The sequence below is a fragment of the Acidilutibacter cellobiosedens genome (assembly GCF_004103715.1).
In the GTDB taxonomy this organism is placed as follows: Bacteria; Bacillota; Clostridia; order Tissierellales; family Acidilutibacteraceae; genus Acidilutibacter; species Acidilutibacter cellobiosedens.
Genome location: NZ_CP035282.1, coordinates 3,062,501 through 3,177,843 on the forward strand (window position 1 = coordinate 3,062,501; position 115,343 = coordinate 3,177,843).

Genomic DNA, 115,343 nt, shown 5'->3' on the forward strand with positions numbered 1-115,343 from the left:
CCAGCTAATGGGACGCGAGGTCATCTCACACCGATATTCTTTAACTTACTCTGCATGCGCAGTGTAAGTATCATAGGGTATTAATCCCGGTTTCCCGAGGCTATCCCCTTGTGCGAGGCAGATTCCTCACGCGTTACTCACCCGTCCGCCGCTAAGGAATACGTATTCTTCCCGAAGGCTTCCTAAGTATTCCTTCGCTCGACTTGCATGTGTTAAGCACGCCGCCAGCGTTCGTCCTGAGCCAGGATCAAACTCTCAATTTAAAGTTTGCCTTTGCTCTTATCAAACACTAACTTCTTTTTTATAACTTATTTTTTACTCAAATTTATTCCCACTGTTTAATTTTCTTGGTTCAGCGTTGACTTACCGTCAACTCTTAATACTATAACAGCTTTCTTTTGATATGTCAATATCTTTTTTGTGATTTTTTATATTTTTTTCTACAAATTTTACTCTAAATATTCACTCCCATTTCAGATAATATTCCCTTCAATATATGTAGATCTTTTAGATATGTATCTTTTAAATCCCTTTTATATAAAATCGCAGCAGGATGATACAGAGGAAAAACTTTATAAGGCTTTCTATCGATTTCGGCTTGTAACATTTCGCCATGTACATCTCCAATTTTTACATCATTTTGAAATATTCCTTTCAAAGGGGTATTCCCGAGAGTAACCAATACCTCTGGATCAATAATACATATCTCCGCAAACAAAAAATCCACAAATTTTTCGATTTCTTTTTCTGTAGGAGGTCTATTTATTAATTTCCCGGTTTTAGCACTTTCTTTCGTTGGTCTGTATTTAACGATATTAGTTATATATACTTTTTCTCTTTTTATTTCCAATGTCGTTAGAAATTCATTTAAATATTTTCCTGCTTGCCCCACAAACGGTTTTCTTTGCTCAACCTCTTTTGCTCCTGGAGCTTCTCCTATAAGAATTATAGGACTATCTACGTTCCCATTTCCTAACACTATGTCTTTATCCTTATAAGCATTAAGTATTTTATTATTTAGTTTCAACAATTCTTCATTCTTCAATAACTTCATCCTTTCTCGGAGTTAAAATCACTTCCTTATATTTATCTCTTATTTTCTTAAAATCTTCCCAAGAATCTTTTTTCTTATTTTCGTCTCTTAAAAGAGCTGCCGGATGATAAGTAGGCATAATATAAAAGCTTCCTCTCTGAATCCATTTTCCTCTATCAGCAGTAATCTTAAAATCCGGACTGATAATATTTCTTGCGGCTATAGCTCCAAGGCAAACTATTATATCAGGATTTATTATTTTAACTTGCCATCTTAAATATTCAATGCATATGACACTTTCCTCTTCATAAGGATTTCTGTTATTCGGAGGTCTGCATTTAACTATATTTGCTATATAAACATCTTCTCTCTTCAAACCGATTGCTTCTATCATCTTATCTAAAAGTTGCCCTGCTTTCCCTACAAAGGGCCTTCCCTGCTGATCTTCATTATATCCGGGTCCTTCTCCAATAAACATCAATCTTGCTTTTTTATTCCCTTCTCCAAATACTACATTAGTCCTTCCCTGGCTTAAATCACATCTGTGACATTTAGAAACTATATATTCAAGTTCCTCTAAAGTATACATTTTAATTCCCCCGAACTATATCTTAAACTACATATATTTTATCACAATTTGGTTTGTAAAATAAAATTATATTTGCTTTAGAATTTATTATTAAATTCATAATTTTATCTACATCTCAAATTTACACCTTTAAGTTTATGAAATCTTTTCTGAATTATCCGAGTAAATTTAAATTTAGTTCTTCTGTTCCGTTACAATTTAAAATCATGTCCTTACTGTGATTGATATATTTAATTTTCTACTGTAAATATAAACAGCGGCTTTGAAATTCTAAATAAAAGAGCACTGCAAATATTTTAAAGACTAAAATATTTGCGGTACTCTTAATCGAATACTAAAAATATATCGTTATTCCTCCAAAGGTTTCATTGTCGGGAATAATAAAACATCTCTGATACTTGGCTGATTTGTAAGCAATATTACCAGTCGATCTACTCCTATCCCAAGGCCTCCTGTAGGTGGAAGTCCTACTTCTATGGCATTAACAAAATCCGTATCCATCATATGAGCTTCCTCATCTCCCAGTTCTCTTTGTTTTAATTGATCAACAAATCTTTGTTTTTGATCTATGGGATCATTAAGCTCACTAAAAGCATTGGCGATTTCCCAAGTATTGATAAATGCTTCAAACCTCTCAGTTTTTCTTGGATCATTAGGATTCTTTTTAGCAAGAGGAGAAACTTCAACGGGATGACCCGTGATAAAAATTGGTTGAACCAAATTCTTCTCACAGAAAGCTTCAAAAAATTCATTGATTACATGTCCTCTCGTCATTCCGGATTTTATTTCTAATCCTTTTTCTTTAGCTATTTCTATAGCCTCTTTGTCAGTATTTATTTTACTAAAATCTACACCAGAAAATTCTTTTATAGCTTCTTCCATATCCATTCTCTTCCAAGGAGGAGTTAAATCTATATCTATACCTTGATAATTAATCTTAGTAGTTCCTAATGATTCCTCTGCCACATAGGCTACTATTCCTTCCGTTATCCTCATCATTTCTTCATAATCCACATAGGCTTGATAAAGCTCAATGTTTGTAAACTCAGGATTATGTTTATAGTCCATACCTTCATTTCTAAACATTCTTCCCATTTCATATACTTTCTCAAAACCGCCGACTATAAGCCTTTTCAAATATAATTCATTGGCAATCCTTAAATACATGTCTATGTCCAAAGTATTATGGTGAGTAATAAAAGGTTTTGCATTTGCTCCCCCAGCTATTGTACCAAGTATGGGAGTTTCAACTTCTAAAAAACCTCTTTCATCAAGATACTTTCTTATATTCTTTAAAATTTTAGTTCTAAGAATAAATGTATCTCTTACTTCAGGATTTACTATTAAGTCCACATATCTTTGTCTGTATCTCAAATCCATATCTTTAAGCCCATGAAACTTTTCCGGAAGTATCTGAATGGATTTTGAAAGAAGAACAATTTTTTCGGCTCTAATTGATATTTCCTCTGTATTCGTTTTAAACACCTTTCCTACGACCCCTATTATATCTCCAATGTCATACTGCTTTATCCAACCATATTCTTCTTCTCCTATAGAATTCATCTTCGCTAATATTTGAATTTTATCTTCACTATCCTGTAAGTCAAAAAATATTATTTTCCCATGGCCTCTTTTGGACATAATCCTCCCTGCCACAGATACTTCTTTTTCTTCCAATTCATCAAAATTCTCTTTTATTTCTGTGCTATGATGAGTATAGTCGAATTTTTCAATAATAAAGGGATTCCTTCCTGCTTCTACTAACTGTTTTAGTTTCTCTCTCCTTAGTTTAAGTATTTCATTAATTTTTTCTTCAGTTCCTGGCATTTCCGTTCCTCCTCTACTTGTTAATTTTCAGAATTTCATATTTTATAATTCCATCTGGTACATGTACTTCAACAATATCCCCTATTTTACCTCCTATTAACGATTTCCCCACGGGAGATTCATTTGAAATTTTGCCTACATAAGGATCTACCTCTGCTGAACCAACTATAGTATACTCTATTTCTTCATCATACTCCAAATCTTTAAGAAGCACTTTAGAGCCAATCGTTACCACATCTGTTTTAATATCATCATCATCAATTACTTTAGCATTCCTAAGCATATTCTCCAATTTTACTATTCTTTCTTCCAATTGAGCCTGTTCATTCTTTGCTTCGTCATACTCGGAATTTTCACTTATATCTCCAAATGCCAAGGCTTGTTTTATTCTCTCAGCAACTTCTTTTCTTCTGACTGTTTTTAAAGTTTCCAGTTCCTCCTCCAACTTTTTTAAACCATCAACCGTAATAAAAACATTTTTATCAGCCATCTGTACCTCTCCTTTTCTTATAATAACACATCTCATTTATCTATTTGTTAGAATATTGATTTCATTATATGGTGACATTATAATTTAGCTTTTCTTTATTGTCAAGTACTTACAATTTTATTTTATTGCTCCTATGAATAATAACAAACTCTTCTATTGTATATTCCCTTCCATTTGCCAATATCCCCAGAAAATCTTTATAATCATGTTGTTCAAGTAATTCATATTTATTAGAAAATATTTTCTCCTCGGGAGCAAAGTACTCATTTATTTTTATTTTACCTTTCGTCGAAAATAAAAAATCTTCAATGGGCACTATTGTTTTCTCTTTAATTTGAGTCAACAATATTTTATTTCTGCTTAAATCAAATACCACAGACTTTTTTCTTAATTTATTTGGGTCAATGATATTTTTTTCTTTAAAATTAATTATTATCGAATAATTGGACAATATTTTATCAACATTCTGAGAATAAAATATCGATAAACCAGTTTTTTCTAACGTATTAGAAGTCAATTCATCAATATAACCCCTTTTTTCATCTGTAACAGTTAAAAATCCTATTCCTTTGGAAAGATTTTCTACTAATAAATAAAATGACGGATCATCTTCTCCAATAATCAATATTTCTTTTCTTCTCAGATCCTCTTTCATTTCTTGAAAAATCTCATTTAACACGTGAGGAAGAAATTCTGCCATTACCATCTTTCCATCTGCTACAGAAAAACTTGTTTCTCTTTCAATTTTCAGTATATCTTCATTGTCAAAAATATAGGAACTATCAAATACAATATTCTTAAAATCCCTTTCTTCGATATTATTTATGCTGTGAATTATTTCATCAATAAATTTATCTTTTTCCTTCGGCATAAGAGGTGATATTCCAAAGCTCTTTCCTATAATATTTTCCTTAATGTCAACAATATCCATTATTATTTTAGAGCCGAAAACTTTCATTATTTTGTCAGGACAATATTTAAATATTCCTTTTTTTAAGTATCTTCTATAATCTTCCTCCCCTATAACATATAAAAAGTCAAAACATATATATCCCCCCAAATTTTTATTATATGAACATATATATTACCCACTTCTCAAATTATGCCGAAGTTCTCTTAAATATTCTAATAATAATTCTTCTATCTCATTTTTATCATTCATTTGATTGATATGATTTTTAATCACCGCCGAATTTCTCATACCTTTTATATACCAGCTTAGATGTTTCCTCATTTCTTTAATTCCTCTTTTTTCTCCTTTAATAGAACAAATGAGTTCCATATGTCTTATGGCAGTATGAATTATCTCTTCTTCTGTAGGCAAAAAATCTTCTTTACCTTGAATTAGCCTTAGAACTCGTTTAAATATCCAGGGATTTCCTCTGGCACTTCTTCCTATCATAACTCCGTCACAGCCGGTATAGCGAAACATTTCAACAGCATCTTTCGGTTCGTAAATATCTCCGTTTCCTATAACCGGTATTTTAACCGTTTTTTTAACTTCCCTAATAATATCCCAATCGGCTTCTCCAGAATAAAACATATCTCTGGTTCTTCCATGAATAGTTATCCCTTGAGCACCTGACTCTTCTATTATTTTAGCTACTTTCAATGCATTTATATTTTCTTTGTCCCATCCTTTTCTTATTTTAACCGTAACAGGCTTTTCCGCAACTTTAACTACATTGCTTACTATCTTTCCTATTAAATCAATATCCTTAAGTAATGCACTTCCATCTCCATTTTTCACCACCTTAGGGGCGGGGCAACCCATATTTATATCTATTACATCTATGTCGTTTCTCTTATTTATATGGTCTGATACTACTTCAGCCATAATATCCGGATCAGACCCAAATATTTGAACTCCAACAGGTCTTTCTCCATTTTCTATACTCATAATATCGTAAGTCTTTTTATCTTTATAATAAAGGCCTTTTGAACTTACCATTTCAGTATATACAAGGCCGGCACCCATTTCTCTGCATATAATCCTAAATGAACTATCAGTTACTCCTGCCATAGGAGCAAGAAATATATTATTTTTAACATCAACACTGCCAATTCTCATCTTTCCACTCCTTAGAATTTAAAAATAAGTAGCCTTAAAGGCTACTTGAATTTTTATTTCTTTTGTATATTATCTTTAACCCCTCCAAAGTCAGGAGTTTATCTATCCTGTTAATATACTTGCTTTCACTCGCCAAAAGAGAAGCAAATCCTCCAGTCGCTACTATATTTTTAACTTTCCCTTCAGGTTTCAACTCATTTATCATTTTTTCTATAATATAATCAACCAGCCCTCTGTACCCATATACCAATCCGGCCTGTATACTGCTTACAGTATTTTTACATATTACTCTTTCAGGTTCCACCAACTCAACTTTAGGTAGTTTTGCCGTTCTCATAAATAATGCTTCACTGGAGATTTTAATACCGGGAGCTATAGCTCCTCCCAGATAATCCCCATTTTTGGATATGGCACAAAAAGTTATTGCGGTTCCAAAATCAACTATAATCAAAGGCCCGCCATACTTTTCATATCCGGCTACCGCATTAACTATTCTGTCGGCACCCACCTCTTTAGGATTGTCATATTTTATATTCATTCCGGTTTTTACGCCTGGCCCTATTATCAAAGGATCATGTCCAATATACCTCTTAATAGTAGCATCTAAAGTATACATTAAAGTAGGTACTACTGAAGAAATTATAACATCTTCCACATCCTTAAAACATAAATTGTGATAACTAAATATCTGTTTTAGTAAAAGACCGTATTCGTCAGAAGTTTTGTCCTTATCCGTAGCTATTCGCCAATCATAAAGTAATCTATCTCCATCATATACTCCCAACACAATATTTGTATTTCCTACATCTATAACCAATAACAATGTTATTACCCTCCTATAAACTACCCTTTTTATTAAGGGAAGCTATTACGCTTGTAGTTATTATTATTGCGACAATTATTTCCGGTATTCCGTTAGCCACTCCAATTCCGACTATAGCTTTTCCTATAGCCGTTGAGCTAATTCCTGCTTTTTGCACGAATTCCTCTCCATAAATCCAATATATCCCTGACATAACTCCAACGGTATTGGTTAATGTTCCTACTGCAGCAGCCATAACTAACTCTATTCCATTTCTTTTTAAATGTTTATGAGAATAGTAACCCATAAACAAAGTTAATAAAATAAGTACTATATTGAATACTAATATCCAATCACTCTTTGAATTCTTTATACCGTTAGTAAAAGATACTATAAGATATATCAGAATTATACTCCATAAGAAATACAATACTCTCCGTGAAGCCTTTTCTCCTAATTTCTTAAATCCGATATAAGTATAATAAGAAGTGATTCCTATAAGAATTCTTGGCAGAACCGATATAATTGGATTCAAAAATACAAAAGAAACAGGCGTAGGATTTGCTATAGCTTGAAATATACTGAATAAGCCAAATATCAACCCTACTAATCCTCCAACTATAGGTCCTTCGGTTATAGCCCCTATTATAACAGGTATGTGCATAATTGTAGCTCTTGTAACACCTATAGGTATAAATCCCAGGGGGGTAAGACCAAGAACCGCAGAAATCGCCCCCAATACTCCTGTAATTACTATCTTTCTCGCAGTAAAGCCCTTAATTTTTGACATAAATCATCCTCCGTTCTAGTTCATTATTTAGATACCAGACGATATTCCATATAAATCGAAAACAGTCCAGCTCACAATGGATGCCAGCTATAGCATTCTTTTAAAGATATTTTAATACCAATTTCGAAAAAATTCAATGACTATTTCATAAAATCTATATTGCCCTCACCATTTATGTCTTTATAGGACGGAATGTCTTCATATCCTTCAGCAGATAATACTCCGTTAGTTATCGCTCTTGAAACTGTTTCGCTTGCCAAAGTACCCATTAAATTTATATCTCCTTTAACTTCTCCTGTTCCCATAACAAATACGGTATCTCCGTCATATGTAGTATTAATGGGATTTATCGATCTGGCAAGACCGTTTTGAGCCATCTGAGCTATTTTATTACCTTCCGCTTTCGTAATTTTTCCATTAGTGGCTACGACCCCTATAGTCGTATTGCCCATGGGAAAACCTGTTGTTTTTTCTTTTTCTTTCATCAATTCATAGGAATTCATCAACTTTTTATTTTTTCTGTCAAATATTCCTGCTAGTATATGATTATTGTTATAATCGTATACATCCCCATAGCTGTTCACCACTACCAACGCTCCTACCCATAAATTTCCTACATTCATACTGGCACTGCCCAATCCAGATTTCATAGAATTTTCAGGCCCCAATATCTTTCCCACAGTAGCACCGGTTCCACAGCCTATATTTCCTTGCCTTCTTTCTTCACTACTGGAATTTTTTGCTGCTTCGTAACCCATATGAAAATCAGGTCTTATTTTATAATCTCCTAAATTCAAATCAAATATTACTGCACCACAAACTATAGGGACTTTGGTAACTCCTACATCAAAACCCGAACCCATTTCTTCCAGATATTTCATCACTCCTCCTGCTGCATCCAAGCCAAAAGCACTTCCCCCCGAAAGGACAACTCCATGAATTTTGTCAACTAATTTTTCAGCTTTAAGCAAATCCGTTTCCCTTGTTCCAGGCGCAGAGCCTCTCACGTCTACTCCCCCGGTAGCACCCCTCTTGCATAATACAACGGTGCACCCTGTCATTCCTTTATCAGAACTAAAGTGTCCCACTTCTATTCCGGGAATATCCGTTATATATCCTTTATACATAAAATCACCCTCTTTATTATTTTCTAAAATAAAATATTGAAAAGGCTTCTATCATGATATTAATATATTTAAAGAAGCCTTTTTTGAAACTCATTATATGAAAAGTATGAATTAAGGAAAATATGACTTTCCTATAGGTTATAAATAAGTAAAATCAATGAAATTCTTATACTAATTTTAACTTTTAAAAAACATCAGAAGCAGCCCTGCAGCCACTGCAGAACCAATAACTCCGGCAACATTCGGACCCATTGCATGCATAAGTAAAAAATTTCTTGGATTTGCTTCTTGTCCCACTTTCTGAGAAACCCTTGCAGCCATAGGCACTGCCGATACTCCTGCAGAACCAATCAGCGGGTTTACTTTTCCTCCACTCATTTTATACATTATTTTCCCAAATAACACTCCACCTGCTGTTCCTATGGAAAATGCAATTAGACCAAGCATTATTATCTTAAGTGTTGAAGGAGAAAGAAACGTTTCTGCATTAGCTGTTGCACCTACCGTTGTTCCTAAAAATATTGTAATTATATTAATTAATTCATTTTGTACTGTCTTAGAAAGTCTGTCTACCACACCTGACTCTCTAAGCAAGTTGCCCATCATCAGCATACCAATCAACGATGCTGCTGAGGGAAGGAGTAATGTTACAACTACTGTAACCAATATAGGAAATATTATCTTTTCTTTTTTAGATACAGGTCTTAACTGCTCCATTACAACTTCACGTTCTTTTTTTGTTGTTAACGCTTTCATAATCGGTGGCTGGATAATTGGCACTAATGCCATATACGAATAAGCAGCCACTGCTATAGGGCCTAATAAATGGGGAGCCAATCTGCTTGTTAAGAAAAGTGCCGTAGGCCCGTCTGCACCTCCTATTATTCCTATACTTGCTGCCTCAGGCCCTGTAAATCCTAAAGTTACAGCTCCCATAAACGTAATAAATATTCCGAGCTGAGCCGCAGCTCCAAGAAGTATACTGCTCGGAGCTGCGATTAACGGCCCAAAATCTGTCATAGCCCCTATACCGAGAAATATTAAGGGAGGATATATGCCTAACTTAACTCCTTGATACAAATAATATAAAAGTCCGCCTATTTTCTTTGTTTGGGGAATTAAAGTTCCCGTCGCAGAATCCTTTACTACTTCAATTACCGGTGGATCCATAAGGCCACTAATGGGAAGATTAGCAAGCAGCATTCCAAAAGCTATTGGTATCAAAAGGAGTGGTTCATATCCTTTTTTTATAGCTAAATAAAGAAGTATAAATGAAATAATAAGCATTATTACTTCTTTATATGTAAGAGCTGCAAAGCCTGTACTTTGTAAAAAATCTTTCAATATACTAAATAGCATTCAATCCACCACCTTCTCATATTTTATTCTATGCCCACCAATTTATCTTCCGTTTTGACGGTTGCTCCTTTGCTAACATAAATTCCCGTAACTTTTCCGTCTTTGGGAGCCACTATTTCATTTTCCATTTTCATTGCCTCTAATATAATTAGTGTCTGACCGGATTTAACAATATCGCCTTCCTTAACATTTATATTTAAAATAGTACCTGGCATTGGTGCATAAACTACTTCCGTGCCCTTAGCTATCGATATATTTTTCTTATCTTCTTCTGAAGAAACTTCTTTTTCTGTTGGGTTTTGTTTTTGAACCGAGCTTTCAACTACTTTCTGCTGGATCGGCTGACTTTGATATTGAACTTCATTAGATACCTCTTCTACTTCTACTTCATATTTTTTTCCATTTACGTTTATAAGAAATTTTCTCATTTTTTACCTCCTAAAATTGTTTTATTTATAATCTCTTAAACATTTGCTGTTCTCTTCCTACTCTTGACCATATACATTCATTTGTGGATATTCTTTTTATACTTTTTATATTCATTTCGGGTATCGATACTCCCAAACTTGCAGCTACTGCTGCAGATATAATTGCTATCAATTCTTCGTTTTCATCATCCTTAATATTTTCCATATTGGCCTCCTTAGCTACTAATTTCTGACTTGTTTTCTTCATCTTAGTGCCTTTATTTGTTATAACCTTAGAGCCCTTTATTAGGTATGATATTATTAATAAAGATATAAACACAATAGCCATGCTAAATATAGTTATTATTAAGCTATCAGACATTGTTATCTTATCTCCCACTATCTCACCTTCCTACAGAGGAATATTTCCATGTTTTTTAGCCGGTCTCTCTTCTCTCTTACTTCGAAGCATATCAAAGGCACTTATAAGTCTTGGTCTGGTAGTACTGGGCACTATTACATCGTCTACATACCCTCTTGACGCTGCAATATAAGGATTATTTACAGTGTCTTTATATTCTGCTATTTTTTCCTTCCTGAACTCTACAGGATCTTCAGAGCCTTCAATTTCCTTTTTGAATATAATATTTGCTGCACCTTCGGGTCCCATAACTGCTATTTCAGCATTAGGCCATGCAAATACTTGATCTGCTCCCAAGTCCTTAGAACACATCGCAAGGTAAGCTCCGCCATAGGCCTTTCTTATTATAAGAGTGACCTTAGGTACTGTCGCTTCACTATAAGCATAAAGCATTTTGGCTCCATGTCTTATAATCCCTCCATATTCCTGTTCCGTTCCAGGTAAAAATCCCGGTACATCTACGAGATTAAGCAGCGGTATGTTAAAAGCATCGCATGTCCTAATAAATCTGCCGGCTTTATCAGAAGCATTAACGTCAATACATCCCGCCAAAACTTTAGGCTGGTTTCCAATCACTCCTACGGTCATCCCGTTGAGTCTTATATATCCTGTAATCATATTCTGAGCATAATAGGGCTGAACTTCAAAAAATTCTCCTTTATCTGCTAATATATTTATTATTTCCTTCATATCATAGGATTTATTTGGATTTTCAGGTATTATTTCGTTAAGTCTCTCTTCAACCCTATTTATATTATCATCAGCTTCAATAATAGGAGGCTCTTCAAGATTATTTGATGGAAGATAACTCAGCAATCTTTTTATCCTTTGAATGCAGTCTTCCTCATTTGAATCTATAAAATGAGCAACTCCACTGATTTTATTATGAGTCACAGCTCCTCCCAACTCTTCCTGAGATACTTCTTCTCCGGTAACCGATTTTATCACCTGAGGTCCGGTAATAAACATCATTCCCGTATTTTCAACCATAAATATAAAATCCGTCAGTGCCGGTGAATAAACAGCACCTCCCGCACATGGCCCCACAATTACAGAAATTTGGGGAACTACACCTGAAGCCAATGTGTTTCTATAAAAAATATTTCCATATCCCGATAGAGCATCTACTCCTTCCTGTATCCTTGCTCCTCCGGAATCATTAAATCCTACTATAGGTGCACCCATTTTAATTGCCATATCTTGAACCTTGCATATTTTTGCTGCGTGCATCTCTCCAAGAGAACCTCCCAGAACTGTAAAATCCTGAGCATATACAAAAATCAGTCTTCCATCTACAGTGCCGTATCCTGTCACAACTCCGTCTGCCTCTGCTTCAACTTTTTCCATTTCAAAATTAGTACATCTGTGCTTTACAAAAGCATCTATTTCAACAAAGCTGCCTTCATCCAATAAAAGATTTATTCTTTCTCTCGCAGTAAATTTACTGGATTTATGCTGTTTTTCAATACGTTTTTCACCTCCTCCAAGAGATATTTTATTCTTGGATTCGATTAGTTCCTCGATTTTGTTTTTCATTTTTACCCTCCTTCTTCTCTACATAATACTAATTTCTTTCACAAAGTTCTATCAAAACTCCAAAGGTGCTTTTGGGATGCAAAAAAGCAATTTTTGCTCCTCCTGCACCATAACGAGGCTTTTCATCAATCATCCTTATACCTTTCGATTTCATCTCTTCAATAGCTTTATCGATATCATCTACTTTATAAGCTATGTGCTGTATTCCCTCGCCTTTCTTTTCGATAAACTTCGATATAGGGCCATTTTCCTCTGTAGACTCTAAAAGTTCAATCTCTGTATCTCCAATGGGCAAAAAAGCAACTCTCACTTTCTGTTCTTCTATAACTTCATTGCCTTGAGCCTTTATACCCAACACATTTTCATAAAACTTTAAAGTCTCATCTAAATCTTTAACCGCTATTCCTATATGATCTACCTTTTTAATCACTTTATTTCCTCCCTTCTTATTTAAGTAATTCTATAATCTTATCCCTTCCAGTATAAGGATCTAAATTTCTTAAGACCACTTTCTCCGCCAATTCCTCTAAAATAGAATTATTTTTAATTGTCTTCATAACTGAGCTCATTAGCTCATCTTCCACTAACTTTAATATTTCGAGTTTTGCATTTCTAACCCTTATGTCCTTTAATTTATTGGTACTCTCCAAATATTTTCTATGTTCTATTATCTTGTCAAGAAGAATATCCATGCCTTCGTTCCTGACCCCCGATACTTTTAATACAAATGGCCTATAATCCTTCTTATCGTTTAAATCAAGCATCATTTGAATTTCTAACTCAGTTTTATCGGCTCCATCCAGATCCGATTTGTTTATTGCAAAAATATCTGCTATTTCAACGATTCCCGCCTTAATAGCCTGTATATCATCTCCCATATTAGGAGCCATTACCATAAGCACCGTATCCGCAAGCTTAACTATATCTATTTCAGACTGGCCAACTCCTACAGTTTCAATGAATATATAATCTGTCCCAAATATATCAAGTATCTTTACAGCTCCTTGGGTGGCCTTAGATAATCCTCCTAAAGAACCTCTGGTACCCATACTTCTGATAAAAACTTCTTTGTCAAGGGCTAAATCATTCATTCGAATTCTATCACCTAAAATTGCTCCTCCTGTAAAGGGACTTGTAGGATCTATTGCTATTATCCCCACTTTTTTCTTCCTTTTTCTCAATTCTTTTGTAAGCTTATCGGTGACAGTACTCTTACCGCTTCCGGGAGGGCCTGTAATACCTACAATATAAGCCCTGCCAGTATATTTATATAACTTTTTAATCATGTCAAAAATTTCTTTGTCCCCATTTTCAACCATAGTTATAGCTCTTGCACAAGCCCTTTTATCTCCCATTATTAATTTATCTTCCAAGTCCAACTTATGCACCACCTATTTATTCCTCTTTATATGAGTCCTAATATATTCTACTACATCTTTTGTGGAGGTTCCCGGAGTAAATATCTCCTCTATTCCTTTTTCCTTAAGTCCCGGAATGTCATCTTCGGGAATTACCCCTCCTCCCATTATAAGAACATCTGTCACTCCTTCTTCTTTTAGAAGATTAACTACCTTGGGAAATAAATAATTATGTGCTCCTGAAAGAATACTCATTGCCACAACATCTACATCTTCCTGTATTGCTGTAGCAACAATCTGTTCGGGGGTTTGTCTTAAGCCCGTATATATTACTTCCATTCCTGCATCTCTCAAAGCTCTTGCAATAACCTTTGCTCCTCTATCATGCCCATCAAGTCCAGGCTTTGCTACCAAAACCCTTATTGGTCTATTCATTCTGTTTCCTCCTTTTATAATATAACACTTTGCTGATATTCTCCAAATACTTCCCTCAATACATTACATATTTCTCCAAGAGTCGCATAAGCTTTAACCGCATCCAATATACAAGGCATTAAGTTTTCCTTGCCCTTTGCTTCATCTTTTAATCTCTTCAATACCCTTTCGACTTCTTCATTATTCCTTGAATTTTTTAATTCCTGTAATTTCTTCTTCTGCAATTTTTCTACCTCAGGATCGACTCTCAATATATCTTTATGATGTTTTTCTTCGATTTGGAATTTATTTACTCCCACAACTACTCTTGTATTAGCCTCTATTTCCATTTGATATTTATACGCACTATTCTGAATTTCTTTCTGAATAAATCCCTTGGAAATAGCTTTCGGTGCTCCTCCCAGCTCATCAATTTTTCGTATATACTTCATTGCTTCTTCTTCTATTTTATCGGTTAAGTTTTCAATATAATAGGACCCCGCCAATGGGTCAACAGTCTCCGTAACTCCGCTTTCATAGGCTACAATTTGTTGAGTCCTTAATGCAATTCTTACAGACTCTTCAGTAGGAAGAGCTAAAGCTTCGTCCCTCGAGTTGGTATGAAGAGATTGAGTCCCTCCAAGAACTGCAGCAAGGGTCTGAATAGTAACTCTGATTATATTATTATCCGGTTGCTGAGCCGTCAATGTAGAACCTGCCGTCTGAGTATGAAATTTCAACATCATGGATTTTTCTTTTTTAGCTTTAAATCTTTCTTTCATTATTCTTGCCCACAATCTTCTTGCCGCTCTGTATTTAGCAACTTCTTCTAAAAAATCATTATGAGCATTAAAGAAAAATGAAAGTCTAGGCGCAAATTCATCTACATCCAAACCAGCTTTTATTGCCGCCTCAACATATGCTATTCCGTCAGCTAAAGTAAAAGCAACTTCCTGAATTGCCGTAGCCCCTGCTTCTCTTATATGGTATCCGCTGATACTTATGGTATTCCATTTAGGGACATTTTTTGAACAATATTCAAATATATCCGTTATAAGCCTCATGGACGGTTCCGGTGGAAATATGTAAGTTCCCCTTGCAATATACTCTTTTAAAATATCATTTTGAATTGTTCCTCTTAATTTACTCTTGGGTACTCCCTGTTTTTCCGCTACTGCTATATACATCGCAAGCAAAATACTGGCCGGAGCATTTATAGTCATAGATGTGCTTACCTTATCCAACGGAATCCCTTCAAACAGTATTTCCATGTCTTTCAACGAATCAATAGCAACTCCTACTTTTCCTACCTCTCCTTCACTTAAAGGTGCATCTGAATCATATCCAATTTGAGTAGGAAGATCAAAGGCTACACTTAAGCCCGTTTGTCCTTGTTCAAGCAAATATTTATATCTCTTATTAGACTCTTCGGCAGTTGCAAATCCTGCATACTGTCTCATAGTCCAAAGTTTTCCTCTATACATCGTAGGCTGAACTCCTCTTGTAAAAGGATATTGTCCCGGGTATCCCAAATCCCCTTCATAATCTAAATTTTCATTATCCTCAGGAGTATATAACCTATTAACTTCAATATTTGAACCTGTACTAAATTCTTCTTTTCTTTCCGGAAATTTTGATAAAGTTTTCATAACCTTATCTTCTTCCCACTTTTTCTTTGAATCTTTAACGTTTTCAATGGTGTCCTTGTCAAACATTATCAAATCCTCCTCATATTAAACAAACAGGTTTTTTAGTATCTTTATTATATTATACTACATCCTTGGGGAAAATTTGCAACTATTATTTCAAATTATATTAAAAATGAAACAAAAATTGCATATTTTAAAAATCTACTTATAAATAAAAGCACTATCAGCAATTATTAAAATCTAATAATATCGATAGTGCTTGTTTTATATCACAGAAATTTCATTCAATGTTTTTTACTTTATGCTGCTTCAAAAGCCGCTGTAAATTCTTTTTCATCAAGAGTTTCTTTTTCCAATAAAGCCTGAGCTACGGAATGCAATTTATTTATATTGTCTGATAAAAGTTTTTCTGCCGTCTGATATGCTTTATCAATTAAGCTTCTCATCTCTTTGTCAATCTGAGCAGCTACTTGTTCACTATAATTCCTTGTTCTTCCAAGATCCCTTCCTACAAATATTTCTTCATCATCAGTTCCGTAAGTCATCGGCCCAAGATTATCACTCATTCCATAATGAGTGACCATTCTTCTTGCCACTTTAGTTGCTCTTTCTATATCATTTTGGGCTCCTGTACTGATGTCTTTTAATACTAACGCTTCGGCTACTCTTCCTCCCAAGAGTTGAACAAGTTCACTCTCCATTTGACGTTTAGTCATATAATTTCTTTCATCTTCCGGAAGATATGCTGTAAATCCTCCTGCCATTCCTCTCGGTATGATAGTTATCATATGAACAGGGTCAGCATCCGGTAAAAGCCTCGCTGTTACTGCATGACCTGCTTCATGATAAGCTGTTATCTTCTTTTCCTTTTCACTTATCACCTTGCTTTTCTTTTCGGGTCCTGCCACAACTTTAATGGACGCTTCCTCGATTATATTTGCTGGAATAGCTTTAAGTCCATGTCTGGCAGTCAAAAGAGCTGCTTCATTGACCAAATTCTCCAAATCTGCCGGGGTAAAACCCACAGTTCTTTTAGCTATAACTTTTAAGTCCACATCAGGAGCCAATGGCTTATTTTTAGTATGAATTTTCAACACTGCTTCTCTTCCTTTAACATCAGGGACTCCCACATACACTCGCCTGTCAAATCTACCGGGTCTCAATAATGCTGAGTCTAAGATATCCGGTCTGTTAGTAGCTGCCATGACAATAATCCCTTCGTTCGTTCCAAACCCATCCATCTCAACAAGAAGTTGATTCAAAGTTTGTTCACGCTCATCATGGCCGCCTCCTAATCCTGCACCTCTTCTTCTTCCTACGGCGTCTATTTCATCTATAAAAACTATACATGGAGAGTTTTTCTTTGCCTGTTCGAATAGATCTCTTACACGGCTTGCACCTACACCAACAAACATTTCTACAAAATCCGAACCGCTTATACTAAAGAAAGGTACTCCAGCCTCTCCTGCCACAGCTCTGCTCAAGTAAGTCTTCCCTGTTCCCGGAGGTCCCACAAGAAGAACGCCTTTCGGTATTCTTGCTCCAAGTTCAATATATTTTCTCGGGCTTTTTAAGAAATCCACTATCTCCATCAATTCTTCCTTTTCTTCTTCCAGACCAGCTACATCGGCAAAAGTAATTTTGGTATTGGGATCGTCCTTTACCATTCTCGCTTTGCTTTTCCCAAAGGACATTACCTTATTTCCTCCCCCTTGGGACTGTTGCATAAACACAAACCAGATTATTCCAAATACCAAAACAGTAAATATTGCCGGAAGCATATCAACAAACCAAGGTGTTCCTTGTTCTTCCTCGACATTATATCTGACATTCTTATTACCTTCTATATAATCCAAATAAAATTGGTAGCTTACCTCATTTGACGGTAATGTTGTTGTAAATTGCGTATCATCCTTTAATTTTCCATTTAAAACATTTCCAACGGATGTAATGCTTTTTACATTCCCTGCTTCCAATTGCTCCTGAAGTTCAGTTACATCCATCTTCTTTACTTGCTCTACTCCCTTTCCTAACATCTGTACAGCAATAATAATCATGACAAGTATAAGCAAATAAACACTTATACTCCTGAAAAATTTTCTCAAACTGAGTCCCTCCTTCTAACTTTAAGCCAGATTACATTATCAAATTATAGCATGTTTATTTTAATTATACAAATAAATTTATCATTATAAGGTAGCTTTTCTTGAAACTCATTTACGGAAAGTTCTTTTTATCTGTTTTTTATAAGTGAGAACTTTCCTATTCGTTATAAAAGCATTCTTTGAACATATTAACTATATACTTCTTTTTTTAAAGCTCCTACAAATGATAAATTCCTATAATTCTCTGAATAATCAAGCCCATATCCTACTACAAATTCATCAGGAATAACAAATCCTCTATACTTTACAGGAACATCAACCTTTCTTCTTTCTGGTTTATCCAAAAGAGTACATATCTCTACACTTTCAGCTCCCCTTTTCTTTAAATTTTCATATAGATATTTAAGAGTAAGTCCTGTATCTATTATATCTTCAACAATAATAATATCTTTTCCCTCTACGCTGCAATCCAAATCCTTGTTAATTTTTACCACTCCTGAAGATTTAGAAGAATTTCCATAACTGGAAACCGCCATAAAATCCATAGATATAGGAAGATCTATACTTCTTACCAAATCTGACATAAAAATTACTGCTCCTTTAAGTATTCCAATCAATACAAGATTTTTCCCTTTATATTCTCCAGTTATTTCTTTTCCTAATTCTCCAACTCTTTTTTTTATTTGATCCTCTGTAACAAGTACTTCTTTTATAAAATCTTCCATTCTGATCCCCCTCAATTTGCTATTATTTTTTAATACATTTTATGACTAGTACCTTTTTGGTATTGGAAGTAATTTTATATTCTTCATTAGTTCTATATCCCACAATCCAGAGAATATTTTTTTCATCTGCAATTATAGGAATCGACTCTCTTAAATTTTTCGGAATTTTTTCATCTATAAAATAATCCTTTAACTTCTTTGTACCATTCATTCCATAGGGTTTAAACTTATCTCCCGAAATTCTGTTTCTAATAATTAGTTCGCCATATATTTTATCATAATCAAATGATTTAATATACATATTTTTAAAATTTAATTTTACTTTTTCAATAGGAACTGCTTTCATTTCAAAATAGCATTTACATTCAGGCACGTAATTTACTCCATTTTCTCTCATTTTATATGAAAAAGATCTAAATTCTTTGTTTTCTCTTTTTTGAATAATAATTTCCCCATAGCTTGTCTTAGCAATCAATCCATTACTTAAATCTATACTTTTCCCTGTATCTCCTTTATCAAATAGCACCATAATATCACTTATATTCTTTTCCGTGATTCCGTTAATATCGTCAGCAACTTTCATCAAACACAGCTTAATTATTCTTTGCTTTATACTCTTATGCTCCTTCAGAAAATCATTTCTATTTAAAATTATACTATTTTTACTTTCGGTCTTCACTATCTTTTTATAAATATTTGATGAATATTTATCTAAAAAATTACAATCCAAATTAGCAGTTCTGCTTAATCTGCTCAATCCATCCAAAAAATTAGGGTTATATTCTCTTTCAATATAAGGTATTATTTCCAATCGTATTCTATTTCTCAAATACTTAGGCTCTAAATTAGTTTTGTCGATTCTTACTTCTATATTATTTTTGCTGATATATTCTTCTATTTCTTTTCTTGTAACATTTAACAAAGGCCTGATAATATTTCCATTTAAAAATTTCATTCCTTTCAATCCATCAATTCCAGTCCCTCTTATTATTCGCATAATAAGCGTTTCGGCTTGATCATTCTTATTATGAGCAACAGCAATTTTACCTCCGCCTATTTCAAAAAGAACTTCATTAAAAAAATCATACCTTAACTTTCTTCCCGCTTCTTCAGAAGACATTTTATGTTTTCTTGCATATCCATTCATGTCTACTTTTTCAGAATAAAAGGGTATATTCATTTTTTCACATGTAAGCCTTACAAATTCTTCATCTTCATCTGCATCTTTTCCTCTGACCCCATGATTTACATGGGCAACAAAAATGTTAAAAGGAATTACATCTTGTATTTCCACCAATACATGAAGAAGACACATGGAATCCGGTCCTCCCGAAACTCCTACCAGAATATTATCATTTTTTTCAATTAATTTATACTCTCTTATAGTCTTTAATACTCTTTCTTTCATAAACCTCACACCTATGTATTTAATTTGGACTTGACTTACACAACTCGTATCATCAGCTAAAATGGAGAAAATTTTCCCTGTAAATGCTAAAATAATTTATATTTAAAACCCAAAAATATACTTAACACAAAAAAAATAATACTTGAAACAAAAACAAACTCTACTCTGTCGAAAGTTAATCTAAACGAAGTGGATTGATTGTAGTACAATTTTCTAAGATCTTCTTTAAATTTAAAAGAAGAATTATATTTCCCGCTGATTCCTTTAGATAATACATAAATTATATTTTCATCTCCATTGGTTTTCCTTAAAAGTCCAATAATCTCATCTATATTTGAAATCAAAGGGTTAAATTCCTTCTTTGCTATAAGAGAAATCATAATCATGGATATTCCGAAAATCATGGTATGGTCATAGCTTTCAGATAATTTGTTCCATGAAATAATATTATAGGCGGGGGAATATTCTTTTGTAGAATATTCCACACCTACAGCTCCTCCGAAATCTATAATGTAAATTTTCCCATTTTCATCAACAATAATATTTTCGGGTTTAAAATCAGTATATTTATATCCTAATGACTTTAGCCTTTCCATTTTACCGATTATATTATACCCAATTTTAATAATATGTCTAACATTTAATTGGTTTTTTAAACATAATTCTTTTAAATTCCTTCCTTTAATCCATTCCATTAAGATAAAATGATATATTTCTCCTTTATAAACAAAATCATCATATTCATATACCCTTGGAATAAATTTCAGTTCCTTAAGATTATCCATAGAATTATATTCTCTTGTTATGGATTGAACATCTCTTGATACTTTTAACGCAAATTCCCGACCATTTTTATCCGCTACTTTATATACCCTTCCGAAACCCCCTCTTCCCAATTCCTTAATAATAGTATACTCATTTTTTCCCCATCTGCCAATTATATTTCTCATAAAGTTTCATCTACACCGTATATTCAGTAAGAACATCTTCATCTTTTTCTTTATGGAAAAAATTTATCCCTTCAATTATGGCTGGTCCTGTTGGTGTAGTTCCCCCTGTTTTTATTTGTTTTAAGCTTCCTTCCAAAATATCAATATCATGAGTAAAATCACATAGGACCTGAAAAAAGGATTCTCCTCTTTTAGAAAAAGCACATACCCCTATATATGTTTCTCCTTTTCTTTCATTTAAAAAGTTTAACAGTTCCAATATGCTCTTTTTGGCAATTTCTATTTTATTATTCATACTTCCGCTTGTATCTAACAATATCATACATTTCAATGAAGCTTCTTCTTCCAGTTTATCTATAAGTTGTACAATCCTTTTTCTTTCCTTAGGTTGAATTTCCGTCATATCTTTATTAATAATATTTTTTAATTCTTTATTCACAGCTTCTTCTATGGTTTTATAAACGGAATTCACAGTAACCTTACTTAAAGTTTGGTATAAACTCTCAATATCTGTAATTTCTCCTATGCCGCCTCCTGCCTGAGCCGTCATTTCCAATTCTACCAAAGATTTTTCCTTTCTCATATTATCAACTATACCTATAGTACTCACCTTTATCCCTTTTTCACAGGATATTTTCGCCGCTTCAACAGGACTAATTCCTGTATTTGACTCTCCATCTGTAACTAATATCATCTGATTTATAACCATGTTCATTCCTCCTTCTTTTTATAAATAATTATTGACAGTTCTTCTTTTTGTATTCAGTATATTAGTTACTTGTCCTAATTATTACTAATAATACGACAGAAAAAAATGGAACAGTTTTCACTGTTCCACTCTTTTTCTTTTAAATGTCATTACAAAGATAAGGCTAATTACTAAGGATACTGCACTTATTCCGATAATCCATAGGTTTTCATCTATTATTTCCGTATTTTGAGCAGTAGTATCGGAATTTGTCTTTAATTCTGCTCTATCATCGGGAGGTCGTTGATTTCTGTCGGTATCTCCTCCCTCTCTATTTGAATTTTTCATATTTTTCATCATTTCTATCTGCTCTTCCGTTAATCCTAAATCTTTTAATTGTTGTATTTGCTCTTCCGTTAATTCACTATCATCTACAGACCCAATAATATCCTGAGCTTTTTTCATAACATTCATATCAGGCATATTTCCCGGTTGCCGATTTTCTCCTTTCATTCCTCCTTGAGATCCAAGATCGGAAAGATTTATGCCGGAAGAATCTATAAGTTTGTCCTGATTTTCAGACTGTTCATCCGTTGTTGAAGGTATAGTCCCGTTAAGCTGCCCTTCTATACTTTGAGCTCTGAGTTTTCCGAACTCTTTCAATGCAGACAGACCTTTTAAATATTCTTCATATGTGTAAAAAGCTGATGCATCATTTTCCACATATTCACTTATTTGACTATCAAGTTTGTCAATAGTATCTTCAAATTTTCCATTGTTAAAATAGTCATCCAATATATCCTGAATGTATTGATGATATTTATCCTTGTATTCGCCTACTTCTAAAAGTTTTGCAATCAACGGTCGTTCCGATAACTCAACTCCCGATACTGGTGTATCTATAGGAAAATTTACGGCTGAAGACGCATTTCCCGATTGAAACCCTGCAAAGGAAAGATTATAATCCCATGGAAGAATGGACAGTTGACCATCTTTTTCATATAAATAATAATTATGTTTCATATTGCTTACATAACTGTCAAGGTTAACAAGTACTGTGTTAACGGCAAAATATCTAAGTACTTCGTCAACATCAATATATTTTTCAAGATCTGTGCCATCATTCAAATTTTTTAATGCTTTAATAACTCTTTTATAATCCGATTTTTTGGAATCAAACACGGAATTATCAAAAATATTTGGATAGCTGTCAACATCGTCATCGATATATTTTAAGTCAGAACCTCCTCCAGAGCCTTCTGCTCCCATTTTCTCTCCAAAATTTCCTTGTTGTGGGTTAAATGGCTGTTGGCCATTCTCACGTTGAATATTTTCTTGGTCCTCATTATTCTGTTGAGCGTTTCCCTGATCTTCATTATTCGGCTGAACATTTCTTCTCTCCTGATTATCATCTTTATCATTACGCCCCATTTCCATACTTTCCGGCTTATAAAGCATACCATAAGTAGGTCCGAAATTTCTATAAGCAAAGGACTCCTCTAAAGCTTCTACCGCTAAGTAAAATCCCCAATCTTCACCGTTTACCTTTACATCTGCGTAAGAATAAAGAGGAGTAGATATTCCCATACTATTCATTAAATCATAGGATAGATATTCTTTCATATAAGTAGAGTCTGAATAAATATTATTTATGGTCATCTTGTCAAGGCCAAAACATGACTGATGTTTTACATAATGATCAAATTCAATTTTAAAACTAAATCTGTCTGTAGTGTCATCATTGGCTACCATAGATAAACTGGAATTTCCTTTAGGCCTAATCCCTACGGAATAAAAGGTAGTACCATTTATGGTAATATCGCAGGAAATATATTCCTTGTCAGTAGCATTTTCAAGCATTTCATTCCAATCTTCTTCATCAACATTTATATCCATGGAAATGATATTATCTTTATTAAAAACCTTTGAAGCATATTCAGGTTGCGCGCTTTCTTTAACTATTCCAAACAATTGAGGATTAAACATAAATACAGTAGTAAATACAACTGCTATAAGTAATGTAAGAGCAATAATTAAATTTATATGTTTACTTTTTATCATATGCTAAAACACCTACCTTAAGACATATATTCTCCATTGTAACTTACCAATACCGCATTTTCCACTCCTTCAATTTTAGCAATATTATTTACAAAATCCGTAGTCATGTTTTTTAATCTGACTTCAATTGTAAGTTCAATTCCTTTTGGTGAAACAGTTTTTGATCTAATCATATACTTTTTGACACTTAATTCCACAGCATTTTTAACAAGTTGTTCTCCATTATCATCAGCACAATTTATAAGAAGTATGTATGGGTCATCTGTACTCTTTCTGTTTATAAATATTACCATAACTATACCAATAAAGATTGAGCCAAACACAGCAAGTGGAATTAACCCTGCGCCAATAACTATTCCAACGGATATTGACCAGAACAAAAATGTTATGTCGAGAGGTTCTTTGATTGCTGCTCTAAAACGAACGATAGACAGTGCTCCAACCATACCAAGAGAAAGTACTACATTTGAAGTTACTGCCAATATAATAAATGTGGTTATAAGAGTCATTGCTATTAGGGAAACCCCGAAGCTTGCAGAATACATTACGCCTATAAAGGTTTTTTTATAAACATAAAATATAAAAAGACCTAAGACAAATGCAAGTCCTAAAGCAATTACCATATCCAGCGCAGAAAAGGACGATACCTTTTCAAGAAAGCTTGATTTAAAAATATCATTAAATGTCATAATTCTCCCTCCAAATATTTTTAGCCGTAAATTCTACAGACAGCATATTTTGAAAATGATGAACACTGTTTATTTTTTATCTGAATAATATTCCTGATAATCTCAGGTAAAAATTCATCAAATTTCACTTCCAATATTACTGTTCCTTCAGAATTCGTAATCATTGTAGGAACATTTTGATTAAACAAGTCCTTAGAATTGAGGCCGGTTTTCACATTACTATCAATAGTTATCCTTACGTTTCCTGGTTTATAAACAAATGGTTCTCTGATATAGTCCACCAATGTTTTAGGTTTAAGCTGCTGATAGTACATTTTTGCATAAAGTTCAGTAAGCAACGGTTTGTTTGAGCTTTTAAGCCATTCAATATTTCCGTCAATAATTTCTTCGCATTGTTCTTTAGTGACACTTACCGATATCTTATTACAAAGACCGTTGGTTTTACTCTTTTTCTCAACTTTAATAAAAGAAAAATCATCGTTATAATAACGGATCCTAAATTTTTCCCTGTTATTCACTCCGTATATCTTTTCTCTGAGAGCCTTATCATCAATATTATCAAAGTATAAACTTCTAACTCTGTATTTTCCGTCCATACCAGCATGTGAATCAGAATCGGCAATTACTTTTAACCTCTGATGCAAGGCAAAGTAATCTGACATGTTTATATAATATTTAAGTTCATGTCTCAGTATTTGATTCTTCATCCTTATCACCTCCTGTTTTGTTTAATATGACTTTATTATAAATACCTTGTGTGACGAATTCATGAACTCTATATGAATTGTAAACGAATTATTAATATATTAACTCTCCCATGGATTATAAAAAAATACGGATTCCGAAGAATCCGCAGATAATTTACATTATTCTATTTTTATAGTACTTAGTTCAAACCAAAATGTACTTCCTTGGCCCTCTTTACTTATTACTCCATATTCAAGATCGTGCATATCAAGAATCATTTTAACAATGGAAAGCCCCAAACCTGTGCCAATTGAAGCCCGTTTATGAGTCTTATCTACTTTATAGTATCTATCCCAAATAAGCGGCAGATTCTCTTCCGATATACCCTCTCCTGTATCTATAACCTCAATTCTCACATGGCCCTTCATTAATTTCTGACGGACTTCCACAAACTTATCTTTGCCAGTATAAGTAATAGCATTATTAATTAAATTATAAATAACCTGTACAATTTTTATTTCGTCTGCATTTACATAAACGTCGTCATCATAGATGAATTCGATCCTATACCCATCTTGCTCTGTAAGTTTTGTATACCTTTTTAATACTTCCCTTATAGTTTCAGTAATATTAAAATCTCTTTTATCCAATTCCTGAATACCGGATTGAAGTTTTGAAATATCCAACATATCATTTACAAGATCCGTAAGTCTTTTTGCTTCATCAATAATAATCTGAACATTTTCAGGCGTATTTTCTCCGGGGATATCGCGGATTACTTCTCCATATCCGGTAATCATGGTAAGAGGTGTTCTAAGATCATGAGAAACATTTGCAATCAATTCTCTTCTAAGGCTTTCAACCTTGGAAAGCTCTTTTGCAGCATAATTTAACGTACTATTTAATTCTGAAATTTCAAGATATCCTTTCCCTTCAAATTTGATATCATAATTCCCCTTTCCAAGTTCTTTGGCCGAGTCATTTATTTTAATAATCGGTTGTGATATTTTCCTTGAAATAAAAAATGCCAGAAAAACAGACAATATAATTAAAATTACAGTAATGTATATAAGTTGAACTCTTAATGTTTCCACAGTGGCATTTACAGGAGAAATAGTAGAATTTAGCATAACCATCAATGGAAGTCCATCATTTCTTTTTACAATAGTGCCATAGATTATGCTTTGAGTTATATTATTGGGAGGAGGATACCTCCCAATAATATTTCTGTTTATGTCTTCCCTATCCTTCGAAATATTCTGTGGTAAAAGTTCAAATGTTGTTCCGCCTTTATCCTGAGCTTGTTTAAAAAAATGATATATTTCACTGTATGGCATCTTACGAATTATACAATCAAACATTACATAAGAGGAATATAGACTTCTTCCTTCCTCGTCTATTACCCTTATACATATGTCATTTTCCTGGGATATACTCTTGATAATGGTTCCTATGTCCTCATCGTCTATGTTTTTCGAGATAATCTCAGCAGAATTCTCAATATTTTTTATTTTTATATGTTTATAGAAACTGTCTAAGAATACAATTTGGAACAGCCATAAGAGTATAATAATGAAAGAAATAAGTCCTGCTAAATAAGAAAATATTTTCCATTTAATGCTAAAACCATTAAAATTAAGTTTCAAATCGATACCCCACCCCTCTAAGCGTAACAATATATTTGCCATAACGTTCAAGGCTTTTACGGAGAAGTTTTATATGGGTATCTAAAGTTCTGTCATCTCCAAAAAAATCGTACCCCCATACATCGGTAATAATTTTCTTCCTCGTCAATGCAATTCCTCTATTTTTAACAAGATAAAAAAACAAATCATATTCCTTTGGAGACATATTAATCCTTTTATTATCTATATAAACAATTCTGCCTGTAAAATCTACGGTAAGCCCTTCAAAACTTATTATTTCCTTTTTTATTTCTTCATTGCTTGGACTGCTGCGCTTAATTATAGCATTTACCCTCATCATCAATTCTTTTGGAGAAAAAGGTTTTACCACATAATCATCTATACCCAATTCAAATCCATGTATTTTATCATATTCTTCTCCTCGAGCAGAAAGCATGATTACAGGAATTGTCTTATATTTTCGTATCTCCCTACAGGTAGAAAACCCGTCTAATTCAGGCATCATAATATCAAGGATAATAATATCAAAATCCTGATTTTTACAAATACTTATAGCTTCCATGCCATCCTTCGCTTCCACGACTTCATGACCTTCAAAAACCGCATATTTTTTTATTAATGCTCTTATCTTCTCTTCATCATCAACTACAAGAATTTTATACATATATCAATACCTCGCCTTCCATCAGGTTCATATTCTCATTATATAATATTTCCTGTATTTTATGTGATGGCTGAGTGAAGGTTTTTTGAATTATATCTAAATTTATCTCACCTATTCTTCCATATTTTAGTTACCAATACGGTTGTGTCATCTTTTATATAGTCTTTATATTTTCTTTTCGCCTCCTCTATAATTTCTTTAGATATGGTTTGAGGATTAATACTTTTAATATTCTTAATCACCTCCATCATCCATTCTTCCTTGTCAATTACTTCTTCATTTGAATCCAATACTCCATCCGACATCATTATGATAAAATCTCCGTCTTCAAGATATTCCTCGCAAACTTGAAAGTCTACGTCCTTCAGCATTCCTACAGGTAAAGACTGAGAATTTATCATTTTTACTCCATTTTTCTTTTTTATAAAAGTGGGAGCTGCTCCTGTTTTGATTGTCTGAAGTTTTCCGTTAAATAAATCAATAGCGGAAATATCCAAAGTAACAAATGTTTCTTCATTGCCTTTAAGAAACAACATGGAATTAATAGTGCTTAAAACCATTTCTTTATTAAATCCTGCTTCTAAACATTTTTCCAGCATAGATATAGCTGTATTGCTTTCTGAATTTGCTTTTTGCCCTGCCCCCATACCATCACTTAATGCTATATAATAGTTATCTTTACTTTCCATATAGGTAAAAGTATCTCCCGAGATATGGTTCCCCTCTTTATAAATTGTTGAAAAGCTGGTCATAGCACTTATCTTCTTTGCCTGAGTGAATTTATAAATTTGATTCTTTTTCTTCGATTCGCTCAAATTAAATTCTCCGCTTAATTCTATTTTCAATATATCTGAAAGAATTTCTTTGATGGAATTCTCCATATTTTCGTTTTCACAAGTATTTTTTACCTCGACAAAGATTTCTAATTTCCTTTTACTTGATTCCAACACATTTACATTGGAAACATTTATCTTATTATTTTTTAATTCGGTATATATTATTTCTTCCAAATCCCTATTAAAAACTATGGGAGCATTAATGTCTTCAACTAACTCCTTCATTATTTCTGAAATCTCCTTGAACTGTTCCGACACAAGCTTTCTGTTTTCTGATACTCTTTTCTTCCAAGTATAATTTATCTTATGAATATCATAATATTTATATATGTTTTCAATCATGTCTTCTACTTTCACACATCTTTTCCTAAAAAGCTCCGGTAAGTTCTCTTCCCTTATCTCTTCCTCCGTTTCAATCTTTTCTATAAGATTAAACATAGAATAATAAGTAGTATAAAAATCCTCTCCCCAGCAAAATTTATTTAGTGAACATTTATTACATACGGTATTGGCTATTCCATCAATAAGATCATACATATCTTCCGAATTCCCGTCTGTTTCTTTTTCCGCAGCATGGACAAAGACCTCTCCCATCTCGGAAAAAACGTTGGAGATTCTTTCAATTCTGTTTGAAACGATACCCTGTATCCTTTTCCCCATGTTTTCATCTTTTTTTAATTCTCTAGGGTTCTTTAAAAAATCGGAAAAAAACTTTTCTATTCTGGATGAGAAGATTAAAAATAAAATTGCCCCTATTCCTATTTCCTTTAAATTCAATAAACTTGAATTAAACCCGCTGATATAAAAGTTCATGATACTGTTTCCCATTAAAAACCCCAGTATTGCTCCAGTCTTTCCCAGGTCCTTAAATACTCCCGACATAAGGCCTGAAAGTCCAAATATAGATATTAAAAATGGCATATTTGTTTCTGGCAAATAAGATATCATTCCAACAGCTATTCCCATTGCTCCACCGAGAGAAGCGCCATAAATATATCCAAAAGATATTACAGTAAATATGCTTATTATATTTTTAACTGAGATACCTAAAACGCCTGCATTTTTTACCCCTGACAACGCTAAAGCAAGAGTAATGAATGTACATATAGTTTTCTCGTTTGTAATAATATCGAAATTGTTATTTTCTATTACGGTACTGAAGAAAAATATATAGGTCATCGTAAACACTACTATTCCTTCAAAAAAAACAATTAAAAAATCATATATATAGTAATGCCTGAATATTATTAAAAACAATATTCTTGTAAAAAGAAACACCAAAGAAGAAAGAAAAGACATCTTGATATAAGAAATTTTTCTTTTTCTTTTCAATATTTCATAAAAAAAATAAATTCCTATCATTGAAAAAATATAAACAAAACCTTTAATCCCATGAAAAGACAATAACCCTAATGATATAATCAATAAAAGACCTATGGAATTATTATTTAAAAGATAACTGGAAAAAAATGAAACACCAAAAGGAGTAAGTTCTCCAAGTATCACCCCTCTGGATAAAAAGAATCCTAATATACCAATAAAAACAGCCTCTTTATTAAATTGAAATTGATCTGCTATTCTTCTCCTCTTTGAAGAAATCATATCTATCATTGTTTTCATCCCTTTCACTTATTTTTGTATATACTTTATCAAGTATCAAGGGAAAAAGTTGTCAATACTGGTAATCTGAAAAATAAAATATTTAGACATAAATTCGGAGTAATTATTATATTTTTCCTTTATTTTTTTAATGTAAAGTTCTATTTCTTAACTTGCAGTATGTGTATATTATTAACTCTAAAGTTAACATACCAAATTTTTATATGTAATGTATAATATTGTTTATTAACCCAACTTTAACAGAAATAAAAAAAGGCCTCTACTAAAGAAGCCTTTCTTGAAGCCCATTTAAGGTCAAGTATAAAGTAAGAAAAATTAGGACTTTCCTATGGATTATAAAAAAGGCTTTCATTAAAGTATTAACACCTTAAGGAAACCCTTTTTGAAACTCATTTAATGGAAAATGCACATTAAGGAAATCATAATTTTCCTCTGAATTATAAAAAAACCGGATTAATCCGGTTTATGAATCTTATGAATCCACTGTGCTTTTGCTTTTCTTTTGACCAAGTCCCCTTCTATTTTCCCTTGACTTGAGTTGATCTTGCCTTTCATTACTTTCTTTTAAAAATTTTGAAAGCTTATCTTCGAAAGTTAAAAGTTTTTGTTTTTCATCAGTTTTTCCCCAATCTATTTCAACAGGCATATTAGTTTTAGGTTTGGCTTGTCTGATAGAAAGGCTTATTTTCCCTTCTTTAGAGATAGAAAGAACCTTCACCTTCACCTTTTGATCCTTTTTCAGATAATCGCTAACCTTTTGAACATAATGATCTGAGATTTCTGAAATATGAACTAACCCAGTCTTTCCCTCAGCCAATTGTATAAATGCTCCAAAATTTGTTATTCCGGTAATAGTGCCGTCAACTACCTCTCCTACAGTTACAGGCATATATAAAATACTCCTCCTTATAAAATTTTTTCTCTCTTAAGTATATATTAAAAATTTGTTTATGTCAATTTAATCCGTTTATTTTCTTCCTTTGAGAAAGGCATTATTACTCTTATTAAGGTCAACGTACATGATCTCCCTTGGCTTTACCATATTCAAATCTTCCCTTGCAGTTTTTTCTACAAATTCTAAGGTATTACTTTGATCAATTTCTTTATCTATTTCATTAATTTGTTTTTTAATTTCTTTTACTTCCTGCACCTTTTGAGCCTTTTCTTGGGATAAGTTTTTAAACATCTTTTGCTGACTAATAATAGCACTGCCAATATATAAAGCAAAGAATAAAATAAATAAATGCCTAATTTTAATTCTCTTGTTTTTCTTCATAAGATCACCACCTTAATATAGAATATTCTACACCAATTTTAAAAATCCTCTATTTCTTTTTTGATATTATATCTTTATATTTTCCAACATCTTTTATCATTCTGTTAAAAATATGTCTTATATTTTTTACTTTCTTTGTTCTTAGTTTCAATTTTCTTTTTAAAATTATAACGGGATAAAAAATTATTGAAAAAACTTTTTTAAATCCTTTTATTAAAGACCCAAAAATAAAAAATAGTATTTTAAATACAACTTTTTCAAGTATTTTTAAATACAACAATATTCCTATAAAGAATCCCAAAAATACATATCCTCTTAATTCTCCCCAATTACTTTTTAATAATATATTAAATATTACTAAGGCGGCTATAATCCAAAAGAATAAGTCTTCAATATAAGTTGCGAATTTCTTCGGTTTCAAAAAATATCTAATAACCTTATATAAATCATATATAAGTCCTATCATCAATCCGCCATAAACAGTACTCAAAAATATATACCCCTGTATTTTAAGAGAACTATCCATACTTACCACTCCAAAAATCATTTAAACATCTTCCCAAATAAGCTGTTTTTACCTATGTTATCCTTGTTAGAATAAGTAATACTATTAATTGTCCCTTCTATGTTTAAATTCCCCTTTTCTAAGTTTAAATTGCTTATATTCAGCTCATTTCCTTTTATAACTATTCCTCCTTTAATTGAATTCAATATAATGGTATTATCATTAAAGCTCTCCACTTGCTCTATCCCGGTAATAGTAAGATTACCTCTATTTTCAAGAATTATGTTTTGAGTTGTAAAAGTCGTTTTATTTTCACCCATAGGCCTATCCCCCTTATCATATTCTATTAAATATTATGAAAAAAAAAAGGCTTTTATTACAAAAGCCCTTTACAATACTTTAAATACTTCCTTAGAATTATCCCTGCTCACATTATTCTGTACACTTAATACTTCTATCTTCATGATACCCTGACCAAATTTAATTTCAACTATGTCTCCTACTTCAACTTCATCCCCCGGTTTTGCTATTTTTCCATTAATAATGACTCTTCCTTGATCACATGATTCCTTAGCTACAGTCCTTCTTTTTATTATTCTTGAATTTTTTAAAAACTTATCGATTCTCATGAAATCCCCTCCATAAAAAAATCAGGTCAAAGACCTGATTTTTCTTACTTATTCACTATTTCTTTTAATGCCTTGCCAGCTTTAAACACTGGAGCTTTTGAGGCTGGAATTTGAATAACTTCTTCAGGATTCCTTGGATTCCTTCCTTCTCTGGCTTTTCTTTCTCTTACTTCAAAAGTTCCAAAACCAACTAATTGAACCTTATCTCCTTTTGCCAGAGCTTCCTCCACTACCTTCATAAATGCATTTAAAGCATTCTCTGTGTCCTTCTTTGTCAAATTACTTTTTTCAGCTATGCTGGAAACTAATTCAGCTTTGTTCATAAATTTATTCCTCCTTACTAATTGTTTAAATCAGTTTATATCTTTATTTCTATGCTAATCTTGAAAATCCTTCTTTTAAACACTAATTTTTATCAAATCGTTTATTTTTATGTATCTTTGATAGATTCCATAGTTCATCCATTTCTTCTAAAGTCATTTCTTTTAAATCCTTGTTTCTTTGGTTACTTAAATTTTCCATTTCCTCAAACCTGTTAATAAACTTATTTATACTTTTGTTAAGAATTACTTCCGGATTGATATTAAAAAATCTACAAACGTTTACTACCGAAAATAATAAATCTCCCAGTTCTTCTTCTAATCTATCCATATCACCACCTTTAAAATTATTTAAGATTTCAAGTACTTCTAAATATTCCTCCTTAATCTTTGAAACAGCTCCATCTACATTATTCCAATCAAAACCTACTTCCTTAGCCCTTTCTTGCACCTTATAACTTCTCATAAGGGAAGGAAGGGGAGGAATACTTTTTAGTCTCTCTGTGTAACTTACAATATTTTGAGCTTTAAATTTTATATCATTCCAATTATATACTACTTCCTCAGAATTTTCTACTTTTTTTTCTTCAAAAACGTGAGGATGTCTATCTATAAGTTTATTACATATTTTTGTGGTAACATCCCATATATTAAAATTTCCATCTTCACTTCCTATCTGACTGTGAAAAATGACCTGAAGAATCAAATCCCCCAACTCTTCAACTAAATTATCAATATCTCCCTGATCTATTGCATCTACTACCTCATAAGCCTCTTCAATAGCACATTCTCTTATCGATAAATGGGTCTGCTCTCTATCCCAGGGACAGCCGTCTTCTCCTCTTAACCTTTCTACCAAACTAAGGAGATCATTAAAATCATATAATTTTTTATTTATTTTATCCACCTTAGGAATATATATACTTGTAAGATAGCTTATTTCCTTTATTCTGTCAAGCCCATAAATAGGTATTTTAAATATTTTTTCTTTTCCCTCAATTCCTGCAGCATTTATTACATATATTTCAAATTCATCGCCATATATTTCTGATAAAATAATCTTTACTTCCGATGCTATTCTGCTATTGTATACTTGTGTTATAATCATATCCGTATTTATATCGACATAATAAGGCTTTAAGTTTATACCGTTTATTAATTTTAATCCATCTATAGGGTCACGATTTACTGCAATAAGTATAGGATCGATGAAACTCATTCCTGGGATTATTTCCAACTCCACTCTTTTTTGTTTCTCCATCTCCAAAAGAATCTCGACACTTTTTTCCGCCACAATAGGATTCCCTGGAACAAAATAATTTATTATATTAAATTCCTTAGATTTTTCTATTAGATCCTTAGCTATGAATTCATAAATATCTTCAAATTTATCCTTTTTTTCATATACGTAATCATAAGTCTCATAGGAAATATTTTTCCCCTTAATATAGTCTATAATAGGATGTTTCTCAGTCCTTAAATAATTTTTGTCTCCACTGTTAAGCCTTTCAACAACTTTTAAAGTTAAGCTTCCTACATCTCCAGGTCCTAACCCTAATACATATATCTTCCCCATATTATCTTCTCCTTATTTTATCATAATATTATTATTTAAGTAACTTTAATTTATAAAGGATTCCTGCAATTTTGTCTCCTTTGGGAAGAATTTTAAAATCCTCATTGGTAATGGCTCCTGTAATTATTAAAAGTATAAAATAAACAATCACTCCTATAAATATTCCTATTAAAGTAGAAATTTTACCTCCTAATATTCCCTCAAAAAGTCTATATCCTAAGAAAGCCGCTACTGCCATTCCTAAGGAAGACAAAAAAGGTTTAATAAATACTTCTTTCATATTAAATTTAACCTTCGAATATCTTTTTACTGCAGATAAATCCAACATTCCGGCAATAAAATAAGCTACTACTGTACTAATGGCAGCACCCTTCACATTTATCCAAGAAATTCCCGTTAATATATAAGTGAGAAAAGTTTTAACAACAGCACCTAAAAAAAGATTTTTTACGGGAACAAAGGGCCTTCCCATACCTTGAAGCATTGCCGTTAAGGACTGTACCATGGTTAAAAATATTACTCCAAATGAAAGAAGTTGAAGTATCTCTCCGGTATTATTCAATGATTCAATATCATTCTTAAAATATAAAAGTTTAATAATCGGTTTCCCAAGGACAAATAAGCCAAAAGCACAGGGAAGTCCTATAAGCAAAGTAATTCTTAATCCCGAGGATGTAATACTTTTAACTTCGCTGTAGTTTCTCTTTGTATAAGCTTCCGATATAGATGGCACAAGGCTTATAGCTAAAGCCATAGAAAACACTTGAGGTAAATTAATCAATGTTTGAGCAAGACCTTTAAGTTGTCCGTAAAGATTATTTGATTCAAATTCAGAAAATCCTATACTTTGAAGACGTCTTAAAACTATTGCCGCATCTATAGTATCCATTATTGGGGCAATGGAAGCCCCTATTGTTATAGGTATGGCTATAATAAGTAAATTTTTTATGATTCTGCTTACCGATTCTTCCTTAGCATTTAAAGAACTTCTTATCTCCTTATTCATCTTTTTTCTATTTAGAAAATAAATCCATACTATGGAAAGGGTTCCCGCTATAGCTCCTATAGAGCCACCAAAAGAGGCTCCTCCTGCTGCTATAGGTATCCCTTTATCCAAGAGGTAATATGTAAGAAAAAGTCCGACAATTACCCTAAAAAGCTGCTCTGATATTTGAGATAAAGCTGTGGGTTTCATGTTTTGAGTCCCTTGAAAATATCCCCTGAAGGCAGACATTATAGGAACAAAAAAAAGTGCCGGCACAAGAGCGATTAATGCGTAATATGCATTTTTATTTCCAAGATGCTCTACTATTGACTCCGCATTTAACAAAACAAGCATGCTTGAAAGTATTCCGCATATAAATAATCCTAACAAAGCAATTTTAAATATTTTATATGCTCCCTTAAAATCTCTTAAAGCTCTTTTTTCAGATACTAATTTCGCAATCGCTACAGGAAATCCTGATGTAGAAACAGTAAGTATCAAAACATACAGGGGATAAGCTGTTTGATAGTAACCCATACCTTCTGTCTTAATTATATTACTTATAGGAAGTCTATAAACAGCACCTAAGAGTTTAACAATCATTCCGGCAACTCCTAAAATCGCTGCTCCTTTTAAAAATTTTTCTTTACTCATATTCATTAATCCTCCTGCTAAATGCTTATTTAAACGTTTTAATAAATTCTATTATATCAGAAATATACTTTATATCAAACAAATTTATGACAAATTAATATAGCCTGCATTTTATAAGCAGGCTATATTAATTCTCCATTTGTTTGGAAAGAAACCCAGCAGCGGTTTCTGCCAATTTTATTTCTACTTCTCCCATATTAGCATTCGGTTCTTTAGAAAAGAAAATTACAGTACCTATAGGATCTCCCTGCATAACAATGGGAGCTATTACTTGAGCAGTATATCTATCTGCATTTTCATCTTCATAGAAAAGTTTAACAGGTCTATTGCCTTCATCTGTCGTATAAGTTTTTCTTCCTTCCATTATTTTCTCGAGATCAGGACTTACTCTTTTATCCAAGAATTCCTTTTTTGAACCTCCGGAAATTGCTATTATAGTATCTCTGTCTGTAATCACACATACATTATTATTAACTTCATACAAAGATTCACAATATTCTGTAGCAAATTCATTCAACTCTCCAATAGGAGAATATTTTTTAAGTATTACCTCTCCTTCTCTATCAGTAAATATCTCTAAGGGATCTCCTTCTCTTATTCTTAGAGTTCTTCTGATTTCTTTAGGAATAACAACCCTACCCAGATCGTCGATTCTTCTTACTATTCCAGTAGCTTTCATTTTTTCCCTCCTTTGAAGTATAATATAAACTTATGTATGCTTATTATTTTACTATCAGAGGTATTTTATACATGTATAGTAAAGTTAAGTTAAAGTATTACTTTAAATTGGATAAAAAATGGTTATATATAGTAAATGTAACTTCACTTAAATAGGTTCAAAAAAGGCTTCCCAGCGTATTAATTCTCTGACGGAAGCCTTTTTTGCTCTCTTATGAAATTATTTCTTTTCTTCATTATTATTAGTCTTAGTACTCGTAGCGGTATCTAAATATATTTTTACATCCGCTTCATCTCTTAGTTTAGTCAAGTATTCATTATATTTCTTCTCTTTTAAGCTGGCAATGACGTCTTCTTTTAATTTATCATATTGATCAACTTTATCATCAACTTTTATAATATGAAATCCATAATCCGTTTTGACAATTCCGCTTACTTCCCCGACTTTAAGAGCAAATGCTGCATTATCAAATTCTTCAACCATCTGACCTTTTGTAAAGTAACCTAAATCTCCGCCCTTAGCAGCTGATACTTTATCGATGGACAATTCATAAGCTAAATCATTAAATTTTTCTCCCTTTTTCAATCTTTCCTCAACTTTTTTAGCTTCATCTTCGGTTTTGAGTAATATATGACTTGCTCTTATCTTTATAAAAGAATCCTTATTTTCTTCAAAGTATTTCTTTGCATCTTCATTACTAATTTTAAGATTATTTATATAATCATCTTTATATTTTTGAATAAGAAGTTCTTTTTTTATATTGTCCTTAAAATACTCTTCAGTCATATCATTATCCTTTAAGAATTGAGTATATTTTTCCTCTCCTCCCAGTTCTTCCTTATAGCTATTAATCTGATCTGTTATGTCCTTCTCAGAAACAGCTATTTTCTTTTCATTTGCCCTTCCGACTATTAGCTTTTCTGAAATTAATAAGTCTAAAGTTTTCTCTTTTAATACTTCTTCAAAAGTCTTGTCTCCACTCACTACTGTAGACATAATATCTGAACCGTATTGTGATTCATAGGCTTTTTTATACATATTAAAATTTTTGTTAAACTCTTCTTTAGAAATATTATCTCCATCTACTGTTGCAACGGAATTTTTATTTAGCTTCTCACAACCTGCAAAGCTTGCCAAAATCATAATCACTGCCAAAAAAATTATCAATATTCTTCTTTTCATATTTACCAATGAAAACATCCTTTCTTATTAGAGTGGCTAACATTATTATATATCATTTACCTTAAATATAAAACAACTAATTTTTTCAATAAGTTCTTTAAGTTCTTTAATAACATCTTTTTTTATCCTAAATTTAAATATAGGTTTATCAGACAGATCAAATGAAATCTTCATTCCATATTCTACTGAAAGATAGTGTATGAGTTCCGGAGTTATATACTTAATTGAATCAAATTCCAAACTAATAATATCATTCTTTTGAAAAATAACGGATACCAAACATTTGCTGGCAATATTCTTTATATAAGAAATATCTATTAAATTTTTTACCTCTTGGGGAATATCTCCAAACCTGTCTATCAATTCATCAACCAAGTCATTATAATCCTCATTGGAAACAGTCCTTGCAATCTTTTTATAGATTTCTATTTTCTGTTCTTCATCCGGAATATACTCTTTTGAAATATATCCGTTTATATTTAATTCAATAGTGGTTTCGACAGCATCTTCTACTTTTTCTCCTTTTAATTTTTTAATAGCTCCATTTAAAAACTTCACATACAAATCATATCCTATGGCTTCAATATGTCCATGTTGTTCTACCCCTAAAAGATTTCCCGCTCCTCTTATTTCCAAATCTCTCATTGCAATTTTAAAACCAGAACCAAATTCAGTGAATTCCTTTATGGCCCTCAGTCTTTTCTCCGCCACTTCGCTTAAAACCTTGTCTTTTTCATAGGTAAAGTAAGCAAAAGCAACTCTATTTGTTCTTCCAACTCTGCCTCTTAACTGATAAAGTTGAGAAAGTCCCATTTTGTCAGAGTCTTGAACAATTATAGTATTTACATTAGGGATATCAAGACCTGTTTCAATAATAGTAGTACACAAAAGTACATCATATTCTCCATCAATAAAACTTAGCATTACCTTCTCCAGTTCTCTTTCTGACATTTGACCATGTCCTACTATTATTCTTGCTTCTGGAACAAGTTCCTTAAGCTTTTTGGCCACCTTATGGATTGTTTCAACCCTGTTATAAACGTAATAAACCTGTCCATTTCTATTTATTTCCTTTATGATAGCATCTCTTATAATTTGTTCATTAAATTCCACCACATAAGTTTGAACAGGATATCTTTCTTCCGGAGGTTCATCCAAAACACTCATATCTCTTATTCCTATTAATGACATATGAAGAGTCCTTGGAATGGGCGTAGCGGTAAGAGTCAAAACATCCGCATTTTCTTTCAATCTCTTAAGTTTTTCCTTATGTTTGACTCCAAATCTTTGTTCCTCATCTATAATTATAAGCCCTAAATCATAGAATTTTACATCCTGTGAAAGAAGCCTGTGGGTACCTATTACCATATCTACAATTCCCTTTTTTAAATCAACAATTACCTTATGCTGTGCCCCAAGAGTTTTAAACCTGCTGAGCATTTCTACCCTAATAGGAAAACCAGCGAATCTTTCCTGAATAGTATTATAATGTTGCTGAGCCAATATAGTTGTTGGAACAAGAAAAGCCACCTGTTTTCCGTCCATAATTGCCTTAAACGCTGCCCTTATGGCTACCTCTGTTTTCCCATATCCTACATCTCCGCATAAAAGTCTATCCATAGGTTTGGGCTTTTCCATATCCTTTTTTATTTCATTTATGCTTCTTAGCTGAGCTTCTGTTTCTTCATAAGGAAACATCTCTTCGAACTGGCCTTGCCAAACATTATCCTTACTAAATTCAAACCCTTTTGATGTCTCTCTCTTTGCGTATAATTCAAGAAGATCTTTAGCCATGTCCTCTATTGATTTCTTTGCTTTATTCTTTGTTTTCGTCCAATCTGAATTGCTGAGCCTACTAATTTTGGGTTTTGCTTCATCGGAACCAATATATTTTTGAATTAAATTCATCTGATCAACAGGTACATAAAGCTTGTCATTACCTGCATATTTAATGGTAAAATAATCCTTCTTTATTCCCTGAACATTAAGTTGTTCGATGCCTATATATTGACCTATTCCATGATTTTCATGAACTACATAATCTCCAACATTAAGGTTTAAAAATGATACAATTTCCTGTTTATCTTTTTTTACAATTTTTCTGCTTTTTTTCTTTTTAACTTTAAAAATTTCATTATCGCTAATAAATACTTGTTTAATAAATGGATATTCAAATCCTCCGTTTACAGTACCTGCCAATATAAAAACCTGTCCGGATTTAATATCTCTGTTTTTATCTTTAACAAAGGAACACTCCAATCCCTTTTCACGAAGAATTTTTTCTAATTTTATACCTCTTTCCTCAGTTCCTGAAAATATTATAACCTTATATCCCCTGTATTTATAATGATTTAATTCTTCTATCAAAAAATTCATATTATTATGAAATGACTGCATTCCTTTTGTAGTAAAATTAATAGATACTTTAGGATTAAACTTTGAATCATCATTTAACAATGACATAGTGATAATGGTTATTTTCTCTTCGACTTTCTTAATTATTTCATCATACCTATATAGTATTTTTTCATGGTTTGGAAGTAATTCTCCACTCTCATATATGTTTGAGAATTTAAACACAAATTGTTCCTTCAACTCATTTGCTTTTTCTTCAATTCTCTGAAATTCATGAAGAACTATTAAACTATCTTGAGAAAAATAGTCAACTAAACTTGATACATATTCTCCCGGAATATATGGAATTATTAAATCTGAATTGGCAATAGACAAGTTTCCTTCAACAGCATCAATATATTTTAAAAATTTTTTATTAAGCTTTTCCGATTTATCTTTTATCCTTTTGTTTTTACTTACCTTAGATAAATCTCTTTCTATTCCTTCTATAATTTTACTTTTATATTCGTCAAGAATAAGTATTTCCTTTGCAGGAGGTATAAAAGCAGAGTCTAATTTGTTCATAGACCTTTGATCGGAAATATTAAAATTTCTTATAGAATCGATCTCATCATCAAATAATTCTATCCTTATTGGAAATTGTTCTCCTGGAGAAAAGAAATCTATTATTCCTCCTCTAACGCTGAATTGACCTTTTCCCTCTACCATATTTACTCGTTCATAACCTTTAATAGTTAAATCTTCCACAAATTTTTTTAAATTTAGCTTCTCATCATATCTTATTTTAGTAGAAAGTTTTTTAAATATTTCCGCATTCATGACTTTTGAAAGAATCGCTTCTATACAAGTCACAACTACTATCTTCTCACCCTTTATTAACCTTGTCATAACTTTTAATCTTTCATGAACAGTTTCAAGGCTCAAGGCATCTACATCATAGAAAAATATTTCTTTTGACGGAAAAATTTCCACATGACTATTTGCAAAATTTTTTAAATCTTCAAATATACTTTTCGCCTTTAACTCGTCTTTAGTAACAATTAATATTTGTTTTTTGCTATGTTTGTTTATTCCATAAAAAAAATGCCCCAGGTTATCATCATTTAACCCATGTATAGAAATGGGACTACTTCCCATTTTTATTTCTTCCAAAAGCTTTTTGTAAGACGGCATGTTTTTTAATGAATCTATGAACATGTCTCCACTCATCAAATCAACTCCTTGCAAAAGTCCTAAGCCCAGGTTTAATCCTGAGCTTTTATATCTTTTTTCATATTAATTTCATTCATTGCTTTATTCACATCATATTTAACAATCAACTCTGCTGCTCGTGCAGCCTTTTTTATAGCTTCTTCAATAATTGTCCTGTCTTCTTGTGAAAACCTGCTTAATACAAAGTCTGCCAAATCCATGTCTTCCTTAGCTTTCCCTATCCCTACTTTTATTCTTGGAAAATCATCTCTTTGAAGCTGGTAAACTATGGACTTCAGCCCATTATGAGTTCCTCCGCTTCCTTTTGCCCTAACTCTTACTGCTCCAAAATCTATATCCACATCGTCTACTATTACTATTATATTTTCTATAGGCATCTTGTAGAAGTTGTACAAATCCAATACTGCCATGCCACTATTATTCATATATGTTTGAGGTTTAACCAATAAAATTTTTTTATCATCAATATTTCCTTCACCATATATGGATTTAAATTTTCCTTTATTTAATTTTATATTATATTTAGATGATATAAGTTCTACAGTATCAAATCCTATATTATGTCTTGTATTCATATATTCTCTTCCGGGATTGCCGAGACCTATTATCGCATACAAATAGACCAGCTCCTAACTACTTAAAAAGCTCACTTACAGATTCATTTGTATATATCCGTCTTATCGCCTTCGCAAATAAGGACGCAACCGACACTACCTCAATTTTATCTATTTTTTTCTCAGGCGTAAGAGGTACGGTATCTGTAATGACAAATTTTTCTATTTCAGATTCAGCAATTCTTTCTACGGCAGGACCGGAAAGAATAGGATGAGTGCCACAGGCATATATCTTCAAAGCCCCAAAATTTTTAAGTACTTTAGCTGCTTTTGAAATAGTACCTGCTGTATCTATTATATCATCTATTATTATTACGTCTTTTCCTTCAATATCTCCTATAACGTTCATTACTTCTGACACATTAGCTTTAGGTCTCCTCTTTTCTATTATAGCTATAGGCAGATCCAAAAGATTGGCGAAGTTTCTTGCTCTCGTAACTCCTCCCAAATCTGGAGAAACAACGACAGTTTCTCTTGTCACTATATTTTTAAAATAATCGGCAAGTATCGGTACCCCAACAAGATGATCTACGGGAATATCAAAATATCCTTGAATTTGCCCGGCATGAAGATCCATAGTCAATATTCGATCTGCTCCGGCCTTTGTTAAAATATCCGCGATTAATTTTGCTGTTATTGGCTCTCTTGCTTTAGTCTTTCTATCCTGTCTTGCATATCCGTAATAAGGTATAACCGCATTTATTCTTCCTGCAGAAGCCCTTTTGAAACCATCGAGCAAAATCAAAGCTTCCATCAAATTATCATTTACGGGAGGACAAGTAGGTTGTATTAAAAATACGTCATAGCCTCTTACTGTTTCGTTAATGCTAACCGAAATCTCACCATCGCTAAATCTTCCCACTTCACAATCAGACAACGGAACCTCCAATTCCGCACAAATCTTTTCCGCCAGTTCTTTGTTTGCATTTCCGGAAAAAATCTTCATTTCCTTTCCACTTAAGTTCATTTTAATTTTCCCCCCAATTATTTATTATCTTTTACAAATCCTTTTTTAATAACCCAATCCTTTTTATTAACCTGTCTTGCTCTTGCTATAGATAAATCATACTCATTCACAGCATCGGTAATAGTTGACCCTGCCGCAATATATCCCCACTTCTCGACTTTAACAGGAGCTACTAAATTAGAATTACTTCCTATAAAAGCATTGTCCCCTACTAAAGTTCTCTGCTTTATTTTCCCGTTATAATTCACAAATACTACTCCACATCCCACATTTACTTTTTTGCCCACTGTTGCATCGCCTATATATGATAAATGGCTGGCTTTAGAATAATCTCCTATTGTGGAATTCTTCACTTCCACAAAATCTCCTATCTTCACATTTTTGCCTATATGACTATTAGGTCTTAAGTAAGCATAGGGCCCAATTGTAGAATTATTACCAACAGTACTTTCTATAATAGTAGAACTTTGAATTTCAACTTCGTCTTCTATCTTGCTGTCCACTATTCTGGAATCATGACCAATTATACAATTTTCACCGATTTCGGTATTCCCTTCAAGAAATGTTCCCGGATAAATCATTGTATCTTCTCCAATTTTAACCCCACTTTCTATGTAAGTATTGCCTGGATTTATTATTATTACTCCCTGCTCCATTAATTTTTCATTTACTCTTTTTCTCATTATCATATCTGCCTGTGCCAATTGCACCTTAGAATTAACTCCAAATATCTCCGTATTATCCTGAGCTCTATAAACTCCCACTCTCAAATTTTCTCTTTTAAGGATCTCTATTACATCAGTAATATAGTATTCACCTTGAGCATTATCTCTATGGATTTTATCTAAACTCTCCCTTAAGGCCTTTCCATTGAAACAATACATTCCCGAATTTATTTCTTTAATTTTTTTCTCTTCTTCATCTGCATCTTTTTCCTCTACTATCTTTAACAGCTCACCTTTTTCATCATATAATATTCTTCCATATCCTGTAGGATTTTCGAAAAATGCCGTAAGAACCGTTCCTTGATTTTCTTTTTCAATATGATATTTAACCAAATCCTTTAAGGTGTCCCCTTTGATTAGAGGAGTATCTCCGTATAATATGACAACATAATCATCATCTTTTATATAGTCCTTTCCTTGCATCACTGCAAACCCTGTCCCATATGGTACGTTTTCCCCCACAGGTTGCTCTTTAAATATTACCGTCTCATCTTTAACACTTTCTACTAAGTCCTTGCTTCCATTACTTATAATTATAACATTTTTATTAATTCCTGCAGCCTCCGAAGCCTTAATTACATATGATAATAAGGGCTTCCCGCACATTTTGTGAAGTACCTTTGGTATCTTAGATTTCATCCTTTTTCCTTCGCCTGCCGCAAGTATTATTGAGATTATCATTATACACACCTCTACCTTTCGTATTTTCCCACTCAATAATATTTTATACAATTTCAATTATAAGTCCATACTTATTTTTTATTTCTTTGCTATTGTAAATTTTGGAAAAGTAAAAAGGACCACTTTTGGTCCTTTAACTACTCCTCTGATATACTTTTCTCATACTCTTCAAATATAGCTTCTTGAATCTTTGCTCTGGTTTCCGGATTAATCGGATGTGCTATATCTCTGAACTCCCCATCGGCCATTTTTCTGCTGGGCATCGCAATAAATAATCCATTTTGTCCTTCGATTATTTTTATATCATGAACAACAAATTCATTATCAAATGTAACGGAAACTATGGCCTTCATCTTACCTTCATCAGCAACTTTTCTAACCCTTACGTCAGTTACCTTCAATACCTTTCACCACCTTCCCGGAGATGCAATGTTTATTAAATATTTTTTATATTCTCTAAATTTTGCAAAAATCCTTCTTCTTTTTTAAATAATATTAATTTTTCTTAATATGATTTAAATATTCAAAATTGGAAATTAAATCAATCTTCCTGTTCTCCTCATCTACATCCTTCAAAATCATCAATGAAGTATAATTATTTACAAGTTTCTTTTCAGGACTCATGGTCGAAATCAGAACTCCAGTACCCGCTACTTCTACATTAAATTCCTCCATCATCTCATATATTCCCCTAACCGTACCTCCCCCTTTCATAAAATCATCAATGATTAAAACTTTTGACATTTCCCTTAAAGCTTTTCTGGAAAGAGACATTGTCTGGATTATTTTGGTAGAACCGGATATATAATTTATGTTAACTGTGGAACCTTCAGTCACTTTAATATTTTTTCTGATTATAACCAATGGAACATTCAGTATCTCGGCCGTCATCAATGCTATAGGTATACCTTTAGTTTCTATAGTCACCACATAATCAATTCCCTTATCCATAAATTCATTGGCAAATATAATCCCCAGCTCTTTCACAATATGAGGTGAATACAAAATATCCAGCATATATATAAATCCACCGGAAATAATTCTGTTAGGTTCGGACAAATCCTTACATAACTGTTCCAAAAAATACTTGGTCTTCTCCTTCTGAACTTTCGGTGCAAATTTGACTCCTCCACCTGAACCGGTAATAGTTTCGATTGTTCCTATCTCAATCTTCTCTACCAATTCTTTTATTATTGATATGTCTCCGCTGATACTTGATTTTTTTACATCAAATAGTTCACAAAAATATCTATAAGAAAATACATAATTAGGTTTAGTAGTCAATATGTACATTATTCCTGCAACTCTTTCGTTTCTCTTTAATTTTTTCATATAATCACCTTAATTTTAAACTTTTGTATTTAATTAATTTTATCCTTTTTCATACAAAAATTCAACACATTAAATAGTATTCCTTTTTATATTTTTAAAAATATGATATAATCTATCAATGATATGAGTTGCAAAGGAAAAATTTTTGAATAGAATGATAATAATACGTTCTTTGGTAATAATAGATATATAATGAAAAAAACATTGTATTAGGAGGTAGATTTATGTTTTCTTTTGATATAAAAGAACACAGATTCAATCATGTACATTTTATAGGAATCGGAGGCATAAGCATGAGCGGATTAGCCGAAATTCTTCTTATGGAAGGTTATAAAGTTTCGGGTTCTGATATGAAAAATTCTTTAATACTTAATAAGTTAAAAACTCAGGGAGCAGATATCTTTCTCGGACACAGGGCTGAAAATATCAACAATGCCAATTTGGTGATATATACGGATGCCATATCAAAGGATAATCCAGAACTTTTAGAATCAAAAAAAAGAGCTATACCAACTATAGACAGAGGTAACTTTTTAGGAATGATTATGAAAAACTATAAACATTCCATTGCCGTTTCGGGAACTCACGGAAAGACTACTACTACCAGCATGCTGTCCACCATATTTAAAAATTCTACTTTAGATCCCACCATACTTTTAGGTGGTGAGTTAGATGATATCGGAGGAAATGTTTTGATGGGCGGTAAAGATCTTTTGCTTACTGAAGCCTGTGAATATAAGGGAAATATTCTTAAATATCGACCCACCATGGCAATTATATTAAATATGGAAGAAGATCATTTGGATTATTTCAGAAATATTGATCATATCGTAAACACATTTTCGGAATATGCGGCAAATATCAAAAAAGACGGCTATTTAATTATAAACTTAGATGACAAACATTCAAAAAAGGTAATAAATACTTCTCATTGTAATATAATAACCTTCGGTATTAATAACCAGAGTGATTATGTTGCCGAAAATATTTCCTATGCTCAGGACGGATATCCTAAGTTTATCTTAAATGTTAAAGGTAAAAAACATTATACTGTGGAATTAAACGTTATGGGAGTACACAATATATACAATGCTTTAGCAAGTATCGCCGCTGCTTCCATCTGCAATGTACCTATGGAAGATATAATTCATTCCATTAAAGAATACAGAGGAACCCATAGAAGGTTGGAAACAAAGGGGTATTCTAATAATATTAAAATTGTAGATGACTATGCTCATCATCCTACAGAGATTAAAGCATCTTTAGCTGCATTAAAAAGAACTAAACCTAAAAACTTATGGTGTATATTTCAACCTCATACATATTCAAGAACAAAGCTTCTTTTAAATGAGTTCTCTGAATCTTTCTATGATGCTGATAAAATTATAATAACAGATATATATGCTGCAAGAGAAAAGGATACGGGAATCATTCACGCAAAAGATCTTGTGGCTTTATTGCAAAAAAAAGGAGTCGATGCTATTTATATGAGTTCTTTCGAATCAATTAAAAATTATCTTCTTGAAAATGCAGTTCCGGAAGATTTAATAGTGACAATGGGAGCAGGAAACATATATCAAATAGGGGATATGCTATTAGAGGAAAACAGGAAAAAAGCAATTTAAAAATTTTGTGTAACAAAAGAAGCTTTTATTTACTAAAAGCTTCTTTTGTTACACCATATATTTTTTCCAACATTTCTTTTGTAGCTTCTTCATCTTGAATAAAATATGAAAGAGTTTTACCGTTTACTTCTTTATAATCTCCCGTTCCAGCCAAGGTATTAAAAGTAAAATCTTCCGTTTTCATTTTAAAAACGATTTTGCCTATTGTAACAGCTTCCTTTAAAGGAATATCAGTTTTTACATAATCAAAACATGCTTTGATTACAAATGGAAGTTTATAACTTAAGGATTTATTTATAAATGATTTCATAAATTCTTGTTGAGCTTTTATTCTGCCTATATCTCCATTTTTATAGCCTGATTTTCCTCCGTTTCCCTTTCTGTATCTTAAAAATTGAATCGCCTTTTTCCCATCTAAAATTTGTTTTCCTTGTGATATATTTATGTTTAGAGGTGGCTCTGCAGTCGGGTCCTTATACTTCATCGGAAATGGAACTGTTACTTCTACGCCACCTACAGAATCTACTATCTTTTCCACTCCGGCATAATCAACCATTATATAATAATCGACCGGTATTCCGGCAAGAACGTATTCCACTGCCTTTTTAACTCCGTCAGTACCGTGCTGTCCATATACGCAATTGATTTTTCTTTCCTCCGCTTTATCATATCCTTTTCTATGAAGATAAGTATCTCTCGGTATAGAAATTAAGTCCACATTATTTTGTTCCGGATCAATTGAAATAAATACTATAGTATCTGATCTTACATCCTCCATCCCCAATAATATTATATTTATTCTATCACTGTTTTTAACTCCTATTTCTAAAGAGTTGATATTCTCTTTCTGAACATTTTCTTCATTTTCATTTTCTGCTTCCCGGTTTTTTTTATTATCATTTTCATCTTGCTTACGATCAATAATATTTTTCTCTCCAATTTTTGTATTAATCCCCTTTTCCTGAATACTAACATATGATCCAAAAAGAAACGCCAACAAAAAACAACTCAGAGAAAGAAAAAAAATTTTTAAAAAATCTTTCATATATGTCACCCTATCCCAATAATTTACCTCACCCAACATAAAAAACTTATATGAAAGACCCATTTAAACTTAACTTTACATGGAAAAAGCAAATTTTTTATAACCCATAGGAAAATTCCATTTTTATTAATTTAGGTTTTTTGTAATGGGTTTCAAAAAGGTTTCCTAAATTTATTAATATTTTTATTAAAGCCTTTTTTATAATAATAGTCTGCACTCAGTTCAATTGTTTTAATCAAACCTTTTTATTTGTATAAATGCAAAAAATTCCTTAGCTTTAAAAGCTGAGGAATTTTTTGCATTTATTGTTTATATTAATTATTTTGTGTAGTCAAAGAAACCTTTACCGGTTTTTCTTCCCAACAATCCACCTCTTACCATCTTTCTCAAAAGAGGATGAGCCCTGTACTTGCTGTCTTCAAACTCATTATACAGCACATCCATGATCGCCAAACAAACATCCAATCCTATTAAATCTCCTAATGCCAAAGGTCCTATAGGATGATTTGCACCGAGTTTCATAGCTTCATCTATATCTTCGGCACTGGCAACTCCGTCGGCCAATATTCCTATGGCTTCATTTATCATAGGAATAAGTATCCTATTAACAACAAATCCCGGGGCTTCTTCTACTTCTACGGGAGTTTTCCCAAGCTTTCCTGCGAATTCAAATACTTCATCTCTTGTTGCTGACGAGGTTGAAATTCCTTTTATTACTTCAACAAGTTTCATAACCGGTACAGGATTAAAGAAATGCATTCCTATAACTTTATCAGGTCTTTTTGTAGCACTTGCAATGTCGGTTATAGACAAAGATGAAGTGTTTGTAGCAAGTATTGCTTCTTTCTTACATACTTCATCGAGTACCTTAAAAGTATCTTTTTTAAGAGACATATCTTCAGAGAGTGCTTCGATTACAAGATCGCAATCCTTTAAATCTTCATACTTCGTTATAATATCTATTTTCCCCAATATTTTATTTTTATCTTCTTCTGATAATTTTCCTTTTTGAACTTTCCTATTCAAATTTTTATCAACTATTTTTAAACTTCCTCTTGGTGAGTTGGTATCAATATTTCTTACCCACACCATCACATCATAATCATTTTCAGCTAATACTTGAATAATTCCGGAAGCCATAGTACCTCTTCCTAAAACTCCTACTCTTTTCATAAAAACACCTCCAAAATTTATCTTAATTTATAGTTTGGCTTACGTTTTTCTAAAAACGCTTCCATTCCTTCTTTTTGATCTTCTGTAGAAAAACAAATCCCAAATAGGTCTTTTTCTATAGCTATTCCAGTTTCAATATCCGTTTCTATTCCTCTGTTGATGGAAGTTTTTGCTAATCTGACTGCTATCTGTCCATTGGAATCAATTTTTTTTGCCAAGGAAATAACTTCATCCATTAATGATTCAAGAGGAACGACTTTATTTACCAATCCGATTTCATATGCTTCCTGAGCATTAATCATATTTGCCGTGTATATAATCTCTTTAGCTTTTCCTAACCCTACTAATCTTGCAAGTCTTTGAGTCCCAGAAAATCCCGGTATAATTCCCAATCCTACTTCAGGCTGCCCAAATTTAGCTTTATCGGAAGCAATCCTTATATCACAAGACATAGATAACTCACAGCCTCCTCCTAAAGCAAACCCATTTACTGCCGCGATAACAGGCTTTTCCAGCAATTCTATTTTTCTAAATACTTTGGATCCAGTTTTGGCAAATTCTCTGGCTCTTGCCGTATCCATGTCCTTCATTTCGGCAATATCTGCTCCTGCCACAAAAGCTCTTCCCTCACCTGTTATAATAATAATATGTACTTCATTATCTTCTTCAATTAAATCTATGGCTCTATCCAATTCTTTTAATAACTCTGTGTTCAAAGCATTCAGAGCTTTCGGCCTATTAATAGACAATATCCCAATATTATCCGATTTTTTAAATAATAAATTATTAAAATTCATATAATCCCCCCCAACACAATATAAACATTCTGTTTGTTTATATTTTATCAAATAACAAATAATAAATCAATATTATTCTGATAAAAAACTCAAATTAAATTGTTAATTTATATTCAAATTCATAAAATATTATTATATATTATGTTTCCCCATTACCCTTTTTTATAACTATATTACTATTCTTGCGGAAATTACCTTGAAGTTTATATTATAATTAAAATTATAAATTGATTTAGCATTAATTATAAAAATTGTAATTATTTTATTTACTAAATTTGGCAATTTTTTATCAAAAAATTATCAATTTATAGCAACACAAACTTTATTTTATAATGTAGCGTTAAAAAAATTTTTTTGGGTAATACATCTAATAATTAATACTAAAGGGGTGGTTCAATGCTGGATTTTATTATAAGAAGACATAGTATAAGAAAGTTCAAAGATGAAAATATTCCCGATAAAGATTTAATTGAGATAATTAAAGCCGCAACTTTGGCTCCTTCAGGCAAGAATTCTCAAAATTGGCATTTCATTGTGATTAAAAATAGAAATAAACTAAATGAAATAGCAGATATAGTTAAAAATAAAGAATTAAAATTATCGCAATACATTAAAGACGGAATCGAAAAAAATAAATTTATATCGTCTATAGATAATCATATATTCTTTAAAGATGCGCCGATAACAGTATTTGTATATGCCGGCCCTTACCCTGACAACAGGAAAAAAATCCTTAAAAATGCTAAAGTGGCAAAAGAAGAAATTGAGGAATACATAAATGTAGAGCCCAGAATTCAAAATATAGGTGCAGCTATGGAAAATTTACTTCTTGCAGCAGCTAATCTGGGATATGGAGGATGTTGGATGACAGGACCTATGTTGGCTAAAAAGGAAATAGAAGAATATATTGGGTTTCATAAAGACGGCTATAGCTTGGTATGTATGGCTCCTTTAGGAGTTCCTTCAGAAAATGAAATAATAAGTTCTACAAGAAAACCAATAGAAGAAATATTAACAATAATAGACTAATCAATTGATTAGTCTATTTTCTCAACAATTCAAACATATTCTTTTTATATTTTTCAACGCCGGGCTGGTCAAAAGGATTAACTCCTAAAAGGTATCCGCTTACCGCACAGGATTTTTGAAAAAAATACATAAGTTTTCCTAAAAAATACTCGTCAATTTTGGGCATATTAATGATTAAATTTGGTACTCCGCCGTCTACATGGGCCTTAAGAGTTCCTTCAAAAGCTTTTTTATTTACAAAATCCATACTTTTCCCAGCCAAAAAGTTTAAGTTATCTAAGTCTTTCTCATCCTTCCGGATAACTATATCCTCTCTCGGGCTAATTACATTCAAAACAGTTTCAAACATATTTCTTCTCCCATCCTGAACCAATTGGCCCATTGAATGTAGATCAGTTGTCAGGCTCAAAGAAGAAGGATATATACCTCTTCCGTCTTTTCCTTCGCTTTCTCCAAATAATTGTTTCCACCACTCTTGAAGATAAAACAGCCTTGGTTCATAAGAAACCAATATCTCTATTTCTTTTCCCTTCCTATATAAAATATTTCTGATAGCTCCATATATATAGGAAATATTTTCTTTTATTATATCCGAGGAATATTCCATTACTCCTGATTGAGCTCCTTCCATTAACTTATCAATATCTATTCCGGCTACCGCTATAGGAAAAATTCCTACAGGAGTAAATACCGAATATCTGCCTCCGATATCGTTAGGAATAGTAAATCTGTTATACCCTTCCTCCTCAGCTATTTGGCTAAGAACACCTTTTTCTTTGTCCGTAGTTATATATATTCTCTCCTTAGAATTCTTCCTTCCGTATTTTCTTTCCATATATTCCTTAAATATTCTGAAAGCAATAGCCGGTTCTAAAGTAGTTCCTGACTTGGATATAACGTTGATAGATATATCTTTTCCTTCCAATACATCCATTAATTCCTTTAAATAAGTGCCACTAATGTTATTGCCTACAAAATATATCTCAATATTATTTTTCTTTACTACCATATTATCATAAAAGGAATGGCTTATACTCTCTACCACTGCTCTTGAGCCTAAATATGATCCCCCTATTCCGATAACTATAAAGGCTTCCGAATTGCTTCTCACCTTTTCCGCTGACTCCTTAATCATCTCAAATTCTTTTCTGTCATACTCGTTAGGATAATTCAACCATCCTACATTTTGATCCTTGCCTTCATATAATATACGATGAACTGTTTTCAACTGAGGTTCTAATCTTAATATTTCCTCATCAGAAACAAATCCATTGGCATAATCTAAAATAATATCTTTCATAATATATCCTCCTATTAATGATCACTTTTCTACCTTCATTAACACCAATGCAAAATCATCTTTTTGATCTCCATACATATACGAATTAGCTTTGTTTTCTATGTTTTTTATAGGGCTTTCGGGAGCCTCTTTAACTGCTTCTATTATTCTTTTCTCTCCGAATTCTTCTTTATTTTTATTTCTTACTTCTAATATTCCATCTGTATAAAAAAGTATTCTATCTCCATTTTTCAGTTGAACCATATTCTCATTATAATGTATTTCATCAAATAAGTAAGAAATTGGATATCCTTTCATCTTCAGCAATTCCACATTATTATCATCAAATAATATGGGAATACAATTATGTCCGCCATTTGCGTATTTAAATGTATCGGTAGAACAATTAAAGATGCCATAGAATATTGTAAGATATTTTTCATCATCTAAGTTTAAATCTATAAATCTTTTATGAAGTTCCGTTAAGGTTTTAGAAGGACTGAGTATATCATCTTTTATTGCTCTCATGGTCTGTCTTATAAACATGGTCATCATTGACGCGGTAATCCCGTGGCCAGCCACATCACTTATATATATGCCTATATTGTCCTTGTCTATATAAAAAACATCAAACATATCTCCGCTGAGCATTTCACATGGCTTGTATAAATAGTTGATTTTAATATTATTATAGGAGCCCTTTCTGGGAAGAATTTTTTCTTGAAGAATCTTTGCAAATGTAATATCTTTGTTGAGTTTTTTAGTCTTTTCCCTCAACTCCTTCTCTAATTTTCTTTCTCTTGTGACATCCCTAAACACTTCCACCGCGGCATATATGTTACCATCGGAATCTGATACAGGTGAACTCTTAACAGAAAAAATACGATCTCCGACATTTTCTTCTTTTTGTATAATTTCCCCTGTTGCGATACTTCTTTCAGTAATGCAAAAACTACAGGGCCTAATTTTACCAAGAGCTTCATAACATTTTTTCCCTACAATTTCTGTTCCCAGAGCACCTTTCATGGTCTTATTTGCATATATAATTGTCCCATTTCTGTCTATAACTCTGACCCAGTCCGCCATTCCCTCAAGAACGTGATAATTAAGCATATTGAAATTTTTTATTTGGTCTTCAAAATAACTAACTTTGTTCTTTTCCAACATAGCTATCACCCATATTTTAGAAATTTTTTTGCTCGCCTTCATAATAACACACTATACAATAAAATACAAAACAATTTAATATTAATCTTGAGTGTTCTGTAAAATATCATGATAAATATTGATTATCTCTTCCCTATATATCTCATCTGCATCTATAGAACCCCATCCTAATTGATTCTGAAATATGCCATCATAAACCTGATCATGATAACTCCTTAAAACATGAGGAATATTTTTTTCTGACAATATTTCATCCAGTAACATGGCTTCAACTTCATTGTTAAGAATCAAAATCTTTTTTATTTTTCCCATTAAACTATCTCCTTTTAAAAAAGCATTCACCTCAATTGAAATGAATGCTTTAATTCACCTTACTTTATAGAAGAATTATAGATTACATTTAAATAATCGGGATTAAATATATCCTTTTTTACAAATCCCTTTTCTTTATTGTCATATTTAAAATCAGACAACTTAAATGTAGCAGAGCCCGTCTGAAGGGTAGCTATATGATAATCATCTTTAGATGTAAACACCCAAAATTCCAATGCTCCCAATTGTATATAATCATCAAATAAAACAAATTCTCCATCTTCATCTTTTATAATGAGAAACCATTTCTGACCATCATCCCATGCTATTTCTCCATTATCATACCTTTGAGCTGTAGTATACATCTCTATACTTTCATCTTCTCCGTCTCTATCCAGATCAACTTTTTTACTGTCTAAGAGAGTCAAATCGGAAGTATCAAGTTTGTCTCCGGAAAGATGTACATATTCTAATTTTTCTTCCTGTTCAGTCTTTTCATTTTCCTCTTTCAATGCTTTATCATATATCGTTTCTCTCAGAGATTCATTTAATTGAGCTTTAATTAAAGTCTTATTCTTTGAATCATCTTGAGAATAAGTCATATAATAATATTTATCCTTCTTCAAACCATCCCATAGCTTTTTATTTTTTACATAGATCGTAATTTCTTTTAACTCACTTTCTTTATCTTCTCCCAATATTTGAAGGATAATTGAATGACTATCACCCTCCTCATCTTTGCTTAAAAGAAGTCCCGAAGTAATAAAAGTATTACTATTAATATTATTGGAGGATTGAAAAATATAAAAAACAACTATTACTATTGCCAAAATCAGTATACCCACTATATTTTTAATCTTATTATTCATTCTCTCACCCTTCCTTAATTTTATAGCCTATAGGAAAGTTCCATTTTTCTCAATATAATTTGAAATAAGTTTCAAAAAGGCTTCTCTGATTTATTAATGCTTCTATAGAAGTCTTTTTTATATATTATCATGTCTTGTATACAATTTCAACCTATAAATTTAAAAACCTCACTTACTATTTAATTATATCATAAATCTAATTATAATTTTTTTATTAGCAATTATTGCTTTATATTATTTCATTTTTTGTCGATTTAATGTACAATAGATATTGTATTGTAAAATTATTATATTTAAGGGGGGTTTATTATGGAAAGCAAAACTACAAAGGAAAACACAAAAAATAAAGATAACAATCTATCTAAAATTAAAATAGGACTTATAACACATTTAGTAATTAACTTACTTATAAGTACCTTAATATCAAATGGATTATACGTCTTATTAGCAGAACATATGAATGTTAGTCCTAATTTTATAATGTTAATTTTTTCATTTGTAAACATAATTATTTTCTTATTAATAACCTATTTCTCAATTAGCCGTTGGCTTGTAAAGTTCTTCAAAGCTATCGAACCGGTTATTGAAGAAATCTCTAGAGGCAACTTAAACGAAATAAGTTTATTCAACGGTAAAAATAAATTCAGTGGAATCACGGATTCATTAAGCAAGGCTAATTCAAATATAAAAAATATGATTACAGGAATAACACAGAATTCTGAGGTATTATCTAAAAACGCCAAAGATCTGTCTGATATTGTCGAAGATACTACTCAGGCAGTGGAACAAATCGCTTCCAGTGTTAACGATATAGCCTCCGGTTCAGAAGATACATCAAAAAATATTACTGAATTAAGCGAAGCCATATCCAATCTTACTACTCTTTCACAAAATACAGAAAAAAATACTCAATTGGCTACGGACCTTTCAGCTTCCATGGCCAAATCAGCAGAAAAAGGTAGCAAAGATATGGAAAAGATAATCGATAAGGTAAGTTTAATTGATTCTTCTACCAAAAATACTTCAGGAATAATCGAAAATCTTAATGAACAAATTAAAAACATTGAAAATATAGTAGTAATCATAAACCAAATAGCAGAACAAACGAATCTTCTTGCATTAAATGCGGCAATTGAAGCAGCAAGAGCAGGAGAATCAGGAAAGGGATTTGCTGTAGTGGCAGATGAAATAAGAAAACTTGCCGACGAAACCCATACATATTCAGATGAGATATCCAAAATTACAAATTCCGTTACAGGAAGCAGTAAAAGTGCTGTAGACAGCATTGAAAAGGTAAGCGGAATAGTTAATGAAAGTGTAGAAGTCGCTGATTTAACTAAAGCTTCTTTTGAAGAATTGGTGGAAAAATTCGATAAGATCAATCTTTCAATAGTCGAAATTGCGGAAGCTTCTAAAGAGGTAAGAAATAATAGCGAATATATCCTTGAAAGAGCTACGGAAATATCCGCTATATCAGAAGAAACTACTGCAGCATCTCAAACCAGTTCGGAAGCAATAGATAAAAATCTTGCAGCCATGGAGGAAATCACCTCTTCCATTGAAAGCTTATCGGAAATTGCAGATAAACTAAATAAAATGGTAGAAAAATTTAATGTATAAAATCTACTTTTATTTCTTCTTCTTCAAAATATCTTGCTATGGAATAGAGTAAATCAGATAATCTGTTTAAATATTTCACAACATTTGAATCTATTTCAGCATTTTTTTGAAGAGAAATTGTTCTTCTTTCGGCTCTTCTGGCAACTGTTCTTGATACATGAAAATATGAAGATGCTTGTCCGGCCCCAGGTAATACAAAACCTGTGGGCTTTTTTACCTTTGCCATATACTTATCTATATTTTTTTCAAGATAGTCTATATCCTCATCTTTTATTCTATGAGGAACCTTTGTTTGATCTTCTGTGGCAAGATTGGCTGCAACAATAAAAAGTTTATTCTGAATATGATTTATTAATTCATATGTATCCTTATCGTCTTTTATATAATTTTTAGCAAGACCCAAAAATGATACCAGCTCATCTACAGTGCCATAACTTTCAACTCTTATATCATCTTTTGATACTCTCTTATTGTCAAAAAGACTTGTCTGCCCTTTATCCCCGGTTTTCGTGTATATCTTCACAAATAATTCCTCCTTCATTTTAATTTCTCTTTTTTGGTCTTGGACCATAAAACTGATAATAATTCACTTTAATTTTTCCATTAAATAATTTTCTTCTCCTATCAGCTCTCCTTCCGTATATTTTTTCAAACTCCTCGTTAGATGTAAGAAAATAAAGAGACCATGTATCCAAAAAACTGAAAACTTCACCCATTTTTCTGTATAAATCCTCTACTTTTTCTTTCTCTCCCATTCTCTCTCCATAGGGAGGATTTGATATGATAACTCCGTATTTTTTCTTGGAGCTTAGTTGCAATGCATCCTTTGTTTCATAGGTAATACAGTCGTCCACTCCCATCTCATACGTATTCTCTCTTGCAATTTTAACAGCTTCTTTATCAATATCATACCCAAAAATTTTCAGTTCTCTCTCCTGTATAATAGATTTCCTTGCAAAAATCTTTTCTTCTTTCCAATATTCTTCTTTTATTTTTTGCCAATCTTCTGCCGCAAAACTTCTCTGTATTCCCGGAGCGATATTTTTCCCTATCATAGCAGCTTCAATGGGAATAGTGCCGGAACCGCAAAATGGATCAATAAGTATTCTCTCCGGACTCCAATAACTTAGTTGAATCATAGCCGCAGCAATTGTTTCCTTTACAGGTGCATTGACATGCATTTTTCTGTATCCTCTCATATGAAGGGCTTCCCCTGAAGTATCAATGGATAGAGTTGCCACATCTTTTAAAATCGAAACCAATATTGTAAATTTAGCTCCTGTTTCTTTAAACCATTCAGTTTTATATTTTGTTTTTAATTTTTCTACAACTGCTTTTTTAACTATGGCTTGGCAATCTGAAATGCTGAATAGCTTAGAATCCACGGATTTTCCGTTTACGGTAAACTCCCCGTCTTCATCTATCCATTCTTCCCAAGGAAGTGCTTTAGTTTTTTCGAACAATTCATCAAAGGTTAAAGCCTTAAATTCCCCCATTTTTAAGAATACCCTATCGGCAGTTCTAAGCCAGATATTTGTCTTTGCAATATCTTTTTCTTCACCTTTAAATGTTACCTTTCCATTTTCAACTTTTAAATCCGTATATCCTAATTTTAAAAGCTCCCTTTTAACTAATGATTCCAAACCAAAAGTCGAGGTCGCAATAAGTTCTATTTGTCCCATTTTATCCTCCCAATAATTAATTACCTTAATATTATACACCAAAACTAAATTAAATACTTTTTAAATGAGTACTTTTTAAAATCCTTGGGTATATAATGTTATAGGTTAAATTCTATATGACGAATATAGAAAACAAAAAACAATAGGGAGGGTCTTTAATATATGAAAAATATAGGAGAAACAATTCAAAGCGGAGATTGGAAGGGTGAAAAACATGTGCCTGTAATTCATGCCCCTGAAAAAGTTAAAAAAGGAGAAGCATTTGAAATAAAAGCAATAGTAGGAGAAAAAATACCTCACCCGAATACTTTGGAACATCACATTTGTTGGATAAAAATATTCTTTCAGCCTAAAGATGCAAAATTCCCAATAGAAATCGGAAATTCTGAATTCAGTGCTCACGGAGAAAGCGAAATATACAATGAGCCTTCCGTTTCTCTGACTACAAAAATTGATAAATCCGGTACAATTCATGCGTTAAGCTATTGTAATATTCACGGTCTATGGGAAAATAGCATAGAAATTTCCGTAGAATAGTGAGGTAAAAGATGAGGCTGTTAAAAAGAAGCTTCATCTTTTTTTATAATAATCTATCTCCTTGTTCTGGTATCCTTGACTAAAAGTTATTTATATTATATATTTTAATTGTAGTTAAATTTAATATTTAGGTAAAGGTACAAAGATTTATATTTCTTTGTTTAAAAGGGAAACAAGTAAAAGTCTTGTACGGTCCCGCCACTGTGAAGGTGAGAATTTTAAAATATGCCACTGAGAAATTGGGAAGGCTTAAAATTCTATGAACCTAAGTCAGGATACCTGCCTTTGCTAATGCACTAAAAACTCTACGGTAGATAGGGAGTGTTTCAGAATAGAATTATTATGTAAATACATAATGTTATTTTGCTTGTCACAGTTCCTGAAACCGCCGAGTTCAGGAACTTTTTTATTGCCCAAAATCATGAGGAGGTTAAAAGAGTGATAGAAGATAGAATAAAAGATATTGAGCTAAGAAAAAAAATAACTACAGCTGAAAACGCTGCACTATTTATTAAAAATGGTATGACAATTGCTACAAGTGGCTTTACTCCTTCAGGATATCCAAAAGCTACACCATTAGCACTTAGTAAAAGAATTAAAAACAATAACGAAAATATAAAAATTACATTAATTACAGGAGCTTCCGTCGGAGATGAATTGGACGGTGAATTAGCCAGAAATAATATTACAAAAAAAAGAATTCCCTATCAAACAAATGATAGCTGTAGAAAAGCTATAAACAATGGAGACATTCAATTTTGTGATGTTCATTTAAGCCTATTGCCTCAATACATTAATTATAATTATTTGGAAGATATAGATATCGGAATCGTAGAAGCATCTGAAATTACCGAAAACGGATGTATGATACCAACTACCTCTGTAGGTATAACACCAACTATAGTAAAAAAAGCTAAAAAATTAATAATAGAAATAAATACAAGTCAACCAATAGATCTAAGAGGAATACACGACATATATACTTTACCAAATCCCCCAAAAAGAACGCCTATACCTATACTAAACTGCAAAGATAGAATCGGTACAAATTATATCCAAATAGATAAAAATAAGATAATCGCCATAGTTTTCACGGATATAAGAGATGATGTTAAAAAATTAGCAGAACCAAATAAAGACAGTAATTTAATGGCGGAAATTTTTTTGGAATTTTTAGACCATGAAATCAAAGCAGGCAGAATTCCAAGAAAATTATTGCCCTTTCAATCCGGGGTTGGTTCAGTATCAAATTCAATACTAAATGGATTCTCTCGTTCAAAGTATGATAAGCTTCAATTTTATTCAGAGGTAATACAGGATTCAATGTTGGACTTAATAGATATAGGAAAAGTACAAATAGCGTCCGGAACTGCTATTTCCCCTTCTCCGGAAGGATTAAATAAATTTTATGATGATATTAAAAGATATAAATCGAAGATAATATTAAGACCACAAGAGATTAGCAATAACCCGGAAATAATCCGAAGACTCGGGGTCATAGCAATGAATACGGCAATAGAAGTAGATATATACGGTAATGTAAATTCCTCTAATATAATGGGTGGAAATCTCATGAATGGGATAGGAGGCTCAGGGGATTTTGCCAGAAATGCCTATCTATCAGTATTCTTTACAAAGTCCACAGCTAAAAATGAAACTATTTCCACCGTAGTACCTCTTGTATCTCATGTCGATCACACCGAACATGATGTCAACATAATTATTACTGAGCAAGGAATAGCGGATTTGAGAGGTTTAAGTCCAAAGGAAAGAGCTATAAGCATAATAAACAATTGTGCTAATCCTATTTATAAGGATTTACTTTCGGATTATTTGAAAGAAGCTATGAAGAGTAAAAAGAACATACCTATATTACTAAATAGGGCTTTTAAATGTTTTGAATCATTAGAAAAAACCGACACGATGAAAAGAGGCAACATAGTTTATTATGCAAATTTAATAAATAGAAAGGGTGATGACTATGAAGAAAAAAGCAAATGAATATATAAAAATTACCGTTGGAATGTCACTGGTAGCAATCGGTCTATACTTTTTTTTAATGCCAAAAAATCTATCTGTAGGCGGGGCTAATGGTTTAGCTATTGTTATAAATCATTTTATCCCGAATTTATCAATCGGACTTCTTATGATAATTATAAATATTTTTCTATTTGCAATTGGCTTTATCTTTATCGGAACTAATTTCGGTTTTAAAACCATATATGCAAGTTTTGGGGTCTCGGTTTTGGTATTATTATTTGAAAAAATTTTTCCCATGAAAAAACCATTAGCAAATGATATACTGATACAGCTTATTTTGGGTGTTATAATATCTGCAATAGGCATGGGCATAGTATTCAATCAAAATGCCTCAACAGGCGGAACAGATATTATAGCCAAAATATTAAATAGGTTCTGGGGTATAGATTTAGGTCGGGGTGTGCTCATTTCCGATCTTTCAATAACATTGGCAGCTGGCTTCGCCTATGGACTGCAAATTGGCCTGTATTCGTTATTAGGTGTGTTGCTAAATGGTTTAGTAATAGATGCAGCCATTGAAAGTATGAATATCCGTAAACAAGTTGTTATAGTAAGCAACTACAGCGAGGTAATAAACGATTATATAATAAAAAGTTTAGGGAAGGGTGCCACTTTGTATGAAGCTAAAGGAGGATTCACCGGAAGCGATAAAGAGGTTCTTGTAACTATATTAAGCAGAAAAGATTTTGTATTATTAAAAAATCTCATAAATAGTATAGATAAAAATGCCTTTATAATAGTTCACAATGTTCATGAAGTAATAGGAGAAGGATTTAAGGACATTGAAAATTTTTAACCCTTGACAAATACAATATCATTTATTATTATATAATAAATATAAGTTGAACTGTGATGGATAAAGTAGCTCTTTATAATTAAATAACAGAAAATAGGTGTCGATGAGAATCCTATAAATTATAAAGATGTGAATTACGCTCCTGAGTTATAATGAGAAATCATTACGGTTACTATCCGTTAAAATAGTCAAAGGCATATTTTTATATGCAATTAAGGTGGTACCACGGGTTTTTCTCGTCCTTTACGGATGAGAAAAACCTTTTTTAATATATTTCAAAAGAAGGAGGATTTACAAATGGAAAATAAAAATGTATTTGACATTCTCAGAGAACGAGGATATATAGAACAAGTTACCTATGAAGATGAAATCAGGGATCTTTTAGGAAAAGAATCCGTTACCTTTTATATTGGAATTGATGCAACCGGTGATAGTTTAACTTTAGGTCATTTTGTTCAGATAATGATAATGAAGCATATGCAAATGGCAGGTCATCGTCCTATAATATTGTTAGGAGGAGGAACTACCATGATAGGAGATCCCACAGGAAAAACAGACATGAGAAAGATGCTTAGTAAAGAGACTATTGAACATAATGCAAAGAGGTTTAAAGAACAGTTATCAAAATTTATAGATTTTGATAACGGCAAAGCCATTTTTGCAAACAATGCGGATTGGCTGTCAAATCTCAATTATATAGAGTTCATAAGGGAAATTGGAGTCCATTTTTCCGTAAACAAAATGCTTACAGCGGAGTGTTATAAACAAAGATTAGAAAGAGGACTTACTTTCCTTGAATTCAACTATATGATTATGCAATCCTACGACTTCTTGGAGCTATACAGAAGATACAACTGTAAACTGCAAATAGGGGGAAATGATCAATGGTCCAATATCCTCGGAGGATATGATTTGGTTAGAAAAATCGAAAACGATGTGGTATATGCTATGACCTCTAAACTTTTAACAAATTCTGAAGGTAAAAAAATGGGTAAAACAGAATCGGGTACTATTTGGCTTGATTCTGAAAAAACTTCCCCCTATGAATTTTATCAGTATCTGAGAAATATTGATGATAGAGATGTAAAGAATTGTCTATTGCTTCTTACCCTTGTTCCGATTGAAGAAATAGAAGAGCTTTGTTCTCCGGGAGGGTCAAAAATTAATAAAGCAAAAGAGATTTTAGCATTTGAAGTAACTAAAATGGTTCACGGGGAATCAGAAGCAATAAAAGCTCAGAAAGCAGCAAAATCATTGTTCGAAGGAAATGGAGAAGGGGGTTCAATTCCTACTACCGAAATAAAGAAGGAAGTATTTGAAAAAGGCATAGGTATACTTAACCTTCTCACGGAAATAGGAATTACTAAATCTAACAGTGAAGGAAGAAGAATTATAGAACAAAGAGGATTATCTATTAATGGAAGGAAGGTTGACAATTTCAATATTATATTAACATTGGATAGTTTTACCGATGGGAAAATAATGTTGAAAAAGGGGAAAAAAGTTTATCATCAAATCAAATTAATATAATATATATTATCTACCATTTTTATGAGTACTCTGTAAATTATTACAGAGTACCTTTTTTTTACTTTTATATCCATCATTCAGAAATTTATCCATATATTAAGGGTTTAAATTAAAAAAAAACAATGATATACTTTTAAACAATTTAAATAATAAAGGAAAGGGGTGAACTTGAGGATTTAAAAATTTAAAATTAATTTAAAAATTACAGGAGGCAAATTATGAAAACTAAATTTAAGAAAACTATTTTATCATTGGCAGCATCAACTTTAGTGCTTTCACCATTTAGCATTGCTCATGCAGGTAGTTCCAACTTAGTTTATTATTTACCAAATGAAAGTTGCCCACAAAAAGGATACACTATTCCTGGCTATAACAAGACTTCAAATTCTAACTCTAATTCCAATAATATATCTAATGATCAACTATATGAACAACTCGAAAAGTATATTTCAAATTACATCAATGTAACTTCATCCCAAAAACCAAGTTGTGGCATTACAATTCCAAAAACAAATAATAATTCCGGAAACAATAATAGCGGAAATCAGCAAAACAATGATGATGAACAAGATAATAACGATGAACAAAACAACGAACAAAATAATAATGACGAACAAGACAATGAACAGAATGGTAATAATGGCGGCAACCAAAATGAAAATCCGGGAACCGAAAATCCGGGTGATGAAACACCTGCACCATCTAATTCTGTAGAATCAGAAGTCGTAAGGTTGGTAAATATAGAAAGAGAAAAGGCAGGATTACAGCCTCTAACTCAAAGTTCAGAGTTATCAAATGTTGCAAGACTCAAATCTCAGGATATGGCAGACAATAATTACTTTAGTCATACTTCCCCTACATATGGCGATCCTTTCACCATGATGAAAACTTTTGGAATAAAATACAGTACCGCTGGGGAAAATATTGCAAAAGGATATTCAAGTGCTCAAACAGTAATGGATGGATGGATGAATTCATCAGGTCATAGGGCAAACATACTGAATTCAAGTTTTAACAAAATCGGAGTAGGCTATGTAAATAAAAATGGTACAACCTATTGGACACAAATGTTTACAAATTAGTTTTTACAAGAAATTTCAATGAATAAAAAAGACTCTGTGGGATATTAAATTTAATATCCACAGAGTCTTTTTTATTCATTATATATTTTATTTTTCCTTCATTATATCTATAAAATTTTTTGTAATTTTCGCAGTAATTCCCCATATAATATTTTCCTGATACTTATAAAAATAAATACTATAAATCCCTTTTCTGAAATTATATTCCTTTCCCCCTGGAATCAACTCATAAGGAAAATCTTCTTTTATTACTGCTTTTAAATCAACACGATAAGTAGAAGGTTCATTATTCATAAAAAAATCCACCGGTACAGTAAATATATGATCAACTTCATCTGAATTGTATTTCATATCATCCACACTAATTCCATTAATCGTTCCTATAAAAGGGCAAAGAAAAAAATTAAAATATGTAATAATGTAATCTAATTCTCCGATAACTTTTATGTTCTCCTTTTTTACATTTAATTCTTCACAAGTTTCTCTAATTGCAGCCTCCTTAAATGTTTCATTTTTTTCTACCGCTCCACCTGGGAAAGAAATTTCTCCGGGTTGATTTTTCAAACTCTTGGCTCTTGATTCATAAATAAGATGCCATTCTCCTTTTAAATAAATCAAAGGCAAAAATACTCCATAGTTATGCCTTATGTCCTTAGGCCGGGCTGAACGGTTATTAAACTTTTCATAAACATCATTTATATTCATATTATCCTCCATAAATAAAGCGGTGAAATCACCGCTTTGTTATAAAAGTTTTTCCCCTTCCTGCCAATCGACCGGACACATTCCACCTGTCTTCAATGCTTTAAGTACTCTCAATGTTTCATCCACACTTCTTCCTACATTTAGATCATGAATTACCGAATACCTTACTACCCCTTCAGGATCAATAATAAAGAGTCCCCTTAATGCAACTCCTTCTTCTTCAATCAATACTCCAAAATCATTCGATACCTTTTTAGTTAAATCAGAAGCTAAGGGAAAATTAATATGTCCTAAACTACCCTTAATCCATTCCTGATGAGAATATTGACTGTCAACACTTACAGCCAATAATTCTGCATCTTCTTTCTTGAAATCCTCATACCTCTTACTATATCCAGTAATCTCTGTCGGGCAGACAAAAGTAAAATCCATGGGATAGAAAAACATGACCAACCATTTTCCGGCATAATCCTTAAGATTTACCTTTTTAAATTCTTTCCCATTCCCCATGCATGCAGTCATCTCAAAATTTGGTGCCGATTTCCCTACCAATCTTTCCATATTCAAAACCTCCTATGCGAATTATATTTCTTCTAATCTAAGTTATATATTCCCATAGGGATACCATTTTAAACATCATTATCATCTGATAATTGTTATTATTTAAAGGCTATATTTTGTTATTTTGAATAAGCAAATGATATTCTTGCATCCCTCAACCGTTCGTAATTTCTAATAATTGATTTTATCTCCACTCTTCCAAAGAAGAAAAACGATATTGCTTCCCACATAAATACCCAGCCTCCAACTAAAAATCCCTGGGCAAAAGCTTCCCATATTATCAACCTTATTCTCGTCGTAAATATAAAATAAAAAAGCAGAAGAATAAAAGAAATAAATACAGAGTTAATCATCCTCTTATAATTACTATTTAGCTTTCTCTGTTCAAAATGGGCATAAAAATCATAGCATGTTTTAATTCCTTCAGTAATAATTTTTTCTTTATTTTCATCTCTGATTTCATTTGGAAGATAAAAACTGATTTCAAGGTTGAACCTTTCCGGAATATCATTAGAACATTCTTCCAAAAACTTAGTCAAATCAGGAGAAATATCTCTTCTCTTATAAGAAGAATGATCCCATTCATTAAATATTTCAACATAGCTGTTCAGGTCCACCTCTATTACATAATCGCCGGTATTGGGATTTTTCTTATATAATTTATTTATATATTCCATTCTTTCTTTTTTCACAAGTATTACCCCTATATTAAAATTATAAGAAAATTTTTTATCAAAGCATCATAAGGTAGCTTTTCTTGAAACTCATTTACGGAAAGTTCTTTTTAACATCAGTATTTATAAGCGAGAACTTTCCTATTCGTTATAAAAAAGCTTTTACCAAAAAATAAAAATTAGGATGCCTTTTATAAAACCAATTTACGGAAAACTTATGTTAATATAATTTATAGCTTTCCTATAGGTTATAAGAATATAATATCATATAATACTATGTTTATGAAGCATCCTTCATATTTTCTCTTATTTTTCTATATACATTTTCATTTTCCGCTTTAACATTATATAAATAGCTATCTATATTTCCATTAAAAGATATATATTTATTAAATAGAACCATCTCTAAATTTTCTCTTGTTCTATTTATAACAAAATTCTTGTCCTTTTCAACTCCATATTTTTTATAGTCCTTAATTATCAAGCTTAACGCTTTCACAACTTTATCCAAGTCATATTTCTTTAAATCATATATCGGAGAAATGTCCTTTTCTTTAAAATAAACTCCTTTATCTACAGCCTCCTGCAATACTCTTTGTGTAGACCATATAAGACATTTCTCCTTTCTACAGGCGTCACTACAGCCTTCTTCTCCCAAGCATATATCATCTACAGCCTTTTTAGCATTTAAAACTTCAAGATAAAGCTTTGATGCAACTTCCTTCATCTCGGATTTCTGACCTGATTTCATTCTTTTATACTGCCTGATTAAAAACAATAGATAGATTAATATAGAGATTGCAGAAAATAAATAAGTTGTTTCCCAGCTCATCAATACATTAGGAGTAATATCCCATATTTTAAAGAGTCCGAACATTAAAAATATAAAAGAAGACATAATCTTAATTGAAATATCCGGCATCTTCTCTCCTATTTTTCTTCCTACAAAAATCCCCAAACTGCTGGTAGCCATCATTCCTGAAACTGTTCCCATAAGTACAAAAATAGGATGATTTCCTTCCGCCGACAGTGCCATAGCCGATAATTGAGTCTTATCCCCGAATTCTCCTACAAAGAATGCCAATGCTACTGTAAGTATAGGCCCAAACGTTTTTTCTTTCTTTTGTTTTTCCTTTTTTTCATCCATCAATGTCATGATTCCAAATACTATAAATATAAATCCCGCCGATATTTGGACAATTTCTTCCGGAACAATTGTTGAAAAATATTTTCCGAGTAATATGGCTATTCCGTGATTTAATATTACTCCGATAAAAACCCCTCCCAATACTTCCAATAGGGAATACTGAGTAGCAAAACTCATTGCCATTATTTGAGTTTTATCTCCCATTTCCGCCATGAATATTAAAAAAAATGATTTGATAAATTCTCGTATCATTCAACCACCCTTCCTTTGATTAGAGTAAAACCCTAAAAATTTAAAAAAAGACTTTTAATTTGATGAATAGATCATCAAACCAAAAGTCTCGCTCTCTCAATAACAAGTAAATAGAACCAGGTATCCTTACCAGTATGTTGATCCTATTCGTAGTCCCTACTACAGCTACTCCCCTTTAGCCAAATATTAAAATATTTAAATTTATCATTGGTAAAACAACTTGATTTTAATTGATATTTAATCTTAATATATATATTACCATATATAAATTTTAAGAACAAGAATATAGTTCGAATACAGTATTTTTATTTTTCATTTACTATAAAGTTAAGGCATTTTCTTCTCCGGAAGTAATCACTTTGCCGCTCTTTATATATGTTTTACTATTTCCTATCATAATTATGCTGTCCATACTTATCTCTTCAAAATTAATATCTCCTAAAGTAGTAATAATTACTTTGTCTTGGTCATCCAAATTTTCTACTATTCCTACAGGGGTGGAAGGAAGCTTAAAATTAAGCATTATCTCCACAGCTTTCTCAATATAAAATATTTTTTCTCTCTTTTTATAACAATATAATACTATAACAAAATTTCCCATAGATGCATATCGTATCCTTTTTTCAATTGCTTCCCATGAAACAGCAAAATCGCTCAGATTAATATAGCAAAAATCATCCATTATGGGAGCACCTAATTTACTTGCGGCAAATGATACTGTTGTAATCCCTGGAATTACCTCTACTTCGATATCATAAGAAACTTTCAAGGCATACCCTGCTATTCCATAAAGACAGGAATCACCATAGACTAATATTGAAGTTGTTTTCCCTTCTTTTACCTTCCCTATAGAATATTTACACCCTTCAGTTCCTTCTTTCATTCTGATTGGAAATATTTCCTTGCCATCTGCCAAACTTCCCAAATACTTTAAACAAGTCTTATCTCCTACTATTACATCTGATTTTTCTATTGCATCTATTGCTCTTAAAGTCATGTCATCCTTTCCTTTGGAACCTATTCCTACTATATATAACCTTGCCACCTAAACCCTCTCCTCGCTTGTTTCTCATACTATTATTTACTATATATAAATATTGCCAAAACAATTATTTAACTCATATTTTCTTCGACATTTTCCAATTCTTTAAATATCTTTATAACTCTTTCGTTATTTTTTCTGTTCTTTATCGCCAATCTTATATGCTTATCATCTAAGCCGTCAAAAGATGAACATTTTCTTATGAGTATTCCTCTCTTCAGAAAATAGTAAAAGAGAAAATTCTCATTAAACTTTCGACTTTTTATAAGTATATAATTAGACTGAGTAGGATATAAATTGATAAATTTTATCTTCATAAGGGCTTTCGTCATATATTGTCTTTCCCCTTGAATATAATTTTTGCTTTTCTCTATATATTCCTCACAGCCAAAAATATATCTTCCGCTGCAATCAGCCAGAGAATTAATACTCCAAGGCAATTCCACCTTTTCATATTCCCTAGCCATTTTATTGGAAGTACAGGCATATCCGAGCCTAATCCCCGGAAGAGCAAAAAACTTGGTTGCTGCTCTGATTATGGCTATTCTATCATAATCCTTATCTTTAAACATTTTTATGCTGTCATAATCCTTAGGGCAAAATTCAAAAAAAGCTTCATCAAGAAGTAAAAAACTTTCTTTTAAGTTAACAATATCATATATTAATTTAAGTTTATCTTCTTCTATCCTTAACCCTGTAGGATTATTGGGATTACCCAATATTAAGATATCACCTTTCTTTAAATTTCTTTTTACTGAATCTATGTCTATTGTAAAATCCGGAGATAAGGGGATTTTGCATATTTCCTTTTTTAATACCTTTCCTCTTTTCTCATATTCCGAGAAACAGGGCACAAATGTCACTACTCTATCAAATAATTGAATAAAATTATTTATCACTTCAACTGCCCCGTTCCCAACAACTATATTTGAACAATCACAATTTAAATATTTTCCTATATTAGATTTTAAAGTTCTATACTGTATATCCGGATATATAGTTAAACTGTTAAAATTGTTTTTAAGTTCATCATATAACCCTTCCGGTGGACCTAAAGGATTTATATTGCTGCTGAAATCTACCAGTTCTCCATCATATAAATCTCTATATGTGGTTATATCTCCTCCATGGTTCATAAGTAAAAAATCCATTTCCTCACTTCCTTTACAAAAAATTGATCAACATACAACATCCTTAAAACATTTTAGCAACATTAGGCTTTTACTATATAAAAAAAGGAATCCCTCTCTCGGAATCCCTGAACTTGCTTAAAAGTTTTGACAACTCAACATTAAACAATTTCCTTCCCTCCGAAAGAATGCTTTCACTATTAATAAGGCAGGTATCCTGACTTACGGCTTAGCCTCCTTCCCCCTTCCCAGCTTTCGCCAGTGGATATGGAATTCGTAACCGTTTACAGTAGCGGGGGCTGTAGCGGATTTTCACCGCTTTCCCTTTTAATCTATATAAATATAGAACCTAAATAATATTATAATTATATAAGTCTATTATATAATATCACTTCCCATGTTCTCTGTCAAAATTGTTTTTATCACTTTTTTCCTTCCACAATTGATAAATTCCTGTATTTTTCATTTCTACTACTAATTTTATAGGCCGCTTCTTTATCTAAAATAAGCGTCACATCCGGATGCAATTGCAATATTGATCCCGGAACTTTAGGAGTAATCGGTCCATTTACGGCATGGTAAACAGCTTCCGACTTTTTGATACCGCTGGCCAACAGCAAAATTTTTTTTACACTCATAATAGTTTTTATTCCCATACTTATAGCTTTGGTCGGAACTTCTTCGACAGAATTAAAAAATCTTGAGTTTGCATTTATAGTGCCTTTATCTAAATGTACAAGATGGGTTACCCCTTCAAAATTCGCATTAGGTTCATTGAACCCTATGTGGCCATTTCTGCCTATCCCGAGAATCTGTAGATTTATTCCCCCTGATTCTTTGATTAAATTTTCATAGCTTGTACATTCCTTTTCTATATCATCACACATCCCATTTAACATATGAATATTTTCATCTTTTACATTGATATGATTAAATAAATAATTCTTCATATAAAAATTATAGCTCTGAGGATTTTCTTTTGAAATGCTATAGTATTCATCAAGATTGAAAGTTACAACATCACTAAAATCAATATATCCTTCCTTATATATTTTTACAAGTTCCTTATAGGTTCCAATAGGTGTATCTCCCGTTGCAAATCCTAAAACACTTTTTGGATTTAAAATAACTTGACTGGCAATAATACTGGCCGCCCTTTTGCTCATTTCATCATAATCATTTACGACAACAACATTCATGTCATTACCTCCCAATATTACTTAAAATTACAAAATCAACATACCATTTTAATTTTTACTATTGTTGTACTATATTTGTTATCTTGTATATACAATTATAAAAAATTCCAGCTTACTTGTCAAATATACTGGCTAAAAAAACACTATATTCGCAATTTCTTTAATTATTTCGCTCTTTGAAAATTTACCTAATATATCCATCCTCATGACCAGTTTTGAAAATAAAGCATTATCTTGGCTATTATATTTATGTCTTTCAATAACGTTCTCTAAAAATTCCTCATAACCGTATATTTTAAATCTTTCCATTTCATATTCTTCGGCCAAATATTCTAAAAACATTATTAAGATATCTTCATAATCATTCTTTTTATCTAATCCAAGAATATTATTCAGTTTTGGTATTATAAATTCAAATAACGCTCTTCTATAAGGAACTTCTTCTATTTTTAATATTTTCCCAATTTCAAGGATTTTCTCTTCATTCAAGTTTAAAAGAACATCAACAAAATAATTTTCGTCTTTCTTTGGAATAATATAATATTTATTTCCTTTGAGTTGTTTAATAGCTTTAAAAGCATCAAAATATCCAAGCTTCAAATTAAACCTACAGGTTTTCGTATCAAAGTCCAGAGTCCTTCCCAGACTTTCTCTCGGAGAAATATATCTTATATTTAAATTTTTTTTATTTATCCTTCTATTTCTTCCTAAACCATGAGTTCTGACAACAATTAAATCCTCATAACCTTTATTTATTAAAAGTCCCATAGGAACATTATCATAGATACCTCCATCTATAAAGTCCTTCCCATCGATCTTTTCCCTCTTAAAAACGGGAAGATAAGCACTTGCCATTAAATATTCCACTAACTTTCCTTGAGGAATATCTTCAATATAAATTTCAAGAGGTTTTAAATCTGTTAAAGAAACTGTCACAATTCCAAAATCCTTTCCAGACCTTCTCACCTTTTCTTCATTTATCACATCATAGAGAAGTTCCTTTAATGGAGTTATATCAACACCTTTTTCGGAAATTACTCCCTTTATTTTTTCTGATATATCTTTTATATCTTCAATTTTCAATTTTCCCTTTTTTATCTTTTCTATATCCTCATCATTCGCATTAATAACTCGAGAATAAGTCATGTTATTCCACAACTCATAAGCTCTATCTATATCTTCTTGGGCAATCATCGCTCCGTTTAATGCTCCTACAGAGGTTCCGGCTACTCCGTCTATTTCCACTCCCATTTCTTTTAAAGCTTTATAAGCACCAATATGGTATGCTCCTTTTGCTCCACCACCTTCTAATACTAATCCTCTCATTAAGTTCACCTTCTTTTCCCTTATTCTTTCGTTACAAACTTATAAATTGGAATTTATATGATATTCCTACCTTTTTTAAATATTTCACTGTTCCATCTTTTAAAATCTTAGTATTAAAATTTTTTGATATATTATTCAGATAATTAGTGGTTCCCAACCCTTCTTTTTCCGTTACAGAAATTGGCCTGGATTTTATTATTTTCATGGGGATAACTTCTACCTCAGATACCTTTTTATCCACAATTTTAACCTGACCTATCATAGTTTTTGTGCTTAATTTATCTCGAGAGTTAAATACAAAATTCCCAAGACTATAAAAAATCGGTTTTCCCTTATATATTTCTATCCCCTGAAGCACATGGGGATGATGTCCCATAATTATATCCGCACCAGAATCTATGGCTTTCCTTGCAATAGATATTTCATTTTTTCTGGGAATATCATTTCTTTCAATTCCCCAGTGAATAGAAAGAATTACTATATCTGCTTTCTCTTTCATATCTTTAATTTTTTTATACATTTCATTTACATAAGGTTCATAAGCACTTATGATTCCTGCTCTTTTATCCGTAGCATACCATTTTACGTCGGGAATTACTCTTGAAAAAGCAACTATTCCTACTTTCACTCCATTTTTTTCAATTACCACTCCATTCATTGCTTCCTTTTTTGTTCTTCCCGCACCCGTATATTTTATCCCATAGCTGTCCAAATATTTAAATGTATCCAAAAGTCCGTCATAGCCATAATCCATAACATGGTTATTTGCTAATGTAACTAATTCTATATTTGCATCTTTTATCCCTTGAAGATCCTCAGGGTTCATCCTGAAATTAAACTGTTTATCTTTCCATTTAGTGCCTTTATTAGTAACACTGCATTCCAAGTTTCCAACATTTAAATCCTCTTTCTTCAAATAAGTTTTTGCTTCTTTCCATGGGTACTCAGTGCCTTCTTTTTCAATATACTTTTTAATAGTTCCGTCAAGAAGTATATCTCCCACTAAATTTATATCTATACTTCCCTTAGGTTTCATTTCCTCCGCGGACCCTACACTATTTAAGAAAATTAAGATTATTATAAAAATGAATAAGTATTTCTTCATAGGCGTTACCTCCCCTAATTAAAAGTTCTTCCACATATATTCTATGCACAAATTAGGGTAAAATACTTTCTAATACTCTCACAAAATTTCCTCCAAGTATTTTTTTCACAGTTTCCTCTTTATACCCTCTATTTATAAGTTCTTTAGTAACATTAGGAATACAAGTACAATCTTCCAATCCAACTGCCCCAAAGGATCCCAAATACATGTTGAAATCAAATCCCAGTCCTACATGATCCTCCCCCGCTGTTTCTATCATATACTCCATATGATCCATATAAGTTTCCAAAGTTTCTTTCCCTTGTCCTTCTTTACTTGTAAAATAAGAATTAAGCCCTATAACTCCTCCAGTTTTAGCAATTGCTTTAATTTGATCATCAGTTAGATTTCTTACATGATTTGTAATTTTTTTGGCGTTTGAATGAGAAGCTATAATTGGCTTTGTCGAAATAGCAACAATATCCCAAAATCCTTCTTCATTTAAATGGGAGACATCCACTATTATCCCCAACCTGTTCATTTCCTTTATTGCTTCTTTTCCCATTAAACTTAAACCTCCATTTTCATATGTTCCGCTTGCCAAATAATTTCTCCAATTCCATGTAAGCATTGCACATCTAAGGCCAAGTTCATAAAAAACTCTAAGCATGGAGACTTCATTACTTATAAACTCCAATCCTTCGGCCGACAAAACAAATCCTATTTTTTCCCCTTTAAGTACTTCATTTAAATCATCTTTAGTTTTTATAAGTATTGCATCGGAACAATTATCCAATTCTCCATACAACTCAGAAATCTGAATCATCGCTTCCTTTAAAGAACCTTCCGGATGAAGCTCTTCAAATAAATCTATAAATACAATATTGACTTCTCCTCTTTTTAATAAAGGTATATGAGTTTCAGTTAATATTCTCTTTTTCTTCATCCTATTTTGATACATATGAAGAGGTATATCCGAATGAGCATCTATAACTATGGAATTCTCGTGAATATGTTTATAATTCATAACAGCATCTCCTTTTATTAATAAAATTGTAACATACTTACAATATATATTCTAAAATACTCCAGCAACTTTAGGTTTAATAATCATATATCTCAAGCATTTTTACTACCGTTATTGTCATAAAGCACTTGATCAAACACTATACATAATGCCAATATAAAAGCCGGATCTTCATCTCCGAATATTTCCACTCCATAAGCATCTGAAATGGAAATCCACTTTTTATTTACCCTACAAATTTCGTTTCCATCTTTAAATATGGAAAAGTCATGGGCAAATATATCTCCTTCCAACGTAAAATCTCCAAAATCACTAAAAATATTGAATTTAGGTCTAAAAAATGTGAACTCCTTTTTTACATTAGCTACAATCTTATCTCCCATATATATATAATATTCCGGTAAAAATTTAAATATTTTTTGTTCAATGTATATTAAGTTATTTCCCGACATATCAAATATGTTTAGTTTATTTCCGAAAGAAAAGACCTTTCCTGCTACCTCATATACATTTCGTCCCGATTCGTCCTGGATATCAAATTTATCACCGATAGAAAATATTCTTTCTCTTACTAAATATCTCATTTTATCAGTCCCTCCTTATTTAAAATAACTTGCAGATATTATATTTATTGAATTGTTTCAATAATATTATATAATATTATTAATCAATATCATAGGAAAGAAGGAATTATATTGGAAAGAAGAGATAAAACTAATTATTATTTAGATATTGCGGAAGTAGTAGCAGAAAGAGGGACATGTCTTAGAAGAAATTTTGGAGCAATAATTGTAAAAAACGATGAAATTATCTCTACAGGATATACAGGAGCACCAAGAGGCAGAAGTAACTGTTGCGATTTAAAATACTGTATTAGAGATAAGCTCAACATTCCAAGAGGTACTCAATATGAACTGTGCCGTTCTGTTCATGCAGAAGCAAATGCAATCATCAGTGCATCAAGAAAAGATATGATTGGAGCAACATTATATCTTGTGGGAAAGGAAATGAAAACAGGAGAATTAATTCTCAATGCCAACCCCTGTTCAATGTGCAAAAGATTGATAATAAACTCTGGAATTGAAAATGTAATAATCAGAGATTCTAAAGATGATTACAGAACAATCAATGTAAGATATTGGATTGAAAATGATGAATCATTAAACGGAACTGCAGGATACTAATCATTGTTCTTTAAAGCCGATTTAGCAAGCCCATCGGCTTCTTCATTATATTTATTACCGCTGTGGGCTCTTACTTTTATAAATATAACTTTTAACTTGTCTTTAATTGAATTATAATATTTATTATACTCCTTTGTTTCCGTTTTATTTCTTTTCCACTCCTCTGTACACCATTTTTCAATTCCCGCATAATCATAGTAAAGATATAATGTACGAATGTTTCTTTCTAAAGCAATTTTCATAGCCGTCATGGAACCGTCTATTTCTCCCGCAACATTTCTCATATCAGATTTTTCTTTTTTATTATCCCTTCCTTTATACACCTCTTTTCCCTTCTTTGTAATAAGAACAGCTCCATATCCATAATATCCTGATTCTTTATCAAAGCTTCCATCTACATAGGCAATCATCTCTCCATCCTCTAAATCTTCAACCTTTTTATCTCTCCTAACTATTCCTTCATTTTCTATTCCATTTAAATAATCTTCTGCTTCCTTAAGCGTTAAAAAACTTTTATATTCCGCTTGAGGATACCCCTTTACCTGTTCTTCGCATTTTCCCCAACTATTATATATACCTATGTTTATACCTTTTTTTACAGCGTAATATTTTTTCTTCATAATTCACCTCAAAACATTTTATATTTATAGGGTACCAAAAATCAGCAACTAAAACAATATATTATTGAAATACCATTACAATTTTCATAAGAAATTTAACACATATGTCCATGTTGTCTTTAATAGTATATTAATATCGTATTATTAGAAGGTATAAAGTTTTTTTGAAGAATAAGAGGAAAATTATGGAGAAAGATGCATTTATAAAGAATTCAATTTTACTTATTCTATCAAATCTCATCACGGGAATTTTAGGATTTATGTATTCCATAGCCCTCTCAAGAGAATTGGGAGCCGACGGAATGGCCCTAAACGGCCTTATTATGCCCATAAATAGGATATCCCTATGCCTGATATGCGGAGGAATGTTAACCGCCCTATCCAAAATAATAGCCGAATATAAAGTAAAATATCAGTATAATAATATTATAAAAAGTATGAGGACAATACTTACATTAAATGTAATATGGGCCATTTTTATTATATTTATATTGTTTCTATTGATAAATCCAATAAGTGAATTTATTATAAAAGACGAAAGAGTCATTTATGCTTTAAGAATATCCTGCGGCACCATATTCTTTATGACTCTTTCCAATACATTTAAAGGTTATTTTTATGGTATTGCTAATGTAGGAATACCAGCAGTAATTGATGTTTTTGAAAAATCGGCAAGAATATTTATAATATCATTTATATTCAAATTCTATTCCCCCGGCTCAATTACGGCTAAGGTAACAGCCGCAAATATAACTATATCATCGGGAGAATTCATATCCCTTGTTTTACTGTTTCTATATTATAAAGTAAATATAAAAAAATATCATAATCGTTTTTCCGAACAACCTGATAGAACCAAAACATTAATAAAAAATATTCTTGTTATATCACTTCCTTTATGCTTAAACGAATTCATATCTACAATATTTTTTACCGTATCTACCCTCCTCATCCCCAAAAGATTAGTAGCTGGAGGCATCCCCTACGAAGAAGCATTAACTATGATAGGAAAATTTTCTAATATGTCTGTAAATATTGTTTCTCTGCCCATGATTATTATATTTGCTATTTCTATCGTTCTAATTCCTGATCTGTCCCAAAAATTAGTTATAAAACACAAAGAAGCAGTAAAAAAAAGAATTAGTTCCGTAATTAAAATTTCTTTTATTTTAGGACTTTCTGTATTAATAATATGCTTAATTTGGGGAGACAATCTGGGAAGAGTATTCTATAACAGAAATGATCTGGGAAACTATATTCGATTTGCTGCACTGTCTGCCCCCATATCATATACTGCTGCTGCTACAAACAGTATATTAAACGGATTGGGAAAGCAAAAAACCATCCTCAAAAATTCTTTAATAGCAGCCGTAATTGAAATCTTGATTATATTTTTTCTTACGGCCGTCCCTTCCATAAATATTTTAGGATGTGGAATAGAGATGATTGTAACAGCCATTGTAACATTAATCATGAATGGAATTGAAATCAATAAATTTTTAAATTTAAAATTCAGTTTAACAAATATCATAATATACCTTCAGTTGGCTTTGTTATTCTTCTACTGTATAAAAATAGCTTCAAATATAATAAAACTAATATCCTTTTAAATTTTTAATATATTTTCAATAATTACTATACTTGAAAAATAATAGTATAATAAAATTACATAAGAATATATTAAAGGTTAATCAATAAACAGAGAGTGTCAAAATTTAAAATAGTAATAAAAAGGTGGAGTATTTATGAATCTGAAAGGTAAGAGAATAGTTATTACTGGTGCATCTTCCGGAATCGGATGGGCTCTTTTAAAGCGATTATCTGCATCCGGAGCTTCTGTAGTCGGTGTATCAAGGAATCCTCAGAGAATTATTGATGAACTGGGAAATCGTGGCATAAAGACGATTACATGTGATGTATCTGACCCTATTCAAGTTGATCGCATGCTTGAAGAAGCGACCGAATTAATGGGTGGAATAGATATATTTGTCGCAAATGCAGGCTTTGCATATTACGGCAAAATTGGAAACTCAAATTGGGAGAAAATCGAACAAATATATAAGACAAATGTAATATCCCCAATTTATACTTTACAAAAACTAACTGAAAATAACAAAACGGAACCCTTAATCTTTATGGTCACCATTTCTGCTTTAGGAAAAATGGTACTCCCGGGATTTTCCCTTTACAATTCTACAAAATTTGCACTTGACGGATTTGTACGAACATACCGTATGGAACGCCCCAAAAATGTCAAAATAATACCTGTTTATCCCGTTGCTAATTTTACGCCGTTTTTTGAAAAAGCCGGAGGCCCCGATACTCCCATGCCATTATTGGCTCGCCAATTTCCGTCTATGACGGCTTTATGTATGAAAATAGGATTACAAGTAGAAGCCCGTTCAGTTTATCCTTCAATAATTTTTATTATACGTTGTATTTTATCAAGGGTTACACCTGTTGATGTTCTCGTACAAATTGTTGAGCGAATTCGATTTTCCGGATGGTTGAAAAGGCATGGAGAAAGAAATTGAAGGAATAAAATTAGGGGTTACCTCTTTTTGAGACAACCCCTAAATCTATCTTTACTTACTTACTTTCTTTTCTGCGATTCAAATATATCCCTGAATCCTTTGGCCCTCTTTGTTATTTCATCAAATTTCCCTTCTTCTACAAGTTTATTGCTTACAAGGGAACTTGCTATTCCTGCGGAACATGCTCCTGCTTTTAAGAACGATCCAAAATTATCAAGATCTATTGCTCCTACTGCCATCATTTCCATTTGTGAAAGAGGTCCTTTCAACTGCTTTATATAATTCGGCCCGAAAACTCCTGCCGGAAATACTTTTATGATTTGCACTCCATTTTCCCATGCTGTTACTGCTTCTGTCGGAGTGGCAATCCCCGGAACGGGAAGTACGCTGTATCTTTGACACATTTTTACCATTCCAAGATTTAAAGAAGGTGACAATACAAATGCTGCTCCCGATAATATAGCTGTTCTTGCTGTTTCAGCGTCCAAAACTGTTCCTGCTCCTATCAGCATCTTATCTTTATATTTAGCTACTAACTCCTTTATCATTTCAGAAGCTCCTGGAGTATTGAAGGTAACTTCTATTGTATTTACTCCTCCTGCAAGTAATGCATCTGCTATCTTACACAATGATTCAGCTGATGTTCCTCTTACTATTGCACAAACTCCAGATTCTTTAATTTGTTCCAGTACCTCATAAGCCTTCATTATTAATTCCTCCTATAATTTAATTATTTACAATATGAGCTCCCGGCTCATTATTCAAAACAAATACAACATTGTTTGCAGCTGCAACCCCCATATTATTTACAGCCGTAGATGTATATCCTCCTATATGGGGAGTTATTATAACATTGTCAAGCTTTAAAAGAGGGCTTCCTACTGGAGGCTCATGTTCCACGGCATCCAATGCTGCTCCTGCAATTATATTTTTCGAAAGTGCATTATATAATGCATCTTCATTTACAATACCGCCTCTCGCTGCATTAATAAGAAATGCAGTGTTTTTCATCATTTTAAGCTCTTTCTCTCCTATAAGATTTTTTGTTGATTCCATTAATGGAACGTGTATAGTTATTATATCCGATTTTTGTAAAATTTCTTCCATAGAGCAATATTTTGCACCGTATTTTTCGGCAAACTCATGATCAGGGTATACATCAAAACATAATACATCCATCTCAAATCCTTTTGCTCTTTTGATAACTCCCTTGCCTATACTTCCTGTTCCTATAACTCCTATAGTCTTTTTATATACCTCTGTGCCTAATACTCTGCCCCAGCCTTCGCTTTTTACTGTATTATTTGCTCCGACTATATTTCTTGCTATGGCAATCATAAGGCCAATTGTTAAGTCAGCTACCGAATTATTATTGGTATTAGGTGTATTTGTCACAACAATTCCTTTTTCCTTTGCAGCTTTTATATCTACATTATCATATCCGATGCCATATCTTGATATAACCTTTAGCTTGTTTCCCGCATCAATTACTTCTTTTGTTACTTTGTCGTTACCTGCTATTAATGCATCGGCATCTTTTATTAAAGGTATCAGTTCTTTGGCATTCAGAGGTTTTTCTATTGGAATTTTATGCACTTCACATCCGTTTTTTTCTAATATATCAAATGGCTCTGTGCTACTCTTACCAAAAGATCGTGCTGTAACTACAACTTTATACTTGGACATTATATCAACCTCGATTCTTAATTTTGTTCATCTAATTTTACATAATTTAATTTTACTATTACATTTGATTTTTTGCAACTATTTAATAATACCTTTTCGTGCCATATCTCTTCATCAAAAAAGTATCATTCTCACCAATTTTCAAAAAATTTAACATCATCGTAAAACGGAAAATCTGCTAATTGAATGTTAGCAGATTTTCCGTTCTTCACTTTTTAAGATATTATTTAAACACCTTTACTCTTTCTTCTAAAGGTTTAAATTCCTTTTCTCCCGGCAATGAGACTGATTTCCCGAAAGGAAGCTGAGCGATTAGTTTCCAATTATCCGGTACATTAAATGTTTTTTTAACTTCTTCATCTATCAATGGATTATAGTGCTGAAGAGATGCCCCAAAACCTTCCATTTCCAAAGAAGTCCATATTACAAATTGAAGCATTCCTGAGCTTTGCTGAGACCATTTGGGAAAATTTTCTTTATATGTAGGAAAATTTTCCTGAAGTTCTTCAACTACATCCTGATCTTCAAAGAAAAGTATCGAGCCATACCCACTACGAAAAGAATTAATTTTTTCTTCCGTATCGGAAAAATTCTGTGGCGGCACAATTTTTCTCAACTCTTCCTTAGTAATATCCCATAGTTTATTATGATTTTCACCTAACAAGACCATAACTCTTGCACTCTGAGAATTAAATGGACTTGGGGAATGTTTAACTCCATAATTGACTACTTCCAATATTCTTTCGTCAGAAATTACATTTTCCTTACTTATACCATAAAAAGAACGTCTATCTTTAATGGCTGCATAAAAATCTTTATTCATTCAGATACCTCCTTATCTTTTTACCATACTGACAAGTTCATGATGATTTTATTTAACATTTCTGCTTTAATCTATTTCATATTTACCCTTAAAATTTATTAATAATCTAATTATTAATTATATATCCAATTATTTGATGCTGAGCAGTATTTAAACTTAAATTTTCTTAGGACCTCTTCAAATTCTGGATATATCCTGCTGATTTAGAAAGCTTTTTCTTTCACTTGAATCAAAACATACTTTACCTTCAACATATGTCATATGAACGTTAAAATTATCATCCAGTATTACAAAATCCGCGTCTTTTCCTTCTTCAATGCTTCCCTTTTCATCGTACACATTAGACAGTTTTGCCGGAAGAGATGATGACATTTTAATTACATCTTCGATGGAATATCCCAAATAAGCCATGTTTTTAAATCCATACAAAAGATTTTTAGTACTCCCTGCAATAGTTCCGTCGGATAATCTGCTGCTTTCTTCATCTATTATTATCTCTCTTCCCGAAAAATCATATTTCCCAGGTCTCAATCCTGAAGCAACTATTGAATCAGAAATCATACAAATTTTTTCCGGAGACTTAATTTTTAAAATCAATTTGAGCATATCCGGATGAACGTGTATAAAATCACATATCAATTCACAATACACATTATCATCTAACAAATATCCTCCCAAAGCTCCCGGTTCCCTATGGTGTATTGAACGCTGGGCATTACACGTATGATTTGACAGTGAAATCCCCCATTGAATTCCTTTCTTGGTTTCTTCTATTGTCCCATTTGTATGTCCCCCGGCCACTAATATTCCATTACAAGTCAAATATTTAATCAGTTCTTCCGCACCGTCCAGTTCTGGAGCAACAGTTACATGAATGATGTTGTTACCGCTTTTTTCTATAAAGGATTTCATTAATTCAACTGACGGTTTCAATAAATTTCTTACTAAGAAAACACCTTTCTTTTCAGGATTTAAGAATGGACCTTCCATATGTATTCCTAAAATTTTAGCTCCTTCATAATATCCTTTAATTACAGAGCCTATTGTATTCAGATATTTTTTTATACTTTCAACGTCTTCTCCTCCCAAGGTAGGTTGAAAGCTTGTAACTCCAATAGACGGAAGATATTTGCACATCCCCTTTATTTGTCTTTCATCTTCTGAACTGACTGTCCAACCTCCTGAACCATGAATATGAATATCAATCAATCCTGGTATTATTAAATTATTTTCGGCATTTATAAATTCCAATTCTTTGTATCTGCTTAAATCCTCTTTTTCTATGATTTTCTCTATAATTCTTCCGCTAATTATGATTCCTCCGTCGATTACTCCATCAGGAGTATATACCCTCTCACTTCTAACAATAAATTTTTTCAATTATGTTCTCCCCCTATGTTTATAATATTTTAATCAAACTCATTACGTTCTGGGTTATGAAATCCCCTGTGGATTTCCCAAAGGGAGATGACCAGGCTTCATAATCCCCATCTTCATAAGATTCGGGAGTATAAACATAGCCCACCATTCCATTTGTATATCCTGCGATTATAACGTTATTAAAATCGGATTCTCTTTTTATATCAAATCCGTAATCATTAAACAATTCCACAGGAACACCTACAATCAATATATCTCCCAATTTTATAATCTGAATAGGCAGTTCCAAATTTATATTTTCCAAGACATCAATCAGTTTCAACGATATACTTGCCCCTTGATATTTTGTTATTATACTTCTCATATTTTGAGGTGAAATATTTGAATCATTTTTTGCCTTATTTAAGTCATATAATGTCCTTCTGTAATATTCCATTGCCTCCTTGCGGTCCGGTATTTCCTTCTTAGGAAATTTAAAATATCTTTTAATTCCATTTATTTCGTAATTATTCTTATCTTCTTTATTATCATAGGCTTCCAATACACTTTTAAATACAAGGCCACCCATTCTTTTAACTTCGTTAAAATCTTGGGCTTTTCTGGTGAACCTTGTACTCTGATTACCACAAGCGCCGTTTATAAACATACATACGCAATTATTTTTAAAATATTCTTCGACTAAATTCTGAACAACTCCGGGATAATCAGCAGATATATACTCATTATCAGCACCTAATACAGTAGGATGACAGGAATAATTGACTATTACTCCCAGCGGTAAATTATTTTCAGCAATAAGAAATATCACATTAACCGAATCATCTACAGGACCTTCTTTACATATTCTGTTTGAAGCCACTCCAACACATTTAGATTTTCCGTATGCTAATCTTATCTGTCTTAAATCCTTGGCGGACTTTAAAGCATTTTTAATCATAGTATCAATTATATATTCTTTTAATTTTTTATTTAATCTACAAGAAAAATTCTTTTCATCAAATTCCCAGTTAATAATATGAGGTGCCGAGTGGGTATGTGTCGCACAAATAAATATATTTTCCTCCGGGATATTTATTTCTTTTTTAATTCCAGAAACAACTTTATCGACTAATTCTTCATCTACTCCCAACAGATCATTAGATATAACAATTATAGTTTTCTCCCCATTGGAAACCGTAAGAGCCTTTGTATATATATTGTCATGTATTCCCTTGCTCCCATTTTCCCTATCTGCATAGCCTGCCATATATACACCTGTTGGCACGTTTAAAGGGGTTGCCGATGTATTTGCTTTAAAATTTAAATTCAAGCTATCCACTCCTTCATAATATTCTTCATTTTGTTATAAAAAAGGCATTTAATGAAACCCTTAAGGCAAATTATGACTTTTATATGGGTTATAAAACATGATGTTATGTTGTATATACATCTTTAAAATCATTTCTGACTACAAATAATCTAAAATTATAATTTTCTTTTTAAGATAGCTTCATACTTATATATATCACATCTGTATATGGATTTTGTATATTCAACTATTGTATCATCATCGCTATATGTGGTTCTTTTAAATAATAACCCTAACATATTTTCATTCACATTAAACAAATCGGCTTCATAAGGTGTAAGAATCACAGGTTCTACAGTTTGGGTTCCATATTTTAATTTAATTCCGTACTTATTCTCAAATAAATAATATAAGGAATTCTTTTCGGACTCCTCTCTACTGAGATTTGGAAAATTTTTTTCCGGAAGATATGATATCTCTAAGGCTATAGGTTCTTTTCCGGCAAACCTTATCCTTTTAATAACATATATCATTTCTCCCTTTTTCATATGAAATATCTTTGATATTTTCTTTTCTGGTATTTCCTTATTAAAATATAATAATCTATTAGTTACGTTATATCCTTTAGATTTCATCTCCTCTGTGAAACTGAGTAACTGAGAAATATTTTTCTTCTGCTTCGGATAAGACACAAAGGTACCTTTGCCTTGTTCTCTATATAACATTCCCTCATTTACTAAATCCTGAATAGCCTTTCGGACTGTCATCCTGCTTATTCCATGAAATTTACATAACTCCATTTCTCCAGAAATAATTTCTCCTGGCTTTAATTCCTCATTTTCAATCATTTCTCTTAATATTTCTCTTAACTGATAATATTTAGGGATAGGACTATTTTTATCTATTTTTTTCATTTGCACCGACCTTACTTATTTTAATTAATTATATCTATAAATTTATCAAATATTTTAAAATAATTCAATAGACCTGTCCTCCAAAATTTTACTGTATTGACAAATATGCTTCTTCCAACAGCTTATGTGATTTCATACTTTCCTCAAAGGTAGGAGTTACTTCATTAACAATTTTGTTATTAATTACATTTATTATCATATTCAATAAACTTGCAGTATGCATATCAACCATGAATCCCATAGACATTCTTGGATTAGGATATATGCTGTTCAGGTAATTTGTATAATTATCCGAATTTATTATTTCTGATATATCCCGGGAGTTTCGTGAATTATAAATACTGTAAACAGGTTCATAAGGATTTTTATCTGATATCTTAACATATCCATTCGTCCCGTATATTTCAATTTCAAAAACATCATAAGGGTTATAAGAAACCTTCGACACCTCTGCAGTTCCTACAGCGCCATTTTTTAACTCCAAGGTCATAAGGCCCCAATCATCAACATCTACTTTTTCCATCTTTTCTCCATTTTCTGACGGTCTTTCTTTAATAACGGTATTTGCCTTTGCACTAATTTTATCCACATTTTCATAACCAAGTAAAAATACTAATGCATCCAACAGATGTATGCCTAAATCCGCTATAGCTCCTCCCCCGGACATACTTTTTTTCAATCTCCATGTAATCGCTCTTTTAGGATTTAAATAGCTGCTGTGAAAAAACTGGCCTCTGAAATTAATTATTTCTCCTATACAATTATTCTTTATTATTGCTCTTGCCTTACTTATAGCAGGCATAAATCTATATATTAACGCTACTTGTGTAATAGTTTTTCTTTCTTCAATTAAATCCAAAATCTGTAATCCTTCCTTCGAATTTACTGTCATCGGTTTTTCACAATATATATTTGAACCTTTTTTGATAAAAAAGCTTGACTGTTCGAAATGCAGAAAATTAGGTGTACAAATATCTATCATATCTAAGTTTTCCTCTTTTAAATCATATATGGAAGATACAAGATTATCAAATCCTGTACCCTCCAAATTTTGAGTTTTACTGCTTACCATTGCAGACAGTCTATATACATTACCATACTGAGGAAATATTATAGGTATAACCTTATATGCAATATTATGGATTTTCCCTATATACCCATACCCTATTAACCCAACATTAATTTTTTTCACACTATTACCCTCCTATGTCTTAAATTAATAATATGATATCATTTTCTATACAGTCTGTCCGCATATTTTTCTAATAAATTCAGGTTGTGTTCAGGACCGCCATCGATATTGGCGCTCAGATATACCGGCGGAACATATCCTCTGCTTAACATTATCTCAACAGATTCTAAGATGGTAGCATTAAGAAGTATCGCTGCAGTAACAGATGATGTCCCACATATTTTGTTCGGCATGCCGGGAAGACTTACAGCCGCATCTCCTTCAACCCCTTTGTTGTCAAGAATCACATCTGCAAATTCATACAATTTTTTCCCGGAAGAATGCCTTGAAGTCATGGTTTTGGATACATCAAGGGAAGTGACAACTATTATTTTATTTCCTTTTTGCTTTACTATATCAGCAATCTCAATGGACATTGGATTTCTTCCCGAATTAGATATTAATACAAAACAATCATTATCTCTTATATCAACCTGTTCCATAAATTTCGTCCCCACGCCTTCAATCATCTCGTACTTTCCCCTCGAATATTCCTCAAGAGCCTTTGCCGGAATCAATCCTCCTGCCCTGCCGGCTATTTCTATAGCACCGGCATAAGAATGTCCGCTTCCAAAAGTCTGCAATATTCCCCCAGCCATAATTGAATCTGCTATAATTTTTCCTGCATTCCTTATATTATCCCCTTGAGTTTCTTTAACATCCTTAATCATCTTTTCAATAATATCAAAATATAGTTCGTATCCCATAGAAATTCTCCTCCTTAAAACAAATTATTTTTTAATCAATTCAATACCTTTTTTAGATAATCCATAAAATCGGTTTCAGAATCAGCGGGAACCATTTTGGCCGTCAACTTTATTCCCATGTCCCTTAGTTTCAAGAAATATTCTACGTCTTCTTGGCTTACCTTTATATTTCTTTTTATTTGAACTGTCCCTTCTCTATGGGCCATATTCCCTACATTTATAACCTTCAAATCTACTCCTAATTGAATCAAATCATAAGCATCCTTAGGACTTTTAAATATCAAAAATACCCTTTGATTTTCATATTTTCCGGCTTTAATATTTTCTGCTGCTTGTTCTTTTGTAATAATGGATGTACTCACTCCCGGAGGTGCTGCCAACCTTAAGACACTTTTCTGTATGCTGTTGTTTGCTACTTCGTCATCTGCAATCATTATTCTGTCTACCTTTAATGAATTACACCAAAAAGCCGCTACCTGCCCGTGAATAAGCCTGTCATCTATCCTAACATGTATTATGCTCAAAGTTAAACCTCCTTTAAATATTTTATAACCCATAGGAAAGCTATATTCTCATTAATCTACGCTTGACCTTAAGTGGGTTTTATTAAAGAGAGTATTAATCTTTTAATACTCTCTTTAATATTAATAATTTAAACTGACAAAATTGTTTTTAACTTAATATTCCAAATGCCCCTAATATAATAGAAATAGCTAAAAGAATCCATATTGCTTTTGTCGAAGTCATCTTTTTTCTTCCCAACAGCCAATATACAAAGAACACTAAAGCCACAGGAACCAAAGAAGGCATTATCTGATCCAATATTCCTTGCACTTCCATACTTACTTCTCCTGACTTAAAAACTGCCGGTACTGAAGGAGTTATCACCGTAGGAATCAATGCTCCCACAACAGTTAAGCCAAGAATGCTCGCCACTTCTGTTATGCTTTTTAATGTTCCCTCCATTACGGTGGCAATCTTTAACCCTTGAGTATATCCTAATTTAGTAAATTCCCATCTTATAAACCATCTTGCTATATTCCATATTAACCATATCCAAATTCCCAATGAATTCCCGGCTAATGCCATATAAGCGGCAATAGATCCAAATACGGTATTGGCAATAACTCCAAATATGGTATCTCCTACTCCTGCAAAGGGCCCCATAAGCCCCGTTTTAATTGCTGTAATGGTTTCTTCCGATTCTAATCCTTGATTTTCTTCTATAGCAACATTAGCTCCCAAAATCAGATGTGCCATATCCGGTTCAGTATTAAAAAATTGAAGATGTAATTTTACTGCTTTCTTTAAATCTTCCTCTTTAGTATAAAGTTTTCTCAGCACAGGCATCATGGAAAAGCAATAACAAAGTCCTTGCATTCTTTCATAATTCCATCCTGTTTGCCCGCCTAAAAGCCATCTGAGGTATACACTTTTTAAATCCTTTTTTGTTATTTTACTGGAATCAGCAGACCCATTACTCATCTTCGTTAGCACCTCCCGTCAAAGCACTTCTAACATCTTTCTGATTTCTTTGATATACCAATAGTCCTAAGGCCATTCCCACTATAGCAACTCCAACCATCGGCACTTTTAGATAAGCTGCTAAAACAAATCCAATTAATAAATAAGACGAATATTTTTTTACTGGTAAGTATCTTAATAATATGGCAATTCCCAATGCAGGAAGTACCTTCCCTGCTACAGATAATCCGCTGGTTAACCAACTTGGGAATACCTTTACAAGCTGTTCAACTATTTCATGTCCAAACAGCAAAGCTACAAATACAGGTATTGCACGAGATAATCCCCATGGTATAATTCCCAAAATATTCATTGTTTCAACTTTCTTAAAATTACCTTCTTCAGCATATTTGTCTGCTCTATGTTGGAAAAATGTGTTTGCAAATCTTGCCAATACATCAAGCTGTACCAATAATAACCCTATAGGCACTGCAAGACCTATGGCAAATTCTATTCCTTGACCTGAAATAACTCCAAAAGCAGTTCCGATTATAGCTCCTGTCATGAAATCGGGAATCGATGCTCCCCCGTAAGTTCCTACTCCCAAAATCATCAATTGCAAGGTAGCTCCTACAGCTAACCCCAATGTAACATTTCCCATTATAAGACCTGTAAAAAATCCTGCCTGTATTGGCCGACTTAATCCTATGTCGGTTTCCAAAGCATCATAAATGGCTACAAAAGCATAAATAGTCAGCAATAAAATTTGAACAAAGGTAATCTGCATACTACTCCCACCTTCCTTTAATTAATAGATATTTTCCCTACTATCCTCCTTTCTGTTTTTATTAATGAGTATTTCTAAGATTTATATAAATTTGCTGCTCCGATTATTCATCTTCATTCTTAATTTTATTATTTTTTACTATAGCGTTTACATCTGTTATTCCGTTAACTCCGGCATTTATCAAATTTTGAATTGAATCTTTCAGATTATCGGTTCTCCTGTTCAAGGCTTCAAGCAATAGTAAAAAATTAAATCCTGCTATTATATAAATTTTTTCGAAATGGTTCAATATTCGTGATATAGATATATTACAGGGAGTTCCGCCATATAAATCTGCCAGAATCAAAATTCCATCTTCGGTATATATCTCCTCTGCCATATTAAATACTTTATCTCCATAAGCAGATATTTCTTCTCCCGGCTCTATTCCAATAGCTTTGACATTTTCAATTTTACCCATAATCATTTCGGCAGTATTTAAGTAACTATCCGCTATATTACCATGAGATATTATTAGTATATTGTACATATGTTGTCTCCTATTCTCTTTATTTAAAAAAATATAAAGCAAGGACCATGCCAAATAGTTTTACACATCTGCTTTGCACGGTCCTTATTGTTGAAATTTCAACTTTTTAAATCAAGTTTTACACTTAAAATTTGATAGAGATAATATATCTCGCTAAGAGGTATAGTAACACTATAATAGCTTTCTATATAACTAAAACTACTTCTTACAATATCAATAAAATCTTTGTTTTCTTCTCTAAATGCTTTTATGTTTTCTATATCTTCTTCTTCCAACTGAGTTTTAGTTACCAATCTTTCTATTAAACAGCTTAAATGTATATATAAACATATAATTGTATCATTGCTGAATTGTTTCTTTAACTTATATTGTAACATCTCAATTGCATTTTCCAGCTGATTAACTATTTTATCCGGATTTAAAATAGTTATATAACTCAAAACCCCCTCTAAAGTAAAATACTTCATTATGGACTGTTTAACCTGAAAAACTTTTTGTTTAGGTATAATATCTTTTAATATCCGGTCAAAAACATAGCCTTCATTATCGGAAATGAGATCTTCCAAATATAAAAACGGTACTTCTTTTATTCCTGGATTCTCGGTACCAATAATGGCTAGTACATCAAATTTATTGAAAATATCATCATTATACTTGTTCTTCTCCAAATCCAAATAATTACAAACTATAAAATTAGCATTGGGAGGATGTTCACTTAAACTCTTTATTAAAAGATCTTTTATCTTTATAGCAGTACCAATTCCAGTAAAACAAGTAACTATAATAGCTTTTTGTCTTTTTTGTTCAGTATATATAATTTTACATTTGTATCCATCGAGATTTTCTACATTGTTTATTATTTGTTCTATGGATAAATCTTGATTTATATCACTGCCCACTTTTAATGCCAATTTCGTAGTTAAATTGTTTATAATACCTATATCTCCATGATGTACTCTTTCCAGTCCCTTATATATTTCTTCCAAAGAACCCATGTCAACTAAGATAATTACCCCTTTGGACGTATTTACCTCTTTAAAATATTGTTTTAATTTTTCTACAATATCTGCTGTAGTAGTATCTATGGGCATATCAAAGGATTCAAAAATATCAATTCCAAGCAGATGATTGGCCACATTGGCAATACTACTAGCCGTAGAATATCCATGAGCTATTAAAACAGCCTTTATTTTCTTTGAGTAATTTTCTTCTCCTGAATTGATCAAATAGAGTATTATAATTACCATTTCCACCTTCCCAAGGGATATGTCCAAATTAATCTTTATAAAATTTATAATTTTATATGTAGTGTCATATTCATGGGGATAACTATATTTTAATATATCAACATATTCATTTATTTCAGATTCATAGTCTTGCAACATCAAACTATATTGGTGCTCCATGGACGTCTGTATAAAGCAGGCAAACTTATAAATATTATTATCTGTATATCTGATATCGTATTTAGATTTTAATATTGAAAACATATCCTGAATACATTTATATAAGATATAAAATCTCTCATGCCTTATATCCTCACTGCTGTAAGAATTCATGTTTAATATTAATTTCTTAAAATATTCATCTATTAGTTTCTGAATCTTCTTTATTAAAAAATCATCTTTGTTATCCATCTTTATTTCAGAAAGTAATTTCAACACGGAATCATAAAATTGGATATGAATTTCATTTTCAAAATTTTTCTCAAGAAAATTTATGTCATCAGATTTGTTTATTATCAGGTCTTCTGTTATATATCCCTTATAAAGACTGTCTATATAGTTTGTCTTACTATTTATAGCATTTTTTACTAAATATTCTGGAAGCATCATAAAATCAATATCTATAAACTCCCTTTCTCCTCTTTCCATAATGTCTTCCCTATTATATGCTCTGGCACATGTAATTGTGATATCATTTTTCAATTGCCCTATATTTCCTTCAAAATCAGCGTCCATAAGTATTTTTAGAGCGTGTCTCGATATTCTTATATTATGGCTTATCAAATGTGACTCTTCTTTAAAAAAATGATATATAAGCTGAAATTTTTCGTTAAGAGGCCTGTCTCTTAACGGCGGTTTCTTTATTATTATGGGAATTCTTCTCAAAAAAGTATTCAATAAAACAGCCTTTGGATCTTCTGTAGTTGCAAATATAAACCTAACGTCTGCCTTTCTATATACTTCGTTTTCTCCAATTCTCGCAAATATTCCCTTGTCCATGAAAAAGAAAAGTTGCTCTTGTCCTTCCGGAGGGAGACGGTGTATTTCATCCAAAAAAACATAACCACCATCAGCATTTTCTATAATACCTTCTCTATCAGTTTCAGCTCCCGTAAAAGCTCCCTTCTTATATCCAAATAACGCTGCAGATAGGAGCTCTTTATTGTTAGAATATTTTGCACAATTAAAAGTTAAAAATGGAGCATCTCTTTTTATATATCCATTAGCCCTTGCATATTCATAAATCTTTCCTGCTAAGAAACTCTTCCCTGATCCGGTAGAACCTACAATAAGAATGGATAAACCTTTTGGAGGATACTTTACCGCAATCTTGCACTGTTCAATTTGATAAGCCAAACTACCGTTATATCCAATCACATCCATAAAAACGTTTTCTTCGTTCTTCAAAAAAATTTTGGGATCTTTTTGTTTTTCTTTTATTTCCATTAATTCTTCAAAATTTTTATAAATTAATTCCCCTCTCAATTCAACATCAAAACTATTTTCAAAGATTTCCAAATCTATAAAATATACCGGTCTCGTATTAATTTTTATAATTTTCCCTTCTTTGTTAAGGACACTGAGGCAATGGCTTGTCAAGCTTCTGTTAATCGATGTCTTTTCAAACAATTTCTGAGCAGTTATTCCAAATTCTTTTATCCCGTTGTTTATTCTTTCTAAGTTATTCTCTTTTACTTCCTTTATGATTATTTCTCTATTTGTCATTACACTTACCCTCCCTTCTTCAGTTATTATTTAATTATCGATAAAAAGTCTAAAAATGTAATATTGTATATACAATTATTGCTTTTTATTATATATTCTATAAACTGAAAAGTCAATTCTTTATGACATAGAAAAATCCCAAAGAAATGTTATCTAAACCTTCTTTTGGGATTCTATTCCAGTATTGTTTACCCCACTTCCCATTTATTCTTTTCCTTCTGTCACCTTTTATCAATTTGGACTTCAAAAGTGTTCCTCTCTCCCGGATAACGAGCTATTGATAATTCAATAGCCCGATCCATTTGGTCAAAAGCAATAGTTTTCACATAGTGAATTGCAGTATTTCGTTTTACTTGCAGTAATTTTGCATCCTCATTATTTATAATTCTTGCGCAAACAAACCTATTGGCTTTAAATACAGTGGTATCATAATCTTTTTCAAAAATATCATATAGAGATAAATTCTCAAAATCATAATTTTCTAATCCGTCAAAATATTTTAACGGTATATAAGTATCCACGAGCACAATTGGAATATCATTTCCATATCTTAATCTTTTAATATGGAGGCATTCTTCATCCTCATTTAATTCCAATGGAGAGAAAATTGCTTCGTCATATCCTACCTTTTTTAACTCCAATACCTTGGTGGATGGTCTTAATCCCTCTCTTTTCATTTCTTGATAAAAACTCGATAATTCTTTAAAGAAATTTTCTCTCACTTCTCTTTCTCTAACAAAAGTCCCTTTTCCTTTATATCTAACGATAACTCCTTCCGAAAGCAGCTCTGCATAAGCTTGTCTTACTACTGGCCTTGAAATTTTTAAAGTTTCGCATAATTCTTGCTCGGTTGGCAATTTATCATTAGCTTTAATCGTTCCATCTTCGATAGCTTTTATAATGCAATCCTTTATCTGGGAATAAAAGGGTGTAGAAATATGCTTATTAATTTTAATATATTCCATATAATTCTTCCTCTCAAAAATTATGTGATAACATAATAACACAAATTTATATTATTATATTATCATTTTAAATATGAATGTTCAAGTTAAGAGTAATATGGTGAATAACCTCAATTTTATGCATTTTATTATAATTTTATTCTTTATTATTTCCCCCAATTATATTATAATAATGTTATTACAATCGAAAGGGTGATAACTATTGATTGGAACAATTATAACGGGGCACGGAATGTTTGCATCCGGGATGTTAAGCTCATTAAAATTAATTGTCGGAGAAATGGAAAACATTTTTGCAGTTGACTTTTCCCCTGAAAATTCGCCGGAAGATTTAGAAAAAGAATTAAAACAAGTTTTAAAAAAATTAAGTTTGTGTGACTCAATCGTGATTTTTACCGATATCATGGGGGGTACCCCTTTTAAAACTTCCGTAACTTTGACAGTAGAACTAAAAAACTGTTACATTATCTATGGTACAAATTTACCTCTGTTGTTGGAATTCAGTATGTTGGAAAAAGAAAATAACGACATGATTTCCCTTATTAATCAATGTATATCTACAGGGAAAGAACAAATGCGTTTATTTCAATTTAAAAAGTTCGATTTCACAGAAGAAAATTATGAAGATGGCATATAAATAGTAAAAAGGCTTCTATTAAAACATTAATATATTCAGGAAGCCTTTTTTAGAACCTATTTAAGACAAAGTACATATTAAGAGAAAATATAAATATAATTAATCATTATTTAATCCTTTCGCACTAAAATACCAATAATAAAGTTCTTTATTTTTAGGATGGTTATATCCATTACAGCTTTCATACAACCTGCGTGCAGGTAAATTATCGGTCTGGGTGATCAGATAAACATAATGAAGATTTTCTTTTTGGGCATATTCAAGGGCCATATTTAATAATTTTTTAGCAATCCCTTTTCTCCGATATTCTGCGGATACACATACGTGATGTATATATAACATATCATTTCCATTATCAATTCTCGGCAGTTGATAACCTAATACATAGGCAACAACATTTTCATCTTCAGCACATGCATAAATTATATTTCTCTTATCAGATAAAAATTTAACTGATTTCTGACAATCTACAGGTTGATGAAAAAAATTAGAAATTATTGAATTTAACTCCAACTCGTTTTTTTGATTTAATTTTTTAAGTTCCATTATCTGGTTACAGTTTTCTTCGATACTCCTTCTGGAGCATCCGGATTATATCCTCTTGCTATAGAAAGGAGACAAGAGAACATTTGAGAGAATATTGTACAAGAGAAAACCGCTTTTAAACCTTCATGATTAGTCGGCAATTCAATAATTTCATCAGCATCTTTTATTAAATTTTTATTGTTTGTAACAACCGTACTAAATATCTTATATTCTTTTTTAAGACGATTATATAAACTAATGATACTATCGTTTGTATGGTTATCAGCTATAAAGAAAATTGTTGGTATAAATCTTCGAGTTGCGGCAATAGGTCCATGTTGATAATCACTGGAAGCATAACATCTTGCATCTAAGTAGCTTGTTTCCTGAATTTTTAATTCTGTCTCTAACCCAAGAGCATACAATAAGCCGCGCCCAAATATAAGTATGTTACTTGCATTTCTGTAAAGAGGAATAATTTTTCTTATTTGGTCCTCAATCAACAAGGATTCACTTACAATTTCTTTCAGGTGCAATATTTCATCAATAAAATCGTTGTTATCGCTTATATAAGCAGCTAAAGCAGAAATAATCGCAAGTTGAGTGATGTATGACTTTGCTGCAGTGACACTCAGCTCAGGGCCACATTCACAGTTCATATAATAACTTCCTACTCTGGTCATTAAGGAATCTCTTACATTAGTAATACTTACACAAACTCCTCCTTGATTTTCGCATGCCTTCATTGTTTCATAAACATCTTGAGCTCCTCCCGACTGAGAAACTCCAATTAAAAGTATATTACTATAATCAGGAATTGCCTCATAAGACGTAATAACCGACGGAGAAGCAATAGATGCCGTCATTCCACAATAGATTTCAAATAAATATTTACCTACTTGGCATGCATGCTCACTCGAACCTCTGGCAGCAAATACTACTGTATTTATTTTTCTTTTCTTTACCTCGGCTGCAATGGACTTAATCGTCTCCATATTAAATTTAACAGCATTTTCAACTGCTCGTGGTTGTTCAAATATTTCTTTCCACATTTGAGATTTTGAAGTATCGTACATTTTATAATCCCCCATCTTCTAAAGTTATTTGTATATGGAATATAGAAGGCTAATCTTCAATTGAAAAGATAAGCCTTCTATACAAAAACATCTAAAGAATTCCCAAGGCTGAACAAAGTATTGAAACTAAGATAATCGAAACAATAAGAAGAACTATATTAACACGTTTGTTTTTCAACAGCCAATAAGTGAAAAATACAAAACCTAAAGGCAAAAGATTGGGCAAAATCTTATCAAAGAAATCTTTCTGAATCGATAAGGATGATCCTTTTGCAAGAGGAATAGAAGATAAAATATTAATACTAACATAGCTTGGAATCAATCCGCCTACTACCATTACGCCGAGAATTCCTGCTGCTTTTGTAATAGCACCGGCATTTTTACGGATTGTTGAAATTGCATTTACTCCTAAAGAATATCCAAATCTGGCAAACCAAACTCTTGAATACCAGGCAATAAACCATATAAGCATATAAAGAATTGGACCTACAATTGAACCTTCCTGGGCTAAAGACGAACAAATACCTGCACTAATAGGCAATAGGGTAAACCAGAATATGGCATCCCCAAGGCCTGCTAAAGGTCCAAACAATCCAACTTTTAAATTCTTAATTAAATTACGGTCTTCTCCGGCTTCTTCAAGAGATACAATTAATCCCATAAGAAATGTCCCCATATGAGGTTCCGTATTTATAAAATCCATATTATTTGTCATAGCTTTTGAAATCTCTTCTTTATTGTCGCCATATATCTTTTTAAAGCTTGGAATCATACTGGCAGTAAACCCACCGGCCTGCATACGTTCATAATTAAATCCTGTTTGATACGCTGTTGAAATAATACCCAGCTTTGTAATATCCTTTTTAGATAGCTTATTTCTATATTCCCCCATCATTGTCACCTCCCGTATCACCCGGAATAATTTTGTTCTTATCGTTAACATATCCAATAATAGCAACTGCTGCTCCTGCAATTGCTATAGGCAATACATTTTGTAACGGTAAAAATGAAGCAATCAAAAATCCGATAAATAAATATCCTACATTTTCAGTTTTAAGCATGATTCTCAATAATAATCCTAAACCAACACCCGGCAATAATCCTCCTGCGACTTCAAAACCATGAACTAACCATGCAGGGAATGAATTAACAAATGCACTGATGGGCTCCTGTATTGCATAAGCTGATAAGAAAATTACGATTGCATAAGATAAAGCAACCACAAGTCCCATCCAGGTTATAGTTCTAACAAAAGGTCCTGTTTCTCCTTTAGCAGCATAATCATCTAATTTACTCATGACTCCTGAAAATGTGGAATTAAAGAAAATATTGATATATTGCATTAAAAGTGCAAAGGGAAGAGATAATCCTAAGGCCGTAGCAACGGGTACTCCACTCGTATAAGCCAGCACTGTTGTCATGACTCCCGCAACTAACGGATTAGGTGGAACAGTGCCGCCAACCGTGGTCAGTCCAACATAGGTCAGCTCGCAAACAGCACCTGCTGCCAAACCAAGTTGTACATCGCCAAGTATAATTCCTGTAAAAAAACATACAACGATAGGTCTGAAGATAAAAAATGCTTCCCATACGGCATCTATTCCACATATAAATGTCATCAATGCCAATAGCAGACCCTGTGATAATGTGATTTCCATAACTTTTCTCTCCTTTCATAATAGTTTATATTTTAAAAATTGATTTGTTTATAAAACCATAAAAAACAAACCAATTTAGGGCCTGTTTAAAACTAAATTTCAAAATCAAGCTTATGATCATTTGGAGTTATCTGTATGAAAACATCAACTCCCATATTTCGAATTGCTCTTAAATCTTCCAAATCCTTTTCATCAAGATAAACATGAACATCACGAGATACTTTTTTCCCTTCCGAATAATGCATATTTCCAATATTACACAATTTTATAGGAACTCCTCCTTCAACAAGTTTCCTCACTGTTTCCGGAGTTCTTGCAATAATAAATATTTTCTGAGAAGGCGATGCTTTAAAAATAACATCGATACATTTTTGTACCGAAAAGAAACGTATTCCTACTCCAACTGATTCAGCCGTCATTTGCATCAACTCCTGTTGAATTTTATCATTCGCCGTTTCATCATCAACAACAATCATTAAATTCGGCCGAATCGTTGTCGTCCAAGTTACACCTACCTGGCCATGTACCAGTCTGTTATCTATTCGCGTCCACAAAATATTAGGCGTTTTCATTCTCCACCACTCCCCCATAAATTAAATATATATCAATTCTACCTATAATTATATAATTAATATACATTTTTTAAAAACATTCTATATTTTCAGATAAATATCAATTCATCAATATTATATATAGTCAAAACTATTTCTGTATTCCCTTACTACTTTGATATTCTTTAATAATTTTTATACTACTTGTTGTCCCTATTCTGGTTGCTCCTGCATCAATCATTTCTAAAAAAGTATTTAGATCACGAATTCCCCCAGCCGCTTTAATCCCAACTTCATCTTTAACAATGCTCTTCATTAACTTAACGTCTTCAACTTTTGCTCCGCTTATTCCAAACCCGGTGGATGTCTTTATAAAATCCGGCTTTATTTTTAATGCAATTTTGCATAATTCAATAATTTCATTTCTTTCCAAATAACAATTTTCCAATATCGCTTTTGAAATTATATTGCGGTCATGACACAAGCCCACAATAGCCTCCATTTCTTTTTCTACGTATTTAATATTTCCATTCTTTAACTCCCCTATATTAATTACATAGTCAATCTCATCACATCCGTTATCAATGGAGTTTTTTGTTTCAAATAATTTAGTTTCTAATGTAGTTTGCCCCAAGGGAAAACTGATGGCAGCCCCTACATGTATACCAGTCTCTTTAAGTTGCTCTTTACAAAATTTTACTTGAGCTGAATTTATGGCAATCATTCCAAATCCATATTTCTTACATTCATTACAAGCCTTAGTAATTTCAAGGGATGTCGCATTTGGCTTCAATATCGTATGATCAATAATCTTAGCTATTTTTTTAACTGTTAGCAATTCAATTTCCTCCTATATTGTTATATTGTAATTACATTATAATATAACAATATGATTTTAGTCAATATTTTTTTAATTTATATTATTAAAATAGTTTAATTTTTCAAATTATTTTATATCATTCCCGTTTAAATAATTGACATAATAAGTTATTATGTTATAATGAAATTACAATTATGTTATAATGTAATTACATTGAGGTGATATTTGTGAATAAATTTATATCCCCGTCTATAATGTGCGGAGATTGGGCCAATTTTGACAAAAATATAAAATCTTTTGAAGAAAATTCAATTGATTATATTCATGTTGATATAATGGATGGAGAATTTGTTCCTAACTTTGCCTTTGGAACGGATTTTGTTAGTTATTTGCATAAAAGAACCAATATTCCTTTAGATATTCATCTAATGGTAACCAATCCAAATATTAAAATTGATTTTTTTAAATTCAATCCTAACGATATCGTTACTTTTCATATAGAAGCAAGTCACAATCCGTTAAATACAATAAAAAAAATTCATTCGATTCCCGCAAAGGCAGGAATTGCCTTAAAACCTAAAACAGACGTTGAAACATTGATTCCTTATATTGAACAAATAGAACTTGTTCTTATTTTAACGGTTCACCCTGGATTTGCAGGTCAAAAGCTAATACCTTATACCTTAAATAAAATAAAACAAACTCGAAAATTGGCAGATTACCTTAATCCCAATTTATTAATTGAAGTCGATGGCAACGTTAGTTTTGAAAACAGTGGTAAAATGAGTCAGCTTGGAGCAAATGTCTTTGTCGCCGGAACAAGTAGTTTGTTTAATAATGCAGATTTTAATACGAATGTCGTTAAGCTTAGAAATTCCATTATTAGAAATTAATTTTCATCTATGGAACTGTCATATATTAAAAATTAATTGAAATAATAATAAATATAATTACATGAGTATAAACGGAGGCGATATTATGTCTGATAAAAAAATGACAATGTTGGATTACGTATATGAAACACCGCAAGCAGTCAGAAATAATGTTAAAAATTCTTTTAACATTACAAAAAATTTAGTTGATCTATTTTTGAAAAAGGACTATAAAAGGCTTTGGATCATTGCATCAGGTTCATCCTACAATGCATCTCAGTGTGCAAAATTATTTATTGAAAAATATTTAAACATTGAAGTAAAGATAATTTCTCCTTTTACCTTTAATTATTACGAATCGAATTTAAAAGATGATGATTTTGCAATAGTAATATCTCAAAGCGGATGTAGTACGAATTCAATCGATTCTTTAAAAAAGTTAAACGAATTAAAGATTGAATCTATAGGGGTTACTGCAAATTTAGACAGTGATTTTAAAGATTATGCAACTCATATCATTGATTATGGCTGCGGAATAGAAACCGTAGGTTATGTAACTAAAGGTGTAGTTACTTTGTCTGTCTTTCTTATGTTATTTTCAGTTGAGGCTTCTTATGCAAAGGGAAATCTGACATCAGAAGAAAAAGCTATGTTACTTAACCAAATTTCAGATTCAATGTCTACCTATGAGGAAATAACAAGAAACACCCTCAAATTATTCAAAGATAATTATAAATCATTTACTTCCATGACAAACGCTTATGTTTGTGGATGCGGAATTAGTTTTGGAGCAGCTCTTGAAGGGGCCTTAAAGATCGGAGAAACAATCCAGATTCCGGCAGTTGCCTATGAGGCAGAAGAATTTTTACATGGACCAAATCTTCAACTAAATCCATTGTATACTCTCTTTTTCATTGATAATGAAGACTCAACATCTCAACGTACAATAGAAATTTATCATGCTGTACGCAGTATAACTGATCGTGCATTTATTATCACAAATAATAAAACAGTGGACGAACAACATGCTCTGCGTTTTACTTCTCAGCCTAATCCATATCTGAAATCAATTTATACTGTTGCCTTCTTTCAAGTACTGTCCTTTATGGTTACAAACGAACTTCATAAGTGGGAAAAGCACCCTCTATACAACAAATTTAAAACTTTAATATCATATAAAAGTAAATCATATATCGACAGAGAGTGTTAATGTTAAATATCTTAATAAATAATTTCGATATGCCTGATCTTAACGGAAAATGAATGCCAACTTTAAACCCTTCTTTATCGGCCTTATTGCATAATCTTTCAATATCCCCTTCCTCCTCAAACAAACATGCTTCTATTCCGTAAAACCCTTTCCTAAAATCCCTGTCAAATTTCTTATCATCATATTTTCCATACATCCCAATCATAAAATCGCCCATTATTATATCTCCCCAATATATAAATGTTACTTGTCTTATTATAAGCTTTCCATTTGGTATTTTCAAATTTTATTACCTTATTTAACATCGCCACTGCTTATAAATCAGCAGTGGCGACTAATAAAAAGTTTTCCGTCTATTTCACAAGTCCCATCTTTCATGTCCTTCTCATTCCGTAATTAAATGTTTTGCCCTTTCTGAATCCCGCCAATTGCTTTGATATCCGCTCAACATGTCTACAAAACGTTTCGCCGTCAAATGAGGACGTGTAATTGCACTCCCTACAACCACAGCATGAGCACCAAGGTAAATGCATTTCATGGCATCTTCCGGAGTATATATATGGCCTTCCATTATTACATAGGCTGAATCTTTAAAATTCCTGCACATCTTTGCAAGCATACGGTAATCCGGCCCCTCGATATGAGCTGTTTCTTTAGTATATCCATATAAAGTCGGCGCCACAATATCTGCTCCATTATCAATTGCTCTTGCTGCTTCTTCATACGTCGAGATATCTGCAAGAATAATGGCTTCCGGAATTTCCTTTCTTACTATCTTTAATAAATTCCAAGCCGGCCTACCTTCATGAGTTATCTGTGCCGTACAATCCAACGCAATAATATCCGCACCCGCTTCCCATACCTCTCTGGCAGCGTCTAAAGTAGGAGTTATAAATACATCTGTATCTTTATGCCATATCTTATACAATCCAATCATAGGCAAATCGACTTTTTCTTTAATTGCCCGAATCTGTTCAGGTGAATTGGCACGGATTCCAACGGCTCCGGCCCATTGTGCAGACTCAGCCATTTTAACCGCTATATCATCTGTATAAATCGGATCATCACGTTGTACCTGGCATGACACAATTAATCCTTTTTTCATAGAATCCAGCAGTTTTTCCTTCTTCTCGTCCATTGTTTTTTCTCCCTTTTTATATTAATTATCGATATTTATTGATTTAATCAATCAATTCTTGGATACTATACAATAATTAATTATAACTCTTTTCGACTTTGCTGTACTTATATTTTTTTAATGTCAAGCATATTAATGCTGTTACGGATGCGCCGGCCATCATGCATAACAGTCCAATCAGCGGTTTATTTACTGCTCCTAACAATAATACAATGGGCCCTCCATGGGCTACCGTATCCGTAATTCCAAACAAAAATCCCATAGTACATGATACAGCAGAACCTATCATATTAGCCGGGATAACTGTAAATGGATCACTGGCAGCAAAAGGAATTGCCCCTTCTGATATTCCTACTAATCCCATAGCCAATGCTGCTTTACCATTTGCTGTTTCTTCTGATTGAAACAATCGATGTTTGCGGTCCAGAAACGTAGCTAATGCCATTCCTAAGGGAGCTACCGGAATTGCACAGGCCTGAGCTCCCATAAATTGAGGCTGACCTTCTGCAATCAATCCTACAGAAAACATAAAAGCCACTTTCCCAAATGGTCCACCCATATCAAACCCTTGCATTAATCCAACTACAATTCCTAATATTATTAAGCTCCCTGTGGATAATCTTTGAAGCATGGCATTAAGAGCTGTCATCAGTGAAGAAATCGGCATTCCAATAATAAATATAAAAATAAAGGCAATAAATAATGAAGCCGTAATAGGAATCAACATAATCGGTACTAAAGGCTGAATTGCTTCTGGGTATTTAAAATGTTTTAACCACTTTACAAAGTATCCGACTAAAAGTCCTGCTATTATTGCTCCGATAAAACCGGTACCGGCAGTGGAATTATAAAAAGAACCGTTATTTGCAATCCAACCGCCAATCATGCCCGGAGCCAATGCGGCACGATCACCGATTGCACTTGCAATATATCCAGCCAGTATAGGAATCATTAAAGTAAAACCGGTACTTCCTACAGCAGAAATTTTATTCCAAAAACTCCCTTCCGGAATTACTAAACCATTCGGTGTCGGTTCCCCTCCTATAGCAAGAGATATGGCAATTAGTAATCCTCCTATAACAACAAAAGGAATCATATAAGATACTCCGCTCATCAACACTTTGTACAATGATTTATGCTGTGACTCTGTGTCAGATTCTTCAAAATGGGTAACCGTTTTTTTCTGATTGTGCTTATAAATGGGTGCTTTTTTATCAAGAATTTGCATAATCAATTCTTTGGGCTCATCAATTCCTTTCTTCGCACTTGTATTTATAACTCGTTTCCCGGCAAAACGTTCCATATCCGTTTCTCTGTCACTGGCAATAATAATTCCTTCTGCATGTTCAATCTCTTCTTTTGTCGGTGAATTTTCTATACCAATTGAACCGTTTGTCTCTACCTTTATTGTAACTCCTATTTCATTAGCAGCTTTCTCCAATGCTTTTTGTGCTAAATAAGTATGAGCCACTCCAACGGTACATCCTGTAACCCCTATTAAAAATCTTCCCCCTTTTCTTGTCTGATGTTCTTCCTCTATTTCTTTTGAAAATATGTCAACAACCTCTTGCTCTGTTTTTGCGCCTTTTATCTTTTGAATACAATCAGTTTCTAATAAATGAGATGTAAGATTACTTAGAATTGAAATATGCGTATCGTTTGCATTCTGAGGTATAGCAATCAAAAATATAACATAACTCAGTCTGCCCTCACCGCTGAAATCTATCCCATTACGGGATATTCCGATAGCTACTGCCGGTTTTATGACTGCTGCTGATTTGGCATGAGGTATTGCTACACCATTGTCCAGCTCTGTTGAAACTTCTTCTTCTCGTTTTAAAACATCAGCAATATATTGGTTTTTGTCTTTAATAATTTGTTTTGTTTCAAAAAGACCTGATAACTCTTTAATTGCTGACTTCTTGTCCTTAGATTGTAAATTGATTTTTACAAGTTCTGAGGAAAGAAATTGTGATATGTTTCTCATTATAATACCCTCCTTAAATTTTATAATTTAACTTTATTTGTTATAAATTCTTTCCTTTTCTATAACCCATATGAAAATCATGTTCCTCCTTAATTTATTGTGCTTCTATTGAAGCCTTTTTTATAAAATTCTTATCTGAATTTCAAATAAGTTCCAATCGAGTTAGCATTTTAGAAATGCCTTCTTGTTCCAATGGTTCCGTTACATAGTCTGCATGCTTTTTTAATTCTTCATTGCCGTCACCCATTGCAATTCCAATATCTGCTTCATTCAACATTTCCATGTCATTTACGTCATCGCCAAAGGCATAACTTTCCGTCAACTTGTTTCCTACATATTCTTTAATAATCCGTACTCCTTTACCTTTTGACACATTTTTCGGATAAAAGTCATAAGAATAAAATGATTGCTGTCTCAATATATTAAATTCATTTCCATATTTGCGATTAATAATGTCAAATTTCTCTTTAGTAGGAAGTATAACAATCAATTTGTAAATCTGAAATTGTTCTAAAAACGATTTCTGCTCATCTACTGTCTTAATGAATCTACTCTCTACCGCAATATTTCGAATCAATCGTTTTCTCTCTTCCAAACTCATATTAACTGCATAACAACATTCCGGACTTTCCAATACTATGGGAATTTCATATATTTTACCGGTATTTACAATATCCACAACATATGTTTTTGAAATCGGCTTACTGTTAATTACCTCACCGTTCATTTCAATATAAGCTCCATTATTACAAATTAAAATATCCGGTTCTAATTCCAGTATGCTTTTTTGAATAAAGCATTTGGATCGTCCCGTTGCAATCGCCACATAAATACGGTTTTCTTTTAATTTCCGTATTGCCCTTATTGTTTCCGGTGTTGGTTTATGGATATTTTTTTCACATTTTGTTAGTGTTCCGTCAATATCAAAAAATATGATTTTTCTACCCATAGCTATCACCTCCCCTCTCATTATACAATCTATCTATTTCAGTATAAATCTTCATAATTCGTATTATATTATTATAATTCATTTTAATTCATCAATGGCTGTAAAAAACCATCATCTTGCTTATCATATACGTAAACTCATATTTATCACAAGCAGGATGACGGTATATTTATCATCTGCATAATCAGCTGCATATAATAAAATTGTCCGGTAATTTCCTTTCTTTAGAGAACATATTCACATACACATTTGTAAATGCACTTAACTCAGTCCATGTGCATAATGCCTTCACATTAAACTTTGAATCGTCAACTAACAGATAATTACGGTTACAACGTTTCATAGCCTCCAGTTTAACAGCACCCACCTTTACATCAAACACATATACTTCTCCTGTATCCAGATTTATACCATTTGTACTGAAAAAACCATGATCAAAATTGAAACTGTGCAGCATATCACATGCCATAGTTCCTACGCTCATATCATAACCAAAATGGAATTCTCCTCCCAATAAATAAACTTCTTCCTGAAAGCTGGAGGGAATCTTACGTAATAAATAGGTACTTGCAGTAACAATTTTCACACGTTTTCTAAGAAGTCCTTGTATCAAATAAGCCGGTGTTGACCCTCCGTCTATATAAATACAATCTCCATCTTTTACATTTTCTACTGCTTTCTCACATATAATTCTTTTCGCATCTGCACTGAGGTTTTCTTTATCAACAACGGGCATTTCATTAAAGGTAGATAAGGTCTTGGATATTTCCACTGCCGTTGCTCCGCCCCGTTCACGCTTTACCATACCGCGTTTTTCTAATTCGATCAAATCTCTATTAATAGTTGATTTTGATACATCCAGTTCATCCATGAGCTCCTTAATTGTTACAAAGGATTTTGAATGAATAATATTCATAATATGGTATAGTCTCTCCTGTAATAGCATATAATAGCCTCCATTTGATATACTGATATATCTTATACTAATTTTATTGTAACAAAGAATGGCTACCTGTGTCAACAATTCAATTCAAATTAATTCAAAGCTATTTATCTCATTTCATATTTCAATTCTCTAACCGCCTATTTTTACAGTTACATTGTGGACCTTTCCTATATCTATATATGACAACAATTCACTTTTATTTACTGTAGGAATTCCTTCCATTCTATAAGGCTTTTGCATCTTCTCATATTTATTTTTACCCAAGGTATGATAGGGCAGTAAATGGACCTCCTTTACGCGGAGTTCGCTTCCCAATTTTATAATCGAAGCCAAAACATCTTTCTCATAATTAAACTTAGGAATAACAGGAACTCTTATAATAACACGTTCCTTATAATTTTCTGCAATATAACGGAGATTATTCAATATCATATCCAAATCTCCGCCTGTTACAGATTTAAGTACCTCTTTATCCGTATGCTTTACATCAAATAGAAATGTGTCTATATATGGAATAGCCTGCTTCAGATGTGTGAGGGTACATTGTCCCGTTGTTTCAACTGCAATATTCAATGATTCCTTTTTCAATGCTTTCAACAATTCTAAAAAGCCGTCAAATTGCAGAAATGGTTCTCCACCTGATATGGTAACTCCACCACCGGTATAATCATAATAATCCTTATCCTTTTCTACTTCTGCTACAATTTCTTCCACTGTTTTTAAAATACCCGAAAACTCAATTGCTTCATTGAAACAATTGGAGACGCATTGTTTGCAATGGATACACTTTTCTTTATCATAAGAAAAATGTTCTTCACAAAACGTAATTGCATGGGTCGGACAAACCTGTACGCACCTATGACAGTGCACACATTTCTTTTTGGTATAAAACAAATGTGAATCCATACACTGAGATTCCGGATTTGAACACCAAGGACAGTGAAGGGGACACCCTTGCATAAATACAACAGTGCGTATACCCTCACCGTCATGAGTTGCAAACTTTTCTATATTGAATATTTTAATTTTATTGATATGATGCTCTAAATTAATATCACTTCTCATCTTTAGCCATACAACTCCCTGCTTAATAATTCTTCTTGTACATCCGGCATTAAATCTACAAATACTGCACTGTACCCTGCCACTCTTACAAGCAAATCCGGATATTTTTGAGGATGTTTCTGTGCATCTTCCAACACCCCATGATCAACCACCGTTACCATCAATTGGCACCCTCCCTTCTTAAAATATACATCAAAGAGAGCCTTTACCTTTTCTTTATCTTCTTTCATCATATGGGGTGTAAATCTAATATTCTGTACGCTTCCTCCGTGATACCTGGCTTTAAATCTCGACAGAGAATTGAGGACCGCCGTCGGACCGCTTTTGGCAGCACCACCTTGAGGATTATTGGCCGGATTCATATATTGTCCTTTTCGTCTTCCATCTAAAGAAGCACTTGTCTTATGTCCCCAGTCTGTATTTGTTTGATTGTTACTGATTACAATTAAATAATATCCCATTCCTTTACCAATTCCTCTCTGCCTGATACCCTTAGCCACAAACTCATACAAATCGTTGGCAAGATCATCACATTCTTTATGATCATTACCGTACTTCGGAACATCCAAGAGTTCCTTTCTGATTTTTTCGTACCCTACAAAATCATGCAATGCCGCTTCATTCAACTCCTTCAGAGTGTATTTCTCCTGATCAAAGACCAGGCTCTTAATTGCATACAGTGCGTCTGACGCATTGATATTTCCATAGGTTTCATTTGTTCCGCCTAAAATTTCCACTCCTCCGTCAAGCAATGCTTTCCCTCTGTCAATACAGTCATCCATCAAAATACTCGTAAATAAAAACGACACTTCCTTATTCATCACTTCATAACTATGATACTGAGCCTCTATACTTAAATCAAAATAGTAATCCAATAGTTCTTTATATTGACTATAAAATTCTTCAAAAGTCCTGTATTCGTCCAGCGGTTTTATATGGATAGGTCCCCCCTTATAAATACCATCCATGGGATCTATACCTTTATTCAAAGTTATATTCAGCAATTTCAGTAAATTCAACAATGTATTGGGGGTACCGACACTTTTTCCTTGGATAACAAATTCACCGCACCCGAAAGGTACATATTGCTGAGCCGTTTTTTTATCAAGTCTCATAGCATATTCTACTGCCGGAACATTTACTTCATCATTATAAAGGGTAGGATAAGTAGCTCCGGAAGAAATACAATCGTAAGCCATATCCTTAATATCCTCAGGTGTATCTTTATATAAACGCAGCGTAAACTGAGGCTCTACATATCTTGTATTTTTACATACTTTGAGGCAAATCCTTGTAAACAAATCTGCGCCTTCCACATCATCGCGCCCTTCTCCTCCCACAATAATACGTCCGTTAACCGTCGTACGGCGATTTTCAATCATCCACCACAAAGATTTTAAATAGCGGTATGCATCTTCTTCTGTAATTATCCCTTCATCAATATCACGCTTTAAATAAGTACCTAATATATCATCCAATCTTCCATAATTAATTACACCGGCACATAAGGCATAAATCCAAAATAGCTGTAATGCTTGATGAAAGGTATGAGGCGGTTCTTCACGAATTGCATCTAAATCTTTAAACATAAGGTCCAATTCTTTCTTACGTTCCGTATTTGCAGAAGGTATTTTCTCCAAAACCAATTCCTTTTGTCGGTCTATCACATCTTTTAAAAGGTTTAATGCTTCTATAGAACAAGAAAGAAACTCATTCTGGGGTTTCAATTGAATTATCCGAATTAAACCGTTAATACCATATTTCATCAATCTTTTATAATTCAGCATCATGCCGCTTAGACGTGCTGTAGCCATTAAAGGATAATTACAATCTATAAATCGTCCCGTTGTTGTATCATTCAATACATCTTGGCAATAGATTGACTTAATATCATGATCCTGCCAATAATCATATAGAACATCTACTCTATTCTTCTCATCCTCAGTACTTAACAGTTCTTTAAACTCCCTCAGTTTATGGAATACACAGTAATGTCCCACTCCTCCGATGCTTGTAGTACTTCCAAAACCAATGGGAAGATAATCAAGTCTTCCTGCTATTAAGTCCGTATCTTCAATAGAACGGAACAATACGGGAAATATGGTTTTAAGACAATTCAATTCACGCCTTGCCTTATCAAGTTTTTCACTTTCTTTATAAGCTTTCGTATATGCTTCCATAATTTCAAGTTGTTGTTTTAGCGGTTTTTCACAGGGTATTTTTTTACTTACTTCTACGTTTTGTTCTCCGTCAATATTAATCCTTGCCATTGCTCTACTCCTTCCTCACTAATTGATCATTATTTTCATCTTTCTATAAATTTACTATACCATTGCTTTGCTTCATTGTCAATCATTTTATATCTTTTTAATTTATTTTGATTCATATTATTTCAGACTAATTCTACATTTTTAAGAGCAAAAAATAATGCCTGCAGATTTTCTGCAGGCATTTTTTTGTTCGAATCTATAAAAAGCAAATCAATTTTAGCGATAACACTATTAAAACAATTACATACACAATAATAATACACACTATGAAGAACAAGAAATATACCTAATTTTATTCAATAAATTTCCTACAGTTACTGACATACTTATAATGTTTTTCTTCACAATTTTGTTCAAGCCAATTTAGAGTAACATCAAGAAGTTCAAGTTCACTCATATATGATATTTTCTCTGCTCCAATGATACGTTTTGCCATTTTTGTAATATCACTTTGACAGTCAATACCACGCAAATAATGCTTACAATTAGCCGTCCATATTTTCATAGTATGCTCAACCTTGTCCAATATGAAGTCTTTTTTACCTAAAGTGGTGTAATGCGGATTTGCAACGCATTTAAAATCGACTACGCAAAAGGGATTGTTCTCATCTATAGCAATCGAAACTACATAGGACTCCGGAATAAGGCTTGGCGCATAGTCAGAAAATATAATCGGATATTTAATTGCCATAATCTCCGATAATCTGGTTACAAATAAACTATTGTCGTATCCTGATACATCAATCTCAATATCTATGTCCGAATATTCATCAAAGTTATTATTTGCGAGACTTCCATATAATGTACATGACCTGACTTCTTTATATGTTGAAATATATTCCATAATTTCATTAGCGTATTCAATTAACTTTTGCATAATATTTTCCTTTCGTTACATATATAATTAAGTCAATAATCTTAACTTTGAAGTTTCATATACCTGTTCTTTATGTCAATTATAAGCCACAAATTTACAATACGCAAGAAATCTTAATGAATCAATAACCCCCCAAAAATAGAATTTGTTATTTCAAAAATTACCGATGCTTACAAGGCCTGTGATTATAATAGATAAGAAATGCCGAATTAAACACAGCTCGTAATGAGCTATTTTTATAGTAGCTTTCTTTTATTTGGGATATAATAAAGAAAACAGCTATAGAAAGGAGATGATGCCCATGACAGCTAATAACAGAATACCTAATAGATTGATAAACGAAAAAAGTCCTTATCTTCTTCAACACGCTTATAATCCTGTTAATTGGTATTCTTGGTGTGATGAAGCCTTTGATAAAGCGAAAGCTGAAGATAAACCCGTATTCCTTTCCATAGGATATTCCACCTGTCACTGGTGTCATGTGTGTGATTAACAGCAATTATGGAATATTTTAACGCGGCTTGTTTAAAGGATTGTAGCCGTTTGTTATAGGTATTCGATTTCGAAAATTACAGTGTCTCCTTCTCTATCATAGTAAATTTTTTTAACTATACTTCGTAATAATTGATTTTGTTCTTCAGGTGTAGTAGCATTATGCCAGTTCTTTTTAAAATTACTAACTAATTTCTCTAATTCTTTATCAGAGTAAATATAATCACTTTTACTTTCAAGTTTGATAATTTCCTGTTTTAGTTTCTTGATAATAGGCTCTCTTCGCTTTTTTGCATCTGCAAAATCATTTATATCATAATTGCCTTCCTCTAAAAGAGTTCTTGCTCTTCTTAATGCATCTTCTTCTTTTTTTAATTTAGCCTCTTTATCTTTTAAGAGTTTCTCTCTTTGTTTTTTCTCTTCTTCATTTTCTTTTACTTTTTTTATTCTTTCTGCATTTACATAACTATTAATTATTGTATCATACAGCGCATTATAAAAATCCTCATTCATTTTAACGCCTTTTTGTGGACATTTTTCTCCAAGTGGAGTTTTGTAATAACACTTTGTATAGTGATAAAGTTTACCTGTCTTTGCTTCCACTCTTCCCCAACTATATGTCATGGTCCTACCACATTTTTTACAAACAAGGAGTCCACTTGTTGGAAATACGCCAGCACGACTTTTTCTTGGAATTTTTTGATTTCTATTCATGACTTCCATAATTTTGCGGTGCTCTTCTTCTGTTTTGAGAATAGGATGATTTCCAATACCGACACTCCACTCAGATTCATCCCTTTCTCTTACTTCTAATTTATTACTTAAAGGTGTTTTTGTCCACTCATTCCTTCCATATATCACTTTACCCATATGGAAGGAATGTTTTAAAAGGCGGTTTACAGCCGTAGAACTCCACATTTTATTTGACGGTGATGGTATTCCTTCTTTATTAAGTTGAAACGCAATTTTTTCTGTATTGAGTCCAGACAAATACATTTTTTTAATTCTTTGATAAACAGCATTTTTTTCTTCGTCAACCTCAATGGTAAAATCCACCTTTATCCGTCCTTTTTCGTCTTGTATGATATTTCTTATTTTGGTATATGGGTAAGGGGGATTTCCATTAGTAAGCCTACCCATTTTTGCACCATCTTTTTTTCCATTGTAAAATCTTTCTTTTATAATATTTAATTCAGTATTTGACATAACAGATTGAATGCCTAAAAGTGTTAAATCGGCGTTGTCATGTAAATCATATGCGCGTTCAGGTGTGATAATATACGTATTTGCATACTGGAAGACATTTTTAATGACTCCGAAATCCGAAGTATCCCCGCGGGATAATCTATCCCAATGCACCACCAAAACACCATCAAACTCTTTTTTTTCGATTCTTCTAAGTAATTCAGTCATTACAGGCCTTTCAAGGAGACTTTCACCTGTTATAACATTTTCATTAAAAATCTCAAATTTCCATTTATTTTTTTTCGCATATTCTTTTAACCTTTCTCTATGTTTTGCAACTACATCTGCGTCTTCATCACCTCTTGATTTACGTAAATATATAGCAACCTTCTTGACCTTACTTAATTTTGCCGCCATAACATCAACTCCTTCTGACATGTTCTAACTATTTTTGAGTATAACATATTTATAGGTCAAGACGTTTATACTTTAAAGATATATAATTAGTAACTATAATATGGGAAATGGTAACCTAAAAATATAGTAAAAATACTTGAAAAACAAAAAAAAGATATTGTACTATACAATTACCTCCATAAGTTAATATATAAAACATCCAGGTATTTATTGAGAAAAGGGGCATTGTTTATATTGCCCCTTTTAAGAAAGGATTTGATTTCATGAAAGTTAGAATTACTAAAAAATGTAGTAGTCTAATAGAAGAATATAATTTAGACAGAACAAAGATTATAAAACAACTTGATGAATGTAGTCTAGAAGAAGGAAATTTAATCATTGGCTATAACGAAGGTTTTCATTATACACTTTTTGTAAAAAAATCAAAAGATAATATTGTTCTATATCATATTGAAAAAGCGATTAAATTTGTATCTATGGATAATTCAGATTTGTTTACTTAAAGCCCTATAGGGCTTTTTTTATTGTATTTAAATTTGGCGCTGCAATTTTCAATTAAGTGCGCTAAAATGGTTAAAAAAGTACATTATCATTTTTGTACGTTTAAAAAATCGATTTATAACTTTTTTCAACTATTATTAATGGCCGTTTTATTTAGTATAAAAAAGTATACTTTTTTAGGCATTAAGGGGGTAAAGGTAGTGCAGAGAAATTATGCGTACCTACGTGTGTCAAGTAAGGAACAAAACTTGGATAGACAATGGGATGCTATTAAAAGTTCAGGAATTAAGTTTGATGAGAGAGATATTTATTGTGATAAAGAGAGTGGAAAAGATTTTGAAAGGGAAGAATGGAAGGCATTAAAACGAAGTATTCGTAAAGGCGACTTATTAGTTGTCAAGAGTTTAGACAGATTTGGAAGGAATAAAGCCCAAATTTTGCAGGAGTGGCAATGGCTTGTTAATAATGAAATCGAAATTGTCGTCTTGGATTTACCGTTATTAGATACAAGAAAGTATAAGGAAGAAGGAATGGAAGGTGTCGGAGATTTAATCGTTAGTCTTACACTTCAAATTTTGGCTTGGCTTGCTGAGCAGGAAAGGCTCTTTACTAAACAAAGACAACGAGAAGGTATTGAATCTGCAAAAATGCGTGGAGTAAAGTTTGGTCGCCCCAAAATAGTACCAAACAATTTTGAAGAAGTCTATTATAGATGGATAAACGGTGAGATTACGGCTGTAAAAGCAATGGAACTAACTAGACTAAAAAAGAATACTTTCTATAACAGAGTTAAGGAATTTAAAGCAAAGGGTACGAAAAATAATTAAGAAGGTATGTGGATAATTTTAGAAAATGTGCAGAATAAAAAGTCTTTGGACTACAAACCTAAGACTTTTTTATAGTAACGCTATCTCATTACACACTTTTTACATAAATTATAGTGAGTAGTAAGGTTAACATGGTATATATAGCAAGTACAATTTTAATGGTTGGATTTTGAGCAATAACCTGAAAACTAGCGATAGCAATATTTGTAAGTAATAATATATAAATATATTTCTTAATCCGTTCTTTCAAATTTTCTCATCCCTTTCCTATACCTTTTCTTATATTTTAACCCTTGTTCGTTTTTAGGACCAGATTTTTTCCAAAATTAACGTTATACTTATAAAATGGAATAGGAGGGGAAATAATAATGGAATATATGGAGTTTGCAAATCGGATGATTCAGGATTTAAAGAGAGAATTTAACGAAGTTAGACTGGATGAAAAAGAAAGATTATACATTGGTAGCGAGTTTACCAATGCTTCTTTGCCATTAAGAACAATGTATCAAGAACATCAAATTGTTGGATATCAGAAAAATTTGCAAAACTACATAAAAATAATTTCTGATGTTTTGAATTGCTATAGGTTTAAATTGAACTTAAGCAACGTTTTTCCATTTGTAAAACCCAAGGAATTCGGAGAAGATATTAATCATAATTTCATAAGGGAAGATTTGTTTTGCAATCTATCATTATTTTACGTAGTAGATATGGGAGAGGTTTTCAGATTTGTGCTATATGATGATTTAAAAAATGCTAATATAGATTTGAAAATATTAAAAAATGAAAGCATGAAAAATCTAAACAAAATGACAAATTTTCTTGGTAGACTTGATGATGCACTTCATATTTATACTCTGTACTTTAATTCCGATTTTGGAGCAACCCTTTTTCTTACGGAACATATACAGCAACAAATTAGAAAAAAAGTTGGAACAGATATTTTATTTTGCATGCCATCCTCCTCCTGTTTTATTTGTGCAAAACATAATGAACACACAATAGATACCCAGTTATATATATTGCGTCAACTTATAGAGATAGAAAAAGATATAAATAAGATATCAAAGAATATATACAGAAAAGATAGTCAAGGGAATTATTCAATTATCGCTTAACCATTAATAGTTATACTTATTATTGCATGTTGCTATCCTATAGAGAATAAAGTTTAATATATTTACAACTATTCTTAAAAAATGTATAATATACAAAAGACATTCTAAGAAGTAGTTTTAATAAGCGGATTTTTTAAGGAATAAATGGTTTAACAGTAGCCATTTATTCTTTTTTTGTCACAAACTCGCTATATGCTCTTTTGTAGCAACTTGAGGTAGTAAAGGGCAGCGTGTTTGGATAATTTACTTCAAAACGTTAGATAAGGGGCTGCGTAATCTTATAATATAAGTTACACTAATAATATAGAAAAGATTGACAGGAGTGAAGAGATATGAATAAAAAAGTCTTTATATTATCAAATGTTTCCCCCGTTATTGCAGGATATGGAGTATTCTATATTTTACTCGCTATTATAAAGCAAGTTCCAGTTGTTGGTCAGGAAGTATCAAAATTATGGTTTATACCATTTTTAATATTAACTGCTTATATAGCCTATTCAACTAGAAAAGAATACAAATTATCAAAGCAAAATGGACTATAGTATATATGATTATTGTAAGAAGTGCTTCAATTAGGAGCACTTCTTTTGTTTTGGGTGCATCGTTCAGTTAAACTTCACTTTTGGAAAAACTTATGATAGAATTCTTTGTAGGTTGACAAGTTACTAAATTTGGATTAAAATTATTTATTTACTTAAAAGATATAAGGAGGTCAAATCTATGCCTACGATAAATTTTAAAGGTAAAGCCTTTGTACAGAATCATCATCTAACAGTTAAATATCA

114 protein-coding genes, 1 rRNA gene, 2 riboswitches and 1 other annotated feature (2 of these 118 running past the window's edge) are annotated in these 115,343 nt (G+C 32.2%); of the genes, 20 read left to right on the forward strand and 95 right to left on the reverse strand.

Annotation, left to right across the window (positions count from 1 at the left end; all coding sequences use genetic code 11):
• From EQM13_RS14750 to purR, 45 genes are all read right to left on the reverse strand, one after another.
• A 16S ribosomal RNA gene (locus tag EQM13_RS14750) occupies positions 1 to 263 on the reverse strand (it extends 1,267 nt beyond the left edge of the window).
• A gap of 191 nt (positions 264 to 454) precedes the next feature.
• Complete coding sequence (locus EQM13_RS14755; protein ID WP_128753084.1) at positions 455 to 1,054, reverse strand: uracil-DNA glycosylase; 600 nt, start codon at positions 1,052 to 1,054, stop codon at positions 455 to 457.
• Positions 1,035 to 1,622, reverse strand: a complete 588-nt coding sequence (locus EQM13_RS14760; protein ID WP_128753085.1) for a uracil-DNA glycosylase — start codon at positions 1,620 to 1,622, stop codon at positions 1,035 to 1,037. The genes EQM13_RS14755 and EQM13_RS14760 overlap by 20 nt, the downstream gene beginning before the upstream one ends.
• A 348-nt stretch (positions 1,623 to 1,970) precedes the next feature.
• Entirely contained in the window at positions 1,971 to 3,449 is a 1,479-nt protein-coding gene (gene lysS, locus EQM13_RS14765) for a lysine--tRNA ligase (protein WP_071141082.1), read from the reverse strand.
• Positions 3,450 to 3,462: 13 nt separating this feature from the next.
• Complete coding sequence (gene greA, locus EQM13_RS14770) at positions 3,463 to 3,939, reverse strand: transcription elongation factor GreA (RefSeq protein ID WP_071141083.1); 477 nt, start codon at positions 3,937 to 3,939, stop codon at positions 3,463 to 3,465.
• A 109-nt stretch (positions 3,940 to 4,048) separates the two neighbouring features.
• The gene (locus EQM13_RS14775; RefSeq protein WP_128753086.1) at positions 4,049 to 4,897 is read right to left on the reverse strand and encodes a hypothetical protein; all 849 of its coding nucleotides are present in this window, start codon (positions 4,895 to 4,897) and stop codon (positions 4,049 to 4,051) included.
• A gap of 126 nt (positions 4,898 to 5,023) precedes the next feature.
• Positions 5,024 to 6,010 carry a tRNA dihydrouridine synthase DusB gene (dusB, locus tag EQM13_RS14780; protein ID WP_128753087.1) on the reverse strand — a complete coding sequence of 329 codons (987 nt, stop codon included), beginning with the start codon at positions 6,008 to 6,010 and terminating at the stop codon, positions 5,024 to 5,026.
• A gap of 34 nt (positions 6,011 to 6,044) precedes the next feature.
• On the reverse strand, positions 6,045 to 6,833 hold the full coding sequence (locus EQM13_RS14785; RefSeq protein WP_114219356.1) for a type III pantothenate kinase: 789 nt from the start codon (positions 6,831 to 6,833) through the stop codon (positions 6,045 to 6,047).
• A gap of 13 nt (positions 6,834 to 6,846) precedes the next feature.
• Positions 6,847 to 7,602, reverse strand: a complete 756-nt coding sequence (locus tag EQM13_RS14790) for an ECF transporter S component (protein WP_128753088.1) — start codon at positions 7,600 to 7,602, stop codon at positions 6,847 to 6,849.
• A 140-nt stretch (positions 7,603 to 7,742) separates the two neighbouring features.
• Positions 7,743 to 8,729: a P1 family peptidase gene (locus EQM13_RS14795; RefSeq protein ID WP_128753089.1), complete on the reverse strand. Its 987-nt coding sequence runs from the start codon at positions 8,727 to 8,729 to the stop codon at positions 7,743 to 7,745.
• Between the two features lie 177 nt (positions 8,730 to 8,906).
• Positions 8,907 to 10,088, reverse strand: coding sequence for a sodium ion-translocating decarboxylase subunit beta (locus EQM13_RS14800; protein WP_128753090.1), 1,182 nt, complete (start codon positions 10,086 to 10,088; stop codon positions 8,907 to 8,909).
• A gap of 23 nt (positions 10,089 to 10,111) precedes the next feature.
• Positions 10,112 to 10,516 carry a DUF2118 domain-containing protein gene (locus tag EQM13_RS14805; protein WP_071141090.1) on the reverse strand — a complete coding sequence of 135 codons (405 nt, stop codon included), beginning with the start codon at positions 10,514 to 10,516 and terminating at the stop codon, positions 10,112 to 10,114.
• Positions 10,517 to 10,541: 25 nt separating this feature from the next.
• On the reverse strand, positions 10,542 to 10,895 hold the full coding sequence (locus EQM13_RS14810) for an OadG family protein (RefSeq protein ID WP_071141091.1): 354 nt from the start codon (positions 10,893 to 10,895) through the stop codon (positions 10,542 to 10,544).
• 12 nt (positions 10,896 to 10,907) lie between these two features.
• Positions 10,908 to 12,452, reverse strand: a complete 1,545-nt coding sequence (locus tag EQM13_RS14815; RefSeq protein WP_071141092.1) for an acyl-CoA carboxylase subunit beta — start codon at positions 12,450 to 12,452, stop codon at positions 10,908 to 10,910.
• Between the two features lie 28 nt (positions 12,453 to 12,480).
• Positions 12,481 to 12,882: a methylmalonyl-CoA epimerase gene (gene mce / locus EQM13_RS14820; RefSeq protein ID WP_071141093.1), complete on the reverse strand. Its 402-nt coding sequence runs from the start codon at positions 12,880 to 12,882 to the stop codon at positions 12,481 to 12,483.
• 16 nt (positions 12,883 to 12,898) lie between these two features.
• Positions 12,899 to 13,843, reverse strand: coding sequence for a methylmalonyl Co-A mutase-associated GTPase MeaB (gene meaB / locus EQM13_RS14825; protein WP_240662945.1), 945 nt, complete (start codon positions 13,841 to 13,843; stop codon positions 12,899 to 12,901).
• On the reverse strand, positions 13,844 to 14,245 hold the full coding sequence (locus EQM13_RS14830; RefSeq protein ID WP_071141094.1) for a cobalamin B12-binding domain-containing protein: 402 nt from the start codon (positions 14,243 to 14,245) through the stop codon (positions 13,844 to 13,846).
• A 14-nt stretch (positions 14,246 to 14,259) separates the two neighbouring features.
• Positions 14,260 to 15,939: an acyl-CoA mutase large subunit family protein gene (locus EQM13_RS14835; RefSeq protein ID WP_071141095.1), complete on the reverse strand. Its 1,680-nt coding sequence runs from the start codon at positions 15,937 to 15,939 to the stop codon at positions 14,260 to 14,262.
• 233 nt (positions 15,940 to 16,172) lie between these two features.
• Complete coding sequence (gene ftsH / locus EQM13_RS14840; protein ID WP_304441914.1) at positions 16,173 to 17,978, reverse strand: ATP-dependent zinc metalloprotease FtsH; 1,806 nt, start codon at positions 17,976 to 17,978, stop codon at positions 16,173 to 16,175.
• A gap of 188 nt (positions 17,979 to 18,166) precedes the next feature.
• On the reverse strand, positions 18,167 to 18,703 hold the full coding sequence (gene hpt, locus EQM13_RS14845) for a hypoxanthine phosphoribosyltransferase (RefSeq protein WP_071141096.1): 537 nt from the start codon (positions 18,701 to 18,703) through the stop codon (positions 18,167 to 18,169).
• 22 nt (positions 18,704 to 18,725) lie between these two features.
• Positions 18,726 to 20,111, reverse strand: a complete 1,386-nt coding sequence (gene tilS / locus EQM13_RS14850) for a tRNA lysidine(34) synthetase TilS (RefSeq protein WP_071141097.1) — start codon at positions 20,109 to 20,111, stop codon at positions 18,726 to 18,728.
• A gap of 86 nt (positions 20,112 to 20,197) precedes the next feature.
• On the reverse strand, positions 20,198 to 21,061 hold the full coding sequence (locus EQM13_RS14855; protein WP_071141098.1) for a protein kinase domain-containing protein: 864 nt from the start codon (positions 21,059 to 21,061) through the stop codon (positions 20,198 to 20,200).
• A gap of 10 nt (positions 21,062 to 21,071) precedes the next feature.
• Positions 21,072 to 21,770: a vWA domain-containing protein gene (locus EQM13_RS14860; RefSeq protein ID WP_200796169.1), complete on the reverse strand. Its 699-nt coding sequence runs from the start codon at positions 21,768 to 21,770 to the stop codon at positions 21,072 to 21,074.
• A 117-nt stretch (positions 21,771 to 21,887) separates the two neighbouring features.
• Entirely contained in the window at positions 21,888 to 23,810 is a 1,923-nt protein-coding gene (locus tag EQM13_RS14865) for a CotH kinase family protein (protein WP_071141100.1), read from the reverse strand.
• Between the two features lie 17 nt (positions 23,811 to 23,827).
• Complete coding sequence (locus tag EQM13_RS14870; RefSeq protein WP_071141101.1) at positions 23,828 to 24,499, reverse strand: DUF4956 domain-containing protein; 672 nt, start codon at positions 24,497 to 24,499, stop codon at positions 23,828 to 23,830.
• 20 nt (positions 24,500 to 24,519) lie between these two features.
• On the reverse strand, positions 24,520 to 25,206 hold the full coding sequence (locus EQM13_RS14875) for a polyphosphate polymerase domain-containing protein (protein ID WP_128753092.1): 687 nt from the start codon (positions 25,204 to 25,206) through the stop codon (positions 24,520 to 24,522).
• A 159-nt stretch (positions 25,207 to 25,365) separates the two neighbouring features.
• On the reverse strand, positions 25,366 to 26,832 hold the full coding sequence (locus EQM13_RS14880; protein WP_071141103.1) for a sensor histidine kinase: 1,467 nt from the start codon (positions 26,830 to 26,832) through the stop codon (positions 25,366 to 25,368).
• A complete protein-coding gene (locus tag EQM13_RS14885) occupies positions 26,822 to 27,496 on the reverse strand; it encodes a response regulator transcription factor (protein ID WP_128753094.1) in 675 nt (224 codons plus the stop codon). Before EQM13_RS14885 ends, EQM13_RS14880 begins: the two co-directional genes overlap by 11 nt.
• A gap of 107 nt (positions 27,497 to 27,603) precedes the next feature.
• On the reverse strand, positions 27,604 to 29,943 hold the full coding sequence (gene spoIIE, locus EQM13_RS14890; RefSeq protein WP_161567269.1) for a stage II sporulation protein E: 2,340 nt from the start codon (positions 29,941 to 29,943) through the stop codon (positions 27,604 to 27,606).
• A 481-nt stretch (positions 29,944 to 30,424) separates the two neighbouring features.
• Positions 30,425 to 30,841: a S1 RNA-binding domain-containing protein gene (locus EQM13_RS14895; protein ID WP_071141106.1), complete on the reverse strand. Its 417-nt coding sequence runs from the start codon at positions 30,839 to 30,841 to the stop codon at positions 30,425 to 30,427.
• A 78-nt stretch (positions 30,842 to 30,919) separates the two neighbouring features.
• A complete protein-coding gene (locus EQM13_RS14900; RefSeq protein WP_071141107.1) occupies positions 30,920 to 31,228 on the reverse strand; it encodes an FtsB family cell division protein in 309 nt (102 codons plus the stop codon).
• A gap of 49 nt (positions 31,229 to 31,277) precedes the next feature.
• Complete coding sequence (yabQ, locus tag EQM13_RS14905) at positions 31,278 to 31,775, reverse strand: spore cortex biosynthesis protein YabQ (RefSeq protein WP_083381979.1); 498 nt, start codon at positions 31,773 to 31,775, stop codon at positions 31,278 to 31,280.
• Entirely contained in the window at positions 31,772 to 32,053 is a 282-nt protein-coding gene (gene yabP / locus EQM13_RS14910) for a sporulation protein YabP (protein ID WP_071141108.1), read from the reverse strand. The genes yabQ and yabP overlap by 4 nt, the downstream gene beginning before the upstream one ends.
• 69 nt (positions 32,054 to 32,122) lie before the next feature.
• On the reverse strand, positions 32,123 to 32,362 hold the full coding sequence (locus EQM13_RS14915; protein ID WP_071141109.1) for an RNA-binding S4 domain-containing protein: 240 nt from the start codon (positions 32,360 to 32,362) through the stop codon (positions 32,123 to 32,125).
• Positions 32,363 to 32,406: 44 nt separating this feature from the next.
• Positions 32,407 to 32,685, reverse strand: coding sequence for an HU family DNA-binding protein (locus EQM13_RS14920; protein WP_071141110.1), 279 nt, complete (start codon positions 32,683 to 32,685; stop codon positions 32,407 to 32,409).
• 82 nt (positions 32,686 to 32,767) lie between these two features.
• Positions 32,768 to 34,258 carry a bifunctional methyltransferase/pyrophosphohydrolase YabN gene (locus EQM13_RS14925; RefSeq protein WP_128753096.1) on the reverse strand — a complete coding sequence of 497 codons (1,491 nt, stop codon included), beginning with the start codon at positions 34,256 to 34,258 and terminating at the stop codon, positions 32,768 to 32,770.
• Positions 34,259 to 34,289: 31 nt separating this feature from the next.
• Entirely contained in the window at positions 34,290 to 35,897 is a 1,608-nt protein-coding gene (locus tag EQM13_RS14930) for a putative polysaccharide biosynthesis protein (RefSeq protein WP_071141112.1), read from the reverse strand.
• Between the two features lie 127 nt (positions 35,898 to 36,024).
• Positions 36,025 to 36,576, reverse strand: coding sequence for a stage V sporulation protein T (gene spoVT, locus EQM13_RS14935; protein ID WP_071141113.1), 552 nt, complete (start codon positions 36,574 to 36,576; stop codon positions 36,025 to 36,027).
• 219 nt (positions 36,577 to 36,795) lie between these two features.
• The gene (locus EQM13_RS14940) at positions 36,796 to 37,776 is read right to left on the reverse strand and encodes a peptidylprolyl isomerase (RefSeq protein WP_083381980.1); all 981 of its coding nucleotides are present in this window, start codon (positions 37,774 to 37,776) and stop codon (positions 36,796 to 36,798) included.
• A gap of 27 nt (positions 37,777 to 37,803) precedes the next feature.
• Complete coding sequence (gene mfd / locus EQM13_RS14945) at positions 37,804 to 41,322, reverse strand: transcription-repair coupling factor (protein ID WP_200796170.1); 3,519 nt, start codon at positions 41,320 to 41,322, stop codon at positions 37,804 to 37,806.
• A 35-nt stretch (positions 41,323 to 41,357) separates the two neighbouring features.
• Positions 41,358 to 41,942 carry an aminoacyl-tRNA hydrolase gene (gene pth, locus EQM13_RS14950; protein WP_083381981.1) on the reverse strand — a complete coding sequence of 195 codons (585 nt, stop codon included), beginning with the start codon at positions 41,940 to 41,942 and terminating at the stop codon, positions 41,358 to 41,360.
• A 16-nt stretch (positions 41,943 to 41,958) separates the two neighbouring features.
• Complete coding sequence (locus EQM13_RS14955; protein WP_071141115.1) at positions 41,959 to 42,906, reverse strand: ribose-phosphate diphosphokinase; 948 nt, start codon at positions 42,904 to 42,906, stop codon at positions 41,959 to 41,961.
• Positions 42,907 to 42,923: 17 nt separating this feature from the next.
• The gene (gene glmU / locus EQM13_RS14960) at positions 42,924 to 44,312 is read right to left on the reverse strand and encodes a bifunctional UDP-N-acetylglucosamine diphosphorylase/glucosamine-1-phosphate N-acetyltransferase GlmU (RefSeq protein ID WP_128753097.1); all 1,389 of its coding nucleotides are present in this window, start codon (positions 44,310 to 44,312) and stop codon (positions 42,924 to 42,926) included.
• 137 nt (positions 44,313 to 44,449) lie between these two features.
• Positions 44,450 to 44,713, reverse strand: coding sequence for a septation regulator SpoVG (gene spoVG / locus EQM13_RS14965; RefSeq protein WP_071141117.1), 264 nt, complete (start codon positions 44,711 to 44,713; stop codon positions 44,450 to 44,452).
• 94 nt (positions 44,714 to 44,807) lie between these two features.
• The gene (gene purR, locus EQM13_RS14970; RefSeq protein ID WP_071141118.1) at positions 44,808 to 45,644 is read right to left on the reverse strand and encodes a pur operon repressor; all 837 of its coding nucleotides are present in this window, start codon (positions 45,642 to 45,644) and stop codon (positions 44,808 to 44,810) included.
• 224 nt (positions 45,645 to 45,868) lie between these two features.
• Here purR and murC point away from each other — a divergent pair, with 224 nt between their 5' ends.
• On the forward strand, positions 45,869 to 47,269 hold the full coding sequence (gene murC, locus EQM13_RS14975) for a UDP-N-acetylmuramate--L-alanine ligase (protein WP_071141119.1): 1,401 nt from the start codon (positions 45,869 to 45,871) through the stop codon (positions 47,267 to 47,269).
• Positions 47,270 to 47,294: 25 nt separating this feature from the next.
• Here murC and EQM13_RS14980 read toward each other — a convergent pair whose 3' ends face one another.
• From EQM13_RS14980 to EQM13_RS14990, 3 genes are all read right to left on the reverse strand, one after another.
• Complete coding sequence (locus EQM13_RS14980) at positions 47,295 to 48,314, reverse strand: LCP family protein (RefSeq protein ID WP_071141120.1); 1,020 nt, start codon at positions 48,312 to 48,314, stop codon at positions 47,295 to 47,297.
• Positions 48,315 to 48,632: 318 nt separating this feature from the next.
• The gene (locus EQM13_RS14985; RefSeq protein WP_071141121.1) at positions 48,633 to 49,487 is read right to left on the reverse strand and encodes a 3-hydroxybutyryl-CoA dehydrogenase; all 855 of its coding nucleotides are present in this window, start codon (positions 49,485 to 49,487) and stop codon (positions 48,633 to 48,635) included.
• 17 nt (positions 49,488 to 49,504) lie between these two features.
• Entirely contained in the window at positions 49,505 to 50,284 is a 780-nt protein-coding gene (locus EQM13_RS14990) for a short-chain-enoyl-CoA hydratase (protein ID WP_071141122.1), read from the reverse strand.
• A gap of 396 nt (positions 50,285 to 50,680) precedes the next feature.
• Between EQM13_RS14990 and EQM13_RS14995 the strand changes: the two genes are divergently transcribed.
• The gene (locus EQM13_RS14995) at positions 50,681 to 51,313 is read left to right on the forward strand and encodes a nitroreductase family protein (protein ID WP_071141123.1); all 633 of its coding nucleotides are present in this window, start codon (positions 50,681 to 50,683) and stop codon (positions 51,311 to 51,313) included.
• A gap of 13 nt (positions 51,314 to 51,326) precedes the next feature.
• Here the strand turns inward: EQM13_RS14995 and EQM13_RS15000 are convergent, their stop codons facing one another.
• The 4 genes from EQM13_RS15000 to EQM13_RS15015 form a co-directional block, all read right to left on the reverse strand.
• The gene (locus EQM13_RS15000) at positions 51,327 to 52,613 is read right to left on the reverse strand and encodes a glucose-6-phosphate isomerase (RefSeq protein ID WP_128753098.1); all 1,287 of its coding nucleotides are present in this window, start codon (positions 52,611 to 52,613) and stop codon (positions 51,327 to 51,329) included.
• A 21-nt stretch (positions 52,614 to 52,634) separates the two neighbouring features.
• Entirely contained in the window at positions 52,635 to 53,759 is a 1,125-nt protein-coding gene (locus EQM13_RS15005; protein ID WP_128753099.1) for a SpoIIE family protein phosphatase, read from the reverse strand.
• An 81-nt stretch (positions 53,760 to 53,840) separates the two neighbouring features.
• Positions 53,841 to 54,071, reverse strand: a complete 231-nt coding sequence (locus tag EQM13_RS15010; RefSeq protein WP_071141126.1) for a hypothetical protein — start codon at positions 54,069 to 54,071, stop codon at positions 53,841 to 53,843.
• A gap of 59 nt (positions 54,072 to 54,130) precedes the next feature.
• Complete coding sequence (locus EQM13_RS15015) at positions 54,131 to 54,940, reverse strand: hypothetical protein (protein ID WP_071141127.1); 810 nt, start codon at positions 54,938 to 54,940, stop codon at positions 54,131 to 54,133.
• Positions 54,941 to 55,249: 309 nt separating this feature from the next.
• Here EQM13_RS15015 and EQM13_RS15020 point away from each other — a divergent pair, with 309 nt between their 5' ends.
• On the forward strand, positions 55,250 to 56,560 hold the full coding sequence (locus EQM13_RS15020; RefSeq protein ID WP_071141128.1) for a methyl-accepting chemotaxis protein: 1,311 nt from the start codon (positions 55,250 to 55,252) through the stop codon (positions 56,558 to 56,560).
• Here the strand turns inward: EQM13_RS15020 and EQM13_RS15025 are convergent.
• On the reverse strand, positions 56,550 to 57,083 hold the full coding sequence (locus EQM13_RS15025; protein WP_071141138.1) for a cob(I)yrinic acid a,c-diamide adenosyltransferase: 534 nt from the start codon (positions 57,081 to 57,083) through the stop codon (positions 56,550 to 56,552). The genes EQM13_RS15020 and EQM13_RS15025 overlap by 11 nt on opposite strands.
• A gap of 19 nt (positions 57,084 to 57,102) precedes the next feature.
• On the reverse strand, positions 57,103 to 58,242 hold the full coding sequence (locus EQM13_RS15030) for a THUMP domain-containing class I SAM-dependent RNA methyltransferase (protein WP_128753100.1): 1,140 nt from the start codon (positions 58,240 to 58,242) through the stop codon (positions 57,103 to 57,105).
• A gap of 162 nt (positions 58,243 to 58,404) precedes the next feature.
• Here EQM13_RS15030 and EQM13_RS15035 point away from each other — a divergent pair, with 162 nt between their 5' ends.
• The 5 genes from EQM13_RS15035 to EQM13_RS15055 all read left to right on the forward strand — a co-directional run bounded on the left by EQM13_RS15035 (position 58,405) and on the right by EQM13_RS15055 (position 64,227).
• Positions 58,405 to 58,779, forward strand: coding sequence for a class II SORL domain-containing protein (locus EQM13_RS15035; protein WP_071141130.1), 375 nt, complete (start codon positions 58,405 to 58,407; stop codon positions 58,777 to 58,779).
• 118 nt (positions 58,780 to 58,897) lie between these two features.
• Positions 58,898 to 59,080, forward strand: a riboswitch (cobalamin riboswitch).
• 137 nt (positions 59,081 to 59,217) lie between these two features.
• Positions 59,218 to 60,780 carry a succinate CoA transferase gene (locus EQM13_RS15040; protein WP_128753101.1) on the forward strand — a complete coding sequence of 521 codons (1,563 nt, stop codon included), beginning with the start codon at positions 59,218 to 59,220 and terminating at the stop codon, positions 60,778 to 60,780.
• Positions 60,761 to 61,615 (forward strand): YitT family protein, encoded by an 855-nt coding sequence (locus EQM13_RS15045; protein WP_071141132.1) that lies wholly within the window; start codon positions 60,761 to 60,763, stop codon positions 61,613 to 61,615. Before EQM13_RS15040 ends, EQM13_RS15045 begins: the two co-directional genes overlap by 20 nt.
• A 44-nt stretch (positions 61,616 to 61,659) precedes the next feature.
• Positions 61,660 to 61,862 (forward strand) — a binding site (T-box leader).
• A 50-nt stretch (positions 61,863 to 61,912) separates the two neighbouring features.
• The gene (tyrS, locus tag EQM13_RS15050; protein WP_128753102.1) at positions 61,913 to 63,145 is read left to right on the forward strand and encodes a tyrosine--tRNA ligase; all 1,233 of its coding nucleotides are present in this window, start codon (positions 61,913 to 61,915) and stop codon (positions 63,143 to 63,145) included.
• A 218-nt stretch (positions 63,146 to 63,363) separates the two neighbouring features.
• Positions 63,364 to 64,227: a CAP domain-containing protein gene (locus tag EQM13_RS15055; protein WP_071140748.1), complete on the forward strand. Its 864-nt coding sequence runs from the start codon at positions 63,364 to 63,366 to the stop codon at positions 64,225 to 64,227.
• A gap of 87 nt (positions 64,228 to 64,314) precedes the next feature.
• On the opposite strand, the gene EQM13_RS15060 is transcribed toward EQM13_RS15055, so the two are convergent.
• The 11 genes from EQM13_RS15060 to EQM13_RS15110 all read right to left on the reverse strand — a co-directional run bounded on the left by EQM13_RS15060 (position 64,315) and on the right by EQM13_RS15110 (position 74,958).
• The gene (locus tag EQM13_RS15060) at positions 64,315 to 64,932 is read right to left on the reverse strand and encodes an NUDIX hydrolase (protein WP_083381946.1); all 618 of its coding nucleotides are present in this window, start codon (positions 64,930 to 64,932) and stop codon (positions 64,315 to 64,317) included.
• A gap of 39 nt (positions 64,933 to 64,971) precedes the next feature.
• Positions 64,972 to 65,493: a peroxiredoxin gene (locus tag EQM13_RS15065; RefSeq protein ID WP_071140746.1), complete on the reverse strand. Its 522-nt coding sequence runs from the start codon at positions 65,491 to 65,493 to the stop codon at positions 64,972 to 64,974.
• A gap of 119 nt (positions 65,494 to 65,612) precedes the next feature.
• Complete coding sequence (locus EQM13_RS15070; protein WP_071140745.1) at positions 65,613 to 66,185, reverse strand: hypothetical protein; 573 nt, start codon at positions 66,183 to 66,185, stop codon at positions 65,613 to 65,615.
• Between the two features lie 262 nt (positions 66,186 to 66,447).
• A complete protein-coding gene (locus EQM13_RS15075; protein ID WP_071140744.1) occupies positions 66,448 to 67,566 on the reverse strand; it encodes a TMEM165/GDT1 family protein in 1,119 nt (372 codons plus the stop codon).
• Positions 67,567 to 67,885: 319 nt separating this feature from the next.
• Positions 67,886 to 68,611 (reverse strand): precorrin-3B C(17)-methyltransferase, encoded by a 726-nt coding sequence (locus EQM13_RS15080; protein ID WP_071140743.1) that lies wholly within the window; start codon positions 68,609 to 68,611, stop codon positions 67,886 to 67,888.
• 68 nt (positions 68,612 to 68,679) lie between these two features.
• Positions 68,680 to 69,759 carry a pyridoxal phosphate-dependent aminotransferase gene (locus EQM13_RS15085; protein WP_234958928.1) on the reverse strand — a complete coding sequence of 360 codons (1,080 nt, stop codon included), beginning with the start codon at positions 69,757 to 69,759 and terminating at the stop codon, positions 68,680 to 68,682.
• Between the two features lie 169 nt (positions 69,760 to 69,928).
• Positions 69,929 to 70,106: riboswitch (cobalamin riboswitch) on the reverse strand.
• 54 nt (positions 70,107 to 70,160) lie between these two features.
• Positions 70,161 to 70,937: a glucosamine-6-phosphate deaminase gene (gene nagB, locus EQM13_RS15090; RefSeq protein ID WP_071140737.1), complete on the reverse strand. Its 777-nt coding sequence runs from the start codon at positions 70,935 to 70,937 to the stop codon at positions 70,161 to 70,163.
• A 132-nt stretch (positions 70,938 to 71,069) separates the two neighbouring features.
• Positions 71,070 to 72,263: a patatin-like phospholipase family protein gene (locus EQM13_RS15095; RefSeq protein ID WP_071140736.1), complete on the reverse strand. Its 1,194-nt coding sequence runs from the start codon at positions 72,261 to 72,263 to the stop codon at positions 71,070 to 71,072.
• Between the two features lie 31 nt (positions 72,264 to 72,294).
• A complete protein-coding gene (locus EQM13_RS15100; protein WP_071140735.1) occupies positions 72,295 to 73,368 on the reverse strand; it encodes a CapA family protein in 1,074 nt (357 codons plus the stop codon).
• 52 nt (positions 73,369 to 73,420) lie between these two features.
• A complete protein-coding gene (locus tag EQM13_RS15105) occupies positions 73,421 to 74,374 on the reverse strand; it encodes a dipeptidase (protein WP_128753103.1) in 954 nt (317 codons plus the stop codon).
• Positions 74,375 to 74,466: 92 nt separating this feature from the next.
• Entirely contained in the window at positions 74,467 to 74,958 is a 492-nt protein-coding gene (locus EQM13_RS15110; protein ID WP_071140733.1) for an LURP-one-related/scramblase family protein, read from the reverse strand.
• Between the two features lie 111 nt (positions 74,959 to 75,069).
• On the opposite strand from EQM13_RS15110, the gene EQM13_RS15115 reads away from it, so the two are divergent.
• Entirely contained in the window at positions 75,070 to 75,558 is a 489-nt protein-coding gene (locus EQM13_RS15115; RefSeq protein ID WP_071140732.1) for a deoxycytidylate deaminase, read from the forward strand.
• Here the strand turns inward: EQM13_RS15115 and EQM13_RS15120 are convergent.
• Positions 75,555 to 76,178: a ribonuclease H1 domain-containing protein gene (locus tag EQM13_RS15120; RefSeq protein ID WP_071140731.1), complete on the reverse strand. Its 624-nt coding sequence runs from the start codon at positions 76,176 to 76,178 to the stop codon at positions 75,555 to 75,557. The two genes, EQM13_RS15115 and EQM13_RS15120, sit on opposite strands and share 4 nt — an antisense overlap.
• A 185-nt stretch (positions 76,179 to 76,363) precedes the next feature.
• On the opposite strand from EQM13_RS15120, the gene spoVB reads away from it, so the two are divergent.
• Together spoVB and EQM13_RS15130 are read left to right on the forward strand one after the other, a co-directional pair.
• On the forward strand, positions 76,364 to 77,788 hold the full coding sequence (gene spoVB, locus EQM13_RS15125; protein ID WP_128753104.1) for a stage V sporulation protein B: 1,425 nt from the start codon (positions 76,364 to 76,366) through the stop codon (positions 77,786 to 77,788).
• Between the two features lie 135 nt (positions 77,789 to 77,923).
• Positions 77,924 to 78,712, forward strand: coding sequence for an SDR family NAD(P)-dependent oxidoreductase (locus tag EQM13_RS15130; protein WP_071140729.1), 789 nt, complete (start codon positions 77,924 to 77,926; stop codon positions 78,710 to 78,712).
• 59 nt (positions 78,713 to 78,771) lie between these two features.
• On the opposite strand, the gene EQM13_RS15135 is transcribed toward EQM13_RS15130, so the two are convergent.
• The 14 genes from EQM13_RS15135 to EQM13_RS15200 all read right to left on the reverse strand — a co-directional run bounded on the left by EQM13_RS15135 (position 78,772) and on the right by EQM13_RS15200 (position 93,437).
• Positions 78,772 to 79,419, reverse strand: a complete 648-nt coding sequence (locus EQM13_RS15135) for a bifunctional 4-hydroxy-2-oxoglutarate aldolase/2-dehydro-3-deoxy-phosphogluconate aldolase (protein ID WP_071140728.1) — start codon at positions 79,417 to 79,419, stop codon at positions 78,772 to 78,774.
• 19 nt (positions 79,420 to 79,438) lie between these two features.
• Positions 79,439 to 80,398 (reverse strand): phosphoglycerate dehydrogenase, encoded by a 960-nt coding sequence (locus EQM13_RS15140; RefSeq protein WP_071140727.1) that lies wholly within the window; start codon positions 80,396 to 80,398, stop codon positions 79,439 to 79,441.
• Positions 80,399 to 80,621: 223 nt separating this feature from the next.
• Positions 80,622 to 81,221: a nitroreductase family protein gene (locus EQM13_RS15145; protein WP_071140726.1), complete on the reverse strand. Its 600-nt coding sequence runs from the start codon at positions 81,219 to 81,221 to the stop codon at positions 80,622 to 80,624.
• 177 nt (positions 81,222 to 81,398) lie between these two features.
• A complete protein-coding gene (nagA, locus tag EQM13_RS15150) occupies positions 81,399 to 82,601 on the reverse strand; it encodes an N-acetylglucosamine-6-phosphate deacetylase (RefSeq protein ID WP_071140725.1) in 1,203 nt (400 codons plus the stop codon).
• Positions 82,602 to 82,620: 19 nt separating this feature from the next.
• On the reverse strand, positions 82,621 to 83,910 hold the full coding sequence (locus tag EQM13_RS15155; RefSeq protein WP_128753105.1) for a neutral/alkaline non-lysosomal ceramidase N-terminal domain-containing protein: 1,290 nt from the start codon (positions 83,908 to 83,910) through the stop codon (positions 82,621 to 82,623).
• A 155-nt stretch (positions 83,911 to 84,065) separates the two neighbouring features.
• Positions 84,066 to 84,803, reverse strand: a complete 738-nt coding sequence (locus EQM13_RS15160) for a GntR family transcriptional regulator (protein WP_071140723.1) — start codon at positions 84,801 to 84,803, stop codon at positions 84,066 to 84,068.
• A gap of 88 nt (positions 84,804 to 84,891) precedes the next feature.
• The gene (locus EQM13_RS15165; RefSeq protein WP_071140722.1) at positions 84,892 to 85,995 is read right to left on the reverse strand and encodes a Gfo/Idh/MocA family protein; all 1,104 of its coding nucleotides are present in this window, start codon (positions 85,993 to 85,995) and stop codon (positions 84,892 to 84,894) included.
• A gap of 38 nt (positions 85,996 to 86,033) precedes the next feature.
• The gene (locus tag EQM13_RS15170) at positions 86,034 to 86,741 is read right to left on the reverse strand and encodes an SIS domain-containing protein (RefSeq protein WP_071140721.1); all 708 of its coding nucleotides are present in this window, start codon (positions 86,739 to 86,741) and stop codon (positions 86,034 to 86,036) included.
• Between the two features lie 35 nt (positions 86,742 to 86,776).
• Positions 86,777 to 87,265, reverse strand: a complete 489-nt coding sequence (locus tag EQM13_RS15175; protein ID WP_071140720.1) for a PTS system mannose/fructose/N-acetylgalactosamine-transporter subunit IIB — start codon at positions 87,263 to 87,265, stop codon at positions 86,777 to 86,779.
• 148 nt (positions 87,266 to 87,413) lie between these two features.
• Complete coding sequence (locus EQM13_RS15180; RefSeq protein ID WP_071140719.1) at positions 87,414 to 88,226, reverse strand: PTS system mannose/fructose/sorbose family transporter subunit IID; 813 nt, start codon at positions 88,224 to 88,226, stop codon at positions 87,414 to 87,416.
• Entirely contained in the window at positions 88,219 to 88,992 is a 774-nt protein-coding gene (locus EQM13_RS15185; RefSeq protein WP_071140718.1) for a PTS mannose/fructose/sorbose/N-acetylgalactosamine transporter subunit IIC, read from the reverse strand. The genes EQM13_RS15180 and EQM13_RS15185 overlap by 8 nt, the downstream gene beginning before the upstream one ends.
• Before the next feature lie 103 nt (positions 88,993 to 89,095).
• Positions 89,096 to 89,521, reverse strand: coding sequence for a PTS sugar transporter subunit IIA (locus EQM13_RS15190; RefSeq protein WP_071140717.1), 426 nt, complete (start codon positions 89,519 to 89,521; stop codon positions 89,096 to 89,098).
• Between the two features lie 98 nt (positions 89,522 to 89,619).
• Positions 89,620 to 92,472, reverse strand: a complete 2,853-nt coding sequence (locus EQM13_RS15195; RefSeq protein ID WP_128753106.1) for a sigma 54-interacting transcriptional regulator — start codon at positions 92,470 to 92,472, stop codon at positions 89,620 to 89,622.
• 221 nt (positions 92,473 to 92,693) lie between these two features.
• A complete protein-coding gene (locus tag EQM13_RS15200; RefSeq protein WP_071140715.1) occupies positions 92,694 to 93,437 on the reverse strand; it encodes a GntR family transcriptional regulator in 744 nt (247 codons plus the stop codon).
• 202 nt (positions 93,438 to 93,639) lie between these two features.
• Here EQM13_RS15200 and agaF point away from each other — a divergent pair, with 202 nt between their 5' ends.
• Positions 93,640 to 94,074: a PTS galactosamine/N-acetylgalactosamine transporter subunit IIA gene (agaF, locus tag EQM13_RS15205; protein WP_071140714.1), complete on the forward strand. Its 435-nt coding sequence runs from the start codon at positions 93,640 to 93,642 to the stop codon at positions 94,072 to 94,074.
• A 99-nt stretch (positions 94,075 to 94,173) separates the two neighbouring features.
• On the opposite strand, the gene EQM13_RS15210 is transcribed toward agaF, so the two are convergent.
• From EQM13_RS15210 to deoC, 6 genes are all read right to left on the reverse strand, one after another.
• Positions 94,174 to 94,620: a GNAT family N-acetyltransferase gene (locus EQM13_RS15210; RefSeq protein ID WP_128753107.1), complete on the reverse strand. Its 447-nt coding sequence runs from the start codon at positions 94,618 to 94,620 to the stop codon at positions 94,174 to 94,176.
• Positions 94,620 to 95,675, reverse strand: a complete 1,056-nt coding sequence (locus tag EQM13_RS15215) for an SIS domain-containing protein (RefSeq protein WP_161567271.1) — start codon at positions 95,673 to 95,675, stop codon at positions 94,620 to 94,622. The genes EQM13_RS15210 and EQM13_RS15215 overlap by 1 nt, the downstream gene beginning before the upstream one ends.
• 91 nt (positions 95,676 to 95,766) lie before the next feature.
• Complete coding sequence (locus tag EQM13_RS15220) at positions 95,767 to 96,567, reverse strand: PTS system mannose/fructose/sorbose family transporter subunit IID (RefSeq protein ID WP_128753109.1); 801 nt, start codon at positions 96,565 to 96,567, stop codon at positions 95,767 to 95,769.
• Complete coding sequence (agaC, locus tag EQM13_RS15225; protein ID WP_128753110.1) at positions 96,554 to 97,333, reverse strand: PTS galactosamine transporter subunit IIC; 780 nt, start codon at positions 97,331 to 97,333, stop codon at positions 96,554 to 96,556. The genes EQM13_RS15220 and agaC overlap by 14 nt, the downstream gene beginning before the upstream one ends.
• 92 nt (positions 97,334 to 97,425) lie before the next feature.
• Positions 97,426 to 97,905: a PTS galactosamine transporter subunit IIB gene (agaB, locus tag EQM13_RS15230; RefSeq protein WP_071140709.1), complete on the reverse strand. Its 480-nt coding sequence runs from the start codon at positions 97,903 to 97,905 to the stop codon at positions 97,426 to 97,428.
• 130 nt (positions 97,906 to 98,035) lie between these two features.
• Positions 98,036 to 98,722 carry a deoxyribose-phosphate aldolase gene (gene deoC, locus EQM13_RS15235; protein ID WP_128753111.1) on the reverse strand — a complete coding sequence of 229 codons (687 nt, stop codon included), beginning with the start codon at positions 98,720 to 98,722 and terminating at the stop codon, positions 98,036 to 98,038.
• A gap of 209 nt (positions 98,723 to 98,931) precedes the next feature.
• Here deoC and EQM13_RS15240 point away from each other — a divergent pair, with 209 nt between their 5' ends.
• Positions 98,932 to 99,597 (forward strand): ribulose-phosphate 3-epimerase, encoded by a 666-nt coding sequence (locus EQM13_RS15240; RefSeq protein WP_128753112.1) that lies wholly within the window; start codon positions 98,932 to 98,934, stop codon positions 99,595 to 99,597.
• A gap of 85 nt (positions 99,598 to 99,682) precedes the next feature.
• Positions 99,683 to 100,786, forward strand: a complete 1,104-nt coding sequence (locus EQM13_RS15245) for an SIS domain-containing protein (RefSeq protein ID WP_161567272.1) — start codon at positions 99,683 to 99,685, stop codon at positions 100,784 to 100,786.
• Here EQM13_RS15245 and EQM13_RS15250 read toward each other — a convergent pair.
• The 8 genes from EQM13_RS15250 to EQM13_RS15285 all read right to left on the reverse strand — a co-directional run bounded on the left by EQM13_RS15250 (position 100,734) and on the right by EQM13_RS15285 (position 110,018).
• A complete protein-coding gene (locus EQM13_RS15250) occupies positions 100,734 to 101,069 on the reverse strand; it encodes a hypothetical protein (RefSeq protein WP_161567273.1) in 336 nt (111 codons plus the stop codon). The genes EQM13_RS15245 and EQM13_RS15250 overlap by 53 nt on opposite strands.
• A 102-nt stretch (positions 101,070 to 101,171) precedes the next feature.
• Positions 101,172 to 101,924 (reverse strand): N-acetylmannosamine-6-phosphate 2-epimerase, encoded by a 753-nt coding sequence (locus EQM13_RS15255; protein ID WP_128753115.1) that lies wholly within the window; start codon positions 101,922 to 101,924, stop codon positions 101,172 to 101,174.
• 76 nt (positions 101,925 to 102,000) lie between these two features.
• Positions 102,001 to 103,911: a PTS fructose transporter subunit IIABC gene (locus tag EQM13_RS15260; protein WP_128753116.1), complete on the reverse strand. Its 1,911-nt coding sequence runs from the start codon at positions 103,909 to 103,911 to the stop codon at positions 102,001 to 102,003.
• Positions 103,912 to 104,053: 142 nt separating this feature from the next.
• Positions 104,054 to 104,860: a Cof-type HAD-IIB family hydrolase gene (locus EQM13_RS15265; protein ID WP_071140703.1), complete on the reverse strand. Its 807-nt coding sequence runs from the start codon at positions 104,858 to 104,860 to the stop codon at positions 104,054 to 104,056.
• 184 nt (positions 104,861 to 105,044) lie between these two features.
• The gene (locus EQM13_RS15270; protein WP_071140702.1) at positions 105,045 to 105,806 is read right to left on the reverse strand and encodes a DeoR/GlpR family DNA-binding transcription regulator; all 762 of its coding nucleotides are present in this window, start codon (positions 105,804 to 105,806) and stop codon (positions 105,045 to 105,047) included.
• Between the two features lie 129 nt (positions 105,807 to 105,935).
• Complete coding sequence (locus EQM13_RS15275; protein WP_071140701.1) at positions 105,936 to 106,871, reverse strand: glycyl-radical enzyme activating protein; 936 nt, start codon at positions 106,869 to 106,871, stop codon at positions 105,936 to 105,938.
• A 2-nt stretch (positions 106,872 to 106,873) separates the two neighbouring features.
• Entirely contained in the window at positions 106,874 to 109,141 is a 2,268-nt protein-coding gene (locus EQM13_RS15280) for a pyruvate formate lyase family protein (RefSeq protein ID WP_128753117.1), read from the reverse strand.
• A 292-nt stretch (positions 109,142 to 109,433) separates the two neighbouring features.
• The gene (locus EQM13_RS15285; RefSeq protein ID WP_071140699.1) at positions 109,434 to 110,018 is read right to left on the reverse strand and encodes a nucleotidyltransferase domain-containing protein; all 585 of its coding nucleotides are present in this window, start codon (positions 110,016 to 110,018) and stop codon (positions 109,434 to 109,436) included.
• 256 nt (positions 110,019 to 110,274) lie between these two features.
• On the opposite strand from EQM13_RS15285, the gene EQM13_RS15290 reads away from it, so the two are divergent.
• Complete coding sequence (locus EQM13_RS15290; protein WP_206172719.1) at positions 110,275 to 110,511, forward strand: DUF255 domain-containing protein; 237 nt, start codon at positions 110,275 to 110,277, stop codon at positions 110,509 to 110,511.
• A gap of 53 nt (positions 110,512 to 110,564) precedes the next feature.
• Here EQM13_RS15290 and EQM13_RS15295 read toward each other — a convergent pair whose 3' ends face one another.
• A complete protein-coding gene (locus tag EQM13_RS15295; protein ID WP_161567274.1) occupies positions 110,565 to 112,112 on the reverse strand; it encodes a recombinase family protein in 1,548 nt (515 codons plus the stop codon).
• A 263-nt stretch (positions 112,113 to 112,375) separates the two neighbouring features.
• Here EQM13_RS15295 and EQM13_RS15300 point away from each other — a divergent pair, with 263 nt between their 5' ends.
• The 5 genes from EQM13_RS15300 to EQM13_RS15320 all read left to right on the forward strand — a co-directional run.
• Positions 112,376 to 112,615 carry a hypothetical protein gene (locus tag EQM13_RS15300; protein WP_128753119.1) on the forward strand — a complete coding sequence of 80 codons (240 nt, stop codon included), beginning with the start codon at positions 112,376 to 112,378 and terminating at the stop codon, positions 112,613 to 112,615.
• Positions 112,616 to 112,813: 198 nt separating this feature from the next.
• On the forward strand, positions 112,814 to 113,440 hold the full coding sequence (locus tag EQM13_RS15305; RefSeq protein WP_240662946.1) for a recombinase family protein: 627 nt from the start codon (positions 112,814 to 112,816) through the stop codon (positions 113,438 to 113,440).
• Positions 113,441 to 113,808: 368 nt separating this feature from the next.
• The gene (locus EQM13_RS15310; RefSeq protein WP_128753120.1) at positions 113,809 to 114,558 is read left to right on the forward strand and encodes a DUF1444 family protein; all 750 of its coding nucleotides are present in this window, start codon (positions 113,809 to 113,811) and stop codon (positions 114,556 to 114,558) included.
• A 332-nt stretch (positions 114,559 to 114,890) separates the two neighbouring features.
• Complete coding sequence (locus EQM13_RS15315) at positions 114,891 to 115,100, forward strand: hypothetical protein (RefSeq protein WP_128753121.1); 210 nt, start codon at positions 114,891 to 114,893, stop codon at positions 115,098 to 115,100.
• A 178-nt stretch (positions 115,101 to 115,278) separates the two neighbouring features.
• Positions 115,279 to 115,343 carry the beginning of a site-specific DNA-methyltransferase gene (locus EQM13_RS15320; protein ID WP_128753122.1) on the forward strand. It continues 1,675 nt past the right edge of the window, so the window shows 65 of its 1,740 coding nt (coding positions 1–65); its start codon is at positions 115,279 to 115,281; the stop codon falls past the right edge of the window.

What these genes read in the sequence shown, in the direction of transcription:
- EQM13_RS15045 (WP_071141132.1), top strand. Translation starts at nt 60,761, where the DNA reads ATGAAGAAAAAAGCAAATGAATATATAAAAATTACCGTTGGAATGTCA.
- EQM13_RS15300 (WP_128753119.1), top strand. Translation starts at nt 112,376, where the DNA reads ATGAAAGTTAGAATTACTAAAAAATGTAGTAGTCTAATAGAAGAATAT.
- tilS (WP_071141097.1), bottom strand. Translation starts at nt 20,111, where the DNA reads ATGAAAGAAAGAGTATTAAAGACTATAAGAGAGTATAAATTAATTGAA.
- EQM13_RS14920 (WP_071141110.1), bottom strand. Translation starts at nt 32,685, where the DNA reads ATGAACAAAGCTGAATTAGTTTCCAGCATAGCTGAAAAAAGTAATTTG.
- EQM13_RS14875 (WP_128753092.1), bottom strand. Translation starts at nt 25,206, where the DNA reads ATGAAGAATCAAATACTGAGACATGAACTTAAATATTATATAAACATG.
- glmU (WP_128753097.1), bottom strand. Translation starts at nt 44,312, where the DNA reads ATGATAATCTCAATAATACTTGCGGCAGGCGAAGGAAAAAGGATGAAA.
- hpt (WP_071141096.1), bottom strand. Translation starts at nt 18,703, where the DNA reads ATGGAAGATTTTATAAAAGAAGTACTTGTTACAGAGGATCAAATAAAA.
- EQM13_RS14925 (WP_128753096.1), bottom strand. Translation starts at nt 34,258, where the DNA reads ATGGGGAAGATATATGTATTAGGGTTAGGACCTGGAGATGTAGGAAGC.
- EQM13_RS15065 (WP_071140746.1), bottom strand. Translation starts at nt 65,493, where the DNA reads ATGGAAAGATTGGTAGGGAAATCGGCACCAAATTTTGAGATGACTGCA.
- EQM13_RS15200 (WP_071140715.1), bottom strand. Translation starts at nt 93,437, where the DNA reads ATGGAATATATTAAAATTAATAAGCATATTTCTACACCCTTTTATTCC.
- EQM13_RS14790 (WP_128753088.1), bottom strand. Translation starts at nt 7,602, where the DNA reads ATGTCAAAAATTAAGGGCTTTACTGCGAGAAAGATAGTAATTACAGGA.
- dusB (WP_128753087.1), bottom strand. Translation starts at nt 6,010, where the DNA reads ATGAGAATTGGCAGTGTTGATGTTAAAAATAATATATTTCTTGCTCCT.
- yabQ (WP_083381979.1), bottom strand. Translation starts at nt 31,775, where the DNA reads ATGATTTTTGGAGTGGTAAGTATGGATAGTTCTCTTAAAATACAGGGG.
- EQM13_RS15085 (WP_234958928.1), bottom strand. Translation starts at nt 69,759, where the DNA reads ATGGATTTTTTACTTATGAACCATGGAGGAGATATAACCACATATAGA.
- EQM13_RS15215 (WP_161567271.1), bottom strand. Translation starts at nt 95,675, where the DNA reads ATGTACGATACTTCAAAATCTCAAATGTGGAAAGAAATATTTGAACAA.
- EQM13_RS14980 (WP_071141120.1), bottom strand. Translation starts at nt 48,314, where the DNA reads ATGAAAGATTTTTTAAAAATTTTTTTTCTTTCTCTGAGTTGTTTTTTG.
- EQM13_RS14885 (WP_128753094.1), bottom strand. Translation starts at nt 27,496, where the DNA reads ATGTATAAAATTCTTGTAGTTGATGATGAAGAGAAGATAAGAGCATTA.
- EQM13_RS15310 (WP_128753120.1), top strand. Translation starts at nt 113,809, where the DNA reads ATGGAATATATGGAGTTTGCAAATCGGATGATTCAGGATTTAAAGAGA.
- EQM13_RS15075 (WP_071140744.1), bottom strand. Translation starts at nt 67,566, where the DNA reads ATGATACGAGAATTTATCAAATCATTTTTTTTAATATTCATGGCGGAA.
- purR (WP_071141118.1), bottom strand. Translation starts at nt 45,644, where the DNA reads ATGAAAAAATTAAAGAGAAACGAAAGAGTTGCAGGAATAATGTACATA.
- yabP (WP_071141108.1), bottom strand. Translation starts at nt 32,053, where the DNA reads ATGGGTGAAAATAAAACGACTTTTACAACTCAAAACATAATTCTTGAA.
- EQM13_RS15110 (WP_071140733.1), bottom strand. Translation starts at nt 74,958, where the DNA reads ATGAGATATTTAGTAAGAGAAAGAATATTTTCTATCGGTGATAAATTT.
- EQM13_RS15105 (WP_128753103.1), bottom strand. Translation starts at nt 74,374, where the DNA reads ATGAATTATAAACATATTCACGAGAATTCCATAGTTATAGATGCTCAT.
- EQM13_RS14860 (WP_200796169.1), bottom strand. Translation starts at nt 21,770, where the DNA reads ATGGTTATAAATCAGATGATATTAGTTACAGATGGAGAGTCAAATACA.
- EQM13_RS15145 (WP_071140726.1), bottom strand. Translation starts at nt 81,221, where the DNA reads ATGAATAAAGATTTTTATGCAGCCATTAAAGATAGACGTTCTTTTTAT.
- agaC (WP_128753110.1), bottom strand. Translation starts at nt 97,333, where the DNA reads ATGGAAATCACATTATCACAGGGTCTGCTATTGGCATTGATGACATTT.
- EQM13_RS15255 (WP_128753115.1), bottom strand. Translation starts at nt 101,924, where the DNA reads ATGGACGAGAAGAAGGAAAAACTGCTGGATTCTATGAAAAAAGGATTA.
- mfd (WP_200796170.1), bottom strand. Translation starts at nt 41,322, where the DNA reads ATGAGTGGAGACATGTTCATAGATTCATTAAAAAACATGCCGTCTTAC.
- EQM13_RS15220 (WP_128753109.1), bottom strand. Translation starts at nt 96,567, where the DNA reads ATGGGGGAATATAGAAATAAGCTATCTAAAAAGGATATTACAAAGCTG.
- EQM13_RS14940 (WP_083381980.1), bottom strand. Translation starts at nt 37,776, where the DNA reads ATGTTTTCATTGGTAAATATGAAAAGAAGAATATTGATAATTTTTTTG.
- EQM13_RS14870 (WP_071141101.1), bottom strand. Translation starts at nt 24,499, where the DNA reads ATGACATTTAATGATATTTTTAAATCAAGCTTTCTTGAAAAGGTATCG.
- lysS (WP_071141082.1), bottom strand. Translation starts at nt 3,449, where the DNA reads ATGCCAGGAACTGAAGAAAAAATTAATGAAATACTTAAACTAAGGAGA.
- EQM13_RS14990 (WP_071141122.1), bottom strand. Translation starts at nt 50,284, where the DNA reads ATGAATTTTAATAATTTATTATTTAAAAAATCGGATAATATTGGGATA.
- EQM13_RS15185 (WP_071140718.1), bottom strand. Translation starts at nt 88,992, where the DNA reads ATGCAGATTACCTTTGTTCAAATTTTATTGCTGACTATTTATGCTTTT.
- EQM13_RS15275 (WP_071140701.1), bottom strand. Translation starts at nt 106,871, where the DNA reads ATGAGAAGTGATATTAATTTAGAGCATCATATCAATAAAATTAAAATA.
- EQM13_RS14855 (WP_071141098.1), bottom strand. Translation starts at nt 21,061, where the DNA reads ATGAGAAATATAATTGGCAGATGGGGAAAAAATGAGTATACTATTATT.
- EQM13_RS14955 (WP_071141115.1), bottom strand. Translation starts at nt 42,906, where the DNA reads ATGAACTTAAGTGGAAAGGAAATGAAGATTTTTTCCGGAAATGCAAAC.
- EQM13_RS15295 (WP_161567274.1), bottom strand. Translation starts at nt 112,112, where the DNA reads ATGGCGGCAAAATTAAGTAAGGTCAAGAAGGTTGCTATATATTTACGT.
- EQM13_RS15120 (WP_071140731.1), bottom strand. Translation starts at nt 76,178, where the DNA reads ATGAAGAAAAAATATTACGCTGTAAAAAAAGGTATAAACATAGGTATA.
- EQM13_RS15010 (WP_071141126.1), bottom strand. Translation starts at nt 54,071, where the DNA reads ATGGGAAAAATAAAAAAGATTTTGATTCTTAACAATGAAGTTGAAGCC.
- EQM13_RS15265 (WP_071140703.1), bottom strand. Translation starts at nt 104,860, where the DNA reads ATGGGTAGAAAAATCATATTTTTTGATATTGACGGAACACTAACAAAA.
- EQM13_RS14805 (WP_071141090.1), bottom strand. Translation starts at nt 10,516, where the DNA reads ATGAGAAAATTTCTTATAAACGTAAATGGAAAAAAATATGAAGTAGAA.
- EQM13_RS15095 (WP_071140736.1), bottom strand. Translation starts at nt 72,263, where the DNA reads ATGAGAGGATTAGTATTAGAAGGTGGTGGAGCAAAAGGAGCATACCAT.
- EQM13_RS15260 (WP_128753116.1), bottom strand. Translation starts at nt 103,911, where the DNA reads ATGAGAAACATATCACAATTTCTTTCCTCAGAACTTGTAAAAATCAAT.
- EQM13_RS14800 (WP_128753090.1), bottom strand. Translation starts at nt 10,088, where the DNA reads ATGCTATTTAGTATATTGAAAGATTTTTTACAAAGTACAGGCTTTGCA.
- murC (WP_071141119.1), top strand. Translation starts at nt 45,869, where the DNA reads ATGTTTTCTTTTGATATAAAAGAACACAGATTCAATCATGTACATTTT.
- EQM13_RS15035 (WP_071141130.1), top strand. Translation starts at nt 58,405, where the DNA reads ATGAAAAATATAGGAGAAACAATTCAAAGCGGAGATTGGAAGGGTGAA.
- EQM13_RS14835 (WP_071141095.1), bottom strand. Translation starts at nt 15,939, where the DNA reads ATGTTTGACAAGGACACCATTGAAAACGTTAAAGATTCAAAGAAAAAG.
- tyrS (WP_128753102.1), top strand. Translation starts at nt 61,913, where the DNA reads ATGGAAAATAAAAATGTATTTGACATTCTCAGAGAACGAGGATATATA.
- EQM13_RS15195 (WP_128753106.1), bottom strand. Translation starts at nt 92,472, where the DNA reads ATGACAAATAGAGAAATAATCATAAAGGAAGTAAAAGAGAATAACTTA.
- EQM13_RS14985 (WP_071141121.1), bottom strand. Translation starts at nt 49,487, where the DNA reads ATGAAAAGAGTAGGAGTTTTAGGAAGAGGTACTATGGCTTCCGGAATT.
- EQM13_RS15130 (WP_071140729.1), top strand. Translation starts at nt 77,924, where the DNA reads ATGAATCTGAAAGGTAAGAGAATAGTTATTACTGGTGCATCTTCCGGA.
- spoIIE (WP_161567269.1), bottom strand. Translation starts at nt 29,943, where the DNA reads ATGATAGATATGATTTCTTCAAAGAGGAGAAGAATAGCAGATCAATTT.
- EQM13_RS14760 (WP_128753085.1), bottom strand. Translation starts at nt 1,622, where the DNA reads ATGTATACTTTAGAGGAACTTGAATATATAGTTTCTAAATGTCACAGA.
- EQM13_RS15270 (WP_071140702.1), bottom strand. Translation starts at nt 105,806, where the DNA reads ATGCTATTACAGGAGAGACTATACCATATTATGAATATTATTCATTCA.
- EQM13_RS15055 (WP_071140748.1), top strand. Translation starts at nt 63,364, where the DNA reads ATGAAAACTAAATTTAAGAAAACTATTTTATCATTGGCAGCATCAACT.
- EQM13_RS14815 (WP_071141092.1), bottom strand. Translation starts at nt 12,452, where the DNA reads ATGAAAAACAAAATCGAGGAACTAATCGAATCCAAGAATAAAATATCT.
- EQM13_RS14930 (WP_071141112.1), bottom strand. Translation starts at nt 35,897, where the DNA reads ATGAGTAAAGAAAAATTTTTAAAAGGAGCAGCGATTTTAGGAGTTGCC.
- EQM13_RS15210 (WP_128753107.1), bottom strand. Translation starts at nt 94,620, where the DNA reads ATGGAACTTAAAAAATTAAATCAAAAAAACGAGTTGGAGTTAAATTCA.
- EQM13_RS15015 (WP_071141127.1), bottom strand. Translation starts at nt 54,940, where the DNA reads ATGAATAATAAGATTAAAAATATAGTGGGTATACTGATTTTGGCAATA.
- spoVT (WP_071141113.1), bottom strand. Translation starts at nt 36,576, where the DNA reads ATGAAAGCTACTGGAATAGTAAGAAGAATCGACGATCTGGGTAGGGTT.
- EQM13_RS14900 (WP_071141107.1), bottom strand. Translation starts at nt 31,228, where the DNA reads ATGAAGAAAAACAAGAGAATTAAAATTAGGCATTTATTTATTTTATTC.
- EQM13_RS14830 (WP_071141094.1), bottom strand. Translation starts at nt 14,245, where the DNA reads ATGAATAGACCAATAAGGGTTTTGGTAGCAAAGCCTGGACTTGATGGG.
- EQM13_RS14795 (WP_128753089.1), bottom strand. Translation starts at nt 8,729, where the DNA reads ATGTATAAAGGATATATAACGGATATTCCCGGAATAGAAGTGGGACAC.
- spoVB (WP_128753104.1), top strand. Translation starts at nt 76,364, where the DNA reads ATGGAGAAAGATGCATTTATAAAGAATTCAATTTTACTTATTCTATCA.
- EQM13_RS15285 (WP_071140699.1), bottom strand. Translation starts at nt 110,018, where the DNA reads ATGCAAAAGTTAATTGAATACGCTAATGAAATTATGGAATATATTTCA.
- EQM13_RS15135 (WP_071140728.1), bottom strand. Translation starts at nt 79,419, where the DNA reads ATGAAGGCTTATGAGGTACTGGAACAAATTAAAGAATCTGGAGTTTGT.
- EQM13_RS14995 (WP_071141123.1), top strand. Translation starts at nt 50,681, where the DNA reads ATGCTGGATTTTATTATAAGAAGACATAGTATAAGAAAGTTCAAAGAT.
- EQM13_RS15315 (WP_128753121.1), top strand. Translation starts at nt 114,891, where the DNA reads ATGAATAAAAAAGTCTTTATATTATCAAATGTTTCCCCCGTTATTGCA.
- EQM13_RS15060 (WP_083381946.1), bottom strand. Translation starts at nt 64,932, where the DNA reads ATGAATATAAATGATGTTTATGAAAAGTTTAATAACCGTTCAGCCCGG.
- EQM13_RS15190 (WP_071140717.1), bottom strand. Translation starts at nt 89,521, where the DNA reads ATGTACAATATACTAATAATATCTCATGGTAATATAGCGGATAGTTAC.
- EQM13_RS15005 (WP_128753099.1), bottom strand. Translation starts at nt 53,759, where the DNA reads ATGTTGGAAAAGAACAAAGTTAGTTATTTTGAAGACCAAATAAAAAAT.
- EQM13_RS15280 (WP_128753117.1), bottom strand. Translation starts at nt 109,141, where the DNA reads ATGGCAAGGATTAATATTGACGGAGAACAAAACGTAGAAGTAAGTAAA.
- nagB (WP_071140737.1), bottom strand. Translation starts at nt 70,937, where the DNA reads ATGAATGTTGTTGTCGTAAATGATTATGATGAAATGAGCAAAAGGGCG.
- EQM13_RS14775 (WP_128753086.1), bottom strand. Translation starts at nt 4,897, where the DNA reads ATGAAAGTTTTCGGCTCTAAAATAATAATGGATATTGTTGACATTAAG.
- EQM13_RS14865 (WP_071141100.1), bottom strand. Translation starts at nt 23,810, where the DNA reads ATGATAAAAAGTAAACATATAAATTTAATTATTGCTCTTACATTACTT.
- EQM13_RS15140 (WP_071140727.1), bottom strand. Translation starts at nt 80,398, where the DNA reads ATGTCCAAGTATAAAGTTGTAGTTACAGCACGATCTTTTGGTAAGAGT.
- EQM13_RS14895 (WP_071141106.1), bottom strand. Translation starts at nt 30,841, where the DNA reads ATGCCTGTAACTGTAGGAGAGGTAGTTGACGGCACTATTACCGGAATA.
- greA (WP_071141083.1), bottom strand. Translation starts at nt 3,939, where the DNA reads ATGGCTGATAAAAATGTTTTTATTACGGTTGATGGTTTAAAAAAGTTG.
- EQM13_RS15020 (WP_071141128.1), top strand. Translation starts at nt 55,250, where the DNA reads ATGGAAAGCAAAACTACAAAGGAAAACACAAAAAATAAAGATAACAAT.
- EQM13_RS15030 (WP_128753100.1), bottom strand. Translation starts at nt 58,242, where the DNA reads ATGGGACAAATAGAACTTATTGCGACCTCGACTTTTGGTTTGGAATCA.
- EQM13_RS15180 (WP_071140719.1), bottom strand. Translation starts at nt 88,226, where the DNA reads ATGAGTAATGGGTCTGCTGATTCCAGTAAAATAACAAAAAAGGATTTA.
- EQM13_RS15170 (WP_071140721.1), bottom strand. Translation starts at nt 86,741, where the DNA reads ATGGGATACGAACTATATTTTGATATTATTGAAAAGATGATTAAGGAT.
- EQM13_RS15160 (WP_071140723.1), bottom strand. Translation starts at nt 84,803, where the DNA reads ATGAAAAAAATAGATAAAAATAGTCCTATCCCTAAATATTATCAGTTA.
- agaB (WP_071140709.1), bottom strand. Translation starts at nt 97,905, where the DNA reads ATGAAAACGCCTAATATTTTGTGGACGCGAATAGATAACAGACTGGTA.
- EQM13_RS14915 (WP_071141109.1), bottom strand. Translation starts at nt 32,362, where the DNA reads ATGAGAATCGATAAGTTTTTAAAAAATTCAAGAATAATAAAAAGAAGG.
- EQM13_RS14755 (WP_128753084.1), bottom strand. Translation starts at nt 1,054, where the DNA reads ATGAAGTTATTGAAGAATGAAGAATTGTTGAAACTAAATAATAAAATA.
- EQM13_RS15100 (WP_071140735.1), bottom strand. Translation starts at nt 73,368, where the DNA reads ATGAAGAAATACTTATTCATTTTTATAATAATCTTAATTTTCTTAAAT.
- EQM13_RS15245 (WP_161567272.1), top strand. Translation starts at nt 99,683, where the DNA reads ATGTCTGATAAAAAAATGACAATGTTGGATTACGTATATGAAACACCG.
- EQM13_RS15000 (WP_128753098.1), bottom strand. Translation starts at nt 52,613, where the DNA reads ATGAAAGATATTATTTTAGATTATGCCAATGGATTTGTTTCTGATGAG.